The organism is Curtobacterium sp. MCSS17_015 (genome assembly GCF_003234265.2).
In the GTDB taxonomy this organism is placed as follows: Bacteria; Actinomycetota; Actinomycetes; order Actinomycetales; family Microbacteriaceae; genus Curtobacterium.
Genome location: NZ_CP126256.1, coordinates 2,618,621 through 2,732,107, shown reverse-complemented (window position 1 = coordinate 2,732,107; position 113,487 = coordinate 2,618,621). Strand labels below are relative to the sequence as shown.

107 protein-coding genes (2 of these 107 only partly in view) are annotated in these 113,487 nt (G+C 72.6%); 60 read left to right on the top strand and 47 right to left on the bottom strand.

The window, feature by feature from the left end; genetic code table 11:
- Positions 1-1,074 carry the 5' portion of an MFS transporter gene (locus DEJ18_RS13070; RefSeq protein WP_181434186.1) on the bottom strand. 192 nt of this gene lie to the left of the window's left edge, so the window shows 1,074 of its 1,266 coding nt (coding positions 1-1,074); it begins with the start codon at positions 1,072-1,074; its stop codon lies off the left edge, out of view.
- Between the two features lie 44 nt (positions 1,075-1,118).
- Between DEJ18_RS13070 and DEJ18_RS13065 the strand changes: the two genes are divergently transcribed.
- Positions 1,119-1,679 (top strand): TetR/AcrR family transcriptional regulator, encoded by a 561-nt coding sequence (locus DEJ18_RS13065; protein ID WP_111210505.1) that lies wholly within the window; start codon positions 1,119-1,121, stop codon positions 1,677-1,679.
- Positions 1,680-1,789: 110 nt separating this feature from the next.
- Here the strand turns inward: DEJ18_RS13065 and DEJ18_RS13060 are convergent, their stop codons facing one another.
- Entirely contained in the window at positions 1,790-2,431 is a 642-nt protein-coding gene (locus tag DEJ18_RS13060; protein ID WP_111210506.1) for an NAD(P)H-binding protein, read from the bottom strand.
- 102 nt (positions 2,432-2,533) lie between these two features.
- On the opposite strand from DEJ18_RS13060, the gene DEJ18_RS13055 reads away from it, so the two are divergent.
- The 5 genes from DEJ18_RS13055 (at position 2,534) to DEJ18_RS13035 (ending at position 4,596) form a co-directional block, all read left to right on the top strand.
- Complete coding sequence (locus tag DEJ18_RS13055; RefSeq protein ID WP_111210507.1) at positions 2,534-3,097, top strand: DUF1990 family protein; 564 nt, start codon at positions 2,534-2,536, stop codon at positions 3,095-3,097.
- Positions 3,098-3,348: 251 nt separating this feature from the next.
- Positions 3,349-3,594 carry a hypothetical protein gene (locus DEJ18_RS13050; RefSeq protein ID WP_111210508.1) on the top strand — a complete coding sequence of 82 codons (246 nt, stop codon included), beginning with the start codon at positions 3,349-3,351 and terminating at the stop codon, positions 3,592-3,594.
- An 87-nt stretch (positions 3,595-3,681) separates the two neighbouring features.
- Positions 3,682-3,846, top strand: a complete 165-nt coding sequence (locus DEJ18_RS13045) for a hypothetical protein (protein ID WP_181431128.1) — start codon at positions 3,682-3,684, stop codon at positions 3,844-3,846.
- On the top strand, positions 3,843-4,001 hold the full coding sequence (locus DEJ18_RS13040; RefSeq protein WP_181434187.1) for a hypothetical protein: 159 nt from the start codon (positions 3,843-3,845) through the stop codon (positions 3,999-4,001). The genes DEJ18_RS13045 and DEJ18_RS13040 overlap by 4 nt, the downstream gene beginning before the upstream one ends.
- Before the next feature lies 1 nt (position 4,002).
- Entirely contained in the window at positions 4,003-4,596 is a 594-nt protein-coding gene (locus DEJ18_RS13035) for a TetR/AcrR family transcriptional regulator (protein ID WP_111210509.1), read from the top strand.
- Between the two features lie 38 nt (positions 4,597-4,634).
- Here DEJ18_RS13035 and DEJ18_RS13030 read toward each other — a convergent pair whose 3' ends face one another.
- The 8 genes from DEJ18_RS13030 to DEJ18_RS12995 form a co-directional block, all read right to left on the bottom strand.
- Positions 4,635-5,612: a helix-turn-helix domain-containing protein gene (locus DEJ18_RS13030; protein WP_181434188.1), complete on the bottom strand. Its 978-nt coding sequence runs from the start codon at positions 5,610-5,612 to the stop codon at positions 4,635-4,637.
- 93 nt (positions 5,613-5,705) lie between these two features.
- Positions 5,706-6,791, bottom strand: coding sequence for an ABC transporter permease (locus DEJ18_RS13025; protein ID WP_111210511.1), 1,086 nt, complete (start codon positions 6,789-6,791; stop codon positions 5,706-5,708).
- Positions 6,788-7,669: an ABC transporter ATP-binding protein gene (locus DEJ18_RS13020; protein WP_111210512.1), complete on the bottom strand. Its 882-nt coding sequence runs from the start codon at positions 7,667-7,669 to the stop codon at positions 6,788-6,790. The genes DEJ18_RS13025 and DEJ18_RS13020 overlap by 4 nt, the downstream gene beginning before the upstream one ends.
- 144 nt (positions 7,670-7,813) lie before the next feature.
- Positions 7,814-8,500 carry a response regulator gene (locus DEJ18_RS13015; protein WP_111210513.1) on the bottom strand — a complete coding sequence of 229 codons (687 nt, stop codon included), beginning with the start codon at positions 8,498-8,500 and terminating at the stop codon, positions 7,814-7,816.
- The gene (locus DEJ18_RS13010) at positions 8,482-9,780 is read right to left on the bottom strand and encodes a sensor histidine kinase (RefSeq protein ID WP_111210514.1); all 1,299 of its coding nucleotides are present in this window, start codon (positions 9,778-9,780) and stop codon (positions 8,482-8,484) included. Before DEJ18_RS13010 ends, DEJ18_RS13015 begins: the two co-directional genes overlap by 19 nt.
- A gap of 140 nt (positions 9,781-9,920) precedes the next feature.
- The gene (locus tag DEJ18_RS13005; protein WP_111210515.1) at positions 9,921-11,003 is read right to left on the bottom strand and encodes an NADH:flavin oxidoreductase/NADH oxidase; all 1,083 of its coding nucleotides are present in this window, start codon (positions 11,001-11,003) and stop codon (positions 9,921-9,923) included.
- Positions 11,004-11,104: 101 nt separating this feature from the next.
- Positions 11,105-11,944: a hypothetical protein gene (locus DEJ18_RS13000; protein ID WP_146241552.1), complete on the bottom strand. Its 840-nt coding sequence runs from the start codon at positions 11,942-11,944 to the stop codon at positions 11,105-11,107.
- Positions 11,934-12,479 (bottom strand): RNA polymerase sigma factor, encoded by a 546-nt coding sequence (locus DEJ18_RS12995; RefSeq protein ID WP_111210516.1) that lies wholly within the window; start codon positions 12,477-12,479, stop codon positions 11,934-11,936. Before DEJ18_RS12995 ends, DEJ18_RS13000 begins: the two co-directional genes overlap by 11 nt.
- A 184-nt stretch (positions 12,480-12,663) precedes the next feature.
- Between DEJ18_RS12995 and pgi the strand changes: the two genes are divergently transcribed.
- Entirely contained in the window at positions 12,664-14,385 is a 1,722-nt protein-coding gene (gene pgi / locus DEJ18_RS12990; RefSeq protein WP_111210517.1) for a glucose-6-phosphate isomerase, read from the top strand.
- Between the two features lie 143 nt (positions 14,386-14,528).
- Here the strand turns inward: pgi and DEJ18_RS12985 are convergent, their stop codons facing one another.
- Positions 14,529-15,197, bottom strand: coding sequence for an SAM-dependent methyltransferase (locus DEJ18_RS12985; RefSeq protein WP_111210518.1), 669 nt, complete (start codon positions 15,195-15,197; stop codon positions 14,529-14,531).
- 139 nt (positions 15,198-15,336) lie between these two features.
- On the opposite strand from DEJ18_RS12985, the gene DEJ18_RS12980 reads away from it, so the two are divergent.
- Genes DEJ18_RS12980 through DEJ18_RS12970 form a run of 3 tightly spaced genes read left to right on the top strand, consistent with a single transcriptional unit; the run spans position 15,337 to position 20,077 of the window.
- A complete protein-coding gene (locus DEJ18_RS12980; RefSeq protein WP_111210694.1) occupies positions 15,337-16,410 on the top strand; it encodes a 3-oxoacyl-ACP synthase III in 1,074 nt (357 codons plus the stop codon).
- Positions 16,407-19,118, top strand: a complete 2,712-nt coding sequence (locus tag DEJ18_RS12975) for an alpha/beta fold hydrolase (protein ID WP_258376923.1) — start codon at positions 16,407-16,409, stop codon at positions 19,116-19,118. Before DEJ18_RS12980 ends, DEJ18_RS12975 begins: the two co-directional genes overlap by 4 nt.
- Positions 19,115-20,077, top strand: a complete 963-nt coding sequence (locus DEJ18_RS12970; protein WP_111210519.1) for an NAD-dependent epimerase/dehydratase family protein — start codon at positions 19,115-19,117, stop codon at positions 20,075-20,077. Before DEJ18_RS12975 ends, DEJ18_RS12970 begins: the two co-directional genes overlap by 4 nt.
- Positions 20,078-20,093: 16 nt before the next feature.
- Here DEJ18_RS12970 and DEJ18_RS12965 read toward each other — a convergent pair whose 3' ends face one another.
- Complete coding sequence (locus DEJ18_RS12965; RefSeq protein ID WP_111081394.1) at positions 20,094-20,987, bottom strand: LysR family transcriptional regulator; 894 nt, start codon at positions 20,985-20,987, stop codon at positions 20,094-20,096.
- Positions 20,988-21,059: 72 nt separating this feature from the next.
- Between DEJ18_RS12965 and hisD the strand changes: the two genes are divergently transcribed.
- The 7 genes from hisD (at position 21,060) to DEJ18_RS12930 (ending at position 28,641) form a co-directional block, all read left to right on the top strand.
- Positions 21,060-22,409 carry a histidinol dehydrogenase gene (hisD, locus tag DEJ18_RS12960; protein ID WP_111210520.1) on the top strand — a complete coding sequence of 450 codons (1,350 nt, stop codon included), beginning with the start codon at positions 21,060-21,062 and terminating at the stop codon, positions 22,407-22,409.
- A 2-nt stretch (positions 22,410-22,411) separates the two neighbouring features.
- The gene (locus tag DEJ18_RS12955) at positions 22,412-23,743 is read left to right on the top strand and encodes an ABC transporter substrate-binding protein (protein ID WP_111210521.1); all 1,332 of its coding nucleotides are present in this window, start codon (positions 22,412-22,414) and stop codon (positions 23,741-23,743) included.
- A 1-nt stretch (position 23,744) separates the two neighbouring features.
- Positions 23,745-24,683: a carbohydrate ABC transporter permease gene (locus tag DEJ18_RS12950; protein WP_111081400.1), complete on the top strand. Its 939-nt coding sequence runs from the start codon at positions 23,745-23,747 to the stop codon at positions 24,681-24,683.
- Complete coding sequence (locus DEJ18_RS12945; RefSeq protein ID WP_111210522.1) at positions 24,680-25,480, top strand: carbohydrate ABC transporter permease; 801 nt, start codon at positions 24,680-24,682, stop codon at positions 25,478-25,480. Before DEJ18_RS12950 ends, DEJ18_RS12945 begins: the two co-directional genes overlap by 4 nt.
- A gap of 17 nt (positions 25,481-25,497) precedes the next feature.
- Positions 25,498-26,325: a nitrilase-related carbon-nitrogen hydrolase gene (locus tag DEJ18_RS12940; RefSeq protein WP_111210696.1), complete on the top strand. Its 828-nt coding sequence runs from the start codon at positions 25,498-25,500 to the stop codon at positions 26,323-26,325.
- Positions 26,322-28,001, top strand: coding sequence for a glycoside hydrolase family 13 protein (locus tag DEJ18_RS12935; RefSeq protein WP_111210523.1), 1,680 nt, complete (start codon positions 26,322-26,324; stop codon positions 27,999-28,001). The genes DEJ18_RS12940 and DEJ18_RS12935 overlap by 4 nt, the downstream gene beginning before the upstream one ends.
- A 124-nt stretch (positions 28,002-28,125) precedes the next feature.
- Positions 28,126-28,641, top strand: a complete 516-nt coding sequence (locus DEJ18_RS12930) for a hypothetical protein (RefSeq protein WP_146241553.1) — start codon at positions 28,126-28,128, stop codon at positions 28,639-28,641.
- A 49-nt stretch (positions 28,642-28,690) separates the two neighbouring features.
- Here DEJ18_RS12930 and DEJ18_RS12925 read toward each other — a convergent pair whose 3' ends face one another.
- Complete coding sequence (locus DEJ18_RS12925; protein ID WP_284177679.1) at positions 28,691-29,572, bottom strand: LysM domain-containing protein; 882 nt, start codon at positions 29,570-29,572, stop codon at positions 28,691-28,693.
- A 284-nt stretch (positions 29,573-29,856) separates the two neighbouring features.
- Here DEJ18_RS12925 and DEJ18_RS12920 point away from each other — a divergent pair, with 284 nt between their 5' ends.
- Positions 29,857-31,317, top strand: a complete 1,461-nt coding sequence (locus DEJ18_RS12920; protein ID WP_111210526.1) for a sugar porter family MFS transporter — start codon at positions 29,857-29,859, stop codon at positions 31,315-31,317.
- A 67-nt stretch (positions 31,318-31,384) separates the two neighbouring features.
- Here the strand turns inward: DEJ18_RS12920 and DEJ18_RS12915 are convergent, their stop codons facing one another.
- The 3 genes from DEJ18_RS12915 to DEJ18_RS12905 are packed head-to-tail and all read right to left on the bottom strand — an operon-like array spanning position 31,385 to position 33,291.
- Entirely contained in the window at positions 31,385-32,359 is a 975-nt protein-coding gene (locus DEJ18_RS12915) for a zinc-binding dehydrogenase (protein WP_111081567.1), read from the bottom strand.
- A 21-nt stretch (positions 32,360-32,380) separates the two neighbouring features.
- Entirely contained in the window at positions 32,381-32,803 is a 423-nt protein-coding gene (locus tag DEJ18_RS12910) for an organic hydroperoxide resistance protein (protein ID WP_111210527.1), read from the bottom strand.
- Between the two features lie 35 nt (positions 32,804-32,838).
- The gene (locus tag DEJ18_RS12905; protein WP_181431131.1) at positions 32,839-33,291 is read right to left on the bottom strand and encodes a MarR family winged helix-turn-helix transcriptional regulator; all 453 of its coding nucleotides are present in this window, start codon (positions 33,289-33,291) and stop codon (positions 32,839-32,841) included.
- Positions 33,292-33,434: 143 nt separating this feature from the next.
- Here DEJ18_RS12905 and mvk point away from each other — a divergent pair, with 143 nt between their 5' ends.
- From mvk to DEJ18_RS12865, 8 genes are all read left to right on the top strand, one after another.
- Positions 33,435-34,439, top strand: a complete 1,005-nt coding sequence (mvk, locus tag DEJ18_RS12900; RefSeq protein WP_111210528.1) for a mevalonate kinase — start codon at positions 33,435-33,437, stop codon at positions 34,437-34,439.
- Positions 34,439-35,443 carry a diphosphomevalonate decarboxylase gene (gene mvaD, locus DEJ18_RS12895; protein WP_258376924.1) on the top strand — a complete coding sequence of 335 codons (1,005 nt, stop codon included), beginning with the start codon at positions 34,439-34,441 and terminating at the stop codon, positions 35,441-35,443. The genes mvk and mvaD overlap by 1 nt, the downstream gene beginning before the upstream one ends.
- Positions 35,440-36,519 carry a phosphomevalonate kinase gene (locus tag DEJ18_RS12890; RefSeq protein ID WP_111081415.1) on the top strand — a complete coding sequence of 360 codons (1,080 nt, stop codon included), beginning with the start codon at positions 35,440-35,442 and terminating at the stop codon, positions 36,517-36,519. The genes mvaD and DEJ18_RS12890 overlap by 4 nt, the downstream gene beginning before the upstream one ends.
- On the top strand, positions 36,516-37,580 hold the full coding sequence (locus DEJ18_RS12885) for a hydroxymethylglutaryl-coenzyme A reductase family protein (RefSeq protein ID WP_111210529.1): 1,065 nt from the start codon (positions 36,516-36,518) through the stop codon (positions 37,578-37,580). Before DEJ18_RS12890 ends, DEJ18_RS12885 begins: the two co-directional genes overlap by 4 nt.
- Positions 37,577-38,734, top strand: a complete 1,158-nt coding sequence (locus DEJ18_RS12880) for a hydroxymethylglutaryl-CoA synthase (protein ID WP_111210530.1) — start codon at positions 37,577-37,579, stop codon at positions 38,732-38,734. Before DEJ18_RS12885 ends, DEJ18_RS12880 begins: the two co-directional genes overlap by 4 nt.
- A 119-nt stretch (positions 38,735-38,853) precedes the next feature.
- A complete protein-coding gene (locus DEJ18_RS12875; protein ID WP_111210531.1) occupies positions 38,854-39,342 on the top strand; it encodes a hypothetical protein in 489 nt (162 codons plus the stop codon).
- Entirely contained in the window at positions 39,342-40,247 is a 906-nt protein-coding gene (locus DEJ18_RS12870; protein ID WP_111210532.1) for a hypothetical protein, read from the top strand. Before DEJ18_RS12875 ends, DEJ18_RS12870 begins: the two co-directional genes overlap by 1 nt.
- A gap of 258 nt (positions 40,248-40,505) precedes the next feature.
- Positions 40,506-40,712, top strand: coding sequence for a hypothetical protein (locus DEJ18_RS12865; protein ID WP_111081425.1), 207 nt, complete (start codon positions 40,506-40,508; stop codon positions 40,710-40,712).
- 53 nt (positions 40,713-40,765) lie between these two features.
- Here DEJ18_RS12865 and DEJ18_RS12860 read toward each other — a convergent pair whose 3' ends face one another.
- Positions 40,766-42,631 carry a glycoside hydrolase family 2 TIM barrel-domain containing protein gene (locus DEJ18_RS12860; RefSeq protein ID WP_111210533.1) on the bottom strand — a complete coding sequence of 622 codons (1,866 nt, stop codon included), beginning with the start codon at positions 42,629-42,631 and terminating at the stop codon, positions 40,766-40,768.
- A 52-nt stretch (positions 42,632-42,683) separates the two neighbouring features.
- Between DEJ18_RS12860 and DEJ18_RS12855 the strand changes: the two genes are divergently transcribed.
- Entirely contained in the window at positions 42,684-43,709 is a 1,026-nt protein-coding gene (locus tag DEJ18_RS12855; protein WP_111210534.1) for a LacI family DNA-binding transcriptional regulator, read from the top strand.
- Between the two features lie 3 nt (positions 43,710-43,712).
- On the opposite strand, the gene DEJ18_RS12850 is transcribed toward DEJ18_RS12855, so the two are convergent.
- From DEJ18_RS12850 to DEJ18_RS12825, 6 genes are all read right to left on the bottom strand, one after another.
- Positions 43,713-46,091, bottom strand: coding sequence for a glycoside hydrolase family 31 protein (locus DEJ18_RS12850; protein WP_258376925.1), 2,379 nt, complete (start codon positions 46,089-46,091; stop codon positions 43,713-43,715).
- 52 nt (positions 46,092-46,143) lie between these two features.
- The gene (locus tag DEJ18_RS12845; protein WP_111081439.1) at positions 46,144-47,040 is read right to left on the bottom strand and encodes a carbohydrate ABC transporter permease; all 897 of its coding nucleotides are present in this window, start codon (positions 47,038-47,040) and stop codon (positions 46,144-46,146) included.
- Complete coding sequence (locus DEJ18_RS12840) at positions 47,037-47,993, bottom strand: carbohydrate ABC transporter permease (protein ID WP_111210535.1); 957 nt, start codon at positions 47,991-47,993, stop codon at positions 47,037-47,039. The genes DEJ18_RS12845 and DEJ18_RS12840 overlap by 4 nt, the downstream gene beginning before the upstream one ends.
- 43 nt (positions 47,994-48,036) lie before the next feature.
- Positions 48,037-49,338, bottom strand: a complete 1,302-nt coding sequence (locus DEJ18_RS12835; RefSeq protein WP_111210699.1) for an ABC transporter substrate-binding protein — start codon at positions 49,336-49,338, stop codon at positions 48,037-48,039.
- A 154-nt stretch (positions 49,339-49,492) separates the two neighbouring features.
- Positions 49,493-50,173, bottom strand: a complete 681-nt coding sequence (locus tag DEJ18_RS12830; RefSeq protein WP_111210536.1) for a hypothetical protein — start codon at positions 50,171-50,173, stop codon at positions 49,493-49,495.
- Between the two features lie 142 nt (positions 50,174-50,315).
- Entirely contained in the window at positions 50,316-51,128 is an 813-nt protein-coding gene (locus DEJ18_RS12825) for a fructosamine kinase family protein (protein WP_111210537.1), read from the bottom strand.
- 246 nt (positions 51,129-51,374) lie between these two features.
- Between DEJ18_RS12825 and DEJ18_RS12820 the strand changes: the two genes are divergently transcribed.
- Positions 51,375-52,307: a DMT family transporter gene (locus tag DEJ18_RS12820; RefSeq protein WP_111210538.1), complete on the top strand. Its 933-nt coding sequence runs from the start codon at positions 51,375-51,377 to the stop codon at positions 52,305-52,307.
- Between the two features lie 27 nt (positions 52,308-52,334).
- Here DEJ18_RS12820 and DEJ18_RS12815 read toward each other — a convergent pair whose 3' ends face one another.
- On the bottom strand, positions 52,335-52,862 hold the full coding sequence (locus DEJ18_RS12815) for a cytochrome b family protein (protein ID WP_146241555.1): 528 nt from the start codon (positions 52,860-52,862) through the stop codon (positions 52,335-52,337).
- A gap of 145 nt (positions 52,863-53,007) precedes the next feature.
- On the opposite strand from DEJ18_RS12815, the gene DEJ18_RS12810 reads away from it, so the two are divergent.
- A complete protein-coding gene (locus DEJ18_RS12810; RefSeq protein ID WP_258376926.1) occupies positions 53,008-53,877 on the top strand; it encodes a UbiA family prenyltransferase in 870 nt (289 codons plus the stop codon).
- A 31-nt stretch (positions 53,878-53,908) separates the two neighbouring features.
- Here DEJ18_RS12810 and DEJ18_RS12805 read toward each other — a convergent pair whose 3' ends face one another.
- Positions 53,909-55,108, bottom strand: a complete 1,200-nt coding sequence (locus tag DEJ18_RS12805; RefSeq protein WP_111210541.1) for an FAD-dependent monooxygenase — start codon at positions 55,106-55,108, stop codon at positions 53,909-53,911.
- Between the two features lie 138 nt (positions 55,109-55,246).
- Here DEJ18_RS12805 and DEJ18_RS12800 point away from each other — a divergent pair, with 138 nt between their 5' ends.
- The gene (locus DEJ18_RS12800; protein WP_111210542.1) at positions 55,247-55,981 is read left to right on the top strand and encodes a hypothetical protein; all 735 of its coding nucleotides are present in this window, start codon (positions 55,247-55,249) and stop codon (positions 55,979-55,981) included.
- 85 nt (positions 55,982-56,066) lie between these two features.
- A complete protein-coding gene (locus tag DEJ18_RS12795) occupies positions 56,067-57,017 on the top strand; it encodes a DUF2382 domain-containing protein (protein WP_111210543.1) in 951 nt (316 codons plus the stop codon).
- Positions 57,018-57,097: 80 nt separating this feature from the next.
- On the opposite strand, the gene DEJ18_RS12790 is transcribed toward DEJ18_RS12795, so the two are convergent.
- Positions 57,098-58,306 (bottom strand): acyltransferase family protein, encoded by a 1,209-nt coding sequence (locus DEJ18_RS12790; protein ID WP_111210544.1) that lies wholly within the window; start codon positions 58,304-58,306, stop codon positions 57,098-57,100.
- Between the two features lie 43 nt (positions 58,307-58,349).
- A complete protein-coding gene (locus DEJ18_RS12785) occupies positions 58,350-58,925 on the bottom strand; it encodes a TetR family transcriptional regulator (protein ID WP_111210545.1) in 576 nt (191 codons plus the stop codon).
- Positions 58,926-58,988: 63 nt separating this feature from the next.
- Between DEJ18_RS12785 and DEJ18_RS12780 the strand changes: the two genes are divergently transcribed.
- Positions 58,989-59,927: an SDR family oxidoreductase gene (locus DEJ18_RS12780; RefSeq protein ID WP_258376927.1), complete on the top strand. Its 939-nt coding sequence runs from the start codon at positions 58,989-58,991 to the stop codon at positions 59,925-59,927.
- 101 nt (positions 59,928-60,028) lie between these two features.
- On the opposite strand, the gene DEJ18_RS12775 is transcribed toward DEJ18_RS12780, so the two are convergent.
- The 3 genes from DEJ18_RS12775 to DEJ18_RS12765 all read right to left on the bottom strand — a co-directional run bounded on the left by DEJ18_RS12775 (position 60,029) and on the right by DEJ18_RS12765 (position 62,508).
- Positions 60,029-61,360 carry an NAD(P)/FAD-dependent oxidoreductase gene (locus DEJ18_RS12775; protein WP_258376928.1) on the bottom strand — a complete coding sequence of 444 codons (1,332 nt, stop codon included), beginning with the start codon at positions 61,358-61,360 and terminating at the stop codon, positions 60,029-60,031.
- 75 nt (positions 61,361-61,435) lie between these two features.
- Positions 61,436-61,984: a dihydrofolate reductase family protein gene (locus DEJ18_RS12770; protein WP_111210547.1), complete on the bottom strand. Its 549-nt coding sequence runs from the start codon at positions 61,982-61,984 to the stop codon at positions 61,436-61,438.
- 44 nt (positions 61,985-62,028) lie between these two features.
- Entirely contained in the window at positions 62,029-62,508 is a 480-nt protein-coding gene (locus tag DEJ18_RS12765; RefSeq protein ID WP_111210548.1) for a hypothetical protein, read from the bottom strand.
- A gap of 104 nt (positions 62,509-62,612) precedes the next feature.
- Between DEJ18_RS12765 and DEJ18_RS12760 the strand changes: the two genes are divergently transcribed.
- Together DEJ18_RS12760 and DEJ18_RS12755 are read left to right on the top strand one after the other, a co-directional pair.
- A complete protein-coding gene (locus DEJ18_RS12760; protein ID WP_111081470.1) occupies positions 62,613-63,401 on the top strand; it encodes an alpha/beta fold hydrolase in 789 nt (262 codons plus the stop codon).
- On the top strand, positions 63,398-64,132 hold the full coding sequence (locus DEJ18_RS12755) for an esterase/lipase family protein (protein ID WP_284177662.1): 735 nt from the start codon (positions 63,398-63,400) through the stop codon (positions 64,130-64,132). Before DEJ18_RS12760 ends, DEJ18_RS12755 begins: the two co-directional genes overlap by 4 nt.
- Before the next feature lie 59 nt (positions 64,133-64,191).
- Here DEJ18_RS12755 and DEJ18_RS12750 read toward each other — a convergent pair whose 3' ends face one another.
- The 3 genes from DEJ18_RS12750 to DEJ18_RS12740 form a co-directional block, all read right to left on the bottom strand.
- Complete coding sequence (locus DEJ18_RS12750) at positions 64,192-65,199, bottom strand: LacI family DNA-binding transcriptional regulator (RefSeq protein ID WP_111081472.1); 1,008 nt, start codon at positions 65,197-65,199, stop codon at positions 64,192-64,194.
- 117 nt (positions 65,200-65,316) lie between these two features.
- Positions 65,317-66,549 (bottom strand): endo-1,4-beta-xylanase, encoded by a 1,233-nt coding sequence (locus tag DEJ18_RS12745; protein WP_111210549.1) that lies wholly within the window; start codon positions 66,547-66,549, stop codon positions 65,317-65,319.
- Between the two features lie 192 nt (positions 66,550-66,741).
- Complete coding sequence (locus DEJ18_RS12740; RefSeq protein ID WP_258376930.1) at positions 66,742-67,776, bottom strand: LacI family DNA-binding transcriptional regulator; 1,035 nt, start codon at positions 67,774-67,776, stop codon at positions 66,742-66,744.
- 200 nt (positions 67,777-67,976) lie between these two features.
- Between DEJ18_RS12740 and DEJ18_RS12735 the strand changes: the two genes are divergently transcribed.
- From DEJ18_RS12735 to DEJ18_RS12720, 4 genes are read left to right on the top strand one after another with little or no spacing between them, the layout of a single operon-like run.
- The gene (locus DEJ18_RS12735) at positions 67,977-69,272 is read left to right on the top strand and encodes an ABC transporter substrate-binding protein (RefSeq protein ID WP_111210551.1); all 1,296 of its coding nucleotides are present in this window, start codon (positions 67,977-67,979) and stop codon (positions 69,270-69,272) included.
- Between the two features lie 2 nt (positions 69,273-69,274).
- Entirely contained in the window at positions 69,275-70,306 is a 1,032-nt protein-coding gene (locus tag DEJ18_RS12730; protein WP_111210552.1) for a carbohydrate ABC transporter permease, read from the top strand.
- A complete protein-coding gene (locus DEJ18_RS12725; protein ID WP_111081480.1) occupies positions 70,306-71,187 on the top strand; it encodes a carbohydrate ABC transporter permease in 882 nt (293 codons plus the stop codon). Before DEJ18_RS12730 ends, DEJ18_RS12725 begins: the two co-directional genes overlap by 1 nt.
- The gene (locus DEJ18_RS12720; RefSeq protein WP_111210553.1) at positions 71,184-73,655 is read left to right on the top strand and encodes a beta-xylosidase/alpha-l-arabinosidase; all 2,472 of its coding nucleotides are present in this window, start codon (positions 71,184-71,186) and stop codon (positions 73,653-73,655) included. Before DEJ18_RS12725 ends, DEJ18_RS12720 begins: the two co-directional genes overlap by 4 nt.
- A 171-nt stretch (positions 73,656-73,826) precedes the next feature.
- Here DEJ18_RS12720 and DEJ18_RS12715 read toward each other — a convergent pair whose 3' ends face one another.
- Positions 73,827-74,165 (bottom strand): hypothetical protein, encoded by a 339-nt coding sequence (locus DEJ18_RS12715; RefSeq protein WP_146241556.1) that lies wholly within the window; start codon positions 74,163-74,165, stop codon positions 73,827-73,829.
- Positions 74,166-74,281: 116 nt separating this feature from the next.
- On the opposite strand from DEJ18_RS12715, the gene DEJ18_RS12710 reads away from it, so the two are divergent.
- Positions 74,282-74,866 carry a YbaK/EbsC family protein gene (locus tag DEJ18_RS12710; protein ID WP_111210555.1) on the top strand — a complete coding sequence of 195 codons (585 nt, stop codon included), beginning with the start codon at positions 74,282-74,284 and terminating at the stop codon, positions 74,864-74,866.
- A 10-nt stretch (positions 74,867-74,876) separates the two neighbouring features.
- Here the strand turns inward: DEJ18_RS12710 and DEJ18_RS12705 are convergent, their stop codons facing one another.
- From DEJ18_RS12705 to DEJ18_RS12680, 6 genes are all read right to left on the bottom strand, one after another.
- Positions 74,877-75,260, bottom strand: a complete 384-nt coding sequence (locus DEJ18_RS12705; protein ID WP_111210556.1) for a VOC family protein — start codon at positions 75,258-75,260, stop codon at positions 74,877-74,879.
- 41 nt (positions 75,261-75,301) lie between these two features.
- Positions 75,302-79,204: an ATP-dependent RNA helicase HrpA gene (hrpA, locus tag DEJ18_RS12700; protein ID WP_502866247.1), complete on the bottom strand. Its 3,903-nt coding sequence runs from the start codon at positions 79,202-79,204 to the stop codon at positions 75,302-75,304.
- A 29-nt stretch (positions 79,205-79,233) separates the two neighbouring features.
- A complete protein-coding gene (locus tag DEJ18_RS12695) occupies positions 79,234-81,078 on the bottom strand; it encodes a thioredoxin domain-containing protein (RefSeq protein WP_181434190.1) in 1,845 nt (614 codons plus the stop codon).
- 138 nt (positions 81,079-81,216) lie between these two features.
- Positions 81,217-82,284, bottom strand: a complete 1,068-nt coding sequence (locus tag DEJ18_RS12690) for an NAD-dependent epimerase/dehydratase family protein (RefSeq protein WP_111210558.1) — start codon at positions 82,282-82,284, stop codon at positions 81,217-81,219.
- A gap of 54 nt (positions 82,285-82,338) precedes the next feature.
- Positions 82,339-83,190, bottom strand: a complete 852-nt coding sequence (locus DEJ18_RS12685; protein WP_146241557.1) for a sulfurtransferase — start codon at positions 83,188-83,190, stop codon at positions 82,339-82,341.
- Between the two features lie 180 nt (positions 83,191-83,370).
- Positions 83,371-84,912 (bottom strand): MFS transporter, encoded by a 1,542-nt coding sequence (locus tag DEJ18_RS12680; RefSeq protein ID WP_111210560.1) that lies wholly within the window; start codon positions 84,910-84,912, stop codon positions 83,371-83,373.
- Positions 84,913-85,074: 162 nt separating this feature from the next.
- Here DEJ18_RS12680 and DEJ18_RS12675 point away from each other — a divergent pair, with 162 nt between their 5' ends.
- Positions 85,075-85,734, top strand: coding sequence for a TetR/AcrR family transcriptional regulator (locus DEJ18_RS12675; protein ID WP_111210561.1), 660 nt, complete (start codon positions 85,075-85,077; stop codon positions 85,732-85,734).
- A 100-nt stretch (positions 85,735-85,834) separates the two neighbouring features.
- Here the strand turns inward: DEJ18_RS12675 and DEJ18_RS12670 are convergent, their stop codons facing one another.
- Positions 85,835-87,466 (bottom strand): phospholipid carrier-dependent glycosyltransferase, encoded by a 1,632-nt coding sequence (locus DEJ18_RS12670; protein WP_181434191.1) that lies wholly within the window; start codon positions 87,464-87,466, stop codon positions 85,835-85,837.
- Positions 87,467-87,544: 78 nt separating this feature from the next.
- Between DEJ18_RS12670 and rsmI the strand changes: the two genes are divergently transcribed.
- From rsmI to DEJ18_RS12645, 5 genes are all read left to right on the top strand, one after another.
- On the top strand, positions 87,545-88,366 hold the full coding sequence (rsmI, locus tag DEJ18_RS12665) for a 16S rRNA (cytidine(1402)-2'-O)-methyltransferase (protein ID WP_111210563.1): 822 nt from the start codon (positions 87,545-87,547) through the stop codon (positions 88,364-88,366).
- A 143-nt stretch (positions 88,367-88,509) separates the two neighbouring features.
- On the top strand, positions 88,510-90,087 hold the full coding sequence (metG, locus tag DEJ18_RS12660; RefSeq protein ID WP_111210564.1) for a methionine--tRNA ligase: 1,578 nt from the start codon (positions 88,510-88,512) through the stop codon (positions 90,085-90,087).
- Positions 90,084-91,007: a TatD family hydrolase gene (locus DEJ18_RS12655; RefSeq protein WP_111210565.1), complete on the top strand. Its 924-nt coding sequence runs from the start codon at positions 90,084-90,086 to the stop codon at positions 91,005-91,007. The genes metG and DEJ18_RS12655 overlap by 4 nt, the downstream gene beginning before the upstream one ends.
- Before the next feature lie 2 nt (positions 91,008-91,009).
- Positions 91,010-91,870 (top strand): 16S rRNA (adenine(1518)-N(6)/adenine(1519)-N(6))-dimethyltransferase RsmA, encoded by an 861-nt coding sequence (gene rsmA, locus DEJ18_RS12650; RefSeq protein ID WP_111210566.1) that lies wholly within the window; start codon positions 91,010-91,012, stop codon positions 91,868-91,870.
- A 91-nt stretch (positions 91,871-91,961) separates the two neighbouring features.
- Positions 91,962-92,501, top strand: coding sequence for a hypothetical protein (locus tag DEJ18_RS12645; RefSeq protein WP_111210567.1), 540 nt, complete (start codon positions 91,962-91,964; stop codon positions 92,499-92,501).
- Positions 92,502-92,518: 17 nt separating this feature from the next.
- Here DEJ18_RS12645 and DEJ18_RS12640 read toward each other — a convergent pair whose 3' ends face one another.
- Positions 92,519-93,259: an SDR family oxidoreductase gene (locus DEJ18_RS12640; protein WP_111210702.1), complete on the bottom strand. Its 741-nt coding sequence runs from the start codon at positions 93,257-93,259 to the stop codon at positions 92,519-92,521.
- A 101-nt stretch (positions 93,260-93,360) separates the two neighbouring features.
- Here DEJ18_RS12640 and DEJ18_RS12635 point away from each other — a divergent pair, with 101 nt between their 5' ends.
- The 5 genes from DEJ18_RS12635 to DEJ18_RS12615 all read left to right on the top strand — a co-directional run bounded on the left by DEJ18_RS12635 (position 93,361) and on the right by DEJ18_RS12615 (position 98,808).
- A complete protein-coding gene (locus DEJ18_RS12635; RefSeq protein WP_111210568.1) occupies positions 93,361-94,215 on the top strand; it encodes a helix-turn-helix transcriptional regulator in 855 nt (284 codons plus the stop codon).
- A gap of 74 nt (positions 94,216-94,289) precedes the next feature.
- A complete protein-coding gene (locus DEJ18_RS12630; RefSeq protein WP_111210569.1) occupies positions 94,290-95,297 on the top strand; it encodes an ATP-grasp domain-containing protein in 1,008 nt (335 codons plus the stop codon).
- 124 nt (positions 95,298-95,421) lie between these two features.
- Positions 95,422-96,483, top strand: a complete 1,062-nt coding sequence (locus DEJ18_RS12625) for an LLM class flavin-dependent oxidoreductase (protein ID WP_111210570.1) — start codon at positions 95,422-95,424, stop codon at positions 96,481-96,483.
- Positions 96,483-97,781 carry an O-acetylhomoserine aminocarboxypropyltransferase/cysteine synthase family protein gene (locus DEJ18_RS12620; RefSeq protein ID WP_111210571.1) on the top strand — a complete coding sequence of 433 codons (1,299 nt, stop codon included), beginning with the start codon at positions 96,483-96,485 and terminating at the stop codon, positions 97,779-97,781. The genes DEJ18_RS12625 and DEJ18_RS12620 overlap by 1 nt, the downstream gene beginning before the upstream one ends.
- Before the next feature lie 94 nt (positions 97,782-97,875).
- Positions 97,876-98,808, top strand: coding sequence for a 4-(cytidine 5'-diphospho)-2-C-methyl-D-erythritol kinase (locus DEJ18_RS12615; RefSeq protein ID WP_111081516.1), 933 nt, complete (start codon positions 97,876-97,878; stop codon positions 98,806-98,808).
- An 88-nt stretch (positions 98,809-98,896) separates the two neighbouring features.
- Here the strand turns inward: DEJ18_RS12615 and DEJ18_RS12610 are convergent, their stop codons facing one another.
- Positions 98,897-100,549, bottom strand: a complete 1,653-nt coding sequence (locus tag DEJ18_RS12610) for a glycosyltransferase family 39 protein (protein WP_111210572.1) — start codon at positions 100,547-100,549, stop codon at positions 98,897-98,899.
- 107 nt (positions 100,550-100,656) lie between these two features.
- Here DEJ18_RS12610 and DEJ18_RS12605 point away from each other — a divergent pair, with 107 nt between their 5' ends.
- The 5 genes from DEJ18_RS12605 (at position 100,657) to DEJ18_RS12585 (ending at position 104,942) form a co-directional block, all read left to right on the top strand.
- Positions 100,657-101,067, top strand: coding sequence for a TOBE domain-containing protein (locus DEJ18_RS12605; protein ID WP_111081520.1), 411 nt, complete (start codon positions 100,657-100,659; stop codon positions 101,065-101,067).
- Entirely contained in the window at positions 101,064-102,137 is a 1,074-nt protein-coding gene (locus DEJ18_RS12600) for a ThiF family adenylyltransferase (protein WP_111210573.1), read from the top strand. Before DEJ18_RS12605 ends, DEJ18_RS12600 begins: the two co-directional genes overlap by 4 nt.
- Positions 102,138-102,208: 71 nt before the next feature.
- Complete coding sequence (gene modA / locus DEJ18_RS12595; protein WP_111210574.1) at positions 102,209-103,030, top strand: molybdate ABC transporter substrate-binding protein; 822 nt, start codon at positions 102,209-102,211, stop codon at positions 103,028-103,030.
- A gap of 5 nt (positions 103,031-103,035) precedes the next feature.
- Complete coding sequence (locus tag DEJ18_RS12590; RefSeq protein WP_111081526.1) at positions 103,036-103,854, top strand: ABC transporter permease; 819 nt, start codon at positions 103,036-103,038, stop codon at positions 103,852-103,854.
- Positions 103,851-104,942: an ABC transporter ATP-binding protein gene (locus tag DEJ18_RS12585; protein ID WP_111210575.1), complete on the top strand. Its 1,092-nt coding sequence runs from the start codon at positions 103,851-103,853 to the stop codon at positions 104,940-104,942. Before DEJ18_RS12590 ends, DEJ18_RS12585 begins: the two co-directional genes overlap by 4 nt.
- Before the next feature lie 12 nt (positions 104,943-104,954).
- On the opposite strand, the gene DEJ18_RS12580 is transcribed toward DEJ18_RS12585, so the two are convergent.
- Genes DEJ18_RS12580 through DEJ18_RS12570 form a run of 3 tightly spaced genes read right to left on the bottom strand, consistent with a single transcriptional unit; the run spans position 104,955 to position 107,800 of the window.
- Positions 104,955-105,194 carry a MoaD/ThiS family protein gene (locus DEJ18_RS12580; protein ID WP_111081531.1) on the bottom strand — a complete coding sequence of 80 codons (240 nt, stop codon included), beginning with the start codon at positions 105,192-105,194 and terminating at the stop codon, positions 104,955-104,957.
- A 4-nt stretch (positions 105,195-105,198) separates the two neighbouring features.
- Complete coding sequence (gene moaA / locus DEJ18_RS12575; protein ID WP_258376931.1) at positions 105,199-106,323, bottom strand: GTP 3',8-cyclase MoaA; 1,125 nt, start codon at positions 106,321-106,323, stop codon at positions 105,199-105,201.
- A 4-nt stretch (positions 106,324-106,327) separates the two neighbouring features.
- Positions 106,328-107,800 carry a glycosyltransferase 87 family protein gene (locus DEJ18_RS12570; protein WP_111210577.1) on the bottom strand — a complete coding sequence of 491 codons (1,473 nt, stop codon included), beginning with the start codon at positions 107,798-107,800 and terminating at the stop codon, positions 106,328-106,330.
- Between the two features lie 21 nt (positions 107,801-107,821).
- Here DEJ18_RS12570 and DEJ18_RS12565 point away from each other — a divergent pair, with 21 nt between their 5' ends.
- The 4 genes from DEJ18_RS12565 to pheA are packed head-to-tail and all read left to right on the top strand — an operon-like array spanning position 107,822 to position 111,834.
- Positions 107,822-109,249 (top strand): molybdopterin-dependent oxidoreductase, encoded by a 1,428-nt coding sequence (locus tag DEJ18_RS12565; protein WP_181434192.1) that lies wholly within the window; start codon positions 107,822-107,824, stop codon positions 109,247-109,249.
- Positions 109,246-109,731 (top strand): hypothetical protein, encoded by a 486-nt coding sequence (locus tag DEJ18_RS12560; RefSeq protein ID WP_111210578.1) that lies wholly within the window; start codon positions 109,246-109,248, stop codon positions 109,729-109,731. The genes DEJ18_RS12565 and DEJ18_RS12560 overlap by 4 nt, the downstream gene beginning before the upstream one ends.
- A 9-nt stretch (positions 109,732-109,740) precedes the next feature.
- Positions 109,741-110,835, top strand: coding sequence for a GNAT family N-acetyltransferase (locus DEJ18_RS15915; protein WP_349775050.1), 1,095 nt, complete (start codon positions 109,741-109,743; stop codon positions 110,833-110,835).
- A gap of 39 nt (positions 110,836-110,874) precedes the next feature.
- Positions 110,875-111,834: a prephenate dehydratase gene (gene pheA, locus DEJ18_RS12545; protein WP_111210579.1), complete on the top strand. Its 960-nt coding sequence runs from the start codon at positions 110,875-110,877 to the stop codon at positions 111,832-111,834.
- Positions 111,835-111,862: 28 nt separating this feature from the next.
- Here the strand turns inward: pheA and DEJ18_RS12540 are convergent, their stop codons facing one another.
- Positions 111,863-112,930: a diacylglycerol/lipid kinase family protein gene (locus tag DEJ18_RS12540; protein WP_111210580.1), complete on the bottom strand. Its 1,068-nt coding sequence runs from the start codon at positions 112,928-112,930 to the stop codon at positions 111,863-111,865.
- Between the two features lie 195 nt (positions 112,931-113,125).
- Between DEJ18_RS12540 and serS the strand changes: the two genes are divergently transcribed.
- Positions 113,126-113,487, top strand: partial view of a serine--tRNA ligase gene (serS, locus tag DEJ18_RS12535; protein ID WP_111210581.1) — the beginning only. Its footprint extends 910 nt past the window's final position; 362 of the gene's 1,272 nt are visible here — the first part of the coding sequence; it begins with the start codon at positions 113,126-113,128; its stop codon lies beyond the right edge, outside the window.

Below are 113,487 nucleotides of genomic sequence, written 5' to 3'. Positions count from 1 at the left end.
GCGGACCGCCGACCCCGCCAGACCCGCGCCGAGTGCCTGGCCGAGCACGAGCACGACGAAGAGCACGGACGTCCCGGCCGCCGCCCGCTGTGCGTCCAGTTCCGTCGTCCAGGCGATCAGGGCGCCCGTCGCCGCGGTGTAACCCCAGCCGAACAGCGCGCAGCAGACGAGGGCGACGACGACCAGTGCCGTCGGGGGCATCGACGGCGCCAGGCCGAGACCGAGCGTGGCGATGGCGACCGCCGCGCACGTGACGGTCCACGCGCTTCGGGCCCGCAGTTCGCCGAGGCGCCGGGCGGTCAGGGCGACCGCCGCGCCCCCGGCACCCACGGCGATCCACGCCAGGATCGAGACGGTGGCGGAGGTGCCCGCATCCACGAGCAGCGACCGCCCGTACGTCCACACCGCGGCCGACCCCGCGCCGAGCAGCAGCGCGACGACCACGAGGCGGCGGTGGGCGACGAACCAGGTCCGCGGTGGCAGGCCGACGGGCCGCGACGGCTCGACCGTCGCACCGTGCCGGTGGCGCGGACGCCCGTCCGTGACGAGCACCGCCGCGCCGGCCAGGAGGGTGACGACCGCCGCCGCAGTCCACGCGGTCCGCCAGTCGGGCAGGAGCACGAGGGCGACCAGGCCCGCGGCGACCAGCCCCGGTCCCGTGCCGGAGTTCACCACGGCCTGTGCCTGGTCCACACGATCGGCGGGCAGGTCCCGCTGGAGGAGCCGCACGAGCGCGGGGGAGGCGAGCCCCGCCCCGGCGGAGGCGAGGACCGCGCTGACGCCGAAGACGACGGGTCCCGTGCTGACCGCCGTCACGCCGACGCCGCACCCGGCGGTCAGGGTCGCGAGCACCACGGTCGCGCGAGGTCGGGCCGGCGCGAGCACGAACCCGACGAGCGCACCGAGGCAGTACACGAGCGACGATCCCGACGCGATCCACCCCGCCGGGCCGTCAGCGAGGGACAGGGACTGCTGGACGTCCGGCAGGAACAGCCCGTACGCCAGCCGGACCAGCCCGTAGGTCGCGGCGATGAGCGCCGTACCGCTGCCGACGAGTGCGGCCGGATGTACCAAGAACGAAAACGGTCGTTTCACTTTCCACACTCTAGGGTGCTGCCATGACGATGCGTCCAGGCACGGAGCGGAAGCTCCTCGACGCCGCCGAGGAGCTCTTCTTCACGCGGGGCATCGCCGCCACCCCGATCGATGCCGTCCTCGACCGTGCCGGGGTCTCCGCCGCGACGCTCTACCGCGGCTACGCCAGCAAGGAGGCGCTCGTCGCCGCAGCGCTGCAGCGTCGACACGACGAGTGGATCCGGGTCTGGGACGACGCCGTCGCGCGGGCGGACGACGACCGAGGCCGGCTGTTCGCGGTGTTCGACGCGCTGGACGTGTTCCGCTCGACGCCGACCGGGTCACGGTGGTGCGCGTTCCTCGGCACCGCGTCCGAGTACGCCGATGCTCCGGCCGAGATCGCCGCGGTCCTGCACGGTGAGACGACGACGCTGCGCGACCGTCTGCGGGACCGGGCGGTGCCCTTCGTCGGTGACCGCGCCGACGTCCTCGCCGACCAGTTGCTCCTGGTCGTGTCCGGATCGCTCGCGATGCGCCTCCGTGGCGGCGGCGGCGACACCACGACCGCGCGCGCGGTCGCCGCGGCGCTCCTCCGGGACGGCTGACGAGACGACACCAGGCCCGGACCGGGTGAGCGGTCTGCTCACCCGGTCCGGGCCTGGTGTCGGTACCGGTGGTCCGCCGCACAGCGGGGGCCGGACCCCCCCGACAAGGCTCAGTCGCGGACGAACTGCTCGATCGGCGTCGACCCGGTGTTGACGCGGAAGGTCCTGCCGATCGAGGCGTCGTCGTGCAGCGCGGCGGCGACCAGGGCGGCGACGTCCCCACGGGCGATGCTCGAGGACGGGTCGGCCGCCTCGACCGACCCGGTCGGCTCGTCGTCCGTCAGGGTGCTCGGCGCGACGACGGTCCAGTCGAGCGCGGAGTCGCGGAGGACGGCGTCGGCGACGGTCTTCGCCTCGGCGTAGGCGAAGAAGTCGTCGTCCTCGGGCACGCCGTGGCCGAGGCCCGCGTCGGACCAGGAGACGAGCACGTAGCGGTGCACGTCGGCCTCCAGTGCGGCGTGCATGGTCCGGATGGCGGCGTCGCGGTCGACGGCCCAGGTGCGCTCGGCGGACCCGCCACCCGCACCGGCCGACCAGACGACGGCGTCGTGCCCGCGGAACAGGTCGGTGAGACCCGCGATGTCGAGCTGCTCGATGTCGGCGACGACGGGCTCCGCACCGGTGGCGCGGACGTCGTCCTGCTGCTCGGCCTTCCGGACGACCGACGAGACGGTGTCGCCGCGCGCGGTGAGGAGCTGCGCGGTGAGGAGGGCGACGCGGCCGTGACCGCCGAGGATGATGACGTTGCTCATGCGCCCGACGGTACGCCGGCGGCCTGACCACCTGGGTGGCGGAGCGGGGCCGCTCGGGCGGTGCGCGGCGGGCAGGAGGGGTGGGCCCGGCAGGATGGCGGCATGGGTGGTGGCAGGGGTGGTGGAGGCGCGACGCACGCGGGGTCGGGGCCGGGGTCGGCGTCCGGATCCGGGCCGGGCTCGTCGAGGACCGAGCCCGGCGCGGCCGAGTGGGGACCCACCCCGCCGTCCCACCGCCGGTACGAGCGGCGGAGCGCGGTCGGCAGCGGCGAGGCGGACTGGGAACGGGCCTCCCGAGCGGTCCTGCGGTGGGGCGTGAAGACCCGGAGCGGGTTCGCCGTGCCGGGCGCTGACGAGACCGAGGTGCGCGTCGGGCAGCGGCTCGAGGTGCGCCTGCGGATCGGGCCCGTCGTCGTCCGCGAACCCGTCGAGGTCGTCGAGGTCGTGCGGACCGAGGACCGGGTCGGGTTCGCCTACCGGACGGCGCCGGGCCACCCGGTCGACGGCGAGGAGGCGTTCGTCGTCACCCGCGAGGGCGAGACGGTCTCCCTGACCCTCCGCTCGCTCACCCGTCCCTCGACGACCCGGGGCTGGGCGCTCGTGTTCCCGCTCCTGGTGGCCGCCCAGGTCGTGGTCCGGTGGCGCTACCGGCGGGCGTTGCGCTGAGTCGTCGTCCGGAAGGTCCGCGCGTACGTAGTCGCCCCCGGTCGGGATGCGCGGACCGGCCGTGTCCGCGATTCGCGGATCGGCTCCGGGGTTCGTGCCGGCCCGGACCGCTGTCGTAGCGTCGGGTGCACCAGGACGCACCGCATCCCGCCGTGCACCCGACATTCCCCGCGATCTGCGAGGGCCGGGCGACGCCGGACGCCCTGGTCCACGTCGAGGCCGTCCGAGGCCTCTGGGAAGGAGGCGACGCAATGTCCGCCACCGTCACCGTCACCGCAACCACCATCACCCCCGCTCCGATCGCCACCGCGCCCGTCGGCGGACCCGACACGACCCCGGCGCGCACCGCTGGCCGCCGTCCGTCCCGGCCGGACGGCTTCTCCGAGGTGCGCGAGACGGCTCGACGCCGCCTGCTGGCCGCCAGCGCGCTGGTCGTCGGGCTCGCCGCCGTCACCTCCTCCACCATCGCCGTCATCAGCTTGGGGGTCGCCGCGTGATCGCCGCCGCACCACTGCCGTACGACACGGTCGCCCTCACCGAGCCGATCGACATGACCGCCCTGATCCGCGAGCAGGAGGACATCCGTGCGTGAACCCACCGCGATGCACGAACTGCGGGCCGACCCGCTCGAGTGGCACCGACGCGGCCTGACCTCGCCCGTCGAGATCGACCGGATCGTCATGAGCCGCCTGGGCCTCGGCACCGCTGCCGAACCGACTTACGCCGACTTCTTCCTGGCCGCCGCGTGACCGGCCCCGAGGCCGCGACCGTCCGGGTGACGGCGAGCACCACCGGGTTGACGACCGACCACCGTGTGGTGTGGGCACGGCTCGGACGCTTCGAGGCCCTCTGCGCGCAGCCGATCGCAGGCGGCACCGCACGGCCCACCGCGACGACCATCTGACGTGGGGACCGCCGCCGAGCACGGACCGCAGGAGCGAGCGCGCATCGTCGACGCCGCCGAGCGGGTGTTCACGGCGGAGGGCGCGACCGGGCTCGACGCCGACGTCGTCGCCATCGCGGGCGACGCCGACGTGTCGACCGTCCGGGCGCTGTTCCCCGAGCGGATCGACATCGTCGTGGCCGTGCTCCGACACCGCCACGAGCAGTGGGCCACCGAGCTCACCCGAGCAGCCGTCGGTACCGCTGATGCCCGTGACGAGATCCTGTCCGTCTTCGCGCACCTCGAGACCACGTTCCGGGACGAGACGTGGACCGGGTGCGCGTTCATCAACGGGTACGGGGAACTCGGGCGGACCGAGCCGCGCGTCGCCGCGCTCGCCCACGAACACCTGCGGGGCATCGAGGCACACCTGCACGCGCTCGCCCGACGGGCGGGTCTCCCCACCGCCGTGGCGGACGCGCTCTCCCTGCTGGTCGCCGGTGCCAAGGTCGAGGCCGCGATCCACCGGACCACGCAGCCCGCCCGTTCCGCGCGGCTGGCCGCCGCGACGCTCATGGGTGCCTACGCGACGACCCCGGGCACCGACTTCATCTGACGCTCGAACGTCGGCCTCCCGGTGATCCGACGCGCGGCTCAGCCGCCGCCGGGAGCCCGCGTCGTGCGGTCCAGGGTCACCTTCGGCCCCTCGCCGAACGCCACCTGGTACTGCTGCGCGAACCGTCCCAGGTGCGCGAAGCCCCACCCAGCCGCGACCTCGCGCACGGTCGTGGCGGCGGGCTCCGACGCCAGCAGCTCCTGACGCACCCGGTCCAGACGCACCTGCCGGATGAACGCGTTCGGCGTCGACCGCAGGTCCCGCTGGAACGCTTCCTGCAGCGCCCGCAGGCTGATGTCGAGGTGCCGCGCCAGCGAGCTGGTCGTGATCGGCGTCCGCGCGTTCTCGTGCACGTACTCGACGGCTGCGCGCACGTGCGCCGACCGCGCAGCGTGCACCGCCTCGACCGGAGCCGGGCGCTGCTGCGGGTACATCTCGAGCAGCGACGCCGCGGCGAGCCGGGCCATCTCCGCGTGGAGCAGCCGCCCCGGGGAGCCGTCGCGGAGCGTGTGGGAGATGAGCGACACCGTGTTGTGCCAGGTCCGCACCGACTGCTCGGACGGCGGGACCGAGTGGTCGAAGCGGAGGCCCGCGCTGACGTCCGCGCCCTGTTCGGCTGCGACCCGCTCGACGACGGTGCGCGACAGGTGCACGAGACGCTGCTCGTAGTCGTCCATCTCGAACGAGAAGGTCCGGTCCGGCATGAGCGGGACCGGCACCCCGGGCTCCATCGTGAGGACGTCACCGCCGGTGTCGAGCCGGGATGACCCGGACTGCAGCCACTGGACGATGACCGCGTCGGAGGGCGGGAGGGCCCCGGCCAGGTGTCCGGCGAACCGGGCGGTGTGCAGCGACATGGTGGCGTCGCCGAGGGCCGCGTACCGGAACTCGAACGGCACCGCCGCGTCCTCGACCTGCAGGTCCGCGCCGTACAGGTCCGCGATGAACGTCGCGGCGTCCCCGAGGTCCGTCCCTGCCACCTCGAGGCGCACCGGCATCGCGTCGTCGATCGGCATCACGCAGAGCATCGCACGCGACGGCACCCGCGTCGCGCCCGGTGTCCGGGAACCGCGACGCAGGTGCCGTCGTGTGCAACGAGGACGGCTTCCTCAGCCGCGGATCGCCTCGGTGAGCTTCACCCGGCCGCCGGTGCGCAGCAGGGCGTTCTCGTAGACGCGGGCGCCGAGGAGCACCACCACGAGGGCCGACACGGCGACGATCACCAGGGAGAGCACCGGCTCCCACCACGCGGCGCTCCCGAGGAAGATCCGCACCGGCATCCCGATCGGAGCGCTGAACGGCACGTAGGACATGATGCCGAGGATCGTCGGGTCGTCCGCGGCGAACACGATGAGGAAGTACGGGATCATCAGCAGCATCATCACCGGGGTCGTCACGCTGCCGACGTCCTCCTGCCGGGAGACGAGTGCTGCCGACGCCGCGAACAGTGCCGCGATGAGGACGAAGCCGATCGCGAAGAACCCAACGAACCACAGTGCACTCGGTCCGAGCAGGGTGAACAGGTTGTCCTGGCCGGTCACCGCCAGGGCGACGGCGGCGGCGATGGCGATCGCGACGATCTGCCCGAGGGCCATCACGCTGTTGCCGATCACCTTGCCGGCCAGCAGCGCCCGTGCCGGGATCGCCGCCATCAGGATCTCCACGACGCGGGTGGACTTCTCCTCCACGACGCTCTGCGCGATGGACTGACCGAACGTCACCGCCGAGGCGAAGAACACCACGCCGAAGGCGATGCCGACGAGTGAGGTGAGGCCGGGCGGCAGCGCACCCGGGTCGAGCAGGTCGACCTGTGGGGACACGCTCAGCGCCGACACCACCTCGGTCGGTGCGCTGTCGAGGCCGACGACCCGGAAGCCGAGCGCTCCGCCGTCGGGGACGACCGCGGCGTCGACCTCGCCGTCACGGACCAGACGCTCCGCCGCGTCCCGGTCGGGCGTCTCGGTGACGTCGAGCCCGTCCGTGCTGGGCAGCGTCACACCGGCCACCACGGCGACGGGTGTCGTGGCGTCGGCCGCCGACTTGCCGACGATCCCGCCGACGACGATGCCGACGACGACCATGACGAGCAGGATCGCCGCCGAGATGACGAAGGCCTTGCTCCGGAGCCGGGCCTGGATCTCCCGGACCGTGACGAGCCGGACGGCGTCGACCGTGCTGCTGTCGAGGATGCTCATCGGACGACCTCCGTGAAGACCTCGCTGAGCCGGGGGACCCGCGGACCGAACGACGCGACCGTGCCCCGCGCCACGGCCCGCTGCAGGACCGCCTGCGCGACGGACTCCTCGGCCTCGAACAGGGCGTACCCGCCGTCGAACGCGCGGACGAGGACGCCGGGTTCGTCGCGGAGCCAGGCCACGTCGTCCGCGACGAGGAGCTCCCAGGCCGCGGGACCAGCGGCCCGCCGCAGTTCCTCCTGCGGGCCGGCAGCTCGGATCCGACCGCGGGCGATCACGACCACGTCGTCGCAGAGCCGTTCGACGACGTCGAGCTGGTGGCTGGAGAACAGCACCGGGACACCGTCGGCCGCGGTCTCGCGCAGCACCCCGAGCACGGTGTCGACCGCCATCGGGTCGAGCCCCGAGAACGGCTCGTCGAGCACCAGGACCTCGGGACGGTGGGCGAGCGCGGCGGCGACCTGGACGCGCTGCTGGTTGCCGAGCGAGAGCTTCTCGACGGCGTCACCGGTGTGCGCGGTGAGCTCGAGGCGCTCGAGCAGTTCCGACGTCCGTGCCGTCGCGGTCCGTCGGTCGACACCGTGCAGGCGGGCCAGGTAGGTGATCTGCTCGGCGACCGGCATCTTCGGGTACAGGCCGCGCTCCTCGGGCATGTAGCCGAACCGGCGACGGTCGGCGGGTCCGATGGGCGAGCCGTCGAGGGCGACGGTGCCGCTGTCGGCGTCGAGCACGCCGAGCATGATGCGCATGGTGGTCGTCTTGCCGGCTCCGTTGCCGCCGACGAACCCGGTCAGTCGTCCGCGGCCGACGGTGAAGCCGACGTCGTCGAGCACGCGGCGGTCGCCGAAGTGCTTCGTCACTCCCTGGATGCTGAGCATGGGATCCCCTTCCGCAGCGGCCGTCGCTGCGCCTCCGACGCTATTGCGACCGGGACGGCGCCCGCCTCCGGCTCGAGACGGGGATCACAGGCGCCGTCGTCTCCGCCGCGCGGGGGAGGGCGGCGGGGGCGACCGGCGGCGAGGTCACTCGCCCGAACGCACGACCCCGTGCTCGTACGCCCAGACGACGGCCTGGATCCGGTCGCGCACCCCAAGCTTCTGCAGGACGTTCGACACGTGCGTCTTCACGGTGGCCTCACCGACGAAGAGCGTGCCGGCGATCTCGGCGTTGCTGAGGCCCCGCCCGAGCAGCCGCAGGACCTCGGTCTCCCGCTCGGTCAGCCCCGACAGGGCCCCGACCTGTGCCGGGGCGGGCCCGCTGACGCCCGGGCTCGTGGCGGTGGTCGCGCGACTGATCACGCGGCGGGTGACGTCTGGTGCGAGGAGGGCATCGCCCCCGGCGACCGTGCGGACGGCCTCGATGAGCTTCTCCGGCGACGCGTTCTTGAGCAGGAAGCCACTCGCTCCCGCGGCGAGGGCGTCGAAGAGGTACTCGTCGGTGTCGAACGTCGTGAGCACGAGCACCGCCGGTGGATGGTCGCCCGCGGTGATCCGGCGCGCCGCTTCGAGCCCGTCGACCCCGGGCATCTGGACGTCGAGGCAGATCACGTCCGGTCGGTGTGCGGCGACGGCGGCCACTGCGGCGGCACCGTCGGCGGCCTCGGCGACGACCTGCACGCCCGGCTCCGACTCGAGGATGACCCGGAACCCGGCCCGGACGAGGTCCTGGTCGTCCGCGAGCACCACCCGGATCACGTCGTCGGCAACCATGCCCGCACCAGGTAGCCGCCGCGGGCGCGCGGCCCGATCTCGATCCGTCCGCCGACCGCCGCCACGCGCTCGCGCATGCCGACGTGCCCGAGGCCGCCACCGGGCGAGAACCGGGAGGCCCGTGCTCCCGCGCCCGTGTCGGTCACCTCGAGTTCCACGGCGTCCGGCAGGTACCGGAGCCGCAGGTCGGCCCGGGCATCCGGACCGGCGTGCTTGAGCACGTTCGTCACGGCTTCCTGCGCGATGCGGTACGTCACCGCGGCGACCGTCGGCGGGACCGGTCGCTCGTTCCCGACGACGCTGAAGCCCGTGTCGTGCCCGGCGTTCGTCGCGGCCCGGGCGAGTTCCGGCAGGCGCGAGAGCCCCTCGGTGCTCGGGGCGTCGGCGGGTGTCGTCTGTACGTCGGCCCCGGGCTCACGCAGCGTGCCGAGCATCCGGCGGAGTTCCTCCACCGCGGTGCGGGCACTGTCCTCCACCACGCCGAGGGAGGCGGCGGCCTGCGCCGGGTCGCGGTCGAGCACGCGCCGGGCGGCTCCGGCCTGCACGCCCATGAGCGAGACGTGGTGCGCGACGACGTCGTGGAGTTCGCGGGCGATCCGCACTCGTTCCAGGGCGACCGCCTGTGCTGCCGAGCGTTCACGTTCGGCGGCGAGCTCCGCCGTGCGCTCGCCGAGTTCGTGCTTGGCGACGGCCGCCGTCCACGCCCGGTTCCCCGAGTACCAGGCCGCGCCGAAGTACACGAGGTTGATGACGATCGTCAGCAGCGAGTTCGCGATGAACGGCGGGATGACGGAGTCACCGTCGTCCGGCAACGCGCTCGGCACCGACCACCGGAAGACGATCGCCAGGAACACCCACGCGAACATCCCGGCGATGACGACCCAGCGGACCGCTTCGGCCCGGACCCGGTCGGAGCACCAGGCCCCCACGGTGTACAGCGCGATGAACAGCGTGAAGTTGGTGAAGAGCCCCTCCGGCACGTGCAGCAGCTGCGTCGCGGCGAACGCGAGCGCGGCGACGACCGCCACCGTCATCGGGAACCGGCGGCGGAACGCCAGGGGGCCGGCGTTCGCGACGACCATCAACGCCGAGACCCACCACGGCGCTGGGTCGTCGTACAGGCCCACGGCCCCGTAGAGCGTGATCGAGATCACGAGCGCCCCGGCGAGCACCAACGCCAGGACCGCGTCCTGCCGGTGTTCGCGCCGCCCCACGGGCAGCCGCGACCACCCGTCGTCCTGCGTCGGACCGCCCCCGGCGGTCGCCCCCGTGCCCGTCATGGGACCACGGTAGCGGCTCGGTCCGGCACGCAGGCGGGCAGCGGGGCACCTGTGGAGAGCGCGGTCGGCACCGGAGCGGCCGTGGAGGGTGACGGACGGGAGGCCGGAGTGCGGGCCTCCCGTCCGTCAGCGCCGTGTCGTCAGCGGTAGGCGCGCTCGTAGGGGGCGGGCTTGTACGGCAGGTCGACGCGGAGCGTCTGGGCGGCGCGGATCGGGAAGTTCGGGTCGCGCAGCGCCCCGCGGCCGACGAGGACGACGTCGGCCTGGCCGAGGGCGACGATCTGCTCGGCCTGGAACGGGTCGTCGATCATGCCGACGGCGGCGACCGGGAGGCCCGTGGCCTGCCGGATCGAGGTCGCGAACGGCAGCTGGTAGCCGGGCCCGACCGGGATCGGCGCGTCCGCGACGTTGCCACCGGTGGAGACCGACACCAGGTCGACCCCGTGCTCGCCGAGCCACGCCGACACCTGTTCGGTCTCGGCGAGGTCCCAGCCGCCCTCGACCCAGTCGGTCGCCGACAGACGCACGACGAGCGGGACGGCCTCGCCGACCTCGGCGCGGACGGCGTCGACGGTCTCGAGGAGCGCACGCGCGCGGTTCTCGAGCGAGCCGCCGTACTGGTCGGTGCGCTCGTTCGACAGCGGCGACAGGAACTCGTGCAGCAGGTACCCGTGGGCGCCGTGCAGCTCGAGGAGGTCGAAGCCGGCGTCCACGGCACGACGGGCCGCGGCGGCGAACGCGGCGACGACGTCGGCGATGCCCTCGGTCGTCAGCTCCGTCGGGACGTGCAGGCCGGGGAACGCGATCGGGGACGGGCCCACCGGCTGCCAGCCGCCCTGTTCCGGCGCGACGTTGCCGCCGCCCGCGGTCGGGCCCCACTCGCGGCTGGTCGAGGCCTTGCGTCCGGCGTGGGCGAGCTGGATGCCGGCGACGGCGCCCTGGCTGTGGATGAAGTCGGTGATCGGTCGGAAGGCGTCGCGCTGCTCGTCGTCCCACAGGCCGAGGTCCTGCGGGCTGATGCGGCCCTCGGGGACGACACCGGTGGCCTCGACGACCACGGCGCCGGCACCACCACGGGCGAGGGCCCCGAGGTGCACGAGGTGCCACGGGGTGGGGACGCCGTCCTGCGCCTCGACCATGTACTGGCACATCGGCGGGATCCACACGCGGTTCCGGATCTCGAGGCCGCGGAGGGTGATGGGGTCGAAGAGTGCGTGGGTCACGCGGGTCCTTCCGTTGGTCGTACAAGGGACCGGCCGACGGACGCGGTGCCGCCGGGAGGCCCGTCCACAGTACGACTGTCGCCGTACTGGCCGCCCAGGACTCAGCAGAGCTCCATCGGCGGCACCTTCGTCGAGGCCACCCAGATCATGTTCACCTGCTCGCCGGCGGCGTCCAGCTGGAAGGTGATGAAGCGGCCGTCCTGCTCGATCGTCCAGAACGAGTACGGACCGTCCGTCGAGCCGTCCGTCGAGTAGCTGCCCGAGACGGCGATGTCGGGGTAGGTCTGTCGGAGCTCGTCCAGGGTACTGCCGATGCCCATCCCCTCCGGGGTGCTCGGGTTGTCGTCCACGGCACCGGCGGGAACGGGGTCGTCGCCGGTCGGGCTGTGCACCGAGACCGCGGACACCGCGCCGTCGCGGTGGAGCACGCTGAGTGAGCCGAGCCCCGGCCGGTCGAAGTCCGTGATGTCGTCGGGTCGGCACGGTTCGCTGTTCGGCAGCCGTGCGTAGCCCCGGTCCACGTCGTCGAGCTCGCCGGAGGCCGGACCCCCGAAGGCGATCGGACCCACCTCGGTGCCGGTGATCGTCCACGTCCCCGGGTCGGCGAGGTCGTACGGGCGGCGGACCGGTCCGGTCTGGGGAGGCGTCGGCGCCGGTTCCGGCGTCTCGACGACCGGCGCTGCGGCTGGTGTGCTCTCGGGTGCTGACGGTGCCGCCGTGGCACTCGGTGCCGGGGCGGCCTGCTGCATCTGCGGGACGACGGCCAGCGCGACCGCGCCGCTCGCCGTGCCGAGCGCGAGCAGGGCGACGGCGGCGACCACGATCCCGGAGCGGTGTCCACGACGCTTCGGGCGCCGGTCGTCCGCGTCGGCCAGGACGTTGTGCTTCATCGAGACGAGCATCCGCTGCAGGTCGTCTCCGGTGGGGGGCTCAGTGTTCATCGTGCGTCACCGCCTTCTTCAGTCGTGCTCGGGAGCGGGAGACCCGCTGGGTGAGGGCACCGACGCTCAGCCCGAGCATCTCCGCGGCTTCGGTGTACGAATGGCCCTCGATGAGGCACAGCTCGCAGATCCGGCGGTCGAGTGGTGCGAGTGAGTCGATCTCGTCACGGACCCACCGGAGGCGCTCGCGGGCCTCCTCGGCCCCGGGTGGGGAGGCCAGCTCGGCCGGCAGTTCGTCGCTCGCCTGCTTGGCGACGGCACGGGCCTGGTTCCTCGCGTGGTTCCGGCACACCACGAGCAACCACGGCAGGAGCGCCCGCGTGGACAGTTGCAGGGTGTCGGCCTTCTGCCACAGCGTGAGGAACGTGTCCTGCACGAGTTCCTCGACGTCCTGCCGGCTCCCCGCCAGCGCCCAGGCGTAGCGGGTCAGCGTCGGCGCGAACCGGTCGAACGCGTCCGCCAACGCCGCCTTGTCGCCGCCGGCGAGCCGTCGCGTCAGGCTGACGTCCGCGTCGGTGTCGTTGTCTGTCTCCACGGTGCTCCCTCCACTCCAGCAATGTCGGCGGCGGCGCGATCCTGACACAGACGTCGGTTCCGTCCACAGGGACGCGGTCCTGTGCGCGAGGTGGGTGGAACGGCACTACGCTCGGACGCGGCCCGCGACGCGATGCTGCGCCAGGTCTGCGGGCCGTCCAGCTCTGGCGTTCAGGAGGACCGAAGTGACCGAATCCGCACCCGTCGACCCCACATCGACCGCAGGATGGAAGCAGCTCGACGGCATCGCCGCCGGGTTCTCCCCGGACCTCCGAGGGTGGTTCGACGCCGACCCCGGTCGCGCCGAGAAGTACACCTTCCAGGCAGCCGACCTGACCGTCGACCTGTCCAAGGGCCTCGTGACCGAGGAGATCCTGCAGGCACTGCTGCAGGTCGCGAAGGACACCGGCGTCGCCGAGCGGTACCAGGCGATGATCTCCGGTGAGCGCATCAACGTCACCGAGGACCGCGCCGTCCTGCACACCGCGCTCCGCCGCCCGAAGGCCACCGAGGGCCTCGTCCCCGCCGCGCCGCTCACCGTCGACGGGCAGGACGTCGACGCCGACGTGCACGCCACGCTCGACAAGGTGTACGGCTTCGCCGAGCAGGTCCGCTCCGGCGCCTGGACGGGCGTCACCGGCAAGCGCATCGAGACGGTCGTCAACATCGGCATCGGCGGCTCCGACCTCGGCCCGGTCATGGTCTACGAAGCCCTCAAGCCGTACGTGCAGCAGGGGCTCGAGGCGCGGTTCGTCTCGAACATCGACCCGGCCGACATCCACGAGAAGACCGCGGACCTCGACCCCGAGACCACGCTCTTCATCGTCGCGTCGAAGACCTTCGGCACCCTCGAGACCCTGACGAACGCCCGGCTGGCGCGCCAGTGGCTGTGGCAGGGGCTGGGTCTGTCCGACGCCGGTGACGACGAGAAGAAGGACGCGGTCGCGAAGCACTTCGTCGCCGTCTCGACCGCGCTCGACAAGGTCGCCGCGTTCGGCATCGACCCGGAGAACGCCTTCGGCTTCTGGGACTGGGTCGGCGGCCGCTACTCGGTCGACTCGGCCATCGGCACCAGCGTCGTCATCGCGATCGGCAAGGAGAACTGGGAGCAGTTCCTCGCCGGTTTCCACGCCATCGACGAGCACATGCGCACGACCCCGCTCGAGCAGAACGTCCCCGTCCTGATGGGCCTGCTCAACGTCTGGTACACGAACTTCCTCGGCGCCCAGAGCCACGCGGTCCTGCCGTACACGCAGTACCTGCACCGGTTCCCGGCCTACCTGCAGCAGCTCACCATGGAGTCGAACGGCAAGCGCGTCCGCTGGGACGGCTCGGACGTCGTCACCGACACCGGCGAGGTCTTCTGGGGCGAGCCCGGCACGAACGGCCAGCACGCGTTCTACCAGCTCATCCACCAGGGCACGCGCCTGATCCCGGCCGACTTCATCACGGTCGCGAAGCCCGCGCACGCGCTGGCCGACCGGACCGGTGACGGGAAGGCCGTGCAGCCGGGCCAGGACGTGCACGCCCTGTTCCTCGCGAACTTCTTCGCGCAGTCGAAGGCGCTCGCGTTCGGCAAGACCGCCGACGAGGTCCGCGCCGAGGGCACGACGGACGAGATGATCGTCGCCGCTCGCACCTTCACCGGCAACAAGCCGTCGACGTCGATCCTCGCGCCGGAGCTCACCCCGAGCGTCCTCGGCCAGCTGATCGCCCTCTACGAGCACATCGTGTTCACCGAGGGCACCATCTGGGGCATCGACTCGTTCGACCAGTGGGGCGTCGAGCTCGGCAAGCAGCTCGCGCTGCAGATCGCCCCGGCGGTCGACGGCGACCAGGAAGCGCTCGACGCGCAGGACTCGTCGACGAAGGCGCTCATCGCGAAGTACCTCGAGCTGCGCGGCTGACGCCGCCCGGCCGGGAGGCCCGGTGCGCGCTGGCAGGGTGACGTCCCTGTCCGGCGGGCTCCGGGCCTCCCGTCGTCCGGGTGGGTCGGACAGCCCGCCGGGGCGTCGTGGCCCGACGGGAGTCCACCGAGTCGCCGGCTCCGTCAGGAGCGTCGGGCGAGCACCACGGTGTCGTCGAGCGTCGCCTGGCGGCCGTCCGGGGCGGGGATGTGCCGGGTGCGCAACTCGCCGACCTCGACCGTCCACCCGTCGCCCAGCGCGAGCTGCTCGACCTGCTCCTCGGGCCCGACCAGGGGCTCGGCGTGTTCGTGCTCGCCGTGCGACGCCCACGAGGGCGACCCGGCGTGCCCGATGACGACGAGGTGCCCACCGGGGGCGACGAACGTCGTCGCGCGGCGCAGCACCGCGGCCCTCGGGAACGACACCGACGAGTGCAGGAACGACGCGGCGACCAGGTCGAAGCGCTCCACCGTGTCCCAGGTGGCGAGGTCGGCCTGCACCCACCGCACCCGGTCGTCGAGTCCGACGCGCTCCGCCTCGGCCCGTCCGCGGTCGAGGGCGTTCGGAGCGATGTCGACCGCGGTCACCCGCCACCCCTGTGCGGCCAGCCACAGGGCGTCGCCGCCCTCGCCGGACCCGAGGTCGAGCGCGGTGGCGGTGGCGCCGGCGTCGGCGCGCTCCGGCCCGGGCACGAGCGACTCGAGCACGTCGACCAGGGAGGCGTTCGGCCGTCCCGACCAGATCGGCGAGTCCCCGTAGCGGGCCGTCCAGAACGTCTCGGCATCGGATCGGGGAGCGGGGTGCGCAGTCATGCGCGCAGCATCCCACCGGCGCTCATCCAGGGCCAGTACGATTGCCGGATCGGCAACGGGGACGACATCCTCGGGGTCCGTTCGACGCAGTCGCAACGGAGACCCAGCCTCGATACGGAAGTATGTGCAAGTGACGATCATGACCGAGCGGCCTCAGCAGGACACCCCGAGCGCCGAGACGGAGCGACCCGGCAACGCGACCGTCCGTTTCCAGAACGCCGCGATCCTCGCCGTGGAGACCACCGTCGCCGAGCGCGTGACCACGTCCGCGGACATCGAGGAGAAGCTCCGCGGGGTGCTCCGCCGACTCCGCCTGCCGATGGGGCTGCTCGAACGCGTGGCCGGGGTGCGGGAGCGCCGGAACTGGGGCGAGGACCAGTCCTTCCAGACCGCCGCGATCGACGCCGGTCGTCGGGCCATGGCCGCCGCGGGCATCCAGCCGGAGGACGTCGGCCTGCTCATCAACACGTCGGTGACCCGTCCGCACCTCGAGCCCTCGGTGGCCGTGCGGCTGCACCACGGTCTCGGCCTGCCGACGTCGGCGATCAACTTCGACATCGCGAACGCGTGCCTCGGCTTCGTCAACGCCATGAGCGTCGCCGCGGGCATGATCGACTCCGGGCAGATCAAGTACGCGCTCATCGTGGACGGCGAGGACGCCGACCAGGTGCAGCTCAACACGATCGACCGCCTCAACCAGGGCGGCCGGAACCGCAAGGACTTCATGAGCGAGTTCGCCAGCCTGACGCTCGGCTCCGGCGCTGCCGCCGCCGTGCTCGGCCCGGCCGACCTGCACCCGGCCGGTCACCGCATCGTCGGCGGGGTCACCCGTGCGGCCACCCAGTGGTACGACCTGTGCGTCGGCAGCGTCGACGGCATGTTCACGGACGCGAAGATGCTGCTCAAGGGCGGCATGGAGCTCGTCGTCGCCGCCTGGAACGAGGCCCGCGACCACTTCGACTGGACCGACATGGACCGCTACGTGCTGCACCAGGTCTCCGACGTGCACACGAACGCCTTCGTCCAGGCGATCGGCGTCGAGCGCGACAAGGTCCCCACCACGTACGAGCGCTTCGGCAACGTCGGCCCGGCGTCCATCCCGATCACCCTCGCGGACGAGGTCGCGCGCGGATCGATCCGTCCCGGTGACCGCGTGTTCCTCGGTGGTGTCGGCTCCGGCATCAACACGGCGATGATGGAACTGCACTGGTGACACCGCGGTTGCCCCGCGCCGCAGCGAGCACGGCTCCGGCGACGCTCCCGCCGCCCCTGCCCGGACTCGACCCGGCGTGGTCCCGCCTGGTCACCGTCCCCGCGTCCGCCGGTCCGACGGAAGGCACAGTCCGCCCCGAGCGCACCTGGCACGTCCTCGACACGGCCGCGGAGCTCGACGAGCTCGGCCTGCAGCCCGTCGGCACCCTGCTCTGCGTGCACGGCAACCCGACCTGGTCCTACCTGTGGCGCTCGGTGCTCGCGCACTCGCTCGAGGTCGCGGCAGCCGGTGGTCCGGCGTGGCGCGTGGTCGCCGTCGACCAGCTCGGGATGGGCTTCTCGGAGCGCATCGGCGAGGACCACCGCCTGGCCGACCGGGTCGCGGACCTCGGCGCGCTGACCGACGAGCTCGGCCTGACCGGACCGGTCGTCACGCTCGGTCACGACTGGGGTGGTGTCGTCTCGCTCGGCTGGGCCGTCGACCACCCCGACCTCGTCGTCGCGGTGACGACCTGCAACACCGCGGTCCACCAGCCCGACGACGCCCCGATCCCGGCACCCCTGCGCCTCGCACTCCGCCCGCACCTGCTCGGCCGGGCCACGGTCGTCACGCCGGCGTTCATCGAGACCACCCTCGCGATCGCGCACCCGCGGCTCGACCGGGCGACCGCCGACGCCTACCGCGCCCCGTACCGCGGCGCTGCCCGACGGGGGGCGGTCGGCGGGTTCGTCGCGGACATCCCCGTCGACGCGCAGCACCCGAGCGCCGCCGAACTCGACCGCATCGCAGCCGGCGTCGCCGCGCTCGACGTGCCCGCGCTGCTCATGTGGGGGCCGCGGGACCCGGTGTTCCTCGAGCGGTACCTCGACGACCTCGCCGAGCGCCTGCCGCAGGCCGACGTGCACCGGTTCGAGGGCGCCGGCCACCTGCTGCCCGACGACGCCGACGTGGCCGGCACGGTGTTCGACTGGCTCGGCGACCACCTGCCGGACGGCGCGGTGCCGACCCAGGGCGAGGCCAGCCTCCCGGCCGGACCGGAGGAGCACGCCGGAGCCGACGCAGCGCGGCCGCTCTGGGCGCACCTGGAGGACCTGCGCGAGAGCGACGAGCCCGCCCTGGTCGAGATGGCCGCCCCCGGCGGGACCCGAACGATCAGCTGGCGGCTGCTCTCCCGGCGGATCGAGGAGGTCGCCGCGGGACTCGTCGACCTCGGCGTCCGTCCGGGTGACCGCGTCTCCCTGCTGGTGACCCCCGGCGCCGACCTGACCGCCGCCCTGTACGCCTGCGTCCGCGTCGGCGCGGTCGTCGTCGTCGCGGACGCGGGACTCGGCCTCGGCGGGTTGACCCGGGCGGTCCGCGGTGCCCGCCCGGACTGGATCATCGGTGCGCTCCCCGGCCTCGCCGCCGCGCGGGCGCTCGGCTGGCCCGGCCGCCGGATCGCCACCCTCGCACTGCCCGCGCCGGTGCGTGCCGCGCTGCGGGTCGAGCAGACCCTCGCCGCGGTCGCCCGTCGTGGTGCCGCGCGCCTCGCCGCCGGGACCGCCCTGCCGGCGGCCCCGGCCTCCGACGCCCCCGCGGCGGTGCTGTTCACCTCCGGCTCGACCGGGCCCGCCAAGGGCGTCGTCTACACGCACGGACAACTCGGCGCCGTGCGGGACGCCCTCGCCGGCCAGTACGGCGTCGGCGTCGGCACCGGACTCGTCGCCGGCTTCGCACCCTTCGCGCTGCTCGGCCCCGCACTCGGGACCCGATCCGTCGCACCCGACATGGACGTCACCGCGCCCCGGACCCTGACGGCCCGGGCGGTCGCGGACGCCGTGGTCGCGGCGGACGCCACCGTCGTGTTCCTCTCGCCGGCCGCGCTCGCCAACGTCGTCGCCACGGCGGACACGCTCACCGACGACGACCGTCGGGCCCTCGGTCGCGTGCGACTGTTCCTGTCGGCCGGGGCTCCCGTGTCGGCCGCGCTGCTGACCGCCGCGACCGAGCTCATGCCGAACGCGAGCGCGCACACCCCCTACGGCATGACCGAGGGTCTCCTCATGACCGACGTCGACCTGGACGGGGTCCGCGCCGCCGGCTCGGTCTCGTCGTCCGGCATCTGCGTGGGACGACCGGCAGCGTCCGTGCGGGTGCGCATCGCCCCGCTCGACGCCGACGGCCGTGCGACCGGAGCCCTCACCGAGACCCCCGACGTCACCGGCGAGATCGTCGTCGCGGCGCCGCACGTGCGGGACCACTACGACCGGCTGTGGCGCACCGACCGGGCCGCACGCCTCGGCGTCGACGACCCCCGCGGACACCGCACCGGGGACGTCGGGCACCTGGACGCATCCGGGCAGCTCTGGGTCGAGGGCCGCATGCAGCACGTCATCACGGCCCCGTCGGGGGTCGTCACCCCGGTCGGCCCCGAGCAGCGCGTCGAAGGCGTGGACGGCGTCGGGCGAGCGGGCGTCGTCGGCGTGGGGCCCTCCGGCAGGCAGCAGGTCGTCGCCGTCGTGGAGACCGTGCCCGCCGCCCGTCGTGCCGGGCTCGCCGACCCGTCGCTCGCCGACGCCGTCCGGGCAGCGGTCGACCTGCCGGTCGCCGCGGTGCTCGTCGTGCCCGTGCTCCCGACCGACGTCCGGCACAACTCGAAGGTCGACCGGGCGCGACTGGCCCGCTGGGCGGCCTCCGTGCTGGCCGGTGGACGGATGACCCGACCGTGACGGTCCTGGTCACCGGAGCCAGCGGGTTCCTCGGGCGCGCCGTCGCCGCCGCCGTCCGCGACGCCGGGCACGCGGTGCGCACGTTCCAACGCCGACCCTCGGGCGTCGACGGCGTCCAGGACGTCCTCGGCACGATGACCGACCCGGCAGCGGTCCGGACCGCGGTCGCCGGGGTCGACGCCGTGGTGCACCTCGCCGCCAAGGTGTCGCTGGCGGGGGACCCGGCGGACTTCGTGCGGGTGAACGTCGACGGGACGCGCGACCTGCTCGCAGCCGCCCGCGACGCCGGGGTCGCCCGCTTCGTGTTCGTCTCGTCACCCTCGGTCGCCCACACCGGGGAGTCCATCGCCGGGGACGACGCCACCCCCGCCTCGCCGGGGTCCGCCCGCGGGGACTACGCCCGGACGAAGGCCGCCGCCGAACTGCTCGCCCTCGCCGCCGACGCCCCGGGGTTCGCGGTCGTCGCCGTCCGTCCGCACCTGGTCTGGGGGCCCGGCGACGAACAGCTCGTCGGCCGGATCGTCGACCGGGCACGCCGCGGTCGGTTGCCGGTGCTCGACTCCGGTGCCGCCCTCATCGACACCTGCTACGTCGACAACGCCGCGAGCGCGATGGTCGCCGCCCTGGAGCGCGCCGCGGCCGTGCACGGCAACGCGTACGTCGTCACGAACGGCGAACCACGACCGGTCGGGGAGCTGCTGGCGGGCATCTGTGCCGCCTCGGGCGTGCCGGTCCCGCGGCAGCACGTGCCCGCCGGGATCGCCCGCGTCGCCGGATCCGCGGTCGAGGCCGTGTGGCACGTCCGACCGGGCGTCGACGAGCCGCCGATGACGCGCTTCCTCGCGGAGCAGCTGTCGACCGCGCACTGGTTCGACCAGCGCCGGACGCGACGGGACCTGCGGTGGGAACCGGCCGTGTCGATCGACGAGGGCCTCCGCGCGTTGGCCGCCGCCCGCTGACCCGCGCCCGCAGGGGTCAGCGCTCGAGGAGCATCCGACGCGCGAGCCGGGCGATCTCGCGGGTCGCGGGGGAGAGCGGGACGTCCCGGCGTCGGACGAGGGCGATCGTGTCGTACAGCGGCTCGGCGAACGGCACCGTGTGGATGCCGGCCGGGAAGGTCGGGGCCTCCGCGACCGCGCGCGAGACGATCGTGTCTCCGGCACCCCGGGCGACGAGGTCGAGCGCCGAGTCGACGTGCTCGACCTCGATCCGGGCGGTGAGCGCGACCCCGGCGAACTGTGCGCGTTCGGCGAGCTGCCGTCGGGTCGGGTCCCGCCAGCCGTAGTGGGCGTCGTAGAGGATGAGGTCCGCTGCGGCGAGGTCCTCGATGGTCACCGGGCGTGCGGTCCGGGCCGGATCGGCGGAGGCGTACAGCACGTCGTCGCGGCGGAGCGGCGTGACCTCCAGGCCGTCGGCGTCGATCGGCAGGACGACGAGGCCGGCCTCGAGGTCCCCGGCGGTGACGGCATCGGCGACCTCGACGGAGTTGAGCCCGATGACGCGGAGCCGGACGTCGGGGTAGCGGGAGTGGAACCGCTCGAGCAGGCGGGAGAGGAAGTAGTAGTTCGCGTTGCGCAGGAGCCCGAACGTGGCGACACCGCCCTGGAGGCTCGTGAGGTCCCGCAGGGTCCGGTCCGCGTCGTCTGCCGCCTCGACCGCTCGCCGGGCGTGCGGGAGGAGGGCTTCGCCGGCGCTCGTGAGCACGAGGCGTCGGCTGGCGCGGGTGAACAACCGGACGCCGTACGACTCTTCCAGACGACGGACGAGCTCGGACACGGACGGCTGCGCCATGCCGAGCTGGGCGGCGGCAGCGGAGAACGAGCCGGCCGTCGTGATGACGAGGAAGGCCCGCAACTGGGTCAGGGTCACAGGGAAACCCTATGGCTGATCGTGGATCATCTGGCCTTGTCCTTGTGGAGCAGCCCGGGCAGGGTCGTCTGCATGAAGCTCAGCCCTCGTTTCGTGGCGGACAACGCCGACCGGTTCTCGTTCCTCAAGGCCCCGGCCGTGGACGCCCCCGAAGCCCAGCGCGACCCCGCCGTCGCCGAGCGGGTCGCCGCGATGCTCGCCGAGATCGAGCGCGACGGACTCGAGGCGGTCCGCCGGTACGCCCGCGAACTCGACCACGCCGACGTCGTCGAGCTCAGCGCCGAGGAACTCGCCGCGACCGGCGACCGGCTCACCCCGGAGCTCCGCGCGGCCATCGAACTCGGTGCCGCACGGACGCAGCAGTTCGCGCGGCTGCAGCGCGAGCACCTCGTCGACTTCTCCGCAGAACTCGTCCCCGGGCTCACCGTGGGACAGCGCTACGTCCCGGTCGGCAGTGTCGGCGCGTACCTGCCGGCCGGGCGCTTCCCCCTCACCGCCAGCGCCTTCATGAGCGTCGGCGTCGCGAAGGCCGCCGGCGTCCCGACCGTCGTGGCCTGCACCCCGCCGCAGCCCGACGGCGGGGTCAACGCCGCAGTGGCGTACGCGGCGTACGTCTCCGGCGTCGACCGGCTGTTCGTCGTCGGTGGCGTCCAGGCGCTCGCCGCGATGGCGTTCGGCCTGCTCGGTGCCGCTCCGGTCGACATGATCGTCGGGGCCGGCAACGCCTTCGTCGCCGAGGCGAAGCGCCAACTCTTCGGTGCCGTCGCCATCGACCTGCTGGCCGGGCCGTCCGAGGTCGCCGTGATCGCGGACGAGACCGCCGACCCGGAACTCGTGGCCGCCGACCTGCTCGGTCAGGCCGAGCACGGACCGAACTCGCCGGCCGCGCTCGTCACCACGTCGCGGGCGCTGGGCGAGGCCGTCATCGCCGAGGTGGAGCGCCAGCTGCCGACCCTGTCCACGAACGAGATCTGCGGACCCGCCTGGCGCGACCACGGCTCGGTCGTGCTCGTCGAGGACCGCGAGTCCGCCGCTGCCGTCATGGACGAGTTCGCACCGGAACACCTCGAGGTGCAGACCGCCGAGGACGCCTGGTACCACGACCACCTCACGAACTACGGTTCACTGTTCATCGGCACGTGGAGCACGGTCGCCTACTCGGACAAGGGCATGGCGGGCACGAACCACACCCTCCCGACCGCCGGTGGCGCCAAGCACAGCGCCGGTCTGTCGGTGTCCCGGTTCCTCAAGCCGCTCACCTTCCAGCACATCGCCCGCGAGGCCACCCCCGAACTCGCGGACGCCGTCGACGTGATCTCGGCCAGCGAGGGCATGTCCGCCCACCGCGCCACCGCCACCCTGCGGACCGCACGGCTCACCCGCTCCACCTCCCCCGACCCTGCACTCACGACCCGGAAGTGACCATGACCACACCAGCCGCACGCCGTCGAGGCCTCCTCGCCACGGTGCCCGTCATCGGCCTCGTCGTCGCCCTCACCGGGTGCTCGGCGCCCGGCTCCGGCGGGCCCGTCGGGCAGGTCGACCAGCCCGAGATCACGAAGAAGATCGCCGCGTCGGACGTCGACGGTGACACGACCCTGACGATGTGGGCCGACGTCGCCGAGAAGCCGCTCATGGAGAAGCTCGTCCCGGCCTACGAGAAGGCCTACCCCGACGTCGACGTCGAGATCACGTACAAGAGCTTCGACGACCTCATCGCCACCGTGGTGAACGCCGCGAACTCGGCGAACGCCCCGGACCTCTTCCAGGGCAACATCGGATACGCCGTGAACGGCGCGCTCGTCAAGGGCGACCTCGTCCGACCGCTCGACGACGTCGCCGAGGTGTACGGCTGGTCGAACGGCACCGGGGCGTCGACCCTCGGGCCCGCGCGCTGGAACGACGACGGCACCGCGTTCGGCTCGGGCACGCTGTACGGCATGTCCGTGATCAGCGAGGTGCAGGGCATCTACTACGACAAGCAGAAGCTCGACGACCTCGGGCTCGAACCGCCGACGTCGATCGACGACCTCGAGCAGGACCTCGCGACGGCGGAGGCAGCGGGCGAGCAGCCGATCATGCTCGGCAACTCCGACCAGTACGCCGCCACCCACGTCTTCTCGGACATCGCCGCGACGAAGCAGGACCCGTCGTCGATCGCCGCCTGGATCGGTGGGAAGTCGGGCTCGACCTTCGCGACCGAGGGCAACGAGGAAGCCGCCCAGACCATGCACGACTGGGCCGAGAAGGGCTACTTCGGGTCCGGCTACGACGGGCTGAGCAACGAGGACGCCATCGCCCGCTACGCCGACGGCACCGGCGTGTTCTTCGTCGGCGGCTCGTGGAACGGTGCCTCGCTCGACTCGGACTCCTTCGGATTCGCCCCGCTGACGTCCGGCGGCGTCGGTGCCACCGCGTCTCCGTGGCACATCAGCAGCAAGTCCCAGCACCAGGAGGCCGCCATCGCGTTCCTCGGGATGATGCACACCCCCGAGGTCGGCCAGTGGATCCTCGACACCGGTCGGCTGCCCGTCGTCACCGACGGCGTCAGCTCCCAGGACCCGCTCCAGGAGCAGACCCTGACCGCGCTGAAGGACACGATCGCCGCGGGCACCCAGGTCGGCTACTACGACTGGAGCACCACGGACATGCTCACGGAGATGGGCGGCGCGCTGCAGGAGGTGATGGCCGGTCGGACGACCCCGGCCGACTTCACCGAGACGGTCCAGCGCACCTGGGCGAAGGCGCACGGCTGACATGGCCACCACGCTCGCCGAGCGCGGGACCGGCCGGGCGACGTCGCGTCGACGTCGCCCGGCCGCCACCCGTGTCAGCTGGAGTTCCCTCCTGTACGTCGCCCCGGCGCTGGCGTTCTTCGTCGTGTTCGTCGTGGTGCCGATCGTCCAGTCGGTCCGGATCTCGTTCTACGACTGGGACGGCATCAGCGTCGCGACCCCCGCCGGCCTGTCGAACTACGCCGAGGTGTTCGCGGACGCCGACCTCCGCCAGGCCCTCGGTCACTCGGCCGTGCTGCTGGTCTTCTACGCCGCGCTGCCCGTCCTGGTCGGGCTGCTGCTCGCCGGGGCGATGTCGCGCATCCGCATCCACGGACTGACGGTCTTCCGCGCGGTGCTGTTCCTGCCGCAGATCCTCTCGAGCGTCGTCGTCGCCGTGGCCTGGCGCGGGCTCCTGGCCGAGGACGGGCCCGTCAACGACGCACTCCGCGCCGTCGGCCTCGGCGGTCTCGCGCGCAGCTGGCTCGGTGACTTCGGCACGGCGCTGCCGTCAATCGGCCTCATCGGGACCTGGGTCGAGTACGGGCTGTGCATGGTGCTCTTCCTGGCCGGCATCGCCACGATCGACCGGTCCCTCTACGAGGCGGCCCGGCTCGACGGTGCCGGAGCGATCCGGGAGTTCACGTCGATCACGCTGCCCGCCCTGCGCCCGCAGATCTCCATCGCGCTCATCCTGACCATCACGTTCGCACTCCGGAACTTCGACCTCATCTGGAACACCACGCGCGGCGGTCCCGGGACCTCGACCACGGTGCCGAGCGTGTTCGTGTACCAGGACGCGTTCCAGGACCGTGCGCTCGGGCAGGCCTCCGCGCTCGCCGTGGTGCTGACGGTGCTCATCCTGGTGGTCGTCGGCATCGTGCAGCTCGCCCTCCGCGAGCGGAAGGGAGCGGCGTCGTGAAGGTCGCCCGCAGTGAGACCCTCGTCACCCACGCCGTGCTCGTCGTCGCCGCGCTCGTCGCGGTGTTCCCGCTCGCGTCGGTGATCGTCACCTCGCTGAGCGGGGACGACGGCGGGATCGGCTTCGACAACTACGCCGACGCGTGGACGCAGGGCGGCTTCGCATCCGCGCTCGTCTCCAGCGCGATCGTCGCCGTCACCGTGGTCGCCGTCACCGCCGCGGTCGCCTGCCTGGCCGGGTACGCCCTGGCGCACATGCGGGTGCCCGGTGGCCGGCTGCTGCTCGGTCTGCTGCTCGTCGGGCTCGTCCTGCCGTACGAGGTCACCGTGCTGCCGCTGTACCAGATGCTCGCGGGCTGGGGCCTGGTCGACACGTACTGGGCGCTCATCCTCCCGCAGATCGGGTTGTCGGTGCCGCTCGGGGTCTTCTGGATGCGCTCGTTCTTCGCGTCGGTGCCGGGGGAGCTGCTCGAGGCCGCTCGGATCGACGGTGCCTCCCGCTTCCGGATCCTCCGGAGCGTGCTGACACCGGTCGCGCTGCCGGCCGTGGCGACGCTCGCGACGATCCTGTTCCTGTTCACGTGGAACGAGTTCCTGCTCGCGCTCGTGCTGGTGCCGCAGAACGAGGCCGTCCAGACGGCACCGCTGTCGCTGTCCTTCTTCTCCGGAGCCCAGCACGGCGCGCAGCCCGACGTCACCGCCGCCGCCGCGGTGCTCGTCGCCCTGCCGATCGTCGTCGCCTACGTCCTGCTCCAGCGCCGACTCATCACCGGGCTGACGGAAGGCGCGGTCAAGTGACGGCCGGGGGGACCGGCGTGGCCCGCATCCGGTGCGACCAGCTCGCCCCGGTGCTCGGCGACCTCGACGGCAACAGCAGGGCGGTCCTCGACGCGGTCGAGCGGGCGGTCGTCGACGGTGTCGACCTGCTCGTCCTGCCGGAGCTGGCGACGAGCGGGTACGTGTTCCGCGACGCCGACGAGGCGGCGGCGGTCGCCGTCACGCCGGCGGACCCGCTGTTCACCAGGATCGCGGGACTCCTCGGGGGGACGGAGACCGTCGTCGTCGTGGGCTTCTGCGAACGGGACGGACGGGTGCTGCGCAACAGCGTCGCGGTGGTGGACCGCACGGGGGTCCGGACCGTCTACCGGAAGACGCACCTGTGGGACCGAGAGACGCTCGTCTTCACGCCGGGCGACGCCGCGCCTCCCGTCGTCGAGACCGCGCACGGGCGGATCGGCGTCCTCGTCTGCTACGACATGGAGTTCCCGGAGATGCCGCGGATGCTCGCGCTCGCCGGCGCCGACCTCATCGCCGTGCCGACGAACTGGCCGGTCGGCGACCACCCGGACCGCGACCGTGTGGCCGAGGTGATCGCCGCGCAGGCCGCAGCCCGGACCAACGGCGTGTTCATCGCGTGCTGTGACCGGGCCGGCACCGAGCGCGGGCAGGACTGGAACGAGGCGAGCGTCATCGTCGACCAGTTCGGCTGGGTCGCCGCCGAGACCGAGGCCGGCGCGGGCGCGACCGCGATCACGGTCGACGTCTTCCCGGCCCTCGCACGCGACAAGTCGACGAGCCCGCACAACGACTGGATCGGGGACCGCCGCCCCGAGCTCTACGCACGGAAGGTGCCGACCGCATGACGACCCCCGACGGAACCGACTGGTGGCGCACCGCCGTCATCTACCAGGTCTACCCGCGGTCGTTCGCCGACCTCGACGGTGACGGGACCGGTGACCTCGCCGGGATCACGGCGCGGCTGGACCACGTCGCCGCGCTCGGCGCCGACGCGGTCTGGCTGTCGCCGTTCTACCCGTCCCCGCAGGCCGACGGCGGCTACGACGTGGCCGACTACCGGGACGTCGACCCCGTGTACGGCACCCTCCCCGACGCAGACGCCCTGCTCGCGCGAGCCCACGAGCTCGGGCTGCGGGTCATCGCCGACCTCGTCCCGAACCACTGCTCGGACCAGCACGTGCTCTTCCGTGCCGCGCTGGCCGCCGACCCGGGCAGTCCCGAACGTGGCATGTTCCACTTCCGCGACGGGCGCGGCGAACACGGCGAACTCCCGCCGAACGACTGGCAGTCGATGTTCGAGGGCCCGGCGTGGACCCGCGTCACCGAGTCGGACGGCACCCCCGGCCAGTGGTACCTGCACCTCTTCGCGCCCGAGCAGCCCGACTGGAACTGGGACGACCCCCGGGTGCACCGGGAGTTCGAGACGACGCTGCGCTTCTGGCTCGACCGCGGAGTGGACGGGTTCCGCGTCGACGTGTGCGACGCGATCGTCAAGGCCCCGGGCCTCCCGGACTGGCCGCACGCGACGCACGGCGTCGTGGAACCCGTCGACGGCGTGATGCCGCCGATGTGGGACCAGGAGGGCATCCACGAGGTCTTCCGCGAGTGGCGGCGGATCCTCGACGAGTACGAGGGCCCGCGCATCCTGTGCGCCGAGGCGTGGCTCCCACCGGAGCGCGCGGCCCGGATCGTCCGGTCGGACGAGATGCACCAGGCCTTCAACTTCGCCTACCTGTCGCTCCCGTGGGACGCGGCCGCGATCCGGGCGAACGTCGACACGAGCATCGCGGCGAACGACGCCGTGGGCGCCCCGACCACCTGGGTGCTCTCGAACCACGACGTCATGCGGCACGCGAGCCGGTTCGGCTACGACGGCCCGGTCGAGCTCGAGGCCGGCGTGGGCGTCGACGACCCGCAGCCGGACCGTGCCACCGGTCTCCGCCGTGCCCGGGCCGCGACGCTCCTCATGCTCGGGTTGCCCGGTTCCGCCTACCTGTACCAGGGCGAGGAACTCGGTCTGCCCGAGGTCACCACGTTGCCCGACACCGTGCGCCAGGACCCGGTGTGGGAGCGCTCCGGCCACCGGATCCGGGGCCGCGACGGGTGCCGGGTCCCGATCCCGTGGACGCCCGACGGGCCGTCCTTCGGCTTCTCGTCCGCGGCGGACACGTGGCTGCCGCAACCGGCTGACTTCGGCGCGTTCGCCGTCGCCGCGCAGGAGGAGGACGAGACCTCGACCCTGGCGATGTACCGACTGGCGCTCGCCGTCCGACGGCGGGCCGACCTCGGCGGCGGGACCCTGCGCTGGCACGACACCGGTTCCCGCAGCGTGCTGGCGTGGTCGAACGGTGGGGTCACCGTCGTCGGCAACCTCGGACCGGAGCCGGTCCGGCTGCCGGCAGCGGAGGGCGCGCAAGGCGGCGACGTCCTCGTCGAGTCGGTGCCGGGCGCGTTCACGGACGGTCTCCTCGCGGCCGACGCTGCGGTCTGGTTCGCCACGGCCGGCGGTCGCACGACGTGACCCGGTGACGGTGCGCCCGTCACCCGGTGGGCGCACCGTCCGCGGTCGGTCCGTCGGCCGACCGGTGACCGGATCCGGTCCGGGAGGCCCGTTGCGCGTCGGTCGTGCAGGGTACCGTCGTCGCATGGACCGTTCCGAGATCCTCGCGGCCGCAGCAGCGGCCCACGCCGCGCGCATCGCCGCTGCCGGCGGTGACGACCGTGGCGCCCGCGAGCGGGCCGAGGCGGCATCGGCCGCGCCGGCGCCCGAGCGTCGCCGCTCCGCGGACGCCGAACGGGCCGCCGAGTCGGACCGTGCTGCCGACCGGACCGAGGGCGCGCTGTCGGACTGGCGCCGGATGGGCACCCGCCGCGGCGTGACGCCGGACGCGCAGGTCCGGAGCGCCTGGACGGTGACGGGCGTCCCCGAGCAGGGTGACGCCCGGGCGTTCGCGAACGTGTTGCTCTCGACCGCCGGGCACGCGGGCCGGGTGGCGGACGCCGCGCGTCGCAACGAGCGGCTCGCGGGGGCCGCGCGAGCCGCCGCCCGACGGACCGTCCGCCGCTACACCGACCACGGGGCGGGGATGTCCGCGCTCGGGGACGTGCTCGACGCCGGCCCGGTCGCACGGGACGACGACGGCGGGGCCGAGCGCGCCTGATCCGACCCGGAGCGGTCCGGGTCCGTCCGGTCCGGACGCGTCGACCGGTCTACCGCCGGAACGGGTCCAGGTTCAGCACGGTGTCCTCGTACAGGTACTGCTGGTCGCCGTACACGGTGACGTCCGGGTTCAGCCAGACCAGGTCCTTCACGGTGAGCCCGAGCCGGTCGGCGACGGCGGCGATGAGGTCCTCCGACGCGATCCGGTACGCGGTCGGCGACCCGTCGGTCGACCCCTCGCTGCTCGTCGTGCCGGTGGCGTTCGGACGGGCCCCGCCGTCGACGGGGTGCACGTTCGTCGTCCGCGCCGGCACCGACCAGCGGACCGGTGCGACCGCGAGCACCTTGTCCGGCCCGAGTTCGACCGGCAGGTCGGGGCCCGCCGACTCGGCCGCCGAGTAGACGACGAGCGTGCCGAGCCACGACGGGTCCACCCGTCCGGGGTCCATGTCGGTCGTGGCCGGGGTGGGGGCCGCGGGGGAGCCGCCCCCGAGCACGGTGTCGCCGACGCCGTGCCAGGTCAGCCCGTCGCCGACCGAGGGCGGGGTCTCGAGGAAGGTGGTGCCGACGGGGACCGGCAGCGTCGAGGAGAACCCGGACCACTGCACGGTGGGGTACCCGTCGTCGGCGACGACCACGCGGTAGTGGAACCGGACGCTGCCCTTCGGCGTCACGACGTCCGCCTCGCTGATGACGGTGCCGACCGGGATCGGTGAGACCGTCGGGTCCGGCGCGGCGGCCTCGGTGGGCACCGCCGTCGGGGTCCGCGGTGACGCGGACTCCGCGATGCGGCGGGCTTCGGCACTGACGCTCGGGTCGGGTGCCGGACCCGACCGGTCGGCGGTGGCACTGCGGCTCGGTGCGGGCAGCTCGTCGGGTCCGCGGAGGAAGGCACACCCCGCTGCGGTCGTAACCACGACCGTCGCGAGCACGACCGCCCCGAGCACCCGGCCCGGTCGCGGTCGAGCCCGTCGCGGTCGATCCGGTCGTCCTCGTCCGGCGTCCCCCTGGTGCATGGTCTCCCTCGTCCCCCTCACGCCGGGAGCCTACCGGCACCATCGTCGCCCCCGGGCACACGAACGCGGGTACTGCACGTCGGTCGAGCGCGGTGGTGGGATGATCACTGGTGGTCCGCCGGGAGCCGTCCCGGGATCGTGGACCGTGCCGTTCCTGCCCAGGGACCTCCCCTCGCGATCACGGACGAAGGACACACCAGATGGCCGACACCCGACCCGCAGCACACGACGCCGGACTCCCCCCGGTGGGGACCGGGCCGCACCGCCGCCGCCTCGGGATGCTGGCACTCGTCGCGACCTTCGGCGGCCTGCTGTTCGGGTACGACACCGGGGTGGTGAACGGCGCACTGCTGCCGATGCGGCAGGAGCTCGGCCTGACGGACGTCACGGTGGGCGTCGTCACGAGCTCGCTGGCCTTCGGGGCGGCGGTCGGCGCGGTGTCCGGCGGACGGATCGCCGACGCGTGGGGGCGACGGCGGACCATCATCCTGCTGGCGGTGCTGTTCTTCGTCGGGACGCTCGTGTGCGTGGCAGCACCGTCGTTCGGTGTGATCGTCGTCGGGCGTGTGCTGCTCGGCCTGGCGGTGGGTGGTGCGTCGACGGTCGTGCCGGTGTTCCTCGCCGAGCTCGCGCCGTACGAGATCCGCGGCTCGCTGTCCGGGCGCAACGAGCTCATGATCGTCATCGGGCAGCTCGCCGCGTTCGTCGTGAACGCCGTCATCGCCGGGCTCTGGGGAGAGGGTGGCGGGGTGTGGCGGGTCATGCTCGCCGTCTGCGCGCTGCCCGCCGTCGCCCTGTTCGTCGGGATGCTCCGCGTGCCGGAGTCGCCGCGGTGGCTCGCGGCACACGGGCGCGACGATGCGGCCCTCGCCGTCCTGCGCCAGGTCCGGCCGGCGGACCGCGCCGAGGCGGAACTCGCGGACATCCGCCGCGCGCACGCGCACGAGCACGAGGCACGGAAGCAGCGGGAGAGCGGGTGGAGCGCCCTGCTGGGGAACAAGTGGCTCGTCCGGATCGTGCTCGTCGGCGCCGGACTCGGGATCGCCCAGCAGCTGACCGGCATCAACTCGATCATGTACTACGGCCAGTCGGTCCTCATCGAGTCCGGGTTCGAGGCCTCGGCCGCCCTCATCGCGAACATCGCGCCGGGGGTCATCGCGGTGGTCGGCGGTGTGATCGCGATCGCGAACATGGAGCGGATCGACCGCAGGACGACGCTCCTGCTGGGGTTCTCCCTGACGACGGTGTGCCACTTCCTCATCGGCATCGCCTCGGTCGCCCTGCCGGCGGGCAACCCGGTGCGACCGTGGGTGATCCTGGTCCTCGTCGTCGCGTTCGTCGGCTCGATGCAGACCTTCCTCAACATCGCGGTGTGGGTCGTGCTGTCCGAGGTCTTCCCGACCCAGATCCGGGCGCTCGGCATGGGGATCGCGGTGTTCTGCCTCTGGATCGCGACCGCGCTCGTCGGGCTGTGGTTCCCGTCCGTCGTCGCCGCGACGGGCATCACCGGGACGTTCTTCGGCTTCGGGGTCGTCGGCATCCTCGCACTGCTGTTCATCTGGCGGTTCGTGCCCGAGACGCGCGGCCGCACCCTCGAGCAGGTCGAGGAGGGCGTCGCCTCGGGCAGCCTCTTCACCGCCGACGCGGTGGGACATCGCTGACGACGACCCGCTGACGCACGGGAGGCCCGTCACCAGCTGGTGACGGGCCTCCCGTGTCCGAGGTCGGCTACGGGCGCAGGAGCACCTTGCCGACGCGACCGGCGGTGTCGCTCGCGCGGACCGCGTCGCGGGCGTCCTCGAACGCGAACGTCTCGGACACCGGGAGCGTCAGCGACCCGTCGAGCACGCGGCTGATGAGTTCACCGAACAGCTGCTGCTTCGTCTCGGACGGCATGGTCCGGCTGACGACGCTGCCCCAGAAACCCTTCACGGTGAGCTGGCCGAAGATGACCTTGCCGGACGGGATCTCGAGCGTGGGGGAGGCCATGGCGCCGAAGACGACGAGGGTCGCCTCGTCGCCGAGCACGGACGCGATGTCGCCCGCGGCCTTCCCGCCGACCGACTCGACGCCGGCGCGGATCGGGGCGCCGCCGGTGATGGCCGTGACCTGGTCCTGCCAGCCCTCGGTGTCGGTGGCGACGATGCGCTCGATGCCCTGGGCGCGGAGCTCCTCGACGCCTTCGGCACGGCGGACGAGGCCGATCACGTTGATGCCGCGGGCGGCACCGAGCTGGGCGACCATGCGGCCGACGGCCCCGTTGGCGGCGTTCTGGATGAGCCAGTCACCCTCGTGCAGGTCGAGCGAGTGCAGCAGGCTGATGGCGCTGAACGGCATCGAGACGAGCTGGGCGGCGGACTCGTCGGGCATCGCGTCCGGCACGGGGATGAGCCCGGCCGCGTCGGCGACGGAGTACTCGGCCCAGACGCCGAAGGTGCCGCCGGCGACGCGCTGGCCGACGGAGAGGTGGGTGACGCCCTCGCCGAGGGACTCGACGACGCCGAGCGCCTCGGTGCCGGACTGCGCGGGCAGCTCCGGCTTGAAGCCGTACGTGCCGCGGATCGTCCACAGGTCGTGGTTGTGGATCGGGGAGAGCACGGTCCGGACGAGCACCTGGCCGGCGCCCGGGGTCGGGACGGGGCGCTGCTCGACGGTGAGGACGTCGGCGGGCTCACCGAACTCCGGGTGGACGACGGCACGCATCGTGGTCTGGTCTGCCATGGTTCAGTCCTCCGAGACGGTGATGGTGACGTCGATGTTGCCGCGCGTCGCGTTCGAGTACGGGCACACCTGGTGGGCGGCGTCGGCGAGGGCCTGGGCCTGGTCGTGGTCCATGTCCGGGATGACGACCTCGAGCACGACGGCGAGCTGGTAGCCGCCCTGGCCGTTCGGGCCGATCTGGACGCGGCCGCCGACGGAGGAGTCCGTGACCGTGACCTTCTGCGCGCGGGCGACGCCCTGCAGTGCGGAGTGAAAGCACGCGGCGTACCCGGCGGCGAAGAGCTGCTCGGGGTTGGTGCCGGCGCCGGAGCCACCCATCTCCTTCGGGATGGCCATGTCCAGCTCGAACGAGCCGTCGCTGGTCTGGACCTTGCCGTTGCGGCCTCCGCCGGTGGACAGGGCTTCTGCGGTGTAGAGGACGTCCATGTGGTGTCCTTCCTTCCTTCGTGGGGTCTGTCTGGTCAGCGGGTGACCGGGGCCGCGGTGGCGGCCGCGCGGTGCATCGTCTCGGTGAGGCGCTGCAGTGTCGCGATGAGGTCTGCGGCCGACTGCTCGTCCGGCAGGCCGGTGCCGGCGGCGACACGTCCGGGGACGTGCGCGAGCTCGGCGCGGAGGGATCGCCCGCGCTCACCGGTCGTCACGGTGACGACGCGTTCGTCGGTGCTGCGGCGTTCGCGGCGGACGAGGTCCGACTGCTCCATGCGCTTGAGGAGTGGCGACAGGGTGCCGGAGTCGAGCTGCAGGTGGTCGCCGAGGCTCGACACGGTCTGGTCGCCCTCGACCCACAGCGTCACGAGGACGAGGTACTGCGGGTAGGTCAGGCCCCACGGCTCGAGCAGGCTGCGGTACGCCTGGGTCGTCGCCCGCGTCGCTGCGTAGAGGGAGAAGCACACCATCTCGTCGGTCACCGGCATGAAGACACTGTTGCACTCCATCGGGTTGTACACAACTTGATCCGCCGGATGCCCAGGTGCCGCTCGGGCGCGAGCGTCGGACGGACGCTGAGCGCACGGACGGACGGGTGTCCTCCGGTCCGGTTAGGCTGGCCGGACCGACGATGACCAGCAACCACCCCGCCACAGCACCGACGACGACCACAGCGATCCCGCGAGTCGGCTCCTCGGCGTCCCACGGCAAGACGATCCTGATCGGCGAACACGCCGTGGTCTACGGCGCACCCGCACTCGTGCTCCCGGTGACCGACGTCCGGGTGACGGCGACCGCGACACCGCTCTCATCGGGCGCCGAGCACACCCTCGAGTCGACGGTGCACACCGGACCGTTCGGGCTCGCACCCGCCGCGGTGCTGCCCACCGTCACGGCCGTCACCGCGACCCTGCGGCACCTGGCAGACCGCGGACACCCGCACGCCGTCGACACGGGGTTCCACGTCCGCGTCGACAGCCAGGTGCCCACGGCCCGCGGGATGGGGTCGAGCGCCGCCGTCGCCGCCGCCGTGACCGCTGCGGTCGCCGACGCCTTCGGGGTCGCGCTCGACGGTGCCACCCACCACGACCTCATCCAGGTGTGCGAGCGTGTCGCGCACGGCCGACCGTCCGGGCTGGACGCCCGCGGGGTCGTGGCCGACGAGCCCGTCTGGTTCGAGGCCGACGTCATCGAGCCGGTCCAGCTCTCCGGCCGCTTCGTCTTCGTCGTCGCGGACACCGGCGTCCCCGGACACACCCGCGAAGCCGTCGCCGCCGTCCGCGCCCGCCACGACCGCGCCCCCGCGATGGTCGACACGGTCGTCCAGCGGATCGGGGAGCTCGCCCGCACAGCCCGGGGGACGCTCGTCGACGGCGACGTACAGGCCCTCGGTGTCACCATGGACGCCGCGCACGAACTGCTCACCACCCTCGACGTGTCGAGCGGCGACCTCGATCGGCTCGTCGGCGCCGCACGCCACGCGGACGCCCTCGGCGCGAAGCTCACCGGAGGCGGTCGGGGCGGGTGCGTCCTGGCCCTCGCGGCCGACGACGAGCACGCCACCCGCATCGCGGACGCACTGCGCGGCGCGGGGGCCACCGCAACCTGGACCACCTCGATCGGAGCCCGCGTCTGATGACCGCAACCGCCGTCGCGCACCCCAACATCGCGCTCGTGAAGTACTGGGGCAAGGCGGACGCCGACCTCGCCCTGCCCGCGACGGGCAGCGTCTCGATGGGGCTCGACGTCTTCCCCACCACGACCTCCGTCACGCTGCAGGCCGCATCCGGCGGGGACGCGCGTGACACCCTGACCCTGAACGGTCGCGTCGTCGACGACGGCGCACTGGTGCGGGTCGAGCGTTTCCTCGACCTCGTCCGCGCCCTGTCCGGTTCCGACGCCCGCGCCGCCGTGGTCTCGGAGAACACCGTGCCCACGGGTGCCGGCCTGGCCTCGAGCGCCTCGGGTTTCGCCGCCCTCGCCGTGGCCGCCGCGAGCGCGTACGGCCTCGACCTGTCGCCGCGGGACCTGTCACGGCTCGCCCGCCGCGGGTCGGGCTCCGCGACGCGGTCGATCCCCGGTGGGGTGGCCGTCTGGCACGCGGGTGACGACGCGGCGTCGTTCGCCGAGACGATCCCCGCACCGCCGATGGCGATGGTCGTCGTGACGATCGACGACGGCCCGAAGGCGATCGGTTCGCGCGAGGCGATGCGCCGCACGATCGCGACCTCGCCGTTCTACCCGGCCTGGGTGACCTCGACGACCGAGACCGTCGACGACATGCTCGAGGCCTGCGCTGCGGGGGACTTCACCCGCATCGGCGAGCTGACCGAGAGCAACGCACTCCGCATGCACGCCACGATCGAGGGCGCGTTCCCGCCGATCCGCTACCTGAACAGCCGGAGCGTCGCCGTGTTCGACGCCGTCGCCGCGATGCGCGCCGACGGGCTCGAGGCCTACGCCACGGCGGACGCGGGCCCGAACGTCGTCGTGCTCTGCCGTCCCGAGGACCGCTCGCGCGTGGCCGCCGCGCTCGACGGGTACGGCGCGGTCATCGAGTCGGGCACCGGACCAGCCGCCCGCCTCGTCGGCTCCGAACGCTCGGGGGAGAACCCCGAGGCAGAGGAGACCACCGCGTGATCGAGTTCCGAGCCCACGGCAAGCTGTTCGTCGCCGGCGAGTACGCCGTCGTCGAGCCGGGTCAGCCGTCGGTGCTGATCGCCCTCGACCGTGCCATCACGGCGCGCGTCACCGAGGGTCACGGCGCCGGCAGCGTGCACTCCGAGGAGTACGGCAACCTCCCGTTGACGTGGACCCGGGCCGAGGACGGTCTGGCGCTGGACCGTGAGCACCACCCCTACGACTACGTGATGGCGACGATCGACCTCGTCGAGAAGCTCCGCGCCGAGCTCGGCATCGCCCCGCGGTTCCACGACCTGCGCATCGAGAGCCAGCTCGACGACGCCAGCGGTCGGAAGTTCGGCCTCGGCTCGTCGGCGGCGGTGACGGTCGCGACCGTCGGCGCCCTCGACCGCTTCTACGGACTCGGCCTGTCGCAGCGCCGACGCTTCATGGTGGCGCTGCTCGCGACGATCCGGGTCGCGCCGCGGGCCTCCGGCGGGGACCTCGCCGCGAGCACCTTCGGCGGCTGGCTCCGCTACAGTGCCCCGGATCGCGAGGTCCTGGCCGGCCTGCTCGACGAGCGCCCGGTGTCCGCGATCCTCGACGACGACGACGCCTGGGCCGGCTTCGACGTCGAACACCTGCCGGCACCCGCCGACCTCAGGCTCCTCGTCGGGTGGACCGGCTCGCCGGCGTCCACGACGAAGCTCGTCGGCGTCGTCCGGCGGCACCGCGACGGCGACTACGCGGCGTTCCTCGACGCCAGCCGCGCCTGCGTCGACGACCTGACGGCGGGCCTCCGGACCGGGGACGCGGCGCGGACGCTCGGCGCACTCCGTCGCGCCAGGGGGTTGCTCCAGGACCTCGGGACCTCGGTCGGATCGCAGATCGAGACCGAGCGACTCGCCACGCTCTGCGACGTCGTCGAGTCGGCCGGTGGCGCGGCGAAGCCGTCGGGGGCCGGCGGCGGGGACTGCGGGATCGCGCTCGTCCCGGCCGACAGCGACAGCGCAGCGATCTTCCGCGCCTGGGAGGCGCACGACATCAGGCACCTCAGCGTCGCGGTGCAACCGGAGGAAGGGACCACGCGATGAGCGACCTGATGACCCCGATCCCCACGAAGTGGGTCGGACCGATCCGCGTCAGCGGCAACGCCGTCGAGGGCGAGCACGAGGTGCCGCTCGCGACCTACGAGTCGCCGCTCTGGCCGTCCGTCGGCCGTGGCGCCCGGATCTCGCGGATGGTCGAGGGCGGCATCGTCTCGACCGTCGTCGACGAGCGGATGACCCGTTCGGTCGTCGTGCGGGCCAGCAGCGCCGCCGCCGCGCACCTCTCCGCCGGCCGGATCCTCGCGCGGCAGGCCGAGCTCAAGATCATCGTCGCCGGGCAGAGCCGGTTCGCGAAGCTCATCGAGGTGCACCCGGAGATCGTCGGGGACCTGCTGTTCCTGCGCTTCGCGTTCACCACGGGCGACGCGTCCGGGCACAACATGGTGACGCAGGCGGCGGACACCCTGCTGCCGGCGATCCTCGCGTGGGAGCCGGAGCTGCGGTACGTGTCGATCTCCGGCAACTTCTGCTCCGACAAGAAGGCCACGGCCGTCAACGGCATCCGCGGACGCGGGCGGAACACCATCGCCGAGATCGTCATCCCGGGTGAGGTGGTCGAGAAACGGCTGCGCTCGTCCACCGAGCGGATCGTCGAGCTGAACACGGCGAAGAACCTGGTCGGCTCCACCATCGCCGGGGCCCTCCGCTCCGCGAACGCGCACTACGCGAACATGCTCCTCGGCTTCTACCTGGCCACCGGGCAGGACGCCGCCAACATCGTCGAGGGCTCCCAGGGCATCACGCTCGCCCAGGCCCGCGGCGACGACCTGTACTTCTCGTGCTCCCTGCCGCACCTCATCGTCGGCACGGTCGGCAACGGCAAGGGTGGCGACCTGCCCGTGGTGGAGGACGCCCTCGTCCGCCTCGGCTGCCGGGAGGACCGTGAACCCGGTGCCAACGCACGTCGCCTGGCCGCACTCTGCGCCGCCACCGTCCTCTGCGGCGAACTCTCGTTGCTCGCCGCCCAGACGAACCCGGGCGAACTCATGGCGGCGCACGTCGCGATGGAACGACGCGGCCACCGACCGGAAGGAGCGTCGGCATGACGGTCATCGGCATCCACGACCTCGCGATCGCGACCGGGCACCACGTGCTCGACCTCGACGACCTCGCCGCGACGACCGGCGTGGACCCGGCGAAGTACCACGTCGGCATCGGTCAGGACGCCTTCAGCGTGCCGGCCCCCGACGAGGACATCGTCACGATGGGCGCCGCCGCCGCGAAGGAGGTCATCGACCGTCACGGTGTCGAGGGCATCCGCACGGTGCTGTTCGCCACCGAGTCCGGCATCGACCAGTCGAAGGCCGCCGGCGTCTTCGTGCACAGACTGCTCGGCCTGCCGACGAACGTCCGCGTGGTCGAGCTGAAGCAGGCCTGCTACGGCGGGACCGCCGCGGTGCAGATGGCGCTCGGCATCATCGCGCGGGACCCGGGCGAGCGCGTGCTCGTCATCGCAGCCGACGTCGCCCGGTACGACGTCGAGACGGCCGCGGAGCCCACGCAGGGCGCCGGCGCGGTCGCGATGCTCATCGCCGCCGAGCCGGACCTCGTCGAACTCGAGCCGCAGTCCGGCCTGTTCACCGCGGACGTAGACGACTTCTGGCGGCCGAACGACCGCTCCACCGCGCTCGTCGACGGTCGTCTGTCGGTCACGGCGTACGTCGACGCGTTCATCGGCGCCTGGGACGACCTCGCTGCGCGCGGCGGCCCCGGCATCGAGGCGATCGACCGGTTCGTGCACCACCAGCCGTTCACGAAGATGGCGATCAAGGCGCACCGGAAGCTCGCCCAGCACGTCGACGTCCCGTTCGAGGAGACCGAACTCGCGGTCGGGTTCACGTACAACCGGCAGACCGGCAACACGTACACCGCCTCGCTCTGGATCGCGCTCGGCGCGCTGCTCGACCTCGACGACGACCTGGCCGGTGCCCGCATCGGGATGTTCAGCTACGGGTCCGGCAGCGTCGGGGAACTCATGACCGGGGTCGTCCGGCCGGAGTACCGCGAGCACCGCCGCACCGGACGGGTCGCCGAGCTGCTCGCGGCGCGGGTTCCGCTGTCCGTCGAGGCGTACCGGGAGCTGCACGCCGCCGGCGCCGCGACGAGCGAGGACGTCGAGCGTCCGCGGGTCACCGCCGCCCCCTTCCGGTTCGCAGGGGTCACCGGTGGCGCCCGGCACTACGAGGCGACCGGCGCCTGACCGGCGCCGCCGGCCGGACGTGCCGGCGGTGGACCCGATCGGACGCCGAGGGCGATCGGCCCTCGGACAGGGGTCGTGCCCCCCGGCTCCGGTCCGCAGCGACGCCCTACGCTTGGAGAGTGGACGCTGTCGGTGCCGGGGCGATCCGCGACGTCGTCGCGGTGCTCCCGAACGCGCCACGACTCGGCCACGTGGTCGACGCCGTCGCCGCTCGGATCGGCAAGCCCGTGCGCGTCGTGGACGTCGACGGACCGGGGTGGGGCGCACTGACGGCGCTCGTCTCCCAGCTGCCGGACGTGGCCCTCGTGCTGCTGCCACCCGGGTCGACGCCGCTCTACCGGATGCACTGCGTCCTGCACGAACTCGGTCACCTCGTCCGCGGTGACACCGGAGCCCCGGTCCCACGGACCCAGCTCGCCTTCGCGGCGTGGTCCGCCGGCGGCAACGTCTGCCACCGCTCGCTGGACGACACCCCGGTCCCGTCCGCCGGACCGGTCGACGGCGCGTTGCACGGCGACGACGAGGAGTTCGCCGAGACGTTCGCGTACGAACTGGCCACGGTCCTCCTGTCCGGCACCGTCGGGGTGGACGAGCGGACCTACGGCTAGTGGGGGTCCTGCACGCCCTGGCCTTCTGGTGCGCCGCGGCGAGCTTCGCGATCCGCGCGCCGTCCGTCCGCCGGAACCCGCACGGTCGGGCCAGCTGGGCGGCCACGGGGGTCGGCGCGCTCGGGCTGCTGACGCTGGGAGCCGTCGTCCCGCAGCGGGAGCTCGACGCGCTGCTGGGTGGCACGAACCTGATCAACCTCGTGCAGAACCTGTGCGCCACCACCGCCTTCTGGTTGCTGTTCCGCGGCAGCGTGCGCGACGTCGACCGGCGGCCGGCGTTGGCGCACCCGCTCGCCCTGGTCGTGATGCTCGCGTCCTTCACGGTGCCGTTCCTGTGCATCCAGGACCGCGGGGTCACGGTGTTCACGTTCATCGTGGACGAGATCGACCAGACCGCCACCTGGCTCTACGCGTCCGTCTACATGGTGTGCGTGGCGGCGATCACCGTCACCACGGTCGCGCGCGGTGTGCTCGGCAGCCGTGGGGCGCTCGTCGTGTTCCGGATCGGACTGTCCCTCGTGGCGATCGCGAGCGTCGAGGAGATCGTCTCGCTGACCGCCGACCACTTCGTGCTCGGGTCGGCACTGCTCCGCGACGTCCTCCGCACCGCGTTCGATCCACCCTTCTACCTCGGGATCGTGCTCATGGTCGCCGCGATGGCGTCGATGACCGTCCGCCGGTGGGGCCGGGAGGCCCGCCTCCGGGGTCACCGTGTCCGTCTCGCCCGCATCGCCGCGCGTCACGACCTGCACGCACGCCGTCGGCGGGGCGGCCTGCAGGTGCGGACCTACGACTTGCTCATCGCGATCCGTGACGCCGAGGTCCAGGGTCGGGAGCTCACCCCCGCGGAGACCGCGCACGTGCGTTCCGCCGAGCTCATGCTGTCGAAGGACCTCGAAGGCTGACGGGGGCCACACGGTCGACGGCGGGCCGACGACCGCCGGGTGCGCGCAGCCGGGCGTGGTGATCCGGTCTGCGCTGCGACGATCCGTCCTGCGCGGTCCCGGCGTGGCCGATCGGGGTCGTGTCCCGCCCGCGGTGGCGAGTGCGCCACGTCCGACGTAGCGTTCCCGTCACGAGCAGAGCCGTGTCAGGAAGCGGTGCCGCGAGGACCAGGGAGGCGTCATGGACGCACACGCAACACCGCGGGTCGAGGCAGCGCCGTGACCCGGCACGAGACGCACCCCGGCCTCGCGCCGGCGACGACACGGAACCACCGCGAGCAGCAGTGGTGGCCGCCGTTCCGCGACCCCGCCTGCAACACCGTCGACGTCGTCCAGACGCAGGTGGTCCGCGGAGCGCCCTTCGCCAGTGCCGGTGCCCGTGGGCGCGAGCGGATCGCGGTGCTGTTCGTCACCGGGATCGGCTGACCGGACGCAGGTCGGGGCGGGCCTTTTCGGCCGGTCCGGTGGCCACCGCCGGGTCACTGCCCCGTGACGGCCCGCCGGATCTGCTCGATGGGGACCTTCGGCGACCGGTCGGCGTTGAGCAGGCCGTTCGTCTCCTGCATCGTGTCGGTGAGCTGCGTCCAGCAGGACCCCGCCAGGAACGTGCTGGCGCGGACGGCGTCGTGGAGCGCGGTGATGCGCTCGACCCAGTCGTCGCCGTCGGTGGCCGTCGTGTAGCCCCAGCCCTCCTCGCGGTGCCCGCCCGACTGGTGGCGGACCCCGCCGAACTCGGTGAGCATCACCGGTTGTCCCTGGTCGACGGCCCCGCCGACGAACTGCGGGTGACCGGAGGGGGCGAGTCCCTCGAGGGCGCGGGCTCGGGCGGCGTCGTCCGCGTACGTGCGTGCCAGCACCACGCCGTCACCCTCGTAGTCGTGGATCGTCACGATGTCGGTCTCCTGCTGCTCCCAGCCGTCGTTCCCGATCACCGGGCGCGAGGGGTCGAGCGCACGGGTCAGGTCGACGAGGGCGCGGGCGTACGCCTGCTGTGCCGGGTCGGAGACGACGTGCTGGATGCCCCACGACTCGTTGAAGGGGACCCAGGTGACGATCGAGGGGTGTGAGGCGTCCCGTTCCACGGCGGCGGTCCACTCGGCGGTGAGCCGACGGACCGCGGTGGGGGAGAACTCGTACGCCGCCGGGGCCTCGCCCCAGACCATCAGGCCGAGCCGGTCGGCCCAGTGCAGGAACCGCGGGTCCTCGATCTTCTGGTGCATCCGGGCGGCGTTGAACCCGAGTGCCTTGATGAGCTCGACCTCCTGCCGGTGGGCGAGCGGGTGCGGTGCGGCCAGGTGCGACTCCGGCCAGAACGCCTGGTCGAGGACGCTCCGCACCGGGTACGGCGCGCGGTTGAGCAGGAACCGCCCACCGCCGACACCGACGCTGCGCATGCCGAGGTAGCTCGACACCGCGTCCAGCACCCGACCGCCGGCGTCCACCAGGGTCAGCACGGCGTCGACGAGGCGCGGGTGCTCGGGGGACCAGGTCAGTTCGTCCTCGGCCTGGCCGTTGCGCTGCCGCGCGATCGGCACGGTCACGTCGAGGGTCGGCCGACTCGCGGTCGCGTCCCAGTCGGTGGTGCCGAGGTCCTCGTCCCGCTCGTCGAACCGCAGGGCGACCCGGAGTCGGGCGCCGGCGGGGACGCGTCCGCGGAACCGGACGGTGAGGTCGACGGCCGTCGGCCCGGCCGGGGACCACCGGAGGCTGCTGATCGCGGTGGCGGGCACGGCCTCGAGCCAGACCGGCTGCCAGATGCCGGTGGTGCGGCGGTACCAGATGGCGTGTGCGTCCTCGTGCCAGTCCTGCTTGCCGCGGGGCTGCGTGACGTCGTCCGGGTCGTCCTCGGCACGGACGACGAGCAGGTGTCCGGTCGCCCCGTCGGCGGTGTCGGTCAGCAGTGCGGTGACGTCGAACGAGAACGGCGTGTGTCCGCCCTCGTGCTCGCCGACGAACCGGCCGTCGATCCACACCTGGGCGCGGTGGTCGACGGCGCCGAAGTGCAGCACCAGGCGGGGGCGCGCGGTGCCGTGGCCGGCTGCCTCGAGTTCGGCGCGGCCGATCGTGCGGGCGTACCAGACGACCGGGTGGAACCCGGGATCGCCGATGCCCGACGCGGCCGACTCCGGCGGGAACGGCACCGTGATCTCGCGGGGAGCCGGGAGGCCCGTGGTCCATCCCGAGTCCGCTCCGGTGTCTTCGTCGTCGTGCCGGAACGACCAGGTGCCGCTGAGGTCGGCCCAGTCGCGCCGGAGCATCTGCGGCCGGGGGTACCGGCCGTCCTGACGACTCGCGAGGGGGACGTCGGTGACGGCGACGGGGGCCGGGGAAGCGACGGTGCTCATGGTCCCGCAATTTACAGCGCTGTAAAGCGTGCGTCAACGGTACGGTGAGCCCGTGGGCCAGGTCACGCTGCAGGACGTCGCGGAGCACGCGGGCGTCTCGATGAAGACCGTGTCCAACGTCGTGCGCGGCTACCGCCACGTCAGCGACGCGATGCGGACCCGCGTGCAGGAGTCGATCGACGCCCTCGGCTACCGCCCCAACGTCTCCGGGCGGAGCCTCGCCACCGGGCGCACCAACATGCTCGCGTTCGCGTTCCCCGACCTCCGCCGCCCGTACTTCGCCGAGCTCGCACACGTGTTCTCACGGGTCTGTGCCGAGCGCGGGTACCAGCTCCTGCTCGAGGAGACCGCGGGGGCCCCGGCGGGCGAGCTCTCCGCCGTCCGTGGCCGTGAGGCGGGTGTCGTCGACGGGGTGGTCATCCACCCCCAGGTCCTCACGCCGGCCGAGATCGACCGCGCCCGTGGGGACACCGCCGTCGTGTTCCTCGGCGAGGACGTCCGACCACCCGGCGGTGACCTCGTCGCGATCGACAACGTGCGTGCCGCGGCCGAGGCCGTCGCACACCTCGCCGCCCTCGGACGACGCCGCATCGGCTTCCTCGGGCACGAGGTGGGCGAGCAGTCCCGCACCTCCGCCTTCCGCATGGAGGGCTACCGCGACGGTCTGGCCACCGCCGGGCTGTCGTTCGACCCGTCGCTCTGCGTGCCGCGCGAGGTCGGCGACGCCCGCGGCGCCGAACAGGCCTTCGGCCAGGCCCTCGACGCCGGCCTCTCGATCGACGGGCTGCTCTGCCGTGACGACCTGGCCGCGGTCGGGGCGCTCCGTGCGATGCGCCTGCGCGGCCTCGAAGCGCCCCGTGACGTCGCGGTCGTCGGGTGGGACGCCATCGGTCTCGCCGCGAGCCTGGTGCCGAGTCTGACCTCGGTCGCGCCGGACACCGTCGCGCTCGCCGAGGCGGCGCTCGACCGGTTGCAGGAGCGCATCGCCGGTCGGCCGGGTGACGGACAGGCCGTGACGGTCGGGCACCGGATCCTGGTCGGGGAGAGCGCGCCCTACCCGGACGGGTCGGTGGACTGAGCGTCACCGCCCGTCCGGGTGCACGCTCCCCAGCAGTTCGACCAGGGCGCGCCGGAGCGGGTCGGGCAGCCCGACCGTCTCCAGCTCGACGATCCGGTCCGCGCGCGGGACGTCGCGGTCGACGACCTCCCACGCGGTGAGCTTCTCGGGGTTCCCCGCCTGGGCGCTCTCCAGCAGCTGACGTGCCGCGTCGCGGGCGTCGACGCCGACGGTCGGCAGGCCGGCCAGCGTCAGGACCGCGCCGTCGTCGGTCGCGACCTCGAGGTCCACCGAGAACCGGTCCGCCTCGACCACCGTCGCCTCCTGCCCGCTCGCCGGTGCTCCGAGGAACGTGATGCGCCACCGCCGGCGAACGGGCACGCTGTCGACGTCGCCCTCCGCCGGGTCGATCCGGAAGGAGACGGTGCTCCGGTCCCAGGTGAGCGTCGTCCGGCAGACACCGCCGTCCGGTCCGGAGGCCGCCTCCGGACCTTCGCGGTCCTCGACGAGCGTGAAGGACCCGGAATCGCCCGGTGCGACGAGCACCTCGAGCGCTGCCGGGTTCACCGTCGCGTCGACCTCCTCCGGTGCGGCGAGCGGCAGGATCCCGCCGGCCCGCAGCAGCACGGGGATCGTGTCGAGGGTCCGGTGCAGGTCGACGAAACGGTCGCCGGCGTAGGTGGTGCCGGTGAAGACGTCCGTCCAGGTGCCCGAGGGCAGCCAGGCCCGGGCGCTGCCCCGCAGGGTGACCGGGTCGCACGGCTCGACGATCGGAGCGACGACGAGCTCGGTGCCGAAGGCGTACTCGTTCGGGACGCGGTACGCCTCGTCCCGGTGCGGCTCGAGGTGGTACATCGGTCGCACGAGCGCCGTGCCGGCGGCGGCGAGGTGGTTCATCGTGTGCAGGTACGGCACGAGGCGGTGGCGGAAGCGCAGGGCGTCGCCCATCGCCGCCCGCGGTCCGGCCGGGAACACCCACGGCTCCTTGCGGATGAACGGGTTGTTCGCCGAGTGCAGGCGCATGATCGGTGAGAACACCCCGAACTGCACCCACCGGGTCGCGAGCTCGTCGTCGCGCACGCCGCGGGTGTGGCCGCCGATGTCGTGGCTCCACCAGGGGTACCCGATGTTCGCCGCGGTCGCGGTGAACTCCGGCTGGAACGCCAGGGACGCCCACGAGACGACGGCGTCGCCCGAGAAGCCGACGGCGTACCGGTGGCTGCCCGGTCCGGCGTAGCGGGAGAACGTCATGCCGGCCCCGCCGTCGCGCGCCGAGTCGAGCAGGTGGAAGTGGTTGAGCATCCACAGCGGATCGACGCCCGGGATGCTCGTGGTCCGGCCCTGCTGCCAGTCGATCCACCAGAAGTCGACGCCCTGCTCCTCGAGCGGGCGGTGCAGGACCTCGAAGTAGGCGCGCAGGAAGTCCGGGTTCGTGGGGTCGAAGCCGATCGTCTGCTCGGTGTCGGGATCGACGCCCATCGCCGCGGCCATCGCGGGGTAGGCGTCCTCGAACGCCCGGACGCCGTCGGCGGGGTGCAGGTTCAGCGTCGTGCGCATCCCGCGGCGGTGGAGTTCCGCCAGGAACGCCGGCGGGTCCGGGAAGAGCGACGGCTCCCACGAGTACCCGGTCCAGCCGTTGCCGAAGCGGGACGGCACGGAGTCGACCCGGTGCCAGTCCATGTCGATCACGGCGACGGAGAACGGCAGGCGCTCCTCGTCGAACCGGTCGAGCAGTGCCAGGTAGGAGTCGTCCGAGTACGGGTGGTACCGGCTCCACCAGTTCCCGAGTGCCCAGCGGGGCATGAGCGTCGGCGGCCCGGACACCGCGTGGAACGCCCGGAGCGCCTCGGCGTAGTCGCGCCCGTAGGCGAACACGCTGACGTCCCGCCGCCCGGGCACCCGGCTGCCCACCCACCCGTCGTCCTCGAACAGGAAGGACTCGCTGTCGTCGAGCATGACGATGCCGTCCCGTGCCAGGAGCCCCGTCTCGAGGGGCATCCGCCCGTCCACGTCGTCGAGGGTGCGTCCGGTGCCACCGAGGTCACGGGCCTCCTGGCCGTACCGCCAGCGGTTCGCGTCGGGCCCGGAGGTCTCGACGACGAGGCCGGTGGCCGAGAACGGCCGACCGTCGTACCGCAGGGTGGCGCGGTCGGTCGTCACCTCGACGCCGTCACCGCGCCGGAGGACGGTGTACTCGGGCACGTCGAGGCGCCGGCGGACGGCGAAGGTGGACGCCCGGTCCTCGAAGCCGCCGTCGTCGCTCCACTCGATCCGGAACAGGCCGTCCTGCAGGACGGTGACGCGCCAGTGGTCGCCGGTCACGACGGCCTCCGGTGACGCGACGGGGTCGGACCCGGGGAAGGGGCGGATGGTGGGCAGGGGGCCGGTGCTGGGGGTGGTCACGCTGGTGGTCCTGTCTCGGCCGTTCCGGCCGCTGTCGGTCTGGAGGCTCGGGTCAGCTCTTGACGGCACCCTGCGTCACACCGCTGATCACCCAGCGCTGTGCGAACAGGTAGACGATGACGGTCGGTGCCATGGCCATGAGGTACGAGGCGAACGCCACGTTGTAGTTGGTGCCGAACTGGCTCTGGAAGATGTTCTGCACGACGGGCAGCGTCTGCAGCCCGGGGTCCGCGGTGATGAGCGACGGCATCATGAAGTCGTTCCAGGACGCCAGGAACGCGAAGATGCCCACGGTCGCGTTCATCGGTCCGAGCAGCGGCAGGATGATGCGCCAGAAGATCTGCCACGTGGACGCGCCGTCGATGCGGGCGCTCTCCTCGAGCTCGACGGGGATCGACCGGAGGAACGCCGAGTAGAGCAGCACGCTGAAGGACAGTTGGAACATGGCGTGCAGGATCGCCACGCCGATCGGGTTGTCGAGCGAGATCATCGCGGTGAGCTTGATCTGGGGGAGCGCCACGACGGGGAACGGCAGGAACATCGCGGCGAGCAGGTACACGAACGACCAGCGGAAGAACCGGCGGTGCCAGTTCCGGACGATGGCGTACGAGGCGAACGAGCTGAGCAGCAGCGTCGCGATGACGGTGAGCGCGGCCACGCCGAGCGACACCGTGAACGACACCGGGAAGCGGGTGAGTTCCCACGCCTCGGCGAAGCTCGCGGGGTTGAACGGTGTCGGCAGGGACAGGGCGTTGCCGTCCACCGCCTGGGCACTCGTCTTGAAGGCCATCGCCACCGTGACGTACAGCGGGATGAGCACGGTCAGGGACGCGACGGCCAGGACGATCGTCAGCGGCCAGTTGACGCGGTCGAGGCGGCGACGGCGGGGTTGTTCGGGAGCGGTGCGGGCAGCGGCCGTGGCCGGGGACCGGGTGTCGATGGCGCTCATGCGAGTCGGAGGTTCCTTCCGCGCGTCACTGCGAGCTGCAGGACCGAGATGAGGACGGTGATGATGAAGAAGACGGTCGCGTTGGCCATCTGGTAGGCGTAGTCGCCGCTGGTGAAGCCGGTGAAGATCGTCATCGCGACGCTGCTCGTCGCGGATCCCGGACCGCCGTTGGTGAGGCCGACGATGACGTCGTACGCGCCGAGGTAGCCCTTCACGCCGAGCACGGTGTTGATGACGATGAAGCCACCGATGAGCGGCAGGGTGATCGCCCGGAGCTGCTTCCACGACCCGGCACCGTCGAGGGAGCTCGCCTCGTACAGGTCGGACGGGATCGAGGTCAGGCCGGCGGTGTAGATGAGGAGTGCGCCGGGGATCGTCTGCCACGCGGAGACGATGACGATGGCGAGCCAGGCCAGGTTCGGGTCACCGAGGATGCTCTGCTCGAGCGGGCCGAACCCGGCCGAGGTCGCCAGCGCCGGCAGCGTGTTCGAGAACAGGTAGTTGAAGACGTAGGCGACGATGATCCCGGACACGACCATCGGGATGACGAACACCGATCGGAGCCCGGCGGCGAAGCGGACCCGCTTGGTCAGGGCGATGGCGAGCGACAGTGCGATGACCTGCGTCACGATGACCGTCACCACCGCGAAGCCGAGTGTGAAGCCGTACGACCCGAGGATCGCCGGGTCGGACACGAGCGCCCGGTAGTTCTCGATGCCGAGGAAGTGCCACTGCCCGAAGCCGAGGTAGTCGGTGAAGCTGTAGAAGATGCCGACGCAGGCGGGGGCGACGACGAACGCCGTGAACAGCACGAGGGCGGGGACGAGGAACAGGTAGTACATGCCCTCGGTGCGGTGCAGGGAGCCGGCCCGGCGGTGGACGCGGGTCGCTGCGGTGACGGGACCGGGGCGGGGTTCCTCGGTCTCGGGGGTCAGGGGGGTCTGCATGGTCATGATCGCTCCTGGGGTCCTGGTCGCCGTGTCCTGGTCGCGCCGGTCAGACCGTCGCCGAGCGGCCGGCGAGGCGTCGCCAGTCGGTGTCGAGCCGCCGCAGCATCGACTCGAAGTCGCCGCTGCGGATCGCCGTCTGCAGGTAGTTGCCGAGCGGGATCGAGGTGGGGATGAAGGTGCCGGCGCCCTGGTAGAACGCGCCGTCGTCGACGTACTGCTGCAGGCCGGCGATGCGCTCGTCGGTCTGCGGCGTGGCGTCCTCGGTGGTCGAGAACGCCAGGTTGTCGAGGTTGTAGGCGTTGATGACGTCTGGCTGCATGAGGAACTCGACGAGCTCCTGCGCCTCGTCGAGGTGCGGTGTCGTGGTGGGGATCCAGAGACCCAGGTCGATGTTGACGCGGGCCTTCCGGTCGCCCGGGTCGTTCGAGACCGGGAGGGCGAACGTCCCGACCGGCAGCTCGTCGTCCACCAGGGCGATCTGGCTGAGCGCCCACGGGCCCTGCAGGTACATCGCGACCTCGCCCTTGCCGAACGCCAGGTTGCCGTCGGCGTAGGAGCGGGTGGCGTGGTCGGGGTTGAAGAACGACGAGATGGTCTTCGCGCGCTCCATCGGCAGGGCGAAGTCCTTCTCGAACGAGACGTCGGAGTCCGGCCCGACGTCCGTGCCGAGCTCCTTCATCCTCCGGAAGAACGACCCGGTGTCGACGAGGCTGCCGACGGAGTAGTCGAACAGGCCCTGCCACAGCGTCCAGGTGTCACGGTCGGTCGCGTACACCGGGGTGATGTCGGCCTTCTGCAGTGCGGTGCACACGTCGACGAACTCGTCCCACGTGGTCGGGACCGGCAGGCCCTGGTCGGCGAAGATCCGCTTGTTGTAGATGACGCCGGCGGCCGCGAGCGAGAACGGCAGCACGCTCGTCCGGTCCTCGAACTTCGCGTACTGGTTCGTCAGGCCGTCGATGCTCTTCCGGACCCGGCCGGCGGACGGCAGGTCGCTCAGGTCCCGGAGCACGCCGCGCTCGATGTAGCGCGCGAGTTCGAGGTTGTCGTTGAAGCAGCCGACGTCCGCCGGTTCGCCGCGGACGAACTGCGGGGCGATGGCGACGGTGCTGTCGTGCACGACGCGCATGCCGCGGTTCTCGCGCTCGAAGCGGCGGAGCAGGTCGTCGAAGTAGGCGATGACCTCCTGCTTCTGCTCGTAGAAGCGCAGGGCCGTGCCACCTGCGGCGCTGCTCGCCGAGGGGGCGGAGCATCCGGCGAGTGCCAGTGTGCCGAGACCGAGCCCGCCGACCGCGCCGGCGAGGAACCCACGCCGACTGAGTGCCGTCCGTGCCGTTGTGCTGCCCATGACCATGGTCACTCCCTTTCGCGCTCCATCGCGCCAGCCCAGTTTTACAGCGCTGTAAAAGCAAAGTCAACGCCCTCAGCGCGCAACGTCGACGGCGAGTCGCATCGCAGGACCGTTGCGACTCGCCGCCGAGGTCGCGTTCCGCGGAGGAGGGTCAGGCGAGGGACGAACCGCGGGCCTGGGGTGCGTGCTGGAGCTCGTGCCGCAGGGAGCGGACCGCCCGCAAGAGGTCGTCCTGCTTCCGGGCGCTCGCGCCGAGCGGTGATCCCAGGGCGGGGCGCGCGATCATGCCGAGTCGACCCGCCTCCGCGACGACGGCGAGTGACCAGGCGCTCTGCCCGGTGATGGTCCTGCGCTCGTCTGGCTCGACGTCGTGGAGGTCCGCCCACCGGACCTCGGCGACGGGTTCGGCCCGGGCGGGTGTCCACGCATGCAGCCCGACCTCGTCGACGGTCCAGAGCGTCGGTCGGTCGCGACGCCGGGAAGGGATGCCGAACGCGGCGAGGTCGCCTCGGAGGTTCACATGGGCCGGCAGGAACAGGCGCGGTCGCACCTGCCACGCCCGAGCGCGCTCCACTGCGGCACGATCGCGGCGGCGGTACCGCGCGGTGCCGATCGCGAGCGCGACCGCTGCGACGAGGAGGACCCAGGGAAGGAGGAACGAGCGCGTGCTGCGGCCGTCGCCGGACCCGCCCACGCCGCCGTGGGAGAGCTCGAGCGCGACGCCGGCGAGCCCGAGCACGCCGAGGACCGCGACGGCGACGACGGTCTTCCCGACCGGGGGGAATGCACCCTCGCGGAGGCGCTGCATCCAGGGTTCGGGGACGGAGGTCATCTGCTCAGCCTGGCAGGGGGACGGCGGCGTGTCCGGGGCGGACGGGATCCGGGCCTCCCGGCCCCGCCTCACGCAACGCCCCTGACAGGGCGGGACGCGATCGCACCGCGCCGTGCTGCTGGCGTCCGCGTTCCGCGGGCCGTCAGGCGTAGCGACGGGCGGCGCGCAGTGCTGCGTCGGTGTACGAGCCGCCGAACAGGAACACGTGCAGCAGGAGCGGGGCGAGCTGGTGCAGCGCCACCCGGTCCTGCCACCCGGGCGCGAGCGGCGACTCGTCGTCGTACGCGGCGAGTACGGTACCGAGCTCCGGGAGGCCGAACAGCGCCAGCAGCGCCAGGTCCGTCTCCGCATGGCCGCCGTGCGGGGTCGCGTCGATGAGCACGGCCCCGGTCGGCGCGTCCGCATCCCTGGGCCAGAGCACGTTCCCGGCCCAGAGGTCGCCGTGCAGCCGGGCCGGTCCGTCCCCGACGAGTGCCGGTTGTGCGGAGCCGAGCGTGCCGTCCTCGAGGCGGTCGCAGACGCGTTCGAACACGGCGGCCTCGGCACCGTCGTACCCACCGGCGTCGACGATCCGCTCGACGAAGTCGCGGATCCGGTACTCCGCGAAGAACGCGCCCCACGACGACGGCGCTTCGGCCGCAGGGACGAACGGCGTGCGCGAGCGGCCCATCCGCAGCGGACCGTTCGCCGGGAACCCGGGCGACGGTGCGCCCCAGTGCGACGCGCCAGCAGCGTGCGTGTGCGCGAGCGAACGACCGAAGCGCGCCGCCTGCGCCCGGGTCGGGGACCCGTCCGCGATGAGCTCCAGTTCGAGCAGCGTCGGGTGCGGGCGTCCCACGACACGCGCGGTCCGGGTACCGCCGGACGCCTCGGCCTCGGCGAGCCACTCGAGCCCGGCTGCCTCCGCGGCGGCCTCGTCCGGGTCGGTGAAGGTCTTCGTGTGCGTCGAGGCCATCACCCCATCCTGCCGACCGGGGACGGCTCAGGGTTCAGACGGCGTCGACCAGCGCCCGGGCGAGGGGGTGCGCGCCCGCGAGGACGGCCCGCTCAGCACCAGGGTCCGCTCGTGGTGGAGGACCCGGCGCCGACGGTGGCGACGAAGGCGCGGAGTTGGGGGAGCGAGACCGGCATGCGCTTCCATCATGTGGGCATGAACGACATGCGTTTGCCGCATGCCGGCGGTGTCCCGAGACTAGGCCACATGAACGTCGTCCTCTACGTCCTCGTCGCCCTCACCTGGGGCTCGAGCTTCTTCTTCGCGAAGATCGGGCTCGAGGGCCTGGCGCCCCAGCAGGTCGCCACGGTCCGCACGGTGCTCGGCGCGCTGACGCTCGTCGTCGTGCTGCTCGTCACGCGCCGTCGCTGGCCGCGCGAGCGGCGGATGTGGGGGCACCTGCTGGTCGTGGCGGTGTTCCTCAACGCGGTTCCGTCCTCGCTCATGGCATGGGCCGAGCAGACCGTGCCGTCGGGCCTGGCGAGCATCTACAACGCGACGACGCCGATCATGACCTTGCTCGCGCTGGCCGTCCTCGTGCCGAACGAGCGACTGAACCGGCGGCAGGTCGGCGGGATCGTCCTCGGCATCGTCGGGGTCCTCGTCCTCGTCGGCCCGTGGGACGTGATCGGTGACCCGGAGGTCCTGGCGAGCGTGCCCGGCCAGGTCGCGCTGCTCGGCATGACCGCGTCCTACGGCATCGGCCTCGCCTGGCTCCGCCGCTTCGGCGTCGGCGGCGGCTACGACCCGACCACGGTCGCGACCGTGCAGCTGACGCTCGCCGCGGTGCTCATGCTCCTGGTCGCGCCCGTCATCGCGGCCGGGCCGGTGCAGCTGGACTGGAGGATCGTGGCCGCGATGGTCGCGCTCGGCGCGGTGGGTACGGGGCTGGCCTACGCGTGGAACACCCGCCTGGTCGGTGCGTGGGGTGCGGGACGGGCCTCCACCGTGACCTACCTGACACCCGTCGTCGGGGTCGCGCTCGGCGTCCTCGTGCTCGGGGAGCCGCTGCGGTGGAACGAGCCGGTGGGTGGGCTCGTCGTGCTCGCGGGCATCGCGCTGGCGTCGGGCCCGCTCGGCGCGCGGCGCCGGTCTGCTCCGGCACCGGCCGGCGAGCCACGGGCGGTCGCCGGCCGCTGAGGCCCGCACGCCCGCGTAGCGGCGACGTCAGCGCGCGACGGGTTGCGTGTCGCGCCGGTCGAGCTCGGCGAGCACGGCGGTCATCCGCAGCAGCGCTCGCCGCATCGCGACGACGGTGATGATCATGAACGCGGCGTAGAGGGCGACAGCGATCCACCAAGCTGGCGAGTCCGCCTGGGCTAGCCAGATGCCGAGTCCGACGGCGAGAGCAGCCACGACCGGCCCGACCCACGCGAGCCAGCGGTGGACCTTCTGGTGGAGCTCGAGCGCCTGCCGCCAGGCAGTCCGGTCGACGTCGGGAGGGACCTCACCGGTCCGCAGCGCCCGCTGGAACGACCGGTCCAGGACAGCGCCCCCGCCGCGCTTCCGCATCCAGCTGATGACGAGGCCGAAGCCGACTCCGAAGACCACGGCACCCACCGTCGTGCTGATGAGCCGTTCGGCCAGGACCGCGTCGGGTCTGGTGAGGAAGGAGGCGAGGAACGTGAACACCGCGCAGAGGACGGCGAGGGCCACCATCAGCGCCGGTTCCGGAAGGTTCCTCATCCTCTGCATCGGTCCATCCTGCCCGTACGGCCCTCGGACGGTCCGCCGGATGCCGAACCCACTGAGAGCGAGTGGCACAGTGCCTCCCGTCGACATGCCGCTCGTGGCATGGCTCGTGTCGGCCGTGGCCACGCCCGCTCCGTACGCTGGCACGGTGACCCCTCCGCGCAGGCCCTCGACCGTCCGCCTGCTGTTCGCGTCCTCGCACCCCGGCCCGACCGTGACGGTGACGGTCCTCGCCACCGTCCTCGCTTCCGCGGTCGGGCACCCGGTGGGGACCGTCGTGCTCGTGGCGCTCGCCGTGGTTTCCGGGCAGCTCTCGATCGGGCTCGCGAACGACTGGATCGACGCCGATCGCGACCGAGCCGTCGGGCGGAGCGACAAGCCGGTGGCGCGGGGGCTCATCGCCGTCGGGACCGTCCGCACCGCCGCCGTCGTCACCGCGGGCGTCGCGGTCGTGCTGTCGCTGTTCCTCGGACCCGTCGCCGCGGTCGCACACGTGGTCCTCGTCGCGGCCGGGTGGGCGTACGACGTGGGACTGAAGCGCACGATGTGGTCGGTCGCGCCGTTCGTCGTCGCCTTCGGGCTGCTGCCCGTCGTCGCGATCGCGGCGGGGCCGGACGGGAGGTGGCCCGCCGCGTGGGCGATCGCGACCGGTGCGGTCTTCGGCGTCGCGATCCACTGCACGAACGTCCTGCCCGACCTCGTCGACGACGAGGCGACCGGGGTGCGCGGCTTCCCGCACCGGCTCGGCCTGCACGCGTCCGGGGTCGTCGCGTTCGGCTCGCTCGTCGTCGCGGCCGTCCTGGTGCTCGTCGGTCAGCTCGGTGGTGACGACCCGGTCCGCGGGGTCGGCGCGGTGCTCGCGGTGCTCGGGGCGGTCGTCGTGGTCGTCCTGGCAGCGGTCGGCGTGCGGCTCGTGCTCACCGGACCGCCGACCCGCACGCTGTTCCGCCTGGTGATCGCGTCGTCGCTCGTGCTCGTCGTGGAGCTCGGCTTCGCGGGCGCGGCCCTGGTGGCCTGAGCCCCGGTCCGACCGCACGGGCGGACCGGCGCTACGCCCAGGCCATCGCGTAGAGCCGGGCCAGGGCGCGCGCGGTCGGGAGCGCCAGGACGGACCGGAGCAGCGCCTCCCGGCCGATGCCGACCACGTCTGGGACCGCACGGCCGAGCGCCATGTTCGCCTCCGCCTGCCGTCCAGCGCGCCGTGCGGCGGCCTGCCGCCGTCGGGCGTACGCGGGCCACGGCCCCGCCGCACCGGTCCGGACCGCGTCCGCCAGGAGCGGCGCCAGCTCGGCCGCGTCGAGCCACCCGAGGTTCATGCCCTGCCCGCCGATCGGGCTGATCTCGTGGGCCGCGTCCCCGACCAGGACCACCCGACCGACGCCGACGCGGTCCGCGGTGCGGCGACGGACTCCGAAGGCGCTGAGCATCGAGCAGGTCGTCGCGTCCGGAGCGACCCCGGTCCGCGCACGGACGATCTCGGCCAGCCGGGAGGCCCGTTCCGTCTCCGGTGCGTCCACCGCGGTCGCAGAGGCGGCGGGGTCCATGAGCGCGTCGTCACCGGACAGGAGCGCGACGTAGCGGCGACGGCCGCCGGGCAGGGGGAACGACTCGACGACGCCGTCGGGTCCGACATCGACGAGTGCGGCCGAGCGCGCGCCCGGGTCCTCCGGGTCGGCGAAGTCACCCATGACGTACCGGTCCTGGTGGTCACGGCCGGTCGTCCCGATGCCGAGCAGGTCGCGGACGACGCTCCGGGCGCCGTCCGCGCCGACGACGAAGGACGCACGGAGCGTGATCGGGCGGCCGTCGCGGTCGATGCCGGACGCGCCGACGTGGTCGCGGTGCCGGGTGAGCCCGACGAGCGACGTGCCGGTCCGGAGCGCGCCCGGGGCCCCGGCTCCGAGGCGCTCGCGGAGCAGGGTCTCCGTCCGGTGCTGGTCGAGCGTCGCCACGTACGGGTGCGAGTCGGAGGCGCGGTCGAACGACAGGGTGCCGAGGACCCGTCCGCGGCTCCGGGCGACCCCGGTGCGCACGAGCACCGCCTCGGCGAGCACCGCCTCGGCCAGGCCGACCTCGGCGAACGCGTCGAGTGAGGGCGGGTGGATGCCGATCGCGCGGGAACCGACCGGGTCGGTGGTCCGGCGCTCCCACACCTGCACGTCGGTACCCCTGGCCGCCAGGAGCACGCCGAGGAACAGGCCGACCGGTCCGCCGCCGACGACGAGGACGTCCGTGGTGTCCGTGGTCACGCGCCGAGCCTACGGCGCGGCCGGCCACTGTCCGCGAACCGCACGACGCGCCCGCACCTGCCCGCGCTCCCACCGGCACCCGAGTTCCGTCTCCGTCGGACCGACCACCAGCACGAGCACCACCGCCAGGAGGCAGCCATGAGCACACCCGACGACGAGACCCGGCCGCTGCGGGACCAGGCGGCCGATCACGACCGACACCACGACCGGGACGGGCGTGACGGAACGCACGACGACACCGCGACCGGCAGCACCGCGGTCGGCGGCACCGCCGCTGGCGCTGCCCGCGCCGAACGCGGTGCCACCCAGCGCGAGAGCGTCCTCCAGCGCGAGAAGGAGGAGTTCGCCGGCTTCAAGTGGGGTTCGGCGTTCTTCGGGTGGCTCACCGCGACCGGCACCGCGGTCATCCTCACGGCGATCCTCACCGCCGTCGGCGCGGGCGTCGGCCTCGGCCAGAACGGCGGCGACGTCGACGAGGCTGCGCAGGACGCCACCAGGAACGGTGACGTCGTCGGCATCGTCGGCGCGATCGCCCTCGCCGTGATCCTGTTCGTCGCCTACTACGCCGGTGGGTACGTCGCCGGCCGCATGGCGCGTTTCTCCGGCGCGAAGCAGGGCATCGCCGTCTGGATCTGGGCCGTCGTCATCGCGATCGTGGTGGCGATCGTCACCGCGATCGCCGGCAGCCAGTTCAACGTGCTCGGCAACCTCAACAGCTTCCCGCGCATCCCCGTCGACGAGGGGACGTTGACCGTCACCGGCATCATCACGGTCGTCCTCGTCGCCGTCATCAGCCTCGTCGGAGCCGTCCTCGGCGGCCTGGCCGGCATGCGGTACCACCGCAAGGTCGACCGCGTCGGCCTCGGGCGCTGACCCGCTCCCACCGGACCGGGCGGGGCGCCCCGCGTACTCCTCCACCACCGACCCGAAGAACAACTGCACGATGAAGGGAACGACCATGATCGACACGAACAACATCAACAGCGTCTTCGACGCGAAGGTCATCGACCCGGACGGCCAGAAGGTCGGCACCGTCAAGCAGGTGTACGTCGACAACACCGACGGGCATCCCCTGTTCGCCAGCGTCTCGACGGGCCTGTTCGGCACGTCCGAGTCGTTCGTCCCCCTCGAGGGTGCCGACCTCACCGGTGACGAGCTCCGCGTCGCCTACGACAAGGACCGCATCAAGGACGCGCCGCGGATCGACGCCGACGGCGACCTCAGCGACGACGAGCAGGACCGCATCTTCGACCACTACGGCCTTGGCAGCGGCAGCTCCACGGGCACGACCACCGGCACCGACACGAACGACGGCATCGTCGGCACCGACCCGGACCTGACCCCGAGCGACCCCGCATCGGTCGGCGGCACGACGACCGCGACGGACGACCGCACGGCCGGCGCCGCGGGCTACGACACGACCGCGGACGCGGCCGGCGTCGCCGACAGCGACACCGTCACCGGGCGCGACACCACGGCCGGCGTCACCGACGTGGACCGCAGCGCTGGCCACGACACCTCGGGTGCGAACACCGACGACGCGATGACGCGGTCGGAGGAGCGCCTGAACGTCGGCACCCAGAACGTCCAGACCGGTCGTGCCCGCCTCCGCAAGCACGTCGTCACCGAGCAGCAGACCGTCACCGTGCCGGTGCAGCACGAGGAGGTCCGCCTCGAGACCGAGCCGATCACGGACGGCAACGTCGGCGCCGCGACCGACGGTCCGGCACTGTCCGACGAAGAGCACGAGGTGACCCTCAACGAGGAGCGCGTCGTGGTCGACAAGGAGACCGTCCCGGTCGAGCGCGTGCGCCTCGGTACCGAGACCGTCACCGAGCAGCAGCAGGTGTCCGAGGACGTCGCGCACGAGGAGATCGAGCTCGACGAGGACGGCACCACCCGCCGCTGAGTCGCACTCCGCACGACCGGGAGGCCCGGTGCCAGCTGGCACCGGGCCTCCCGTCCGTCCGGGGGACGTCAGTCGAGGAGCTACCTCGTGGTCGCGCTGCGCGCAGCGCGGTCCGCGGTGACGAGGCGACGGGCCTCTCGGGCACGCGCCCGGAGCTTCTCGACCGGCACCTCGACCGCGTAGGCCGCGCCGACCGACACCAGCACGGCCGCCGCGAACAGCCAGACGTCGCCGACCCAACCGATCGCGAACGTGCCGAGCAGCGCGATCACGAGCGGGTGCCAGAGGTACGCGGAGTACGAGACCCGACGCCCGAACCAGGCGACTGGAGACCAGGACAGGGCCACGGACACCGGCGTCCGCACGGAGACCAGCCCGCCGATGAGGACCGCCGCTGCGAGTCCGGTGGCAGGCATGAGCAGGCCGAACGTCCACGCGTGGCCGGTCCAGTCGTCATCGATCCAGAACTGCACGCCGACCACCGCCGCGGCACCCGCCCAGGTCCCCACGTGTCCGGCGAGGCCGGCGGCGAACGAACGGCACCGCTCGTCGTCGAGGAGCAGCGCGAGCACACAGCCGGTGGCGAGCGGCACGACGCCGAGCACGGGGGAGAAGTACACGTCCGGGGTCGAGCCGCCCGAGGGACTCCGGTAGCTGAGCCACGACGCTGCCGACGCCGCCACGACGACGGCGGACAGGCCGAGGAGGAGCGTCCGCCGGCGACGGCCGAGCGACAGCAGGAGCAGCAGCACCGGTGGCCAGAGCAGGTAGAACTGCTCCTCCATCGACAGGCTCCACGTGTGCGCGAAGACCCCCTGCGTGGTGTCCCAGAACGAGCGGAACAGGTTCCCGGTGTAGGTCAGGGCGATGAAGGCCGCCGAGCCTGCCGAGAGCGACGCACCCTTGTAGTCGCCGACCCAGTTCCAGAGCAGCATTCCGGCGACGACGAGGGCGACGAGTGCCGGGTAGAGCCGGAGCAGGCGCTTCCACCAGAACGACCCGAGCCGGATCGTGCCGGTCCGCCGGTGTTCGCGGAGCAGCAGGGTGCTGATGAGGTACCCGGAGAGCACGAAGAAGACCGTGACGCCGATCCACCCGCCCTCGAACTGCGGGACGTGCAGGTGGTACAGCACCACCATGACGATCGCGACGGTGCGGAGGCCGTCCAGCGCGAGGGCGCGACCCGGCGGCGACGCCGGAGCTGGCGGGGCCGCCACGGGCGCGGCTGTGGCGGGCACGGACGGCTCGGCGACGGGCACGGTGCCCGTCGGGGGTGCGATCCGACTCATCGTCCCAGTGTGCTCCCGGCGTCCATGAACCGGCTCCGGCCTGTCAGGCGTGCTGGCGGACCATCGACGCGGCCAGCGCGTCGAGCCGCTCGGTCGCGAGTTCCTGCAGGGTGCGGGTCTCGCCCGGGGTGATCCACTGCGCGAAGGCCAGGTAGAACACCGTCACGCCGGACTGCGCCAGCAGGGTCGCGGCCGGCTCGGGGACGCCCCGCCCGCGGAGGACCTCGGCGAGCCTGAGTCCGAGACCGGAGAGCTTCGCGAGTTCGCGCTCACCGAGAGCGGGTTCGGCGTCGATCACGGTCTGTCGGCGGCGGGACCACTCGCGGCGGTCCTCGGGGAAGAACGAGCCGGCACCGTCGAGCGCCCGTGCGATGAGCTCGATCGGCGGAGTGTCGGCCGGGGAGTCCTGGACGGGTCCGATGAACAGCCCGAGGAAGGCGTCCTGGCTCGCGAACAGGACTTCACGCTTGTCAGCGAAGTGCCGGAAGAAGGTCCGCTCGGTGACGTCGGCGGCACGGGCGATGTTAGCCACCGTCGTGGCCTCGAAGCCCCGGTCGAGGAACAGTTCCAGCGCCGTCGACTGGAGACGCTCCCGCGTGCCCGGCTGCCATCTCGCCATCCCTCGAGTGTACTGATGGGACCGGGGTGATGACAGCGTCTGACATCGGGTGTACCGTTCTCGATGTCAGCCACTGACATCATCGAGAAGGGCATCATCATGCACGTGTTCGTCACCGGAGCCTCCGGCTGGATCGGCTCCGCCACCCTCGACGAGCTCCTCACTGCCGGCCACCGCGTCACCGGGCTCGTCAGGTCCGACACCTCCGCCGCGGCCGTCCGGGCGAAGGGCGCCGAGGTACTCCGCGGCGACCTCGACGACCTCGACGCACTCCGCCGCGGAGCCGAAGCCGCCGACGGCGTCGTCCACCTCGCCAACAAGCACGACTTCGCGCGCCCCGAAGTCAGCGACGCTGCCGAGCGCGCTGCCGTCGAGACCCTCGGCGAAGTGCTCGTGGGCAGCGACCGACCCTTCGTGGTCGCGTCCGGCGTGGCCCGGCTGGCGGGCGACCGGGCCGCGACCGAGGCGGATCCGAACCCAGCCGTCGGTCCGCACTCCATGCGCGGCGGTGGTGAGAACCGTGCGCTCGACTTCGTCGACCAGGGCGTCCGGACCGTGATCGCCCGCTTCGCCCCGACCGTGCACGGCTCCGGTGACGCTGGCTTCGTTTCGCTCATCACCGAGGCCGCCCGCCGCCACGGGGCCGCCGCGGTCATCGGCGAGGGGGCGAACGGTTGGGCTGCGGTCCACCGCACGGACGCCGCGCGCTTGGTCCGACTCGGGCTCGAGGGCGCACCCGCGGGCACGCGGATGCACGTCACCGCAGAGGACGCCGTGCCGACCCGGGACATCGCGCGAGCGATCGGCGAGGCCCTGGGCGTGCCGGTGATGACGATCGACCCGGCCGACGCGGTCGACCACTTCGGGTTCGTCGGACGGTTCTACGCCATGGAGATGGCCGCGACATCGACGGCCACTCGGGAGCTCCTCGGTTGGGAGCCGACCGGTCCGACCCTGCTCGAGGACATCGCGGCCGGCGCTTACACGGCCGCACGGGGCTGAGCGAGAGGTTCCCTGACCTCACGGACGTGCCGGACGGCGGACGGGAGGCCCGTCACCCGCTGGTGACGGACCTCCCGTCCGGTCCGTGGTCGCGCCGGGCGCTACTCCGCCTTCTGCAGCTGCCACGGCTCCGGCTCGCGGTCGCCGTTCGGGCGCACCGGGCGGACGTCGCCGACGATCGGGATCGACCGCTTGCGCATGAACCAGACGTAGCGGACGAAGAAGTGCGTCAGCGTCGACATCCGGTTGCCGTTGCCGAGCAGGCTCGTGATGTGCACGAACACCCACGCGGCCCACGCGACCGGACCGACCATCGTGATGCCGCCGCGCAACTGGGCGACGGCGGCGTTCGTGCCGATCGTCGCCATCGTGCCCTTGTCGAAGTACTTGAAGCGCTCGGTCGACTTGCCGGCGACGAGCCGCTTGATCTGCTCGGCGACGTGCTTGCCGCCCTGCAGCGCCGGCTGGGCGAGCTGCGCGAGCGCGTCGTCCTGGGCGGCGATGTCACCGGCCGAGAAGACCCGGTCGACGCCCTTCACGCTGAGGTCGTCGTTCACCTGGATGCGGCCGCCGTGGGTCTGCGGGAGGCCCCAGTTGCCGACCTCCTTGTGGGCGGCGACGCCGGTGGCCCAGATCACCTGCGAGGCGGGGATGACCTCGCCGCTGGCCAGGCGGACGCCGTCGGGCAGCACCTCTTCCACACCGGCGTTCAGGCGCAGCACGACACCGCGCTTGCGGAGGACCTTCGCCGCGTACCGGCGCAGGCGCGGGGCGAACGGCTTGAGGAGCTCACCACTCCGGTGCACGAGGGTGATGGAGATGTTGCCCCGTTCGATCTCGGGGTAGGCGCCGACGAGCGCCTGGTCGCGCAGTTCGGCGAGCGCACCGGCCATCTCCACGCCGGTCGCGCCGCCGCCGACGATGACCACCCGGATCTCGTCGGGGCCCTGCTTCGCCGCGGCCTGCTCGAGCCGGGTGAACAGCTCGTCGCGGATGCGCAGGGCCTGTGACCGGGAGTACATCGAGTAGGCGTACTCGTAGGCGCCGGGCGTGCCGAAGTAGCTCGTGTTCACGCCGTTGGCGAGGATCAGGTAGTCGTAGTGCAGGTGCTCGCCGTCGGACATCTCGGCGATGCGTTCGTCGTGCCGGATGCCGGTGAGCAGCCCGTGCCGGAAGTCGGCGTTGGCCTGGCGTGCGCGGAGGCTCCGGAGGAAGTACGTCACGTCGCCGGCGTTCAGGCCGCCGGTCGCCACCTGGTACATGAGGGGCTGGAACATGTTGTAGACGTGGCGGTCGACCAGGGTCACCCGGACGGGTGCGTCCTTGAGCTCGCGCATGGCGGCGATCCCGGCGAATCCACCACCGACGATGACGACGTGCGGGCGGGTGTCCTGCGGCATGGTGAGCTCCGGGGGTCGTGCGGTCTGGGCCACCCAGAAGGGTACGCCGATCCCGCAGACCAGCTGTCCACGCTCCGGACGTCAGCCGGGAGGCGCGGCTCCCAGCCGTCAGGCGTCGTACCGCCCGTAGGTGCTCAACACGTTGCCCTTGCTCGTCACGGTGTTCGCGACGAGCCGGAGACGCGTCGGCGGGTCGGTGGGTTCGAAGAGCTTCCGGCCCCGACCGGCGATGGCCGGGTGCACCATCAGCTGCAGTTCGTCGAGGACCCCGGCGAAGAGCAGGCTCCGGACGAGGGTGACGCTGCCGCACACCGCGATGTCCCGCCCGTCGCGAGACTGCAGCTCGCGCACGGACGTCGGGACGTCGCCGGTGATGCGGGTGCTGTTCTCCCAGGCCAGGTCGTCGCCGAGCGTCGTGGAGGCGACGTGCTTCTCGATCGGGTTGATCCACTGGCCGAAGGGGTCGTCGGCGTGTGCGGGCCACCACTCGGACCACTCCAGGTAGCTGTTCCGCCCGAGCAGGACGGTGTCGGTGGCGTCCATCCACGCGGTCATCGCGGCACCGAGCTCGTCGTCGAAGCTGTCGTACTGGAACTCGTACGGGTCCTGCACGACGCCGTCGATCGAGGTGAACAGTCCTGCCGTGACCTTCCGCATGAGCGGGAGACTAGTGCCGCCGGGCAGCTGGCACCAGGGGCGGTCTAGCTGCTCTGCTGGGGGAGGACCGTGGCACCGCCGGGGAGCTCCTGCGTGCTGCTGCTGCCGTCTGTGCTGTCGCTGTCGCTGTCGCTGCCGCTGCCGCTGCCGCTGCTGCTGCCGGGGCCGTCCTGTCCGCCGGGGCGCGGGCCGGTGAACGAGGACGTGGCCTGCACCTGGGCGACGGCGTGCCCGACCGCGAAGCCGACGCCACCGCCGACGAGGAGCGCTGCGAGGCCGACCGCCACCGCCACGATCGGCCAGGACCACGGTGGGCGGGGGCCGCCCGTCCCGCTCGGCGTCGGCGTGGGGGCGCCGTACCAGCCCGTGGGGCCGGCCGGGGCCGCCGAGCCGGGCGCCTGCTGCCCGGACCCGTGGCCGTGTGGAGGCGGAGGCACGGTGGCCGTCGGGGTGGGCGCGGGGGCTGCCGCCCAGTCGTCGGTGCGGGCGTCGGGACGGCGTTCGGTGGGGGTTGTGTCGCTCATGGCAGCAGTGCACCGTGCGGACCTTGCAGGAGTCGAAGACGGCGCTGACCTCCGGCTGCGGATCGTTCACAGGCGCAGCGGGCCGGTCGGCATAGGCTCAGGGGATGCGCGCATTGGTGGAGACCGTCCGGGTCGACGGTCACCCCGTCCGGCTGCGGACGACGGCGCCGGCGGGCCGGGTCCGCGACGCGTTCGCTCCCACGGTCGTGCTCGTGCACGGGATCGGCATGTCGCACCGGTCGTTCCACCGGGTACAGGCAGCGCTGTCCCGGACGCACCGGACGGTGTCGGTGGACCTGCCCGGTTTCGGGGGGTTGCCGTACGCCGGGCGGCGGTTCGAGGAGCACGAGTACGCGGACCTCGTCATCCGCGCAGTCACCGCCCGTGGTGCCCGCGATGTCGTCCTGCTGGGACAGTCGATGGGGACCCAGATCGCCGTCGAGGCTGCCCTCCGTCACCCCGACGTCGTCAGCTCCGTGGTCCTCGTCGGTCCGGTCGTCGACGACAGACGCCGGTCCCTGGTCCGGCTCGCCGCCGCGCTCGGCGTGGACGTCCTGCTCGAAGGCGTGCGGATGAACGCGATCGTCTTCTCCGACTACGTGCGGAGCATGCCCCAGTACCTGCGCGAGCTGCGCCCGATGCGCGACTTCCGGATGATCGACGGCGTGCGCGCCCTGACCGTCCCGGTGCTCGTCATCCGCGGTGCGCACGACGCCGTCGCGAAGCACGACTGGGCCGTACGGCTCGCCGACTCCGCCGTGCGCGGTGCGCTCGTCGAGTTGCCCGGGCCGCACCACGTGCAGGAACGCCAGCCCGTCGCCGTCGCCCGCCTGGTGGACGAGTTCCGTCGGGTACAGACGCTCGAGGCGGCGCGTGACGGAGTCCCGCTGTGACGGACCCGACCCCACAGCAGGGTGGACCGACGGGCGGGACGGTGGCAGGGCCTCCCGTCCGGGTCGGCCTCGTGCGCCGCGCACGGTGGACGCTGCTGGATTGGCTCTACGCGGCGGTGTGGCAGGTCCGCAGTCTCGGCCCGACCACCGCCGACGACTACCTGACGGGCGACCGCCAGGCCGTCGTCGTCATCCCGGGCGTCTACGAGACCTGGCACTTCATGCGGCCCCTGATGAACGTCCTGCACGACCGGGGCCACCCCGTGCACGTGCTGACCGACCTGCGCCACAACGTCAGGCCCGTCCCGGTGTCGGCCGAATCGGTGATGGCGTACCTCGACGAGCACGACCTCCAGCACGTCCTGGTCCTCGCGCACAGCAAGGGTGGGCTCATCGGGAAGTACGCCATGACGCGGCTCGACCCACACGGCCGGATCGACCGGATGGTCTCGGTGTCGACGCCGTTCGCCGGGTCGAAGTACGCGGTGCTCGCGCCCGTGCGCCACCTGCGGGTGTTCCGGGCGGCGGACCCGGTGCTCGCGGGGCTGGCGCGGGAGCTCGACGCGAATGCCCGGATCACGTCGGTGTACGGCGTCTACGACACGCTCATCCCTGGTGGGTGCGAGCTCGCCGGGGCGAAGAACGTCCGTCTCGACGTCGGTGGGCACTTCCGGATCCTCGCCGACCGGCGGACGGCCGTCGCGGTGCTGCAGGCGGCGGACGGCGACTGAGCGATCCGGTGCGGCCGGGCGGTCGTCAGACCGGGGTGCCGAGGGGGCGACGCCGTCGACTAGCGTGCCGCGACGCTCGCGCGCTCGACGATCCGGTGTGGCACGACGACGGTCCGCACCGGTGCCAGCCGGTGGGCGATCCGACGCTCCAACAGGTCGAGCGCGGACACCGCGAAGGCCCGCCGGTCGAACGACACCGTCGTCAGCGCGGGGATCGCGAACGCCGCCTGGTCGACGTCGTCGAACCCGACGACGCTCACGGCGTCCGGCACCCGGACGCCCCGGGCCGCGAGGACGTGCAGCACGCCGAACGCGATCGAGTCCGTGAACGCGAACACCGCGTCCGGCAGCGGGTTCCGGTCCAGCCATCCGGCGAAGGCGTGCGCGGCCGCGGCGGTCGTCCACTCGGGGAGCGGCACCCGGAGCGCGGGGTCGACGGTCAGTCCCTGCGTGGCGAGTGCCTCCTCGTGCCCGAGCTGGCGCAGCTGTGCGGTGGCGGTGACGACGTCGCCACGCTCGGCTCCGACGATCGCGATGCGGCGGTGCCCGCGGTCGAGGAGCATCGCCGTGACCTCCCGCGCCGCGGCCCGGCTGTCGACGTGCACCTGGTCGACGTGCTCCGGCTCGACCTCGCCGATGACGACCGTCGGCGGCAGGCCCTCGGTGGTCGCGAGGGTGCTCGCGCTGAGCGACACCGGGTTGAGCACGAGCCCGTCCACCAGGTGCGCGCGGGCCCGCGACACCAGCTCGCGTTCACGCTCCGGGTCCTCGGCGGTCTGCTCGAGCTGCACGACGAGCCCGCGGTCGTGCGCGAGTTCGACGAACCAGCGGGCGAGGTCTGCCGAGTACGCGCTCGCGAGTTCCGGCAGCGTCAGGGCGATGGCGCCGGTCCGGCCGTTCCGCAGGCCGCGCGCGGACAGGTTCGGCACGTAGGCCAGCTCGGCCACCGCGGCCTCGACCCGTGCGCGGGTCTCGGGGCGCACGACGACACCGCCGTTGACGACGTTGGAGACGGTCTTCGGCGAGACCCCGGCGAGGGCGGCCACGTCCCGCACGGTCGCACGCATGGAAGCACCGTAGCGCGCCGGTGGTGTGTCCCGCTCACCGTCGGCGCCAGGTCGGGGAGCGACCCGGCACCGGACTCCGGGCGCGTCCTGATCCGACACGCGCCCGGGGTCCGGCGGTCACTCCGCCCGGGTGACCCGCACCTCGGACGGCCCCTCGCGGTCGATCGTCAGCGCGGTCTCCGCGTCGCCGACACGGACCGCGTACTCGCCCCGGAACCCGCGGAACGAGGCCCGCCCGGCCTCGTCCGTGACGAGCGTCGTCGGGCCGGTCCACCACTCGTCCTTCACCAGCCGACGGAGGGCGTCGTAGGACGGCTTCGGCGTACCGTCGGCCCGGACGAGCCCGATCGGTGCGTTCAGCCAGGCGCCCTCGTCGGTGATGCCCCAGTAGGTGATCGCCTCGACGGCGGGGTGCCCGACCAGGCTCCGGTAGTGCCGCTCGAGTTCGTCCGCCTGGCGTGCCTCGCCCTCCGGCGTCGACGGCCACGAGTCCACCTGGTGGTCGTTGAGGTCGACGATGTGCGCGGGCATGAGGTCGCCCGACACCAGCGAGGTCTCGGTCAGGTGCAGCGGCACCCCGTACCGGGCGAAGCGGTCGACCATCGCGAGCATGGTGTCCTCGCCCCAGTAGCCCTGGTGCATGTGGGTCTGCAGGCCGATGGCGTCGATGCCGATGCCGGCCTCCAGGACCCCCTCGATCAGGCACTCGTACGCGTCCGACAGGTCGAAGTCGTTGAGGAGCAGGGTGACGGCCGGGTTCGTGGCACGGGCCTCCTCGACGGCCGTCCGGATCATCGCGAGGCGCCCGCGGGCCAGGGCGAGGGGCGTGATCGCGTTGTCCCCGTTCGCGAAGTGCGGCATGATCACGACCTCGTTGATCGCGTCCCAGGTGTCGACGAGCCCGGTGAAGTCGCGGACCTCACGCCGGATCCGCTCCCGCTGCAGGCGCTCGACCTCGTCGAGGTCGAGGCCCAGCAGCCAGTCGGGTTGCACGGTGTGCCAGACCAGCGGGTGGCCCTTCGTGGCGACGCCGCGGTCACGGAACCAGCCGGCGGTGCGCTGCAGCCGCTCGGTGTCCGGCCGGCCGCGCTCCGGCTCGAAGCGGCCCCAGTAGAACGGCAGCGTCGCGGTGTTGAACACGTCGAGCCAGAGGTCCGCGAGCTCCGGGGTGCCGACGTCCGGATCGCCGTTCGCCAGCCCGACGAAGTCGAAGCCGATGTTGCCGAAGCCGAACGCGTGTCGGCGCTGCTCGACGACGACGTGGATGCCCGCGAGCGGGGTGCCGGCGGTGTCGGTGACGGTGACGACTGCCTCGCCGGTCCGGTGTGCGGTGTCCTGGTGCGTCTCCATCGACGGCCTCCCGTATTTGTTGTGAGCGGGAACTTATCAGGTCACGGCGCCGGACGCGAGGGGCGGGTGAGGGCGTCCGCCTCCGGGCCGCGCCGGCGAGACGCCCCCGTCTGTCGGTGACGCCGCCGAGTGGCCGAGACGCCGCCGGATGTGGCGGCGTCTCGTGAGCATGGCGGTGTCGTGCCCGCCCCCTCAGGAGCCGGGCGGCGGCGGCGCGGTGCTCCCTCGCACCACGAGCGACGCCGGCAGCTGCACGTGCGCGGGGACGTCGCGGCCACCGAGGAGTTCGAGCAGCATCCGGAGCGCCTCGGCGCCGAGGTCGTGCAGCGGCTGGGCGACGGTGGTCAGCGGGGGAGTGGCGTTCGCGGCCTGCGGCACGTCGTCGAACCCGACCACGGACAGGTCCTGCGGTACGCGGAGGCCGAGCTCCCCGGCGACCTGCAGCACCCCGATCGCCGAGCTGTCGTTCGCCGCGAAGACCGCGGTCGGCCGGTCGTGGCGGGAGAGCAGTTCGCGGGCGACCTCGGCAGTGGCAGCGGACTGGTAGTCGCCGACGCGCACGAGGTCGGGGTCGAAGGCAATGCCCGCGGCCTCGAGGGACTGGCGGTACCCGATCTCGCGGAGTTCGGCCGAGGCCAGGTCGGCGCGGCCACGGATGTGCGCGATCCGGCGGTGCCCGAGCCCGATGAGGTGCTCGGTGGCCGCCCGGGCCCCACCGATGTTGTCCGAGTCGATGGCCGCATGGCCCTCGGGACCGGTGTGCGGGTCGATCGAGACGACGGGAATCGGGGTGCTCGCCATGAGCGTCGTGGGCGTGACGACGATGGCGCCGTCGATCAGGGTGCCGGCGAGTCGGGACAGTGAGCGACGCTCCCAGCCGGGTCGGGCCTCCCCGCTGACGAGTCCGGCGTAGGCGAGCAGCTCGTACCCGGTGCCGTCGGCGGCCGACGAGATGCCCTTGAGGAGCTCGGTGGAGAACGGCTCGAACTCGGTGACCAGGATGCCGATCACGTCGGTGCGGCTGCGGCGGAGACTCCGGGCGACGAGGGAGCTCTCGTACCCGAGGGACTCGATCACGGCGAGGACGCGCTGTGAGGTCGCGGCGGCGACACCGTCGCGGCCGTTGATGACCTTCGAGACGGTCGGGACCGAGACGCCGGCGGCCCGCGCGACATCGCTGATGGTGGTCCGCCCCGTCGGGGGAGCAGGACGGGCGATGGCATCCACGTCGACACCGTACTCGTCCGCGGGCGCCGATCCGCGCGCCACGACCGGAACCGTGGCGTGGAGCGCGCCACCTGCCGTCCGGACCGCGCACCGGACAGAAATCGTTATCGAAATCGATTGACAGGGCGTCGGAGCGCCGTGCATGCTCTCCCTGCGGCCTCGCGGTCGCATGTCAACGACGACTACCGAGGGACTCCACAATGACGAGGAAGAACAGGTTCGCGGCGGCCATCGCCATCGCAGCCGGCACCGCACTGCTCGCCACGGGCTGCTCGAGCGGCGGCGCCGCCGACGAGGGCGACGGCAAGGTCACGATGACCTTCTGGCACAACTCCACCACCGGCCCCGGCAAGGCCTACTGGGAGGACACCGTCAAGGCGTTCGAGGCGGACAACCCGAACGTGACGATCAAGATCCAGGCGATCCAGAACGAGGACCTGGACGGCAAGCTCCAGACCGCGCTCAACTCCGGCGACGGCCCCGACGTGTTCCTGCAGCGCGGTGGCGGCAAGCTCAACGCGATGATCAACGCCGGGCAGCTGCTCGACATCAAGGACTCGATCAGCGCCGACGCGAAGAAGTCGATCAGCGCCGGGACCTTCTCGGGCTACGACGCGGAGGACGGCACGTACGCGATGCCCGTCGCCGTGCTGCCCGAGGGCATCTGGTACAGCCAGGACCTCTTTGACGAGGCCGGCATCGAGGGCACGCCCACCACGATGGACGAGCTCAACGAGGACATCGCCAAGCTCAAGGCCTCCGGTGTCGACCCCGTCGCCGTCGGTGCGAAGGACGCCTGGCCCGCCGCGCACTGGTACTACAACTTCGCCCTCCGCGCCTGCAGCGAGAAGACCCTCACCGGTGCCGCCGAGTCGCTCGAGTTCGACAACAAGTGCTGGCTCGAGGCCGGCGAGCAGCTCGAGGCCTTCAACGACACCAAGCCGTTCAACAAGGGCTTCCTGACCACCGCGGCCCAGCAGGGCGCCGGCAGCTCCGCCGGTCTCCTCGCGAACCACAAGGCCGCCATGGAACTCATGGGCGCGTGGGACCCGGGCGTGATCTCCTCGCTCACCCCGGACGCCAAGCCGCTGCCCGACCTCGGCTGGTTCCCGTTCCCGGCCGTCGAGGGCGGCAAGGGTGACCCGAAGTCGATGATGGGTGGCGTCGACGGCTACTCCTGCACCGCGCAGGCCCCGAAGAAGGCGTGCACCGACTTCCTCAACTTCATCGTCGAGAAGGACAACCAGGAGGGTTACTACAAGGCCTTCCAGGCGATCCCCGTCAACCAGGACGCACAGTCCGTCGTGGCGGAGCCCTACCTGCAGTCGGCCCTCGCCGCCTACAAGGAAGCCCCGTTCGTCTCGCAGTACCTCGACACCCTGTACGGCCAGAACGTCGGCAACGCGCTGAACACCAGCGTCGTGGACGTCCTCGCCGGCAAGGGTGACGCCGAGGACATCGTCACCACCACCAACCAGGCTGCGGCCAAGGGCTGACCATGACCCTCAACACCTCGCTCGGCACGACCCCGGCCACCGGGTCGGACCGCGCCGCGGGGTCCACGCCGGCGGGGAGCGGTGCGTCCAGCGCACCGCGCCCCGCCGGGCGTCGGCCCGCCAAGCGGCTCGCGGACTGGCGGCAGCGCGCGGAGATCGCCGTCCTCGCCGGACCCGCCGTGATCGTCTTCGTGACCTTCGTCATCCTGCCCGTCGCCATGGCGGCGTACTACGGGTTCTTCAAGTGGCAGGGCTACGGCCCGCCCACCGACTTCGTCGGGCTGCAGAACTACCTCATCATCTTCCAGGACCAGGCCTTCCGCTCGGTCCTCATGCACAACGGGTTCATCGTCGTGCTGTCCCTGGTCCTGCAGGGCCCGATCGCCATCGTGCTCGCGCTGCTGCTCAACCAGAAGATGCACGGCCGAGGGCTCGTCCGCGTGCTCGTCTTCGTGCCGTACGTCATCTCCGAGGTCATCGTCGGCACCGGGTGGAGCCTGCTGCTGCAGTCCAACGGCGCCGTGAACGACATGCTCCAGTCGATGGGACTCGGCGGCCTACGGGCGGACTGGCTGTCCAACCCGGACATCGCCATCTGGACGCTGCTCGTGATCATCTCGTGGAAGTACATCGGCTTCGCGGTGATCCTGTTCCTCGCCGGCCTGCAGAGCATCCCCGAGGAGCTCTTCGAGGCCGCCGCGATCGACGGCGCCGGCTACTGGCAGATCCAGCGGCGCATCACGCTGCCGCTGCTCGGCCCGACGATCCGCATCTGGGCGTTCCTGTCGATCATCGGCTCGCTCCAGCTGTTCGACCTCGTCTACATCATCTGGGGGCAGTACATCGCCTCCACCGCGGGCACCTCGACGATGGCGACCTACATGGTCGGCAACGGGCGGAACTCCGGGAACTACGGCTTCGGCAGTGCGGTCGCTGTGGTGATGTTCGTCATCTCCCTGGCCGTCGCGCTCGTCTACCAGCACTTCGTGCTCCGCCGGGACACCGCGGGTGCGCTCACCGAGAGGAAGAACTGATGGCCACCACGAGCATCGTCGCCCCCGGGCGGCGGGCGACGCGGGAGCGCCGGTCGAGTGCGGCCATCGGTCGCGCCAACCCGCTCACCTACGTCGTGGCGATCCTGTTCGTCGCCGCCAACCTCGCCCCGGTGCTGTACATCGTGCTGGGCGGGTTCCGGACGAACTCGCAGATCACCACGAGCCCCGCGGGACTCCCCGCCCCGTTCGAACTCGGCAACTACGGCTCGGTGCTGAGCAGCTCGATCTTCTGGCGTGAGCTCGGCAACTCGACCATCAGCGCCGTCGCCACCACCGCCGGTGTCGTCGTGCTCGGCCTCATGGTGAGCTACGTGCTCGCCCGCTACCGGTTCGCCGGACGAGGTGTGCTCTACGCCCTGTTCGCCGCCGGCCTGATGTTCCCGATCACCGTCGCCATCACCCCGCTGTACCTGCTGATCAAGGACCTCGGTCTCACGAACAGCCTGGCCGGCGTGATCCTGCCGCAGATCGCCTTCGCGCTGCCGACGACGGTCATCATCCTGGTGCCGTTCCTCCGGGCGATCCCGGACGAGCTCGAGGAAGCCGCGTCGATCGACGGGGCCAGCCGCCTCGGGTTCTTCTTCCGGATGATCGTGCCGCTGTCCCTGCCCGGTGTCGTCACCGTCGGGATCCTGGCGTTCATCGCGAGCTGGAACAGCTACATCCTGCCGCTGTTCATCCTCAACAACGAGGGCAGCTACACCCTGCCGCTCGGCGTGCAGGCGTTCTCGTCGCAGTACTCGGTCGACACGGCCAAGGTGCTCGCCTTCACCTCGATGTCGATGATCCCCGCGCTCGTGTTCTTCACCATCTTCCAGCGCCGGATCGTCGGCGGTCTCACCGGGGCGGTCAAGGGATGACGATCACGAACCAGCCCCGGCACACGGCGGGGGACCGCGCCGTCGGTACCGCCAGGACCGTCCTGGCGGACGCGGCTCCGGGCCTCCCGGCCGTGCCCGAGGTGAGCGACCGCGTCCGCGACCTGCTCGACCGGATGACCCTCGAGGAGAAGGCGGCGCAGATCGTCGGCTACTGGCTCGACCAGAACGGCGTCGTCGCACCGATGCAGGGTGAGATGGCCGCCGCGCAGGACGCCCAGGCGACCCTGCCGGAGGTCACCCGCGAGGGCATCGGGCACTACACGCGCGTCTACGGGACCCGTCCCGTCGACGCCGAGGAGCGGGCCGCCTGGCTCTGGCAGGAGCAGCGGCGCCTCAAACGGGAGACGCGCCTCGGCATCCCCGCGCTGGTGCACGAGGAGTGCCTCACCGGGCTCGCCGCGTGGAAGGCCGCGACCTTCCCGACCCCGCTCGCATGGGGCGCAGCGTTCGACCCCGAGCTCGTCGAGCAGGTCGGCCGTGTGATCGGCGACTCGATGCGCGAACTCGGCATCCACCAGGGACTCGCCCCGGTGCTCGACGTCATCCGTGACCCCCGCTGGGGTCGGGTCGACGAGTGCATCGGCGAGGACCCGTACCTGGTCGGCACCATCGGCACCGCGTACGTGCGGGGTCTGCAGGACGCCGGTGTGCACGCGACGCTGAAGCACTTCCTCGGCTACTCGTCGTCGCGCGGCGGACGCAACCACGGACCGGTCTCCGCCGGACCGCGGGAGATCCGCGACGTGTTCCTGCCGCCGTTCGAGATGGCACTGCTCGACGGCCACGCCCGCTCCGTCATGAACTCGTACACCGAGACCGACGGCGTGCCGATGGCGGCCAGTCCCGAGTACCTCACCGGCGTGCTCCGCGAGCAGCTCGGCTTCGACGGCACCGTCGTCGCGGACTACTTCGCGATCGCGTTCCTCGAGGTCATGCACGCCGTCGCCGCCGACCGCGGTGAGGCGGCAGCCCTCGCACTCGAGGCCGGCATCGACGTCGAGTTGCCCACCGGCGACGCGTACCTCGCGCCCCTGGTGGAGCGGGTGCGGTCGGGTCAGCTCGACGAGGCGTTCGTCGACCGAGCCGTCCTCCGTGCGCTCGCGCAGAAGGAGGCGCTGGGCCTGCTCGACCCCGACGTGTACGAGGACGAGCCGCCGACCGGCGTCGACCTCGACTCGCCCCGGCACCAGGCACTCGCTCGGCGTCTGGCCGAGGAGTCGGTCGTGCTGCTCAGCAACGACGGCACGCTGCCGGTCCGGCAGACCCCCGGATCCGTCGCGGTCATCGGCCCGAACGCCGACCGCGCCGAGGCCCTGCAGGGCTGCTACTCGTTCGCGAACCACGTCCTCGCCGCGCACCCCGGACTCCCGCTCGGGTTCTCGATCCCGACGGTCGCCGAGGCACTGACCGACGCGTTCGCCGGCGCATCGGTCCGTGTCGTCGAGGGCTGCACGGTCGAGGGGGAGGACCGGACCGGCATCGCCGCTGCCGTCTCCGCCGCTGCCGACGCCGAGCTCGCCGTCGTCGTGGTCGGCGACCAGGCCGGCCTGTTCGGCCGCGGCACCGTCGGGGAGGGGAACGACTCCGAGTCGCTCGACCTGCCCGGCGTGCAGCGCGAACTCGTGGAGGCCGTGGTCGCCACCGGCACGCCGGTCGTCCTGGTGCTCCTCACCGGCCGGCCGTACGCCATCAGCTGGGCGCTCGACGGGGACCAGGCCCGGCCCGCCGCCGTGCTGCAGGCGTTCTTCCCGGGCGAGGGCGGCGGACTCGCGATCGCCGACGTCATCAGCGGCCGGGTCAACCCCTCGGGTCGCCTGCCGATCTCGTTGCCGCGGTCCGCGGGGGCGCAGCCGTACTCGTACCTGCACCCGGTGCTCGGCGGGCCGTCGGACGTCACCGCGACCGACTCCACGCCGGTCCGGCCGTTCGGCTTCGGGCTGTCCTACGCGTCCTTCGCGTACTCGGACCTGGTCGTCGACGGTTCGGTCCGGGCGGGTGCGGCCTTCACCACGAGCGTCACCGTCACGAACACCAGCGAGGTCGCGGGTGGTCACGTCGTGCAGCTGTTCGGGCGCGACGTGCACGGCTCGGTCACCCGCCCCGTCGTGCAGCTGCTCGGCTACGCGCGCGTGGAACTCGACGCGGGGGAGACAGTCCGGCTCGCCTTCACCGTGCCCACCACGCGTCTGGCGTTCAGCGACCGGCGCATGGTCCGGATCGTCGAGCCCGGTGACGTGGAGGTGTGGGTCGGGTCGCACGCCTCGGCGTCGGCATCCGCGGCGGACGCGGACGCCGCCACCGGTGGGGTCATCGTCAACGAGCGGGCGACCGCGGTGCGGGTCCTGCCCGGGACCGCCACGCCGCGCGCGGTCGTCGCGGTCGAGGGGCCCGTGCACGAGGTGACCACCCGCGACGCGCGACTCGTCACGTGGGAGGTCGGCGGCTGACGGGGAACCAGCCGGAGACCCGCCGCGGGAGCGCGGCGTCGTCGGACGGGAGGCCCGTGACCAGCTGGTCACGGGCCTCCCGTCCGTCGTGACGACTGCACGGTCCGCGCCCCGCGACGGTCCCCGGGCTGCGGTACACGAACGGTGTCGCTCAGTGCGGAGCGCCGATCATCAGACCGCGCGCAGGGCGATCTGGACCGCGAGGACGAACGGGAGGACCCCGAGCGCCGCGGAGGCGGCCGCGAGCCAGACCGCAGCGGTCCGGCCGCCGACCCGACGGAGAGCGACTGCGACGGCCACCGCGACGAGGGCGAGCGGCAAGGTGCACAGCGTCGCCCGCACCGGCCATGCCCACGGAGCCCAAGCTCGTTCGCTCTCGTAGGGCGCATCGATCGACGCCACGAGCCCGACGATGACGACGACGGTCTCGATGGCAGGCGGCACCGCGATGAGGATGTCGCGCAGCACACGCCACCGGTCCGGCCGCCGAACTCGTGGTTCCTCCCCCATGCCGCGAGGCTACCGGCCACGGGTGGCCGTGTGTCCCGGGTGGGCGCAGGGGCTGTTCGCCGCGGACGGCGCTGCTCCTGACCCGTCGCGGTGGTGTCCGTCCCTAGGGTGGGTGGATGCCCACGCTGAACCGCATGCCCGTCCTGCTCGCCACCGGCTCGATCGCCATCCCCGTCGCCGAGTCCCTGGTCGCCCTGCCGTTCGAGGTCCTCCAGCGCATCGAGGCCGCGCCGATCGACCCGGAGCTCGCGGACACCGCTGCGTTCTCCGAGGCGTACGGCTTCCCGGTCGCGGGCGGCGCGAACTGCATCGTCGTCGCGGGCAAGCGCGGCGACACCGTGACGTACGCGGCCTGCGTCGTGCTCGCCTCCACCAAGCTCGACGTGAACCGCACCGTCAAGGGCTTGCTCGGCGCCCGGAAGGTCAGCTTCGCGCCGATGGCGGACGCCGTGGAGCGGACCGGCATGGAGTACGGCGGGATCACCCCGATCGGGCTGCCCACCGACTGGCCGGTGTACGTCGACTCGCGGGTGCTCGAGGCACCCGAGGTCGTCATCGGGGCGGGCGTCCGCGGGGCGAAGCTGTTCCTGCCGGGTGCGGTGCTCGCCGCGTTGCCCCGCGTCGAGGTCATCGAGGGCCTCGCGGTCGACCCCGCCGCCGCCGACGCCGACACCGGTACGGACTCCGAGCAGGTCGGCTGACGGCTCGCGGTCAGTCCTGCGGTCGGACCAGGCAGAACGGGTGCCCGGCCGGGTCGAGGTAGACGCGGAACGTGTCCGTCCCCTCGCCGGTCGCCGTGGCTCCGATCGCCAGCACGCCGCGCTCGCCCGTGTCGAGGTCGTCGACCTTCACATCCAGGTGGATCTGCTGTGGGACGTCCTGCCCGGGCCACACCGGCGGTCGGTAGCCGTCGAGCCGTTGGAAGGCGAGCAGGGGGCGGTGCCCGGCGAACGGCAGGGTGACCTCCACCCATTCGTCGTCGGGACCGACCGTTCCTGCCCCCTCGACGACACCGCCGAGCAGCTCGGCGGTGAAGTGGGCGAGGGCGGCGGGGTCCGGGCAGTCGAGGACGACGACGTCGAGTGAGCCGATCATGGCGGTCACCGTAGTACTCGCGGGCAGGAGCCGTGCTCCGGTCAGCGCGACGCCGCGGTGAGCGCCTTGGTGATCCGCTGCAGTGAGACAGTCTCGGCGGTACCGAGCTCCTGCGCGAAGAGGCTGAGGCGGAACTCCTCCAGCATCCACCGGGCGTGCACGAGCTCCGGGTGCGACCCGACGGCCGGCGGGAACGCGCCGCCGGCCTCGACGTAGCGGTCGGTCGCGCCGGTGACCTCGCGCATCCACGAGGCGTCCCGGCCCGGGTTCTGCAGCAGCTTCGTCACGCGGGCTTCGATGCCCTGCAGGTACACCCGGATGCGCCGGAGTCGGTCGAGTCCGGCGAACGAGACGAACCCGGCGAACACCAGCCGTTCCATCTGCTGGCGCATGTCCGACAGGGCCGGCAGCAGCGCCATGTTCGTCGCCTGTTTCAGCGCTCGTTCCGCGTTGCGCTGCGCCGTGAGGACGGCCGCGACCTCGGACACGGCGGTGAACATCGTGTCGACGACCGTCGCGGACACCGCATCCCGGACCTGCTCGAACGCTGTCCGGGTGAAGACGAGACCGTCCGGGTGGGTGCGGCGGATCCCGGCGTCCACCACGGCAGCCAGGACGTCGTCGAACAGCGCCGACGTGGACGGGTAGGGACTCGCGGCGAGGGCGAGCTTCTCCTGCGCGGTGAGGTGCTGCTGGATGTACGACACGGGTGAGGGCACCGCGAGCATGACGAGGCGGCGGACCCCCGCGGGCATCTGGACGGCGCGGTCACCCGGTGTCGCGAGGAGCTGCACGCCGACGGTGGCCTTCGGCCCGGAGCCCTCCTCGACGAGCGCCGGGTAGGCGCGGATGACACCACCGGCCTGTTTCGTGTCGAGCACCTCGGGCAGGTCCTCGTCCGGCCAGCCGGTCAGGCCCGACCGTTCGATGCGGCGACCGGAACCGGCGTCGGCGACGCGGGACGAGCCTCCCGGTCGGCCCTGCCGCTGCGTGGCGGCGGCGACGCTCTGCTGCGTGCGGTCCTTCAGCTTGGTCTGCAGGGCGGCCAGGTCCTTGCTGGCTTCGACCCGGCGACCGCGTTCGTCGACGACCGCGTACGTCGGCAACAGGTGCGCGGGCACCCGCGACATGTCGAAGTCGGACTCCGAGACGGGCACGTGCACGAGCCGCTGGATCGTCTTCGCCAGGGTCGCGCGGAAGCTCTCGGTCGGAGTTGTCGGGGCGTCGTCGGGCAGTTCGGTGACGATCTTCTCGGCCCAGTCGGCGGCCGGCACGACGTTCTTGCGGATCTGCTTGGGAAGCGCCTTGATGAGCGCGGTGACGAGTTCCTTCCGGAGCCCGCGGACCTGCCAGTCGAAGCCCTCCTCGCGCATCCGGGGCAGGACGGCGAGCGGCACCTGGACGCTCACGCCGTCGTCCTCGGCGCCGGGCTCGAACCGGTACCGGACCGCGAGGCGCTGGTCACCGCTCTGCCACTGGGTCGGGTACTCGGCGTCGTCCTCCGCCGCCGATGCCGCGGATTCGTCGAGCAGGTCCTCGCGACGCATGGTGAGGAGGTCCGGCTGGTCGCGGCGGGTGCGCCGCCACCACCCCTCGAAGTCGCGTGTCGTCGCGATCTCCGCCGGGATCCGGGCGTCGTAGAACTCGACGACCGTCTCGTCGTCGAGCAGGATGTCCCGACGCCGGGTGCGCTCCTCGAGTTGTTCGAGTTCGCGCCGGAGCTTGCGGTTCGCGCGGTCGAACGCCTGCTGCGAGTCCCACTCGCCCTCGACCAGGGCGTGCCGGATGAACAGCTCGCGGGAATGCACCGGGTCGATCCGGTTGTACTGCACGCGCCGGCGCTGCACGATCGGGACGCCGAACAAGGTCACCCGCTCGTAGGCGACGACCGCGCCCTGCTTCTTCTCCCAGTGGGGTTCGCCGTAGGTACGCTTGAGGAGGTCACCGGCCAGGGGTTCCACCCAGGCGGGGTCGATGCGCGCAACGGTCCTGGCGAAGAGGCGGCTCGTCTCGACGAGCTCGGCGGCCATCACGGCGTCCGGCTGTTTCTTCGCCAGCACGCTGCCCGGGAACACCACGAAGCGGGTGTTCCGCGAGCCGAGGTAGTCACGCTTCTCACGGTCGCGCAGGCCGATCTGGCTGAGGAGCCCGGCGAGCAGGGCACGGTGGACCGAGTCCGGGTCGTCCTTGCGTTCCTTGCCGACGTGGATCCCGACCTGCTTCGCCGCCCGGGAGAGCTGCCGGTACAGGTCCTGCCACTCGCGGATCCGCAGGTGGTTGAGGAACTCGGCCTTGCACATCCGTCGGAACGCGCTGGAGGACAGCTCTTCCTGCTTCTCCTCGAGGTGGTTCCAGAGACCGAGCAGGGTCAAGAAGTCACTCGTGGGGTCGGCGAACCGAGCGTGCAGCTGGTCTGCCTGTGCGCGCTTCTCGAGCGGGCGCTCCCGCGGGTCCTGGATGCTCAGGGCCGACACGATCGCGATGACCTCACGACCCACGCCCTGCCGGCTCGCCTCGAGCACCATCCGGCCGAGCCGGGGGTCGATCGGCAGGCGCGTCAGCTGCTTGCCGGTCTTCGTGATGGCACCGGTGGTGTCGACGGCCCGCAGTTCGCGGAGCAGGTCGAGGCCGTCCTTGACACCGCGGGAGTCCGGCGGCTGCAGGAACGGGAAGGACTCGATGTCGCCGAACCCGAGCGAGATCATCTGCAGGATGACGGCGGCCAGGTTCGTGCGGAGGATCTCGGGGTCGGTGTACTCCGGTCGGCGGTCGAAGTCGTCCTCGGAGTACAGCCGGATCGCGATGCCCGCACTGGTCCGGCCGGCGCGACCGGAGCGCTGGTTCGCGGACGCCTGCGAGATCGCCTCGATCGGGAGGCGCTGCACCTTCGCACGGGGGGAGTACCGCGAGATGCGGGCCGTCCCGGTGTCGATGACGTACTTGATGCCCGGGACCGTCAGGGACGTCTCGGCGACGTTGGTCGCGAGCACCACGCGACGTCGGACAGCCGGTGTCGTCGAGCGCTGGAAGACGCGGTGCTGATCGGCTGCGGACAGCCGGCCGTACAACGGCAGGACCTCGGTGCCCGGGTACCGCTTGCCCTCGATGGCGTCCTGGGCGTCACGGATCTCGTTCTCGCCGGACAGGAACACGAGGACGTCGCCCGGGTCCTCACGGGCGAGCTCGTCGAGCGCGTCCGTGATGCCCTGCATGGGGTCCCGGTCGTCGCTGCCCGTCGCGCTCCCGGTGCGACCCGGGGCACTGCCCTTCGACGTCGCCGGACGGGTGCAGGCCGGACGCTCGTCGAACTCGTCCTCGTCCTCGTCACCCGCGGCGTCCTCGTCGGCGACGAGCGGTCGGTACCGGATCTCCACCGGGTAGGTGCGCCCGGACACCTCGACGATCGGCGCACCACCGAAGTGCTGCGAGAACGACTCGGGGTCGATCGTGGCACTCGTGATGATGACCTTGAGGTCCGGTCGACGGGGGAGTAGCCGCTTGAGGTACCCGAGCAGGAAGTCGATCGTGAGGGACCGCTCGTGCGCCTCGTCGATGATGATCGTGTCGTACCGCTTGAGGTCCCGGTCGAAGTGGATCTCGTTCAGCAGGATGCCGTCCGTCATCAGCTTGATCCGGGTGTTCGCGCTGACCTTGTCGGTGAAGCGCACCTGGTAGCCGACGAGGTCGCCCAGTTCTCCGCCGAGCTCGTCCGCGACCCGCTCGGCGATCGTGCGCGCGGCGATCCGTCGGGGCTGCGTGTGGCCGATGCGCTCGCGCCCGAGTTCCAGGCAGATCTTGGGGAGCTGCGTCGTCTTGCCCGACCCGGTGGCACCAGCCACGATGACGACCTGGTGGTCGCGGATGGCGGCGGCGATGTCGTCGCGCCGCTGCGAGACCGGCAGTTCCGGCGGGTACGTGATGACGGGCAGGTTCGACATGAGCATTCCAGGATACCGCCCGGGCGCGTCCTCCATCAGCCGAGCTGCGCGGCGAGCTCGTCGGCGTCCCGGGCGGGCAGCGCACACACGCGGTCGTGGCAGACGTACGTCACCCCGTCCTGGGTGTCCCGGCCCTCGAACAGCGAGAAACCGGCGTCCGCCCACGCCGCCGCTTGCGCCCGGGTGAGCACCGCGGTGATCGTGCCGGGGCGCCGTGCGGAGCGCACCGCGTGCAGCATCGCAGCCACGTCGGGGACCGCGCGGTCGTCGGCGACGAGGACGACCTCTCGCGAGGGGCGCTGCAGGGCGAGCGCGAGTCCGAGGGCGTCGGCGTGCCCGAGCGGACGGTCCACTCCCGTCCGTGCGCGTTCGGCGACGAGTCGTTCCGCGGCCGATCGCCCGTCGTCGTCCCCGGTCAGGGCGGCGAGGAGTGCGGCTGCACTCGCCAGGGCGACCGTTCCCGACCGGAGCGCCGTCTGCGGCTGCTCGCCGGTCGCCGTCCCCGCGGCCGCGAGGACGGGGTCGACCTCGAGTGCACCGGACAGCCCGTCGTCGACCAGCGTCCGGGCGATCACGGCGTACCGCAGCTCGCCCGTCCCGAGAGCGAGTTCGAGGAGCCCCTCGGCGAACAGCCCGAGGTCCTCCAGCGTCGGCGCTGCCGTCGAGGTCCCGCCAGCCGAGCTCGAGCGGACGGCGACGTGTCCGTCCCGGAGGTGTGCTGCGATGACCGCGTCGGCAGCGGCACGAGCGAGGCCGATCATCTCGTCGTCTCCAGCCCGCGCGCCCGCGATCACCAGCCCGCGTATCGCCAGGCCGTTCCACCCGGTCAGGACCTGGTCGTCGAGCGGCGGTGCCTCGAGTCGCGTGCGTTCGTCGAGCGGCAGGCGGTACCACTCGCCCTCGACCCGGCGCCCGTCGATGGTCGACTCGCTGTCCTGGGCCGCGACGAAGGAGCCGTCCGCCCGTCGGAGCGTGTCGCGCAGGAAGTCAGCGACGCCGCGGGCGCGGACCGGGTCGGCGACCGCGAGCAAGCCGGCGTTGTCGTAGAGCATCCGCTCGTAGTGCGGGACGGACCAGTCACGACGGGTGGCGTACCGGAAGACGCCGCCGTCCGCGTCGGTCAGCTCCGACCCGGCGATGGCCCCGAGCGCGCGGTCGAGGAGACCGCCGGCCGCGTCGACCCCATCGGCGGCGGCGTCTCCGAGGAACTCCAGCAGCGGGGCGTTCGGGAACTTCGGCGCTCCGCCGAAGCCGCCGTACTCGGTGTCCTCGGCCCGCTCGAGGTCGCTCACCACACCACGGATCGCGTCGACGGACGGGAGGCTCGACCCGGCCTGGTGGGGGAGCCCCGCCTGCGCGGTGGCCGCGTCCGCCTCTGCGCCCTGCCGGATCGCCCGCGCGATGGCAGTCGCGTTCGCGTCGACCTCGTCCCGGCGGTTCCGCCACGCGTCGAGCACCGCGGCCGTGACCTGGCGGAAGGAGGGGTGCTGCCCGACCGGCTGCGGCGGGTAGTAGGTGCCGGCGTAGAACACCTGCGCGTCCGGCGTCATGAACACCGTCAACGGCCAGCCGAGCTGTTCGGTGAAGGCGCTTGCCGCGGCCATCGCACTGGCATCGACGTCGGGGCGCTCTTCACGGTCGACCTTCACCGCGACGAAGTCCTGCCGCAGCAGCTCGCCGACCTCGGGGTCCGAGAAGCTCTCGCGCGCCATCACGTGGCACCAGTGGCAGGTGGCGTAGCCGATCGACACGAGGACGGGCACGTCACGCTCACGCGCCTCTGCGAATGCCACGGCTCCCCACTCGCGCCAGTCCACCGGGTTGGCGGCGTGCTGGCGGAGGTAGGGGCTGACGGCGGTCCCGAGCCGGTTGTCGTTCATGCACCCCAGCGTGCCCCGCGCGGCCTGTGTGGGCGAGCCTCCAGGCAGTTCTGTGGAGAGCGAGCGCCCCTCCACAGCGGACCGCCCGTCAGCCGGTCCAGCAGGGGTCCTCGGAGCCGCAGACGACCTCGATCCGGCTCAACCGAGCCCCAGCGACAGCAGCGCGAGCGCCGCGTCCTCCGGCCCGTAGTCGAACATCCGGTCCCAGAACGGGTCGGTCGCCCACGGCACGTCCCCGTCCACCGGGGTGCGGTGCGCGGTCTCGACGAGCCAGTCGACCTCCGTCAGGACCGCGTCCGCGAACCGCGGCGGGACCCAGCCCAGGGTGCGCGCCGCGGTCGTGTCGAGCACGGACGGGGAGGGGGTGGACCAGGGTGTGAGGCCGACGAAGCCCGGCGCGTCCTCGCCGAGCAGGACCTCGTCGAAGGTGTGCCCGAGGTGTCCCGCGACGGTGCGGACGATGTCCAGCACGGTCGGGGCGGTCTCGTCGGCGACGTTGAGGATCCGGCGATCGGGGGCGTCCGCGACCAATCGGACCAGCGAGGCGATGCCCGACGCGGCGGTGGTGTGGTCGACGCCGCGCCCCTCGTCGGCGAGCAGGATCCGCTCGCGCGCGTCGAGCACTCGTCGGACGACGAACCACTCCCGCGGACGGCCGATGCCCGCGCCGTACACCTTCGACGGGCGGAGGACGGTGACCGGGGCACCGTGGTCGAGGAGCACCTGTTCGGCCGCGACCTTCGCCGCCGCGTACCCGTCGCGCGAGGTCGGGTCCCCGTCCCCGGGCGCGATCGTGGGCTGGAGTTCCGTGACCGCGCCGCCGAACACCGGCTTGTCGACGGAGTTCGCGTGCCGTCCCTGCTCGTCGACGTAGACGGCCTTCGACGAGACGAACACCGTCGACCCGACGTCGTCGAGGAACGGTGCGAGCTGGAGGGCGTCGTCGCGGGTCACCCCGACGGTGTCGACCAGCAGGTCGGCGCCGGGCCGGAGGAGCTCGCGCAGCAGGGCGGTGTCCCGTCGGTCCCCGGAGCGGGCGATGGCTCCCGCCGCGACCAGGTCGTCGGCGACGGGACCGCCGTGTCGCGACACGACCTCGACGGCCCAGTCGTCACCACCACGGCCAGAGGCGTCGAGGAGTTCGCGGGCCACCTGGGACCCGATGCCGCCGGTGCCACCGAGGACGACGGCGCGTCTGCTGCTCATGGGGCCAACGCTAGCCCGGCCGTCGCCGCTGCCCCGACGGTGTGGACCTCCCGGTCAGGAGGCGATGGGCTCCTGCCACCACTCGGCCAGCGACCCGTCGTACACGCGCACCTTCTCGTGACCGAGCATCGTCAGGGCGAGGGCGTCCACGCACGACGCGCTCCCGACCCCGCAGTACGTCACGACCTCGTCCGCCGTCAGGACCGGTGCGAGCGCTCGTTCGAGCTCCGCGTGTCGCAGGAACGCGTTCGACTCGTCGAGGAGTTCCCGGACGCTGATGGTCGTGCTGCCGGGGACGACGGGCGGGTGGTCGTCGCCGAGGACGGTCCGGTCGGCGGCGAGCACGAGTGCCGCCGGCTCCGACCCGTCGACGGCCCGCAGCACGCGCGACCGGTCGGCCCAGAGCGGCAGTTCCTCGCCCGCGACGAAGGCGTCCCCGTCCGCCGCGCGACGCGGGGCGCGGGAGAGGGCACCGACACGGACCGGGCGACCCTCGTCGCGCCACTTCGCGAAGCCGCCGTCGAGCACCGCGACCGTCCGGAACCCGAAGGACCGGAAGATCCACCAGAGCCGCGCCGACCACTCGCCGATGCCGTCGTCGTAGACCACGACCGTGGAGGCCCGGCTCACCCCGAGCGCGCGGGCTGCGGCCTCGAACCGGTCGACGCCGGGGCGGGTGAAGGGGAGACCGGTCTCCGGCGAGGAGAACTCGTCGATGAGGTCGGCGTAGACGGCGCCCGGCACGTGCCCGTGTCGTTCGTGGGCGTCCCGCGCGGAGTGCCACGACATGCCCAGTCCGATGCCGTCCGTGTGCACCGAGGCGTCGAGCACCAGGAGGTCGTCCGCGCCGAGGTGGTCGGCGAGCCACTGCGTCGACACGAGCGGCGAGGTCAGGACGGGGGCCATGCCGATCACGGTAATCGAGACGTCCGACGAGTGACAGGGGTTCGGCAACAGGGCGACTTCTGCTGCGCGATGTGGCACGACGGAGCGCTGAACCGCGGAACGGACACGGCACCGCGCAGATGCGCGGTACCGTGTCCGTTCCGTGGTGTCGTCCGTGCGGGAGCGACCCCGCGCCGTGGCTCAGTGCGCGGCGGTCGGGATGCTCCCCGTCGTGCCGGACCCGGCCTGCTGCAGGCGGGCGATCCGGACGGACTGTCGGTTGATGAGCAGCCCGCTCGCGATCGCCACCAGCAGGAGCACGCCGGCCGAGATGGCGAAGGCCGCGTGGTAGCCGTCGAGCGTGGCCTGTGCCTGCTGCAGCTCCGTCGGTGCCGCTGCGAGGCCGGAGAGGCTGTTCTCCACCACGTTCGCGAAGATCGTGGAGAGGAGCGCCGTGCCGATCGAGCCGCCGATCTGCTGCATGGTGTTGACCGTCGCCGATGCCACGCCGGCGTCGGCGCGGGCGACCCCGGTCGTCGCGGTGTTCATCGCCGACGAGAAGATCGTGCCCATGCCGAGCCCGATGACGATGAGCGCCGGCAGGACGGTTCCCGCGTAGGAGCTGTCGAGGTCCGTGCGCAGGAGCAGCAGGAGCCCGGTCGCGGCGACGAGCGCCCCGGCGAAGATGAGCACCTTCGGGCCGACGCGGGGGAGGAGTCGACCGCCGATCTGCGTCGCCGACAGCATGATCGACAGCGGCATCGGCAGGAAGGCCAGCCCGGTCTGCAGGGCCGAGAACCCGAGGGTCTGCTCGAGGTAGTAGGTCAGGAACAGGAAGATGCCGAACATGCCGATCGCGACGAGGCCGATCGCGATGAAGGACCCGCCGCGGTCACGGTCGAGGACCACGCGGAGCGGGAGCAACGGGTGCGCGACCCGGGTCTCGATGACGACGAACGCCGCGATGAGCAGGACGCCACCGGCCAGCATGCCGATCGTCAGCGGAGCGTCCCAGCCGTTGGTCTCCGCGTTGGAGAAGCCGTAGACGACGCCGACCAGGCCCGCGGTGATGGTGACGACGCCCGCGACGTCGATGCGCGGACGCTCGACCTTCGGCGGCTTCGCCATGAACACGAGCGCGCCGATCACGCCGAGGACGGCGAACACGACGTTGACGTAGAGGCACCAGCGCCACGAGGCGTACTCGGTGAGGACACCGCCGAGCAGGAGGCCGATGGCCGCGCCCGAACCGGCGATGGAGCCGAAGATGCCGAACGCGCGCCCGCGCTCCTTGGGGTCGCGGAATGTCGTGGTCAGCATGCCGAGGGCGGACGGGGCGAGCAGCGCGCCGAAGACACCCTGCAGCGCGCGAGCGGCGACGAGCAGCCCGAACGAGTCGGCGAGCCCGCCGAGCACGGAGGCCACGGCGAACCCGACCAGGCCGATGATGAAGGTGTTCTTCCGGCCGAAGAGGTCACCGAGTCGGCCACCGAGGAGCAGGAGCGAACCGAACGCGAGCGAGTACGCGGTCACGATCCACTGGCGCTGGTCGGTGGCGAACCCGAGGTCCTGCTGCGCGGAGGGCAGCGCGATGTTCACGATGGTGGCGTCGAGGACGACCATGAGCTGGGCGAGCGCGATGACCGCGAGGGCGATCCACCGGTGGTCGGTGCGGGCCGGGGTGGTGCCCGCGGTCGTCGGCGTCGTCCCTGTGGGAGCGGGCGCGGTCTGTTCTGCCGTCACGACAGTCTCCTTCTCGAAGGATGGAAGGGGAGGAGGGGCGCGCGCCGTCGGGCGTCCCGGAGGAGAGTGAAGCGGATGCCGGGCATCCGCTTGTGGTCACTGTAGCCCAAAACGGACGACCCGCATCCGCTTGTTCCCAGAGAGTTCAATTAGGTTCGTCCTGTGAGCACCACCGGATCCGCGGCCGACCTCGATCGGCCCCTGCGCGCCGACGCAGCGCGCAACCGCGAACTGATCCTGCAGACCGCGCGCAAGTGCTTCGCCGAGCGCGGCCTGTCCGTCACGTTGAACGACATCGCGCACGAAGCCGGGGTCGGCGTCGGGACCGTCTACCGACGGTTCGCCGACAAGGACTCCCTGATCGAGGCGCTGCTGGCGACCAAGTTCGAGGCGATGAACGCCGCGGCGGCCCGAGCTGCCGAAGAGATCGACCCTCGCGAGTCGCTCCGGCTCTACCTGATGGGCGTGTTCTCGTTCCGGGCCAGGGACCGCGCGCTCGCCGACGCGATCGTGCGAGCCGGCAAGGCCCGGCCGTCGATCGTGCAGGAGCGCGACCGACTCGAGCAGCAGGTCTCGCAGATCATCGGCCGGGCCAAGGACGCCGGGGTGGTCCGACCCGGCTTCGACTACCGCGACCTGCCGATCCTCACCGCGATGGTCGGCACCGTGGCCGACGCCACGCGCGACTACGACCCGGACGCCTGGAAGCGGTACGCGCAGGTCCTCGTCGACGGGGTGCTCCCGCAGCCCGAACCGGACCACATGGTCGGCGAGCCGCTCGACCGTGACGCGCTGGAGCGCGCGATGCAGCCGTCGAGCTGACCCGACCGGTCGACGCGGCGTCCGCCGCCTCCCGGGGTCCGTCGGACGGGAGGCCCGTCGACGGCACCGCCACGGGCCTCCCGTCCGGCGACCGGGCGCGCTACAACCAGCTCGGCAGCCAGTAGTGCGACCGGATGAAGTCCCACGACGTCTGCATCGCCGTCCACATCGGGTACCAGTACGCCGAGGCGAGCACCACGACCAGCAGGTACACGCCGAGCCACACCAGCGCACGTGTCCGACGTGGCCGTGGAACATCCCGTGACCCGATCAGGTGCCCGATCACCGCCGCCAGCGCCATGACGAGGAACGGCTCGAAGGCGATCGTGTAGAACTGGAACACCGTCCGGTCCAGGTACATCAGCCACGGCAGGTACCCGGCGCCGATGCCGATGAGGACCAGGCCGTACTCCCAGCGCCGCCGCGTGACGAACAGCACCAGCAGCACCACGGCCGCGATGACCGACGCGTACCAGACGAACGGGTTCGCGATGCCGGTGACGGCCGCTCCGCACCGGTCGAACGCGCAGCCGTCCTGGCCGGCGTTCGTGCCCTCGTAGTACATCGACGTCGGGCGCTGCATGAGGAGCCAGAGCAGCGGGTTCGCCTGGTAGGAGTGCGGGGTGTGCAGGCCGATGTTGAAGGTGTAGATCTCGGACTGGTAATGCCACCAGTTCTGCAGGCTGTCCGGCACCCAGGCGAGCACCCCCGTCCAGCGTTGTCCGCCGCTGCCGATCCAGTCGCGGTCCCAGCCGCCCTTCGTCACGAACCACCCGGTCCACGAGGCCAGGTAGGTGACCGCGGCGACGGGGACGGTGAGCAGGAAGGTGACCGGAGCCTGCTGCAGCACGGCACTCGACGACCAGAACGCCACGCCCGCTCGTCGTCGCAGCATCATGTCGCTGAGCACCGAGTACACCGCGAAGAACGCCAGGAAGTACATCCCGGACCACTTCGTCGCCGACGCGAGTCCGAGCGCGACGCCCATCGCGACGAGCCACGGCCGCCACCAGAGTGCGGGCCCCCAGAGCGTCGCCCGCCCGGCCGCGGCCCTCCGGTCGATCCACCGGTCGAGTCTCCGGGCGGACCACCGCCGGTCGAGCAGCAGCGCTCCGAAGCCGAGCACGACGAAGAACGTGACGATGCCGTCGAGCAACGACACCCGCGACATCACGATCGCCTGTCCGTCCACCGCCAGGAACCCGCCGGCGAGCGTGCCGATGAGCGTCGAACGGAACAGTGAGCGCGCGATCACCGCCGTGAGGAACACGGTCGCGATGCCGAGGGCCGCGACCGTGAAGCGCCAGCCGAAGGCATCGTCGGGGCCGAAGAGGAGCATCCCCAGGCCGATCAGGTACTTCCCGAGCGGCGGGTGCGCGATGAACTCCGCTGCCCGTGAGTAGATGTCGGTCTGCCCGCTCGCGAACCGGTCGTCGGTCGTCGGTGCGCCGTCGTCACTCGGGTTCGCCGGCCAGGTGCCCTCGTACCCGAGGTGCACGAGCGACCAGCTGTCCTTGACGTAGTAGGTCTCGTCGAACACCAGCGAGTGCGGACGCCCGAGGTCGACCAGCCGGAGCAGCGCCGCGAGCACGGTGACCGCGATCGGACCGCCCCACCGCCAGGCGGCGACCCGCCACCCGACGGCGACCACGCGGCCCCACCAGTCGTCGAGCCGCGAGCCACGGGGCACGTCCGGCGCGGTCTTCGGCAGGTCGGCCAGGTCCGTGGTCACCCGCAGCATCCTACGGACGCCGTGCATGCGTGGGCTGCGTCGTCCACAGCTCGCCGGCGCGGCGACGACAATGGGGAGGTGATCGTCCTCGCAGCAACTCCCATCGGCAACCTCGGTGATGCCTCTCGTCGACTCGTGGAGACGCTGTCGAACGCCTCCGTGGTGGCCGCCGAGGACACCCGGACCGCGATCCACCTCATGCGCGCGCTCGGCATCGAGAACCGTCCGCGGCTCATCGCACTGCACGAGCACAACGAGCGGGAGCGGGCCGCCGAGGTCGTCGAACTCGCCCGGGAGGACGACGTCGTGGTGCTCACGGACGCGGGCATGCCGGCGATCAGCGACCCGGGCTTCCCGCTGGTCGAGGCCGCCGCGGCCGCCGGTGTCACCGTGACCGCGGTCCCCGGCCCGAGCGCCGTGCTCACGGCACTCGCCCTCTCCGGGCTGCCGACCGACCGCTTCACGTTCGAGGGGTTCCCGACCCGCAAGGCGGGGGAGCGGCGTCGGGTGTTCGCGGCCCTGGCGGGGGAGCAGCGGACGATGGTCTTCTTCGAGTCCCCACACCGGATCGCGGACACGCTCGGCGACATGGCCGCCGGCTTCGGCGCCGACCGCCGCGCGGCGGTCTGCCGTGAGCTCACCAAGATGCACGAGGAGGTCCGCCGTGGCACCCTCGCGGAGCTGACCGAGTGGGCGGCCGACGGGGTCCGCGGCGAGATCTGCGTCGTCGTCGCGGGGTCCACGGCCTCGGATGAGGACGCCACGATCGAGGACGGCGTCCGCCTCGTGCTCGAGCGGGTGGCCGCGGGCGCACGCATGAAGGAGGCCGCGGCGGCGGTCGCGGACGCGACCGGGCTGTCGAAGCGGGACCTCTACGAAGGGGCGCTCGCCGCGCGCTGACACGGCGGACCCGCCGGGTCGGACGTGTCGGACGTGTCGGCCCGGAGGCCCGTCCCGGCGCCACTCCGGGCCTCCCGTCCCGTCTTCAACAGGCGGGGTGACGGCGCGTCGCGCGCGATCCGGTCGCCTCTAGGATGGTCTGCATGGCCGACGGCAGCTCGTTCTCGATCACCACGCCGATCTTCTACGTCAACGACGTGCCCCACATCGGGCACGCGTACACGGAGGTCGCCGCGGACGTCCTCGCGCGCTGGCACCGGCAGCGCGGCGACGACACGTGGCTGCTGACCGGCACCGACGAGCACGGGCAGAAGATCCTGCGGACCGCCTCGGCGAACGACGTCACCCCCAAGGAGTGGGCCGACCGCCTGGTCACCGACGCCTGGAAGCCGCTGCTCGACACGGTCGACGTGGCGAACGACGACTTCATCCGCACGACCGACGAGCGGCACGAGCGCGGCGTGACGGCCTTCCTGCAGAAGCTGTACGACGACGGCTACATCTACGCCGGCGAGTTCGAGGGCTTCTACTGCGTGGGCTGCGAGGAGTACAAGCAGCCGAGCGACCTGGTCCCCGGGACCGGACCGTACGAGGGCCAGCAGGTCTGCGCGATCCACTCCATCCCGGTCGAGGTCCTGGCCGAGCGCAACTACTTCTTCCGCATGTCCGACTTCGAGCAGCGTCTGCTCGACCTCTACGAGTCGAACCCGGAGTTCATCCAGCCGGAGAGCGTCCGCAACGAGATCGTGTCGTTCGTCAAGCAGGGCCTGCGCGACCTGTCGATCTCGCGGTCGAGCTTCGACTGGGGCATCCAGATCCCGTGGGACTCCGACCACGTCCTGTACGTGTGGTTCGACGCGCTGCTGAACTACGTCACCGCCCTCGGCTACGGCACCGAGGACGACGAGGCCTTCCGGCGCCTCTGGCCGAGCGTGCACATCGTGGGCAAGGACATCGCCCGGTTCCACGCGGTCATCTGGCCGGCGATGCTCATGGCTGCGGGGCTGCCCGTCCCGAAGCGCGTGTTCGGTCACGGCTGGCTGCTCGTCGGCGGCGAGAAGATGTCGAAGTCCAAGCTGACCGGCATCGCCCCCAGCGAGATCACCGACACCTTCGGGTCCGACGCCTTCCGCTACTACTTCCTCCGTGCCATCACCTTCGGGCAGGACGGCAACTTCAGCTGGGAGGACATCTCGGCGCGGTACCAGGCGGAGCTCGCCAACGGGTTCGGCAACCTGGCCTCCCGCATCGTCGCGATGCTGAACCGGTACTTCGACGGTGCCGTCCCCGACCGGGGCGAGCTGACGGAGTCCGACGCCGCGATCGACGCACTCGCCCAGTCGGTGACCGAGCGGGCCGACGCTGCCGTCGAGTCCTTCGCGCCGCACGATGCGATCAGCACCGTGTGGGAGCTCGTCGACGCCCTCAACGGCTACATCACCGAGCAGGAGCCGTGGGCCCTCGCCAAGGACGACGCGCAGCGCGAGCGCCTCGCGACCGTCCTCGTCACCGCCCTCCGCGGCCTCGGCACCGTGGCCGTGCTCGTGTCCCCGGTGATGCCGAAGGCCACCGAGAAGCTCTGGGCCTCGATCGGTGCCGGCGGTTCGATCGCGGAGCAGCGCATCGACCGCGCGTGGGATTGGCAGGGTTCCGGGACGGTGACGCCGCTCGCCGCCGGGCTGTTCCCGCGCATCGAGCAGCCGGAGCAGGGCGCCGCGTGACCGACGCGCACGTCCGCGCCCGGGGTGGAGACGGAGGCGGGCAGAAGCGGGACCTGACGTACCCGCCGCTGCCGCAGGCCCTCACCGTCCCGGTGTACGACAACCACACGCACATGGAGATCGCCGACGGCGTCGGCGACGGTGGTGACGGCCCGCTGGAGTACCGCGAGCACCTCGACCGTGCGTCGAGCGTCGGCGTCCGCGGTGTCGTCCAGGTCGGGACCGACCTCGCCACCTCGCAGTGGTCCGCCGCGATCGCCGCCCGCGAGCCCCGGGTCCTGGCGGCCGTCGCGCTGCACCCGAACGAAGCACCCGTGCTCGACGAGCAGGGGTTGTTGGACGAGCACCTCGCGGGCATCGAACAGCTCGCAGCGCTGCCCCGCGTCCGGGCGATCGGCGAGACCGGTCTCGACTTCTTCCGCACGGGTGACGACGGCCGGGCGGCACAGATCCGCTCGTTCGAGGAACACATCCGCATCGCGAAGGAGCACGACCTCGCGCTGACCATCCACGACCGCGACGCCCACCACGCCGTGGTCGAGGTCCTGGAGCGAGTCGGGGCGCCGGAGCGGACGGTCTTCCACTGCTTCTCGGGCGGTCCCGAGCTCGCCCGCCTGTGCGCCGAACGTGGTTGGTACATGTCCTTCGCGGGCACGGTGACGTTCAAGAACGCGCAGAACCTGCGGGAGGCGCTGCACGTCGCCCCGCGGCACCTCATCATGGTCGAGACCGATGCGCCGTTCCTCACGCCGACGCCGTTCCGCGGCCGGCCGAACGCCCCGTACCTCGTCCCGCTGACCCTGCGGTCGATGGCCGAGACCCTCGGCACCGAGCCGTCGATGCTCGCGGCGCAGATCTCGTCCAACACCGAGCTCGTCTACGGCTCGTGGGACGCCGAACCCGTCACGGTGGTCGAGTAGCGGTGGGTGCCCTCCTCGGCCCGGCGGAGATCCGGAACCTCGCGGCGACGCTCGACGTCACCCCCACCAAGAAGCTCGGTCAGAACTTCGTGCACGACGCCAACACCGTGCGGCGCATCGTCGCCGTCGCGGGAGTGACCCCGGAGTCCCGCGTGCTCGAGGTCGGGCCGGGGCTCGGGTCGCTGACGCTCGGGCTGACCGAGACCGGCGCTCCCGTGACAGCCGTCGAGATCGACGCCCGGCTCGCAGCCCACCTCCCGACGACCGTCGCCGCCTTGCAGCCGGACGCCCGCCTGACCGTCGTGCACCAGGACGCGCTCCAGGTGTCGGCGGACGACCTCCCGGTGGCGCCGACACACCTCGTCGCGAACCTGCCGTACAACGTGTCCGTGCCGGTGCTGCTGCACCTGCTGGCCACCTTCCCGTCGCTCGTCCGGTCGCTCGTCATGGTGCAGGCGGAGGTCGGGTACCGCCTCGCCGCCGATCCGGGCAGCAAGGTCTACGGTTCACCGAGCGTCAAGGCAGCCTGGTACGGCTCCTGGCGGATCGCCGGGCAGGTGAGCCGGCAGGTGTTCTGGCCCGTGCCGAACGTCGACAGTGTGCTCGTCGGCTTCGACCGGCACGAACCGCCGGGGGACGAACAGCTGCGGTCGCGGGTGTTCACCCTGGTCGACGCGGCCTTCCAGCAGCGGCGGAAGATGCTCCGACAGGCGCTGTCCGGGGTGCTGGGCGGGAGCGCTCGTGCGTCCGAGGTCCTCGAGGCCGCCGGTGTCGCCCCGACGGCCCGCGGCGAGGAGCTCGGCGTCGACGACTTCGTGCGCCTCGGCCGGACCGTCCTCGCCGCCGCGGGCACGAGCGACTGAAGCAGACCGCGGGCTCGGAGCGTCCGACTGCCTGCGGTCGTCCGCCGGGCCGACCCATCCAGGCCGTCCGGGCGATCGGTACCCTCGTCGCATGACCGACGACGTCGTCCGCTCCCACGCGCGGGGCATCCCCGCGGACAGGGTGCTCGCCGCCACCGGCGCAGTCCCGGACGACTGGTACCGCCGCCTCGACGACGCCGACGGCCGCACGATCGGACACACGGCGGTCGCCGCCTGGCTGGTGGCGCAGGGGGTCGATCCTTGGTGGGCGCAGAGCGTCGCCGTCGGCTACGGACAGTCGCGCGGCCTCCGCGTCCCCGGACAGCGTTCCGACGGCAGCTTCGCCGTCTCGGCCTCCCGGCAGGTCGACGGCGACCGGGAGGCGGTGCTCGACCGGGCGGTCGTCGTCGCGTCCGCCTCGTTCGGACACGCTCCGACCTCGGAGCGCCGGGGCGGGAAACGGCCTTCGGCACGGTGGACCGCCGCCGACCGCGAGTCGGTGCTCCTCACGGCTGAGGACGGCCCTCGCCCGGGCACCGTGCGGCTGTCGGCGACGCGTGAGCGCCTGACCGGGCCGGAACGGATGCCCGAGGCGAAGGCCGGACTCCGGGCCCTGCTCGCCGCGATCTGACGGTCTGCAGACCGGGCTCAGTGCGCGCGGTTCGCCATCATCTCGAGGATGTGCTGGTGTGTGCCGTCGCGCTCGGCCCACCGGAGCGGCTGGACGTTCTGCACGAGGATCTCCGGCGCTGCCCCGGACTCGATGAGGCTCATCACCTCGTCGGCGAACTCGGCGAGCGGCATCCCGCCGAAGTCCTCGCCGCCCATCAGGTCGGTCTGCACGGCCGGCGGTGCGAGTTCGAGGACCGAGACCGAGGTGCCGACGAGCTGCTGCCGGAGCGCCTGCGTGTACGAGTGCACGCCTGCCTTGGTGGCGTTGTAGGTCGGGGTGGCGGTGAGCGGCACGAACGCCAGGCCGGACGTCACGGTCATGATCGTCGCTGCCGGGCGGGCGAGCAGGTGCGGCAGGAACGCGTCGATGAGCCGGATCGTGCCGACGAGGTTCGTCTGGATCGTCTCGATCGCGTCCCGCATGTGGCCGGGGTCACGGAGGTCCTCGTTCCGCATGATGCCGGACATCGTCACGAGGGTGTCGAGCTCCGGGTGGGTGCCGAGGACGCTGTCGGCCGCCTGCCGGATCGAGTCGGCGTCCGCCACGTTGACCTGCACGGTGTCGAAGCCGTGCTCCTCGGACAGGGAGTCGAGGAGGGCCTGACGGCGCCCTCCGACGACGACGGTGCTGCCGGCGGCCTGCAAGCGGAGGGCGAGCGCGAGGCCGATGCCGGAGGTCGCGCCGGGGATGAAGACGGTGCTGTTCGTGGTGTCCATGACGACCACGATGCGCCGGCCCGGCGGGTCGAACCAGAGCGCGGTCATCGGGGGACCGGCGATCCCTGGCTCCGGTCGGTGGCGCGCAGCAGACTGGGTGCATGGACCGTGCCGCCCTCGCCGACTTCCTCCGCCGTCGACGGGAGCTCCTGCGCCCGGAGGACGTCGGGATCGGGGCCGGCGCTCGCCGTCGCACCCCGGGCCTCCGTCGGGAGGAGGTCGCGGCCCTGGTCGGCATGTCGGTCGACTACTACACGCGCCTCGAACAGCAGCGCGGCCCGCAGCCCTCGGAGCAGATGGTAGCGGCGATCGCCCGTGCGCTCCGGTGCTCGCTCGACGAACGGGACCACCTCTTCCACCTCGCGGGACAGAACGCGCCGGTCCGGATGCACCGCGCGGACCACGTCGACCCGGCGATCCTGCGCGTCCTCGACCGGTTGACGGACACCCCGGCGATCGTCGTGAACCACCTCGGCGAGACGCTCGTCGAGAACGCGCTCGCGGCGGCCCTCCTCGGCACCTCGGTCGGGCTCGCCGGCAACGAGCGCTACCAGGCGTGGCGGTGGTTCGTCACGGGGACCGAACTCGCCAAGTACGCGCCGGAGCAGCACGAACGCCTGGCCCGGGTCGTGGTGGCGTCGCTCCGGGCGGCGGTCGGCCTCGCGGGGCCGGGCGACCGTCGGGCCACCGAGCTGATCGCGGAGCTGGAGCAGCGCAGCCCCGACTTCTCCCGGCTCTGGGCCCTGCACGAGGTGGCGGTCCGCTGGTCGGACAACAAGACGATCATGCAGGCCGAACTCGGGCGGATCACCGTGGACTGCCAGGTGCTGCACACGGACGACCAGGCGCAGGCGCTCCTGCTCTTCACCGCGCCACCGGGCAGCGAGGACGCGCAGAAGCTCGAGCTCCTCGGCGTCCTCGGTCAGCAGACCTTCGGGGCGCTCACCGAGTCCTGACCCCGGACGGCGGCCGACGCAACTTCGCGTCACACACCTGGCAGGTGTCCGACGACCGTGCCTAGGGTGGGGCGGTGAGCACTCCGCGCGTGTACGTCATCCACGAGAACCCCGAGTGGTTCCCGCCGTTCGCCGAGGCCTTCGCGGCCGAGGGCGTCCCGGTGGAGGAGATCCTCCTGACCGAGGGGCAGATCGACCTCGCCGCCGAACCGGCGCCGGGGGTCTACTGGAGCCGCATGTCGGCGAGCTCCCACACCCGTGGGCACGAGCACAGCAAGGACTACGCCCGGGCGCTGCTCGGCTGGCTCGAGCGTGCCGGCCGCCAGGTGGTCGGTGGCAGTCACGTCCTCGAACTCGAGGTGTCGAAGGTCGCTCAGCACGGCCTGCTCGCGGCGGCCGGTTTCGACGTGCCACGCACGTCCGCCGTGTTCGGCACGACGACCCTCAAGCAGGCCGCGGCGACCTTCACGAGCGGGCAGGACGTGCCCTTCATCACCAAGCACAACCAGGGCGGCAAGGGCCTGGGTGTCCGTCGCTTCGACTCGCTCGCCGAGTTCGACGCCTACGTGGACAGCCCCGAGTTCGAGGCCCCGGTCGACGGGATCACGCTGCTGCAGGAGTACCTGACGGCCCGCGAGCCGTTCATCACGCGCGCCGAGTTCGTCGGCGGCGAGTTCGTCTACGCCGTCCGCGTGGACACGAGCGCGGGCAGCTTCGAGCTCTGCCCGGCCGACGCGTGCGAGGTCCCGCAGGTCATCGCCGGTGCGGTCTGCGAGGTGCCCGGCACGGACGCAGCGCCCGGGGCGGCCGACACCTTCACCGTCCGCACCGAGGTCACCGCCGAGCACCCGCTCGTGCAGCAGTTGCGCGGCTTCCTGGCGGAGCAGCGCATCCAGATCGCGGGCGTCGAGTTCATGGAGACCACCGACGGCCGGACCGTCGTGTACGACATCAACACGAACACGAACTACAACCCCGCGGTCGAGGCGAGCGCCCCGGTCTCCGGTCGGCGCTCCATCGCCCGCCACCTCGGCGGTCTGCTGGACGCCGAGTACGCCGCCGCGCCCGCGGCGCACGTCTGACCGGCTCCGGTCCCGACCGACCACCTCGACCACCGACCCGACCACCCGTCGGACGTCAGGTCCGGCTCACCACCCGGGCCGAGCCTCCCGTCCGTCCCTCCTCACCACCCAAGGAACCCACCCCGTGCGATTCGGATACTGGACCCCGCTCTTCGGCGGCTGGCTGCGCAACGTCGACGACGAGCAGATGCCGGTCACGTTCGACTACGTGAAGCTCCTGGCGCAGCGCGCCGAGCGGATCGGGTTCGACCTGACCCTCGTGCCGGAGCTGAACCTCAACGACATCAAGGGCGTCGCGGCCCCGAGTCTCGAGGCGTGGGCGCTGGCAGCGGGGATCGCGGCGACCACCGAACGGCTCGAGATCATGGCCGCCATGCGCCCGGGCTACCACCTGCCCGCCGTGACGGCGAAGCAGGCGGCGACGATCGACGACATCTCCGGGGGCCGGTTCACCTTCAACGTCGTGAGCGCCTGGTGGGCGGAGGAGGCACGGCAGTACGGCGGGATCTTCTCGGAGCACGACGACCGGTACAAGCGCACGGCGGAGTTCGTCGAGATCATGAAGGGGCTGTGGCGCGAGACGCCGTACAGCTTCTCCGGCGAGTACTACGACATCGAGAACGCGCACCTCGAACCGAAGCCCCGGGTCACGCCGCGCATCTACGCCGGCGGTGAGAGCGAGGCCGGCAAGGCGAGCATCACGCACTACGCCGACGCCTACGTGACCCACGGTGGGACCGTCGACGAGCTCCGGACGAAGATCGCCGAGATGCGCCGTCGCCGTGAGGACGCCGGTCTGCCGCCGTTCGAGGCGTTCGGGATGGCCGCGTACGCGATCGTCCGCGAGACCGAGGAGGAGGCGCAGGCCGAGCTGGCCCGCATCACGGACGTCCAGCACGGGAAGGCGTACGAGTCGTACCAGGACTTCATCTCGAAGTCGCAGCTCGAGCACGTGCCCTCGCTCGAGGACTACTCGGTGTCGAACCGGGGGCTCCGGCCGCAGTTCGTCGGGACGCCCGAACAGGTCGCGGCGCGCATCCGCGAGTACGAGGACGCCGGTGTCGACACCCTGCTGCTCCAGTTCTCGCCGCAGCTCGAGGAGATGGAGCGGTTCGGTGAGCAGGTGATCCCGCTCGTCCGGGCGTCGGTGCCCGCGGACCCGGCCGTTGCCGGACCGGCGTCCTGATGGCCGTCGAGGACGACTGGGCGTTCGAGACGCGCCAGATCCGCGCCGGGTTCAAGTCCGACCCGGGCTTCGGCGGGAACGTGCCGCCGATCGCGCAGACCGCCGCCTTCGTGTACCCGTCCGGCGAGGACGCGGCCGACCGGTTCCTGTTGAACGCGCCAGGGCACACGTACTCCCGGGTCAACAACCCGTCGGCCGCGGCGCTGGAGCGGCGGATCGCCGACCTCGAGGGTGGGGTCGCGGCGCTGGCCCTGGCGTCGGGGCAGGCGGCGACGTCGCTCGCGGTGCTCGGACTCGCCCGCGCCGGTGACCACGTCGTGTCGAGCGCGTCGCTGTACGGTGCCACGTACACGCTGTTCGCGTCGACGCTGAAGGACCTGGGGGTCGCGTTCACCTTCGTGCAGGACCCGACCGACCTGTCCGAGTGGGCAGCGGCCGTGCGCCCGGAGACCCGCGCCTTCTTCGGGGAGTCGATCCCGAACCCGCGCGGGGACGTCCTCGACTTCGCCGGGGTGGCCGGGGTCGCGCACGAGGCCGGTGTCCCGCTCATCGTCGACAACACCATCGCGACGCCGTACCTGGTCCGGCCCATCGAGCACGGAGCGGACATCGTCGTGCACTCGGCGACGAAGTACCTGGCCGGGCACGGCAGCGCGATCGCAGGGTTGATCGTCGACAGCGGGAACTTCGACTGGGCCGCACACCCGGAGCAGTACCCGCAGCTGACGACGACCGAGCACTCCGGCTTCGCCGGGACGAACTTCGCCGAGAAGTTCGGCCGCCGGGCGTTCATCCAGCGCACCCGCTCGAAGCTCTCCGCCGACCTCGGTCCGGCGATCGCGCCGTTCAACGCGTTCCTGGTGCTGCAGGGCATCCAGACGCTGTCGCTCCGGATGGACCGGCACGTGTCGAACGCGGCGACGGTGGCGTCCTGGCTCGACGCGCACGACCAGGTCGAGCACGTGCACTACGCCGGGCTGCCGAGCTCCCCGTGGCACCACCTGCAGCAGCGGTACGTGCCGAAGGGGCCGTCGAGCGTGCTCGCGTTCGACCTCGCCGGTGGGGTCGAGGCCGGGCGGCGGTTCGTGGCCGCGCTGGAGCTCTTCGACCACGTGTCGAACATCGGCGACGTCCGGTCCCTGGTCGTGCACCCGGCGTCGACCACGCACGTGCAGATGACGCCGTCGGAGCGGGCGGCGGCCGGGGTCGGCGAGGGCCTGATCCGGCTGTCGATCGGCCTGGAGCACGTCGACGACGTCATCGCCGACCTGGAGCGCGGCTTCGCCGCTGCGGTCTGAGCGGACGGACGCCAGGTCCGGGCCCGGTCCGGTGCGCGCCTCCCGTCCCGCACGTGCGGCGGGTGTACCGGCGGGACGGGGATAGGTTGGGGACATGACGTCGACGCCTGCTCCGGATCGGGTGCGGACCCGCGCGCCGGGCAAGATCAACGTCCACCTGTCGGTCGGCGCGCTGCAGGACGACGGGTACCACGACATCGCGACCGCGTACCAGGCGGTGTCCCTGTACGAGGACGTGACCGCCGAGCGCGCCGATGACTTCTCGGTCCGTTTCACCGGTCCGATCGACACGTCCTCGGTGCCGACGGACGACACGAACCTCGCGCTCCGTGCCGCGCGACTGGTGGCGAAGACCGCCGGACACCGCGGTGGCGTCCGTCTGACGATCGACAAGCAGGTGCCGGTCGCCGGCGGGATGGGCGGCGGCTCGGCGGACGCCGCCGCGACGCTGCTCGCGGTGGACACCCTGTGGGGGACCGGTCTCGGCCGGGACGAACTGCTCCGGCTCGCCGCCGAACTCGGGGCCGACGTGCCGTTCGCCTTCGCGGGCGGGACCGCGGTCGGGACCGGACGAGGCGACGAACTCAGTCCGGCGCTCGCGAAGGGGGAGTTCCACTGGGTGCTCGCGCTGAGCGAGACCGGACTCTCCACACCTGCGGTCTACCGCGCGCTCGACGAGCACCGGGAGCGCTACCGGGCCGACATCTCCCCGGCGCCGCGCACCCCGGTGGTCGAGGCGCACGTGCTCCAGGCACTCCGGGCGGGGGACGCCGGACTCCTGGCCGAGAACCTGCACAACGACCTGCAGGCACCGGCGATGCGGCTGCAGCCCGGGCTCGCCGACACGCTCGAGCTCGGGGAGCGCTCCGGCGCCCTGGCCGGTCTCGTGTCCGGCAGCGGACCCACGGTGGCCTTCCTGGTGCCGGACCGTGACGCAGCGCTCGAGGTGCAGGTGGCGCTCAGCGCGTCCGGGCTCGTGGCGCTCCGGGCGACCGGTCCGGTGCACGGCGCCCGCGTCCTGCACTGAGCTGACCTGACCTGACCTGACTTGACGACCTGACCTGACTTGACCGGGTACGACGTCGGCGCGGCCGGTGCCGACGCCGGTCCGAGCGTCAGGAGCGGACGAACTCGGTCATGATGACCTTGCCGGTCTGCCAGTTCTGCACGGCCTCGAACCCCTGCTCCTCGAGCACCGCCTTGACCTCGGGCCGGATGGTGCGCGAGGTGCCGCCGACGTACCAGACCGTGTCGATGTCGCCGAGCCGGGACGGGATCGTCGTCGCCAGGTCACCGTTCGTGTTCCAGAGGACACCCTCGTCGGCTCCGTCCGTGCCGACGGCGAGGTCGGTCAGTCCGGCGAACGCGTCCGGGTACGACACCCGGATGATCTCGGCGGTCGTGGTCGGGTGGCGGTAGACGCTGCCGAACACGACACCTTCGTTCGCGCTCGGTCGTGCGGCACGTTCCGCGCTGATGATCGAGGCGGCGTGCGCCCACGTCGACGCCTGCTTCGCCTCGGGGCCCTTCACGGTGACGGCGGTGGGCACCGACAGGACCACCAGCACCGCGACCGCGGCAGCGAGCAGCGCCTTCGGCCGGATCGTGGTGAGGGCGAGGGCCACGAGGACCGCGACGAACGGCAGGCTGAGGGTGGCGTACTTCGGCGAGTACAGGCGTTCGCCGAGCGCCGTCGCGACGAGGAGCGCCGCGGTCGGGACGACGACGAGCGGCAGCGCGACCCGGACCGTCTGCGCCCGGAACAGTGCCCGCACGGACGGGACCCGCTGACGCACCCGGACGAGGGCGACGCCGACACCGGCGGCCATGAGCGCCCAGATGACCGCGGCGTACGGGTCCGAGGCGCCGAACCACGCGGTCGAGAAGACCTGCCCGAAGGTCTCACGGCTGATGTCCTTGATCCAACCGACCTGTTTCGCCTGGGACGACACGACGAGCACGAACGGGGCGACGACGACCGCTGCGGCGCCCGCGGCGACGGTCCAGCGCACGAGCACCCGAGAGCTCACGAGCACCGGCCCGGGCGTCCGTCCGGCGCGGGTCACGGTCGCCGTCCGTAGCGCGTGCCGCTCGGCCAGGAGGGTCCAGGCGAGCGCGACCGCGTGGGCGACGACCGCGAGCGCGAGGTAGACGTTGAACACCACGGCGACGACGGCGAGGACCCCGTAGGCGGTCCACCATCCCGTGGCGGAACCCGTCCGGGTCCGTCGCAGGGCCGTCATGCCGACGAGCGTCAGGCAGACCGACAGGGTGGTGATCGTGGCGTAGGGACGTCCCTCGGTTCCCGCCCACTGCACGCGGGGCAGAAGCAGGAACACGATGCCCGCGGTGATGCCGAGGCGTCGTCCGCCCAGGCGCCGACCGAGGGCGACGACGAGACCCGCGGCGACCCCGACGGCGAGGGCACTCGGCAGCCGGAGGGTGAAGGGCGTGTACCCGACGAGCCAGAACCAGGCGTGCATCAGGGCGTAGTACAGGCCGTGCACGGCGTCGACGGTGTGCAGCTCCGCCCAGAGCTGCGGCCAGGACCGTTGCGCGCTGGTGACGGTCGCCGCCTCGTCGTACCAGAGGGACGGGACCCACGAGAAGGCCGCCGCGACGACGACGCCGAGCGCGCCGATGGTGAGTTCCGGGGTCCGCACGGCCGCGGCCACGGCGGCCACCACGGTACCGCGCACACCGGCGCGGACCGGTGCCCGGCGGACCGCGTGCGGGACGCCGATGCTGCCGGTACGGGGGGAACTCACGCCCAGCACGGTACCGAGCGCCGCTGGGCGGGAACCCGGTGTCCGACACCGCAGGCGGTGAGTGTCCACATGCCGTGGTCTGCCGCTGCCCGGTTAGGGTCGTCGTCATGACGCAGCTCCGCATCCGTGACGCCGCGACCTACCTGGGCGTCAGCGACGACACCGTGCGCCGGCTCGTCGAGGGTGGCACCTTCAGCCGCGGGACGGACCCGACCGGCCGGGCGGTGGTCGACGGGCGGGAACTCGCCGAGTACGCCTCGTCGCGTGGCGACCAGCTCGCCGACCCGTCCGGGGTCCGGAGCTCGGCCCGCAACCGGTTCGTCGGCATCGTCACGGACCTCGTCGTCGACACCGTGATGGCCCAGGTCGAGCTGCAGTGCGGGCCGCACCGGGTCGTGTCGCTGATGAGCGCCGAAGCGGTCCGCGAGCTGGGTCTCGAGGTCGGGTCCGTCGCGGTCGCGTCGGTCAAGGCCACGATGGTGACGGTCGAGACGCCGGGAGCGGAGACCGACGCATGAGCACGACACCGGACACGAGCAGTTCCGTCAGCACCGCACGGCGTCGCCTCGGATCCCGGACGGCGGCGCTCGCCGGAGCCGGGCCGGACGTCCTGGGGCGACTCGGCCGGGCCCGGGTGCTCGTCGTGGGAGCCGGCGGGCTCGGTGCGCCCGTCATCGCCTACCTGGCCGGCAGTGGGCTCGGCCGCCTGACGATCGTGGACGACGACGTCGTGGACGGCTCGAACCTGGCCCGGCAGACCCTCTTCACCGGCGACGACGTCGGCACCGCGAAGGCCGAGGTCGCCGCTGTCCGTGCCCGCGCCGTCGACCCCGAGCTCGAGGTCGTCGCGCTCGTCGAGCGCTTCCGTCCCGAGCACGTCGCCGGCCACGACGTCGTGGTGGACGCCGCGGACGCCGTCGACGTCACCCGCGCGGTCTCCGACGCCTGTGCCCCGCTCGGCATCCCGTTCGTCTGGGGCACCGTGCTGTCCTACGACGGACAGGTGTCGGTGTTCCGGGACGCCGGCGCGGACGGGGTCGACTTCCACGACCTGCACCCGGAGGTCCTGCCGGACGAGGGGTCCTGCGCGGTCGACGGGGTCCTCCCGGCGCTGTGCGGCGCGGTCGGCTCGGTCATGGCCGCGCAGGTGACCGCCCTCGTCGCCGGGCTCGGCGAGCCGCTGCTCGGTCGCCTCCTCACGGTCGACGCCCGGCGGTGGCGGTGGACCGAGAGCCCGATCCGACGCGGGCCGGCGTCGCGGCGACCCACGGGCCTGGCGGTGGCAGGAGCCGACGCGACCGCGCCCCGTGCCCCGCGGATCGCCCCGGCGGCGCTCGCCGCACGCCTCGCCGACCCCGGTGACCCCGTGACCGTCGTGGACGTCCGCAGCCCGGCGGAGTGGGCGACGGGCGTCATCGCCGGCTCGGTGCACCCGGACGCGGTGCCCGCCGACGCGGAGGTCGTGGTCACGTGTGCCCGAGGGCCACGCGCCGACGCGTGGGCACGGACCGCCGGGAGGCCCGTGACGGTCCTCGACGGCGGGGTCGACGCATGGCGGCGCGAAGGCCTCCCGCTGACGCTCGAGTGACGAGCACGATCCGCTCCTGCGGGTAGGATCGGCCACCGACGCCGCACCTGCGGCAGGACGGAGTCGGATCGATGTCACCGAACCGCTCGTCACGTCTCCGTCGGGCCGCGCGGCCGAGCGCGGCGCTCGCCGCGGCAGTCCTGCTCACGCTGGTGTCGGCCGGCTGCGCGGGCCACCCCGCGTCGCCGGCGTCGACCTCCGGCACGGGGGAGCGGGGCGCGTCCGGGTCGATCGCGGTGTTCGCCGCCGCCTCGCTCCAGCGGACCTTCACGACCCTGGGGCGCGACTTCGAGCGGGAGCACCCGGGCACGACGGTGACGTTCTCGTTCGCGGGTTCGAGCGACCTCGTCTCGCAGATCCGGAACGGTGCCCCCGCCGACGTCCTCGCCTCGGCCGACCGGGCCACGACGGAGCAGCTCGGCGCCGACGTCGTCGCCGGGTCCCCGCGGGACTTCGCCACGAACACCCTCGAGATCGCCGTCGCCACGGGCAACCCGCTCGACGTCGCCGATCTCGAGGACCTGACGGCACCGGACGTGCAACTCGTCACGTGTGCGCCACCCGTGCCCTGCGGTGCCGCGACCGCCGCGGTCGAACGGTCGAGCGGGGTCGACCTGCACCCGGTGAGCGAGGAGCAGTCCGTGACGGACGTCCTCGGCAAGGTGACCTCGGGCCAGGCCGACGCCGGCATCGTGTACCGGACGGACGTGCAGGGGGCGGACGGTGCCGTCGAGGGCGTCCCGTTCGCGGCCGCCGACGACGCGGTGAACACCTACCCGATCAGCGTCCTGCGGGATGCCGCCGACCCGGAGCTCGCGCGGGCGTTCACCGCGTACGTGCTGTCGACGTCCGGTCAGCGCGTGCTCGCCGCGGCCGGCTTCGGGGAGCCCTGATCGACGTGCCCGGCAGCACCACCCCCCGCAGCGTCCGCGTCCGCCGCGCTCCCGTCCCCTGGTGGTTGCCGGTGCCGGCCGTGCTCGGCGGCCTGTTCGTCGTCGTCCCGGTGCTCGCCATGGTCGGCCGTGTCGAGTGGGGGTCGTTCCTCGCGCTCGTCACGTCGCCCGCGTCGCGGACCGCCCTCGGTCTCAGCCTGGGCACCGCGGCGGCGGCGACCGGAGCGGCGTTCCTCCTCGGATACCCACTCGCGGTGCTCTTCGCCCGGTCCCGGTCGCGGTGGACCGGCGTGGCACGGGCGGTCGTGCTGTTGCCCCTCGTCCTGCCGCCCGTCGTGGGTGGGCTCGCGCTCCTGGCCGCGTTCGGGCGGCTCGGCGTGCTCGGCGCGTTCCTCGACGAGCACGGGCTGCGGATCGCGTTCACCACGGCGGCGGTCGTCATCGCGCAGACGTTCGTCGCGATGCCGTTCCTGGTGTCCGCGGTCGAGGGCGCGCTCCGCGTCGAGGGGGACCGGTACGAGCGGGTCGCCGCGACGCTCGGCGCGGGGCCGACCCGCACGTTCCTCACCGTCACGACCCCGCGGGTGCTGCCGGGCATCCTGTCCGGTCTGGTGCTCTGCTTCGCCCGGGCGCTCGGCGAGTTCGGGGCGACGCTCACCTTCGCCGGCAGTCTGCAGGGCGTCACCCGCACCCTCCCGCTCGAGGTGTACCTGCAGCGCGAGGTCGATCCGGACACGGCGGTCGCGCTCGCCCTGGTGCTCGTGGTCGTCGCGGTGCTCGTGATCGGCGTCGCCTCGGTCCGGACGCGCGCGGTGACCCCGTGAGCGCTGCCGTCGCCGGCGTCGTCGCTCACGTCGTCCGCCACGACCGCGACGTCGACGTCGCCCTCACCGTCGGCCCTGCCGAGTGCGTCGCCCTCATCGGCGCGAACGGCGCGGGCAAGTCGACGGTCCTCGACGCGATCGCGGGCCTCCTGCCGCTCGACGGCGGCGAGGTCCGCTCCGGTGACCGCCTCCTCGCCAGCCGCGGCCGCAGCGTCCCGGCGCATCGCCGCCGCGTGGGCCTCGTGGCCCAGCGCCCCGACCTGTTCCCGCACCTCTCCGTCCTCGCGAACGTCGGCTTCGGTCCGCGAGCGACGGGACGCTCCGGACGCCAGGCCCGCCTGACGGCCCAGGGCGCGCTGGCCGCCGTCGGGGTGGCCGACCTGGCCGACCGCGCGCCCGGGACGCTCTCGGGCGGGCAGGCGCAGCGCGTCGCGATCGCCAGGGCACTGGCCGCCGACCCGGCCGTCGTGCTCCTCGACGAACCGACCTCGGCGCTCGACGTCGGGGCGCGCGAGGACGTCCGCGCCGCCCTCCGGACCGCCGTGTCCGGTCGGCCGAGCGTCCTCGTGACGCACGACCCGGTCGAGGTGATGGCCCTCGCCGACCGGGTCGTCGTGCTCGAGCACGGCCGGGTGGTGGAGTCCGGCACCCCCACCGACGTGCTGGCACGTCCGCGGAGCGCGTTCGCGGCGACGTTCTCGGGCCTCGTCGTGCTGCACGGCGTCGCGACGGCGGACGGGCTCGTGCTCGACGCGGGTGACGGCGGGGGCGCGTTGGTGTCTAGGACGCACGGTGTGCCTCCCGGCCGTCCGGTCTCGGCCGCCTACCACCCGACGGCCGCCGTGGTGACGCGGATCGACGACGGCGCCGGCTGCGACGGGGCCGACCGCGACGGGGCCGCCGACGAGGGTCGCGGGTTGTACCGGACCGTGCGCGCCCTCGAGCCCGGGAACGGTCTGGTCCGGCTGCGGGCCGGGGACGTCTCGGCGGACCTGACGCTCGCCGCGGTCGCGGCACTCGGGGTGACCGCCGGTGCGACCGTGCGCGTGCAGGTCCCGCCCGCCGAGCTCACCGTCTGGGAGCGCTGAGCCCGGTGCCGGTCAGCCGCCGGCGAACGGCGGCATCACGTCGACGAGGCCGACCCCGGCGAGCGACGTCGCACGGTCGCGGGTGGTGACCCCGTCGACGAGGTACGAGCACCGCTCCTGCAGCGCCGCCCAACGCGCCGGGTCGGCGGGGGTCACCTGTCGCAGGGCGTCGTCGAGCGAGTCCGCCGTGACGGTCGTCTCGTCGAGGCCGACGGCGGCCCGGGCGGCGGCGAAGAAGCGCAGCGTGGTCATGTCCTCATCCTCCGATCGCGCTCATGCCCCGCGTCGGGTGCACGAGGCCGTCGGTGTCGTCGCCGTGGTCACGGGGCTTCGCCCACATCGCGCGGCGCCACCGGTCGAGGACGTCGGCGTCGTCGGCTCCGGCGCGCAGGGGGCCGAGCAGGTCGGTCTCGTCGTCCGAGAACAGGCAGCTCCGGACGTGGCCGTCCGCGGTGAGCCGGGTGCGGGTGCAGTCACCGCAGAACGACTCGGTGATGCTCGCGATGACGCCGACCGTGCCGAGGTCCGCGCCCGTCGCCCGCGACCGCACCCGGTACCGCTCGGCCGGGGCGCCGTTCCGCGGGGCCTCGTCGGGCGTCAGGACGTACTCGGCGCCGAGCAGCTCGCGCATCTGCACGGCAGTGATCATCGTCGTGGCGTCCCAGGCGTGGCCGGGGTCGAGCGGCATCTGCTCGATGAACCGCAGCTCGTGGCCGCGTTCCAGGCACCACGCGAGCAGGTCCGTCGCCAGGTGGTCGTTCACCCCGCGCAGCAGGACCGCGTTGATCTTCACGCCGAGGCCGGCGTCCGCGGCGGCGGCGATGCCCTCGAGGACGCGGTCGAGGAACGGACGGCGGGTCACCTCGGCGAAGACGTCCGGGTCGACGGTGTCGAGCGAGACGTTCAGCCGGTGCAGACCGGCGGCGCGCAGGGCGGCGGCACGCCCGGCGAGTCCGATCGCGTTCGTGGTGAGCGACAGCTCGAGGTCGGGGTGGGCGGCCGCGCACCGGGCGACCACGTCGACCAGGTCCTTGCGGAGCAGCGGTTCACCGCCGGTGAAGCGGACCTTGCGGATGCCGAGCTCCCGCGCACCGAGGCCGACGAGCCGGGCGATCTCGTCCGCCGACATGAGGGCGGCGTCGGGCGCGAAGGGGAGCCCCTCGGCCGGCATGCAGTACGTGCAGCGGAGGTTGCAGCGCTCGGTCAGGGACACCCGCAGGTCGACGGCGTGCCGACCGAACCGGTCGACGAGGCCCGGGTCACCCTCGGGCCGTGGCGGGATGCCCGGACGTCCGGTGTCCAGAGGGTGCTGCGGCGCGTCCACCGACCCGGCGCGCACGCGGCTCAGCAGACCCGTCGAGGGGAGCATCTGAGCCGGCATGTCGTCAGGATACGTCGCGAGGACCGTGCCGCTGGTCCAGGGCGGCGGCGGTCCGGGTCGCCGGGCTCCGGCCGAGCAGCCGGTCCCGCCACCGCAGCCAGTCCTCGCGGCGGGTGCGCACCAGGGTCACGACGAGCACGACGGCGATCGCCGCGAGCAGCCACCACCGGTAGGCGACCACCGACGGCCACACCCCGCGCAGCGCGATCGCGAGCGTCAGGGACAGCCACTCCCACCGGCCGGAGAGCACCACGAACGGGATGAGCAGCAGCGCGTACCAGGGGTAGCGCGGGGTCACCGCGAGGAAGGTCACGCCGATCATGAACACCTGGCCGGACCACGGGTTCGCGGGGTCGGACAGTCGCCAGGCGATGACCGCGGCGACGAGGACGATCAGCCCCACCGCGATCGTCGCCGCGTCCCCGGGCAGGACCTCCGCCACCAGCGCGAAGCGCGATCCGTCCTCGTAGCCCTCCTCCGACAGGTAGCCCGGCAGGTACCCGAGCACCTTCGGCCCGGTCGAGAGCACGTACGGCACGTAGAGCAGCCCGAACACGGCGATGCCGACCGGGATCGCCCACCAGCTCCGCCACCGGCCGAGCAGCGCCGGGTAGACGATCGCCGGGATGAGTTTCGTCGCGGTCGCGGCACCGAGCGCGATGCCACCCCAGATCGGCCGGCCGAACGCGACGAGCACGGCACCCGCGGTGGCGAGGGCCGCCCCGACGACGTCGACGTGCGAGTTCGTCACGGCCTCGGCGGCGACGAGTGGCGACCAGGCCCACAGCGCCGCCCACCAGGTCGGACGGCCGATGCGGCGCAGGACGACGAGCAGACCGACGGTCACACCGAGCGAGACGAGCAGTCCGGCGACCTGGAACGGCATGTACTGCGCCGTGACGGGGACGAAGACCCGCACCAGCGCGAACCACAGCTCGGCCATCGGCGGGTAGATCGTCGGCACGTCCGGACGGTTGAGCGCCGTGCAGTGGCCGAGTGCGCCGTCGCCGAGGCCGCGGTACCGCGGCTCGAGGGGCTTGCACGTGCCGTCGACCTTGTCCGGGAAGAGCCAGTCCGGGCGCAGACCTGCCAAAGCTTCGGACTGCGGCGTGTGGGCGTACGGGGACACCCCCGCGTGCTGCACGATGCCGTCCCAGGCGTAGCGTGCGGAGTCGGTGCTCGTGTTCGGCGGTCCGACGAGGGCCGCGATCCCGACCACGACCGCGCCACCGAGGACGACCCGCGTCACGAGGTGCGGCGGCACGAACCTGAGTGCGAGCACCGAGCCCGCGAAGACGGTCCAAGCGATGAGCGTCCACGCGACGAATGGAGAGCGATGACCCTCCCGGAGGAAGCCGAGATGCGTGACACCCACCGCGATGACGACCGCGAGCGCCAGCACGCCGACGACGGCGAGCGCGGTGCTGACCAGCGCGGTACGGGGGAGCCGGCGGCCGGGGCGCAGTCGTTCGCTCATGGTCCGTCGAGGCTAGCGGGCGTGCAGCGCGTGCTGCTGGACGCCCGCGCCGCGATGGCGTCGCCGAACCGCACGGCGCGGTCGGCCGTCGTCACCGGGCGGCTGCTCGGGATCGCGTTCCTGGTGTGCTTCGTCACCGGTGTGTACAGCCACCTGCTGCAGGAACCGCTCGGGTGGATGCGGTTCCCGACCCGGCCCGTGCAGCTCTACCAGGTGACGCAGGGGCTGCACGTCACCGCGGGCATCGCCGCGATCCCACTGCTGCTCGCCAAGCTCAACGTCGTCATGCCTGCGCTGGTCCAGACCCCGCCGGTCCGGAACGTGCTGCACCTGCTCGAACGGCTCTCGATCGCGGTGTTCGTGGCCGCGGCGCTCATCCAGGTCGTCACGGGCCTGCTCAACACGTTCCAGTGGTACCCGTGGCCGTTCCCGTTCCGGCAGGTCCACAACGCCCTCGCCTACGTCATCATCGGGTCGCTCGCGGTGCACATCGGCACGAAGCTCCGCATCATCACGCGGTACTGGCGGCAGCGGGACTCGGTCGACGGACACGGGCGCTTCGTCGTGGACCGGACGGTGGGCAGCGAACTGCCGGACCCCGGCCGGGAGGCCCGTCCCGAATCCGTCTCGGCCCCGCGCGGGTTCGTCGGTCGCCTCCACCGCTGGATCGACGGCGCCCCGTCGGCCGCCGCCACCGGGCCCGACCGGGCTGCGCCGGACCGTGGGACCGAGGCCGACCCGGTCCGGACCGACGGGGCGGACGCGGACCGGGCCTCCCGTCCGGAGTCGGGGTCGGGACCGGGGTCGCCGCGACCCGACGACCGTGCGGCCGCAGCCGACGGAGCGCGACATCGCGTCGCCCGACGGGGGTTCATCGCGGGCGTCACGGCCGCGACCGCCGGGGTCGTCGTCCTCACGGCCGGCCAGTCGTCGGTGCTCGCCGAGCCGTTCAACGTCTTCGCTCCCCGGAAGCGGCACATCGGCCAGAACGGGCTGCCGGTGAACCGGACGGCCCGCGCCGCCGGGGTCCTCGCCACCGCGACGGCCGCCGACTGGGCACTGACCGTCGCCGGCCCGGCCGTCAGCCGGACGTTCTCGCGCGCCGAACTGGTCGCCCTCGGCCAGGCCGAGGCCCGCCTGCCGATCTCGTGCGTGGAGGGATGGAGCCAGATGGCGTCGTGGAAGGGCGTACGGATGCGTGACCTGCTCGCGGCGGTGCAGTCCGGACCGGACGTGCACGTGCGGGTGACGAGTCTGGAGCGGAACGGCAGCTACCGGGTGATGGAGATGGGCCCCGAGTACACGGCTGACCCGACCACACTGGTGGCCCTCGAACTCAACGGCGAGAAGCTCGACCTGGAGCACGGGTTCCCGGCGCGCATCATCGCCCCCGGACGTCCCGGCGTCCTGCAGACGAAGTGGATCGAGCGGATCGAGGTCATCCAGTGAGCGCCACCGACACCGGCCGGCGCGTCCGGACCACCCAGGTCGTGCTCGTCGTGCTCGGCGTGCTCGTCATGGCGTTCGGCGCGTGGGTGCTGCTGACCTCGGTGCGGCCGAACCGCATCGGCGGGCTCGTCGTCTGGCTGCTCGCCGCGGTGGTGCTGCACGACGCCGTCCTGTCCCCGTTCGTGCTGGCCGTCGGCGCCGGACTCCGGCGGGCGGGACGGGCGCTGCGCGTCTGGGTGCTCGTCGTCGTCCAGGCCGCGGTCGTGCTCGGGAGCGTCCTCGCCCTGGTCGTCGTGCCGGAGATCGTCGCGAAGTCCGAGGGGACGAAGAACCCGACGGTCCTGCCGTTCGACTACACGGCGCGGTTGCTCGTCGTCGAGGGCGTGCTCGTCGCCGTCGTGGTGGCCGCGCTGGTGGTCGGGGCGATGACGGCTCGGCGTCGGGCGGACCGACCTGTGGTTGCAGCGACAACCTCTCCGTAGGATGAACCCGTGACCGACGACACGCCCTGGCTCTCCCGCGAGCAGCTCCGTGCCTGGATGGGCTTCGTCGCCGTGATGGAGCTGCTGCCCGCGGCACTCGACCAGCAGCTCCAGCGGGATGCCGACCTGACACTCTTCGACTACATGGTCATCGCGATGCTGTCCGAGCGGGAGTCGCGGACCCTCCGGATGTCGGTCCTCGCCTCGGCCACGAACGCGTCCCTCCCGAGGCTGTCGCACGTCGTGTCCCGCCTCGAGAAGCGCGGACTCGTCGCCCGGTGCCCGTCCTCCGAGGACCGCCGTGCCACCGACGTCCGGCTCACCGACGCCGGGTTCGACCACATCGTCGCCGCCGCGCCGGACCACGTCCGGACCGCCCGTCGGCTGGTGATCGACGCGCTCACCGACGAGCAGGTGGCCGAACTCGACACGATCTCCCGGGTGCTCCTGACCCGCGTCGATCCCGACGGGCGTTTCGCTGCCGTCAGCAACATGCCCGGACGTGACCGTGACGACGAGACCGGGCCGTCCTGCGACGACGTGGTCTCCGACACGGCGATGTGCGAGGCACGGTTGACCGGCACCGCCGACGACTCCTTCCCCGGCACCGTCGACGGCATCGGGTACCGCGCGGCCACCGCCGACGACGTGCCCCTGCTCCGGCGAGCGACCCTCGACGCGATGAACTGGTCGGGGGAGCGGTTCGCCGACGCCGACCTCGACCGGCCCGAGTTCGCCCACTACTTCGACGTGTTCGACCCCGACCGGCCCGACGGCCCCGACCTCGGAGTCGTGGCGACCGACGACCAGGGACCGGTCGGCGTCGCGTGGGCGGTGCACCTGCCCGCCGAGGACGCCGGGTACGGGTTCGTCGGCGAGGACGTGCCCGAACTCACCCTCGCCCTCGATGCCCGGGCACGCGGCCGCGGGATCGGCTCGGCGCTGCTCACCCGGCTCGTCGCCGCAGCACGGGACGCCGGGTGGCCCGGGATGAGCCTGAGCGTCGAGGACGGCAACACCGGCGCGCGCATCCTCTACGAACGAGCGGGGTTCCGGACCGTCGGACGGAACGGCGACTCGGACACCATGCAGCTCGTCCTCTGAGCGGTGGACCGGGCACCGCGCGCCGATAGGCTCGCCGGTATGAGCCAGGCCGCCGACCCCCCGTCCGAGACCTACAGCTACCTCGGACCGGCCGGGACCTTCACCGAGGCGGCGCTCAAGCTCGTCGAGGCCGCCGTCGGCAAGCCCTGGCGCAGCGTCAACAACGTCGGCGAGGCGCTCGACGACGTCGTGACCGGCCGCTCGGTCGGTGCCGTGATCGCGATCGAGAACAGCGTCGACGGCGGGGTCAGCGCCACGCAGGACGCCCTCGCCCGGATCCCCGGCGTGCGGATCGTGGGGGAGTACCTCGTCCCCGTCGACTTCGTGCTCGTCGCCCGACCCGGCACGTCGCTGGCGGACGTCCGCACCGTGAACGCGCACCCCGTCGCCTACGCCCAGACGCACCACTGGCTCGAGGCGAACCTGCCGGGACACGGGCACATCCCGGCCTCCTCGAACGTCGCCGCGGCGGCCGTGCTCCTCGACGACCACCCGACCGCGGACGCCGCCGTCGCCCCGCCCGGCATCACGGACCACTACGACCTCGCCGTGCTCGCGGACTCGATCGGCGACAACGCGAGCGCCGTCACGCGGTTCGTGCTCGTCTCGAAGACCCTGGCGATCCCGCCGCGGACCGGGTCCGACAAGACGAGCGTCATCGTCGAACTGCCCGCGGACCACCCCGGCGCCCTCGTCGACATGCTCGAGCAGTTCGCCACCCGGGGCATCAACATGGGGCTGCTGTCCTCGCGGCCGATCGGGGACGAGCTCGGTCGCTACCGGTTCGTCATCGACCTGGACGGCCACGTGCGTGACGAACGCGTCGCGGACGCCCTGCTCGGTCTCCGCCGGTTCAGCCCGCGCGTGACGTTCCTCGGCTCGTACCCGCGGGCGGACGGCCTGCGCTCCGAGGTGTCACCCCGCTACTCCGACCAGGCGTTCGTCGAGGCGCGCGACTGGCTGCGCGCGATCGTGAGCGGGGAGCCGGACGCGGGCTGAGCCTCCCGTCCGGCACCCCCGCCCGTGGTCAGCGGCGGCGGGTCGCCCGCGTCTGGTCCTCCGGACCGGCCACACGGACCGTCAGGCCGCCCGCGTCGATCTTCGCCCGGAAGGCCCGGACCTCGCCCACCGGGTCGCCGTCGATCTCGAACTCGTCCGGACGCTCGAGACGCGCGGTGAACTCCTCGCCGCGCAGGTAGCGCAGGGGACGTTCGTCGCGGGTCTTCGTGACGATGGTCCTGCCGATCTCGGTCTTGCCGAGCGCGGAGCGTCGGAAACGACGGAGGATCGCGTTCTCCCAGAACACGCGGGCCCCGATCCGGACCCACCCGAAGAACCCGTGCGGACGCATCACGACGACGTCGAAGTACCCGTCGTCGATCTCGGCGTCCGGCAGCAGGGTCGCGCCGGCCTGGAGCATGCCGCAGTTGCCGACGATGAGGGAGTGGGCGCGGACGGACCGCGTGCTCTGGCCGTCCAGGCGGTAGCGGAACTCGAAGGCGTCGGCGTCCCGCAGCGACCGGACCAGCGAGTCGACGTAGGCGAGCCAACCCACCTTCTTCTTCAGGTCGTCGTTCGTGTTCACGAGCATGCGGGCGTCGAGCCCGAGACCGGCCATCACGAGGAAGCCGAACTGCTCACGGGAGCCGTCCGGACGCTCGACGTGCACCGTGCCGATGTCGATCTTGCGGTCCTCGCCGTGGAAGATCGTGTGCGCGCTCGCCCCGAGGTCGTCGATCGGCGCGGGGATGTTGCGCGCGAGCAGGTTGCCTGTGCCGCTCGGCAGCAGGGCGAGCGCGGCGTCCGAGCCGTGCACGACCTCGGCGACCGCGCGGACGGTGCCGTCACCACCGGCCGCGGCGATGACGTCGGCACCGGCTTCCAGGGCCTCGCGCGCCATGCCGCCGCCCGGGTCCTCCTCGCTCGTGGCGTACCACTTCGTCTCCGCCCAGCCGGCCTCGCGCTGGTACCGGTTCACGGTGCGCTTCAGGGTCGGCAGGTGGACCTTGACGGGGTTGTAGATGACTGCGGCGGTGCGCTGCTCGGTGGCGAGGGCGTCCTCCGGCACAGGGGTGGCATCCGAGGGCGTCGACATGGACACAACGCTACCGGGCACCGGCTGCGCGGTCCGGAACAACCAAGTGCGGTGTGACTCCACACCGCAGGGTCCGGACCGAGGCGGCAGCGGCGGGCCGGCCGCGTCGACGGCGACCGGCGCGACCGGACGCACCACGGGCCTCCCGTCGGGCCGTTCACCGGTCGGCCATGCCCGGCTCGCTAAGCTGGGCCGGTGATCGACCCCCAGCTGTTGCGCGACGACCCGGACCTCATCAAGGCCTCGCAGGCGGCGCGCGGCGCCTCCGTCGACGTCGTCGACCAGGCCGTCGCCGCCGACTCCGCCCGACGCAGTGCCATCACCTCGTTCGAAGCGCTCCGCGCCGAGCAGAACGCGTTCGGCAAGACCGTGGCGAAGGCCCCGAAGGACGAGAAGGCCGCGCTCGTGCAGCAGGCGCAGGCGCTCGCCGCGAAGGTGAAGGAGGCGCAGGCCTCGGTCACCGCCGCCGAGGACACCTTCAACTCCGTCGTCCGTGCCATCCCCAACGTCGTGCTGCCGGACGTGCCCGCCGGTGGCGAGGACGACTTCGTCACCCT

Bases quoted from the DNA above. Each gene is read 5' to 3' on its own strand.
- DEJ18_RS12820 (WP_111210538.1), top strand. From the start codon at position 51,375: ATGAACGTCGTCCTCTACGTCCTCGTCGCCCTCACCTGGGGCTCGAGC.
- DEJ18_RS12920 (WP_111210526.1), top strand. From the start codon at position 29,857: ATGGCCGACACCCGACCCGCAGCACACGACGCCGGACTCCCCCCGGTG.
- DEJ18_RS12720 (WP_111210553.1), top strand. From the start codon at position 71,184: ATGACGATCACGAACCAGCCCCGGCACACGGCGGGGGACCGCGCCGTC.
- DEJ18_RS12980 (WP_111210694.1), top strand. From the start codon at position 15,337: ATGACCGAGCGGCCTCAGCAGGACACCCCGAGCGCCGAGACGGAGCGA.
- DEJ18_RS12735 (WP_111210551.1), top strand. From the start codon at position 67,977: ATGACGAGGAAGAACAGGTTCGCGGCGGCCATCGCCATCGCAGCCGGC.
- DEJ18_RS12935 (WP_111210523.1), top strand. From the start codon at position 26,322: ATGACGACCCCCGACGGAACCGACTGGTGGCGCACCGCCGTCATCTAC.
- DEJ18_RS12715 (WP_146241556.1), bottom strand. From the start codon at position 74,165: ATGGGGGAGGAACCACGAGTTCGGCGGCCGGACCGGTGGCGTGTGCTG.
- DEJ18_RS13000 (WP_146241552.1), bottom strand. From the start codon at position 11,944: ATGAACACTGAGCCCCCCACCGGAGACGACCTGCAGCGGATGCTCGTC.
- DEJ18_RS12885 (WP_111210529.1), top strand. From the start codon at position 36,516: ATGAGCGACCTGATGACCCCGATCCCCACGAAGTGGGTCGGACCGATC.
- DEJ18_RS12800 (WP_111210542.1), top strand. From the start codon at position 55,247: ATGAGCACACCCGACGACGAGACCCGGCCGCTGCGGGACCAGGCGGCC.
- DEJ18_RS12845 (WP_111081439.1), bottom strand. From the start codon at position 47,040: ATGAGCGCCATCGACACCCGGTCCCCGGCCACGGCCGCTGCCCGCACC.
- DEJ18_RS12930 (WP_146241553.1), top strand. From the start codon at position 28,126: ATGGACCGTTCCGAGATCCTCGCGGCCGCAGCAGCGGCCCACGCCGCG.
- DEJ18_RS13030 (WP_181434188.1), bottom strand. From the start codon at position 5,612: ATGCCGATCGACGACGCGATGCCGGTGCGCCTCGAGGTGGCAGGGACG.
- DEJ18_RS12795 (WP_111210543.1), top strand. From the start codon at position 56,067: ATGATCGACACGAACAACATCAACAGCGTCTTCGACGCGAAGGTCATC.
- DEJ18_RS12790 (WP_111210544.1), bottom strand. From the start codon at position 58,306: ATGAGTCGGATCGCACCCCCGACGGGCACCGTGCCCGTCGCCGAGCCG.
- DEJ18_RS13050 (WP_111210508.1), top strand. From the start codon at position 3,349: ATGTCCGCCACCGTCACCGTCACCGCAACCACCATCACCCCCGCTCCG.
- DEJ18_RS13010 (WP_111210514.1), bottom strand. From the start codon at position 9,780: ATGACGGGCACGGGGGCGACCGCCGGGGGCGGTCCGACGCAGGACGAC.
- DEJ18_RS12695 (WP_181434190.1), bottom strand. From the start codon at position 81,078: ATGAACGACAACCGGCTCGGGACCGCCGTCAGCCCCTACCTCCGCCAG.
- DEJ18_RS13025 (WP_111210511.1), bottom strand. From the start codon at position 6,791: ATGAGCATCCTCGACAGCAGCACGGTCGACGCCGTCCGGCTCGTCACG.
- DEJ18_RS12760 (WP_111081470.1), top strand. From the start codon at position 62,613: ATGCGCGCATTGGTGGAGACCGTCCGGGTCGACGGTCACCCCGTCCGG.
- DEJ18_RS12615 (WP_111081516.1), top strand. From the start codon at position 97,876: ATGACGTCGACGCCTGCTCCGGATCGGGTGCGGACCCGCGCGCCGGGC.
- DEJ18_RS13060 (WP_111210506.1), bottom strand. From the start codon at position 2,431: ATGAGCAACGTCATCATCCTCGGCGGTCACGGCCGCGTCGCCCTCCTC.
- DEJ18_RS12910 (WP_111210527.1), bottom strand. From the start codon at position 32,803: ATGGACGTCCTCTACACCGCAGAAGCCCTGTCCACCGGCGGAGGCCGC.
- DEJ18_RS12635 (WP_111210568.1), top strand. From the start codon at position 93,361: ATGGACCGTGCCGCCCTCGCCGACTTCCTCCGCCGTCGACGGGAGCTC.
- DEJ18_RS12580 (WP_111081531.1), bottom strand. From the start codon at position 105,194: ATGACCACGCTGCGCTTCTTCGCCGCCGCCCGGGCCGCCGTCGGCCTC.
- DEJ18_RS13065 (WP_111210505.1), top strand. From the start codon at position 1,119: ATGACGATGCGTCCAGGCACGGAGCGGAAGCTCCTCGACGCCGCCGAG.
- DEJ18_RS12620 (WP_111210571.1), top strand. From the start codon at position 96,483: ATGGCCGTCGAGGACGACTGGGCGTTCGAGACGCGCCAGATCCGCGCC.
- DEJ18_RS12860 (WP_111210533.1), bottom strand. From the start codon at position 42,631: ATGAGCACCGTCGCTTCCCCGGCCCCCGTCGCCGTCACCGACGTCCCC.
- DEJ18_RS12705 (WP_111210556.1), bottom strand. From the start codon at position 75,260: ATGATCGGCTCACTCGACGTCGTCGTCCTCGACTGCCCGGACCCCGCC.
- modA (WP_111210574.1), top strand. From the start codon at position 102,209: ATGTCACCGAACCGCTCGTCACGTCTCCGTCGGGCCGCGCGGCCGAGC.
- DEJ18_RS12785 (WP_111210545.1), bottom strand. From the start codon at position 58,925: ATGGCGAGATGGCAGCCGGGCACGCGGGAGCGTCTCCAGTCGACGGCG.
- moaA (WP_258376931.1), bottom strand. From the start codon at position 106,323: ATGCCGGCTCAGATGCTCCCCTCGACGGGTCTGCTGAGCCGCGTGCGC.
- DEJ18_RS12815 (WP_146241555.1), bottom strand. From the start codon at position 52,862: ATGCAGAGGATGAGGAACCTTCCGGAACCGGCGCTGATGGTGGCCCTC.
- DEJ18_RS12685 (WP_146241557.1), bottom strand. From the start codon at position 83,190: ATGGCCCCCGTCCTGACCTCGCCGCTCGTGTCGACGCAGTGGCTCGCC.
- DEJ18_RS12955 (WP_111210521.1), top strand. From the start codon at position 22,412: ATGACCACACCAGCCGCACGCCGTCGAGGCCTCCTCGCCACGGTGCCC.
- DEJ18_RS12770 (WP_111210547.1), bottom strand. From the start codon at position 61,984: ATGCGGAAGGTCACGGCAGGACTGTTCACCTCGATCGACGGCGTCGTG.
- DEJ18_RS12765 (WP_111210548.1), bottom strand. From the start codon at position 62,508: ATGAGCGACACAACCCCCACCGAACGCCGTCCCGACGCCCGCACCGAC.
- DEJ18_RS12725 (WP_111081480.1), top strand. From the start codon at position 70,306: ATGGCCACCACGAGCATCGTCGCCCCCGGGCGGCGGGCGACGCGGGAG.
- DEJ18_RS12825 (WP_111210537.1), bottom strand. From the start codon at position 51,128: ATGGCCTCGACGCACACGAAGACCTTCACCGACCCGGACGAGGCCGCC.
- DEJ18_RS13020 (WP_111210512.1), bottom strand. From the start codon at position 7,669: ATGCTCAGCATCCAGGGAGTGACGAAGCACTTCGGCGACCGCCGCGTG.
- DEJ18_RS13015 (WP_111210513.1), bottom strand. From the start codon at position 8,500: ATGGTTGCCGACGACGTGATCCGGGTGGTGCTCGCGGACGACCAGGAC.
- DEJ18_RS12835 (WP_111210699.1), bottom strand. From the start codon at position 49,338: ATGGGCAGCACAACGGCACGGACGGCACTCAGTCGGCGTGGGTTCCTC.
- DEJ18_RS12645 (WP_111210567.1), top strand. From the start codon at position 91,962: ATGACCGACGACGTCGTCCGCTCCCACGCGCGGGGCATCCCCGCGGAC.
- pheA (WP_111210579.1), top strand. From the start codon at position 110,875: ATGAGCCAGGCCGCCGACCCCCCGTCCGAGACCTACAGCTACCTCGGA.
- DEJ18_RS12985 (WP_111210518.1), bottom strand. From the start codon at position 15,197: ATGACTGCGCACCCCGCTCCCCGATCCGATGCCGAGACGTTCTGGACG.
- DEJ18_RS12745 (WP_111210549.1), bottom strand. From the start codon at position 66,549: ATGGAGACGCACCAGGACACCGCACACCGGACCGGCGAGGCAGTCGTC.
- DEJ18_RS12840 (WP_111210535.1), bottom strand. From the start codon at position 47,993: ATGACCATGCAGACCCCCCTGACCCCCGAGACCGAGGAACCCCGCCCC.
- DEJ18_RS12540 (WP_111210580.1), bottom strand. From the start codon at position 112,930: ATGTCGACGCCCTCGGATGCCACCCCTGTGCCGGAGGACGCCCTCGCC.
- DEJ18_RS13055 (WP_111210507.1), top strand. From the start codon at position 2,534: ATGGGTGGTGGCAGGGGTGGTGGAGGCGCGACGCACGCGGGGTCGGGG.
- DEJ18_RS12750 (WP_111081472.1), bottom strand. From the start codon at position 65,199: ATGCGTGCGACCGTGCGGGACGTGGCCGCCCTCGCCGGGGTCTCGCCG.
- DEJ18_RS12780 (WP_258376927.1), top strand. From the start codon at position 58,989: ATGTCAGCCACTGACATCATCGAGAAGGGCATCATCATGCACGTGTTC.
- metG (WP_111210564.1), top strand. From the start codon at position 88,510: ATGGCCGACGGCAGCTCGTTCTCGATCACCACGCCGATCTTCTACGTC.
- DEJ18_RS12730 (WP_111210552.1), top strand. From the start codon at position 69,275: ATGACCCTCAACACCTCGCTCGGCACGACCCCGGCCACCGGGTCGGAC.
- mvaD (WP_258376924.1), top strand. From the start codon at position 34,439: ATGACCGCAACCGCCGTCGCGCACCCCAACATCGCGCTCGTGAAGTAC.
- DEJ18_RS12830 (WP_111210536.1), bottom strand. From the start codon at position 50,173: ATGACCTCCGTCCCCGAACCCTGGATGCAGCGCCTCCGCGAGGGTGCA.
- DEJ18_RS12640 (WP_111210702.1), bottom strand. From the start codon at position 93,259: ATGGACACCACGAACAGCACCGTCTTCATCCCCGGCGCGACCTCCGGC.
- DEJ18_RS12690 (WP_111210558.1), bottom strand. From the start codon at position 82,284: ATGAGCAGCAGACGCGCCGTCGTCCTCGGTGGCACCGGCGGCATCGGG.
- DEJ18_RS12950 (WP_111081400.1), top strand. From the start codon at position 23,745: ATGGCCACCACGCTCGCCGAGCGCGGGACCGGCCGGGCGACGTCGCGT.
- mvk (WP_111210528.1), top strand. From the start codon at position 33,435: ATGACCAGCAACCACCCCGCCACAGCACCGACGACGACCACAGCGATC.
- DEJ18_RS12570 (WP_111210577.1), bottom strand. From the start codon at position 107,800: ATGAGCGAACGACTGCGCCCCGGCCGCCGGCTCCCCCGTACCGCGCTG.
- DEJ18_RS12915 (WP_111081567.1), bottom strand. From the start codon at position 32,359: ATGCGTGCCGTCGTCCACCCGGAGTTCGGTGAGCCCGCCGACGTCCTC.
- DEJ18_RS12710 (WP_111210555.1), top strand. From the start codon at position 74,282: ATGCCCACGCTGAACCGCATGCCCGTCCTGCTCGCCACCGGCTCGATC.
- DEJ18_RS12880 (WP_111210530.1), top strand. From the start codon at position 37,577: ATGACGGTCATCGGCATCCACGACCTCGCGATCGCGACCGGGCACCAC.
- hrpA (WP_502866247.1), bottom strand. From the start codon at position 79,204: ATGCTCATGTCGAACCTGCCCGTCATCACGTACCCGCCGGAACTGCCG.
- hisD (WP_111210520.1), top strand. From the start codon at position 21,060: ATGAAGCTCAGCCCTCGTTTCGTGGCGGACAACGCCGACCGGTTCTCG.
- DEJ18_RS12905 (WP_181431131.1), bottom strand. From the start codon at position 33,291: ATGCCGGTGACCGACGAGATGGTGTGCTTCTCCCTCTACGCAGCGACG.
- DEJ18_RS12605 (WP_111081520.1), top strand. From the start codon at position 100,657: ATGACGCAGCTCCGCATCCGTGACGCCGCGACCTACCTGGGCGTCAGC.
- DEJ18_RS12600 (WP_111210573.1), top strand. From the start codon at position 101,064: ATGAGCACGACACCGGACACGAGCAGTTCCGTCAGCACCGCACGGCGT.